The organism is Streptomyces sp. NPDC002588, from assembly GCF_040295925.1.
In the GTDB taxonomy this organism is placed as follows: domain Bacteria; phylum Actinomycetota; class Actinomycetes; order Streptomycetales; family Streptomycetaceae; genus Streptomyces.
Genome location: NZ_JBEOWF010000051.1, coordinates 1 through 83,803, shown reverse-complemented (window position 1 = coordinate 83,803; position 83,803 = coordinate 1). Strand labels below are relative to the sequence as shown.

Annotated in this window: 84 protein-coding genes, 1 rRNA gene, 1 pseudogene and 1 riboswitch; of the genes and pseudogenes, 56 read left to right on the top strand and 30 right to left on the bottom strand. The window is 70.7% G+C overall.

Going from position 1 to position 83,803, the window contains the following annotated elements; translation table 11 throughout:
• The 11 genes from rrf to ABT057_RS40835 all read left to right on the top strand — a co-directional run.
• Positions 1-95, top strand: a 5S ribosomal RNA gene (gene rrf / locus ABT057_RS40885); the annotation flags it as partial.
• Between the two features lie 109 nt (positions 96-204).
• Positions 205-813, top strand: a complete 609-nt coding sequence (gene clsA / locus ABT057_RS40880; protein WP_352349013.1) for a cardiolipin synthase ClsA — start codon at positions 205-207, stop codon at positions 811-813.
• A gap of 111 nt (positions 814-924) precedes the next feature.
• Complete coding sequence (locus ABT057_RS40875) at positions 925-3,420, top strand: sugar phosphate nucleotidyltransferase (RefSeq protein ID WP_352349012.1); 2,496 nt, start codon at positions 925-927, stop codon at positions 3,418-3,420.
• A gap of 108 nt (positions 3,421-3,528) precedes the next feature.
• Positions 3,529-4,425, top strand: coding sequence for a DUF881 domain-containing protein (locus ABT057_RS40870; protein WP_352349011.1), 897 nt, complete (start codon positions 3,529-3,531; stop codon positions 4,423-4,425).
• Entirely contained in the window at positions 4,422-4,754 is a 333-nt protein-coding gene (locus ABT057_RS40865; RefSeq protein ID WP_030798533.1) for a small basic family protein, read from the top strand. Before ABT057_RS40870 ends, ABT057_RS40865 begins: the two co-directional genes overlap by 4 nt.
• A 5-nt stretch (positions 4,755-4,759) precedes the next feature.
• Positions 4,760-5,593: a DUF881 domain-containing protein gene (locus tag ABT057_RS40860; protein ID WP_352349010.1), complete on the top strand. Its 834-nt coding sequence runs from the start codon at positions 4,760-4,762 to the stop codon at positions 5,591-5,593.
• Positions 5,594-5,675: 82 nt separating this feature from the next.
• Positions 5,676-6,560, top strand: a complete 885-nt coding sequence (locus ABT057_RS40855) for a zinc-ribbon and FHA domain-containing protein (protein ID WP_352349020.1) — start codon at positions 5,676-5,678, stop codon at positions 6,558-6,560.
• A 42-nt stretch (positions 6,561-6,602) separates the two neighbouring features.
• Complete coding sequence (ftsR, locus tag ABT057_RS40850; RefSeq protein ID WP_352349009.1) at positions 6,603-7,340, top strand: transcriptional regulator FtsR; 738 nt, start codon at positions 6,603-6,605, stop codon at positions 7,338-7,340.
• Between the two features lie 84 nt (positions 7,341-7,424).
• Positions 7,425-7,898 carry a bifunctional nuclease family protein gene (locus ABT057_RS40845; RefSeq protein WP_004934251.1) on the top strand — a complete coding sequence of 158 codons (474 nt, stop codon included), beginning with the start codon at positions 7,425-7,427 and terminating at the stop codon, positions 7,896-7,898.
• A 249-nt stretch (positions 7,899-8,147) separates the two neighbouring features.
• Positions 8,148-8,792, top strand: a complete 645-nt coding sequence (locus ABT057_RS40840; RefSeq protein WP_352349008.1) for a MerR family transcriptional regulator — start codon at positions 8,148-8,150, stop codon at positions 8,790-8,792.
• Between the two features lie 79 nt (positions 8,793-8,871).
• Positions 8,872-10,290: a DNA polymerase IV gene (locus tag ABT057_RS40835; RefSeq protein ID WP_352349007.1), complete on the top strand. Its 1,419-nt coding sequence runs from the start codon at positions 8,872-8,874 to the stop codon at positions 10,288-10,290.
• A 72-nt stretch (positions 10,291-10,362) separates the two neighbouring features.
• Here ABT057_RS40835 and ABT057_RS40830 read toward each other — a convergent pair whose 3' ends face one another.
• Positions 10,363-10,734, bottom strand: a complete 372-nt coding sequence (locus tag ABT057_RS40830; protein ID WP_352349006.1) for a PRC-barrel domain-containing protein — start codon at positions 10,732-10,734, stop codon at positions 10,363-10,365.
• A 111-nt stretch (positions 10,735-10,845) separates the two neighbouring features.
• A riboswitch (glycine riboswitch) is annotated at positions 10,846-10,942 on the top strand.
• A 185-nt stretch (positions 10,943-11,127) separates the two neighbouring features.
• Here ABT057_RS40830 and gcvP point away from each other — a divergent pair.
• Complete coding sequence (gene gcvP / locus ABT057_RS40825) at positions 11,128-14,013, top strand: aminomethyl-transferring glycine dehydrogenase (RefSeq protein ID WP_352349005.1); 2,886 nt, start codon at positions 11,128-11,130, stop codon at positions 14,011-14,013.
• Between the two features lie 49 nt (positions 14,014-14,062).
• On the opposite strand, the gene ABT057_RS40820 is transcribed toward gcvP, so the two are convergent.
• From ABT057_RS40820 to ABT057_RS40800, 5 genes are all read right to left on the bottom strand, one after another.
• The gene (locus ABT057_RS40820) at positions 14,063-14,482 is read right to left on the bottom strand and encodes a TOBE domain-containing protein (protein WP_352349004.1); all 420 of its coding nucleotides are present in this window, start codon (positions 14,480-14,482) and stop codon (positions 14,063-14,065) included.
• Between the two features lie 28 nt (positions 14,483-14,510).
• Complete coding sequence (locus tag ABT057_RS40815; protein ID WP_502974046.1) at positions 14,511-15,587, bottom strand: ABC transporter ATP-binding protein; 1,077 nt, start codon at positions 15,585-15,587, stop codon at positions 14,511-14,513.
• Positions 15,588-15,610: 23 nt separating this feature from the next.
• The gene (modB, locus tag ABT057_RS40810; protein WP_352349019.1) at positions 15,611-16,456 is read right to left on the bottom strand and encodes a molybdate ABC transporter permease subunit; all 846 of its coding nucleotides are present in this window, start codon (positions 16,454-16,456) and stop codon (positions 15,611-15,613) included.
• A gap of 8 nt (positions 16,457-16,464) precedes the next feature.
• Positions 16,465-17,289: a molybdate ABC transporter substrate-binding protein gene (gene modA, locus ABT057_RS40805; protein WP_352349002.1), complete on the bottom strand. Its 825-nt coding sequence runs from the start codon at positions 17,287-17,289 to the stop codon at positions 16,465-16,467.
• Positions 17,290-17,449: 160 nt separating this feature from the next.
• Positions 17,450-19,405, bottom strand: coding sequence for an APC family permease (locus ABT057_RS40800; protein WP_352349001.1), 1,956 nt, complete (start codon positions 19,403-19,405; stop codon positions 17,450-17,452).
• A gap of 411 nt (positions 19,406-19,816) precedes the next feature.
• On the opposite strand from ABT057_RS40800, the gene ABT057_RS40795 reads away from it, so the two are divergent.
• The 4 genes from ABT057_RS40795 (at position 19,817) to ABT057_RS40780 (ending at position 24,034) form a co-directional block, all read left to right on the top strand.
• Complete coding sequence (locus tag ABT057_RS40795; RefSeq protein WP_352349000.1) at positions 19,817-21,112, top strand: extracellular solute-binding protein; 1,296 nt, start codon at positions 19,817-19,819, stop codon at positions 21,110-21,112.
• Between the two features lie 6 nt (positions 21,113-21,118).
• On the top strand, positions 21,119-22,117 hold the full coding sequence (locus tag ABT057_RS40790) for a carbohydrate ABC transporter permease (RefSeq protein WP_352348999.1): 999 nt from the start codon (positions 21,119-21,121) through the stop codon (positions 22,115-22,117).
• A gap of 62 nt (positions 22,118-22,179) precedes the next feature.
• Entirely contained in the window at positions 22,180-22,944 is a 765-nt protein-coding gene (locus ABT057_RS40785; protein WP_352349018.1) for a carbohydrate ABC transporter permease, read from the top strand.
• Between the two features lie 46 nt (positions 22,945-22,990).
• Complete coding sequence (locus ABT057_RS40780; protein WP_352348998.1) at positions 22,991-24,034, top strand: endo-1,4-beta-xylanase; 1,044 nt, start codon at positions 22,991-22,993, stop codon at positions 24,032-24,034.
• A gap of 45 nt (positions 24,035-24,079) precedes the next feature.
• Here the strand turns inward: ABT057_RS40780 and ABT057_RS40775 are convergent, their stop codons facing one another.
• The 3 genes from ABT057_RS40775 to ABT057_RS40765 all read right to left on the bottom strand — a co-directional run bounded on the left by ABT057_RS40775 (position 24,080) and on the right by ABT057_RS40765 (position 26,467).
• Positions 24,080-25,120, bottom strand: coding sequence for a LacI family DNA-binding transcriptional regulator (locus ABT057_RS40775; RefSeq protein ID WP_352348997.1), 1,041 nt, complete (start codon positions 25,118-25,120; stop codon positions 24,080-24,082).
• Between the two features lie 213 nt (positions 25,121-25,333).
• Complete coding sequence (locus ABT057_RS40770) at positions 25,334-25,522, bottom strand: DUF5999 family protein (protein ID WP_352348996.1); 189 nt, start codon at positions 25,520-25,522, stop codon at positions 25,334-25,336.
• 354 nt (positions 25,523-25,876) lie between these two features.
• Positions 25,877-26,467, bottom strand: a complete 591-nt coding sequence (locus ABT057_RS40765) for a hypothetical protein (protein ID WP_352348995.1) — start codon at positions 26,465-26,467, stop codon at positions 25,877-25,879.
• A gap of 620 nt (positions 26,468-27,087) precedes the next feature.
• Here ABT057_RS40765 and ABT057_RS40760 point away from each other — a divergent pair.
• Entirely contained in the window at positions 27,088-28,605 is a 1,518-nt protein-coding gene (locus tag ABT057_RS40760) for a glutamate-cysteine ligase family protein (protein ID WP_352348994.1), read from the top strand.
• 19 nt (positions 28,606-28,624) lie between these two features.
• Here the strand turns inward: ABT057_RS40760 and ABT057_RS40755 are convergent, their stop codons facing one another.
• The gene (locus ABT057_RS40755; protein WP_352348993.1) at positions 28,625-30,346 is read right to left on the bottom strand and encodes a substrate-binding and VWA domain-containing protein; all 1,722 of its coding nucleotides are present in this window, start codon (positions 30,344-30,346) and stop codon (positions 28,625-28,627) included.
• 185 nt (positions 30,347-30,531) lie between these two features.
• Between ABT057_RS40755 and ABT057_RS40750 the strand changes: the two genes are divergently transcribed.
• Positions 30,532-31,332 carry a CPBP family intramembrane glutamic endopeptidase gene (locus ABT057_RS40750; RefSeq protein WP_352348992.1) on the top strand — a complete coding sequence of 267 codons (801 nt, stop codon included), beginning with the start codon at positions 30,532-30,534 and terminating at the stop codon, positions 31,330-31,332.
• 37 nt (positions 31,333-31,369) lie between these two features.
• On the opposite strand, the gene ABT057_RS40745 is transcribed toward ABT057_RS40750, so the two are convergent.
• Complete coding sequence (locus ABT057_RS40745; protein ID WP_352348991.1) at positions 31,370-32,179, bottom strand: PhzF family phenazine biosynthesis protein; 810 nt, start codon at positions 32,177-32,179, stop codon at positions 31,370-31,372.
• 388 nt (positions 32,180-32,567) lie between these two features.
• On the opposite strand from ABT057_RS40745, the gene ABT057_RS40740 reads away from it, so the two are divergent.
• From ABT057_RS40740 to ABT057_RS40710, 7 genes are all read left to right on the top strand, one after another.
• The gene (locus tag ABT057_RS40740) at positions 32,568-32,825 is read left to right on the top strand and encodes a hypothetical protein (protein WP_352348990.1); all 258 of its coding nucleotides are present in this window, start codon (positions 32,568-32,570) and stop codon (positions 32,823-32,825) included.
• 188 nt (positions 32,826-33,013) lie between these two features.
• Positions 33,014-35,674 carry a winged helix-turn-helix domain-containing protein gene (locus ABT057_RS40735; RefSeq protein WP_352348989.1) on the top strand — a complete coding sequence of 887 codons (2,661 nt, stop codon included), beginning with the start codon at positions 33,014-33,016 and terminating at the stop codon, positions 35,672-35,674.
• Between the two features lie 409 nt (positions 35,675-36,083).
• The gene (locus ABT057_RS40730; RefSeq protein ID WP_352348988.1) at positions 36,084-36,485 is read left to right on the top strand and encodes a hypothetical protein; all 402 of its coding nucleotides are present in this window, start codon (positions 36,084-36,086) and stop codon (positions 36,483-36,485) included.
• The gene (locus ABT057_RS40725; protein WP_352348987.1) at positions 36,470-37,414 is read left to right on the top strand and encodes a DUF1838 family protein; all 945 of its coding nucleotides are present in this window, start codon (positions 36,470-36,472) and stop codon (positions 37,412-37,414) included. The genes ABT057_RS40730 and ABT057_RS40725 overlap by 16 nt, the downstream gene beginning before the upstream one ends.
• Before the next feature lie 164 nt (positions 37,415-37,578).
• Positions 37,579-38,352, top strand: coding sequence for a DUF2470 domain-containing protein (locus tag ABT057_RS40720; protein ID WP_352348986.1), 774 nt, complete (start codon positions 37,579-37,581; stop codon positions 38,350-38,352).
• Between the two features lie 82 nt (positions 38,353-38,434).
• Complete coding sequence (locus ABT057_RS40715; protein ID WP_352348985.1) at positions 38,435-39,280, top strand: class I SAM-dependent methyltransferase; 846 nt, start codon at positions 38,435-38,437, stop codon at positions 39,278-39,280.
• A gap of 150 nt (positions 39,281-39,430) precedes the next feature.
• Positions 39,431-40,246, top strand: a complete 816-nt coding sequence (locus ABT057_RS40710) for an alpha/beta fold hydrolase (RefSeq protein WP_352348984.1) — start codon at positions 39,431-39,433, stop codon at positions 40,244-40,246.
• A 24-nt stretch (positions 40,247-40,270) separates the two neighbouring features.
• Here the strand turns inward: ABT057_RS40710 and ABT057_RS40705 are convergent, their stop codons facing one another.
• Positions 40,271-41,557 (bottom strand): DUF4437 domain-containing protein, encoded by a 1,287-nt coding sequence (locus tag ABT057_RS40705; RefSeq protein ID WP_352348983.1) that lies wholly within the window; start codon positions 41,555-41,557, stop codon positions 40,271-40,273.
• 206 nt (positions 41,558-41,763) lie between these two features.
• On the opposite strand from ABT057_RS40705, the gene ABT057_RS40700 reads away from it, so the two are divergent.
• Entirely contained in the window at positions 41,764-43,317 is a 1,554-nt protein-coding gene (locus ABT057_RS40700; RefSeq protein ID WP_352348982.1) for a class I adenylate-forming enzyme family protein, read from the top strand.
• Positions 43,318-43,500: 183 nt separating this feature from the next.
• Here ABT057_RS40700 and ABT057_RS40695 read toward each other — a convergent pair whose 3' ends face one another.
• Positions 43,501-44,253, bottom strand: a complete 753-nt coding sequence (locus ABT057_RS40695; RefSeq protein ID WP_352348981.1) for a PIG-L deacetylase family protein — start codon at positions 44,251-44,253, stop codon at positions 43,501-43,503.
• Between the two features lie 87 nt (positions 44,254-44,340).
• The gene (locus ABT057_RS40690; protein WP_352348980.1) at positions 44,341-45,042 is read right to left on the bottom strand and encodes a biliverdin-producing heme oxygenase; all 702 of its coding nucleotides are present in this window, start codon (positions 45,040-45,042) and stop codon (positions 44,341-44,343) included.
• A gap of 597 nt (positions 45,043-45,639) precedes the next feature.
• On the opposite strand from ABT057_RS40690, the gene ABT057_RS40685 reads away from it, so the two are divergent.
• The 7 genes from ABT057_RS40685 to ABT057_RS40655 all read left to right on the top strand — a co-directional run bounded on the left by ABT057_RS40685 (position 45,640) and on the right by ABT057_RS40655 (position 50,792).
• Entirely contained in the window at positions 45,640-47,250 is a 1,611-nt protein-coding gene (locus tag ABT057_RS40685; protein WP_352349017.1) for an MFS transporter, read from the top strand.
• Positions 47,251-47,299: 49 nt separating this feature from the next.
• Positions 47,300-47,731 (top strand): hypothetical protein, encoded by a 432-nt coding sequence (locus ABT057_RS40680; protein WP_352349016.1) that lies wholly within the window; start codon positions 47,300-47,302, stop codon positions 47,729-47,731.
• Between the two features lie 91 nt (positions 47,732-47,822).
• Positions 47,823-48,020 (top strand): DUF8691 family protein, encoded by a 198-nt coding sequence (locus tag ABT057_RS40675; RefSeq protein WP_352348979.1) that lies wholly within the window; start codon positions 47,823-47,825, stop codon positions 48,018-48,020.
• A 184-nt stretch (positions 48,021-48,204) separates the two neighbouring features.
• Positions 48,205-48,885, top strand: coding sequence for an HdeD family acid-resistance protein (locus tag ABT057_RS40670; RefSeq protein ID WP_352348978.1), 681 nt, complete (start codon positions 48,205-48,207; stop codon positions 48,883-48,885).
• Positions 48,886-49,023: 138 nt separating this feature from the next.
• Entirely contained in the window at positions 49,024-49,467 is a 444-nt protein-coding gene (locus ABT057_RS40665; protein ID WP_352348977.1) for an SHOCT domain-containing protein, read from the top strand.
• A gap of 31 nt (positions 49,468-49,498) precedes the next feature.
• Complete coding sequence (locus ABT057_RS40660; RefSeq protein ID WP_352348976.1) at positions 49,499-49,912, top strand: DUF7144 family membrane protein; 414 nt, start codon at positions 49,499-49,501, stop codon at positions 49,910-49,912.
• A gap of 31 nt (positions 49,913-49,943) precedes the next feature.
• Positions 49,944-50,792: a class II glutamine amidotransferase gene (locus tag ABT057_RS40655; RefSeq protein WP_352348975.1), complete on the top strand. Its 849-nt coding sequence runs from the start codon at positions 49,944-49,946 to the stop codon at positions 50,790-50,792.
• A 27-nt stretch (positions 50,793-50,819) separates the two neighbouring features.
• Here ABT057_RS40655 and ABT057_RS40650 read toward each other — a convergent pair whose 3' ends face one another.
• From ABT057_RS40650 to ABT057_RS40640, 3 genes are all read right to left on the bottom strand, one after another.
• On the bottom strand, positions 50,820-51,635 hold the full coding sequence (locus ABT057_RS40650; RefSeq protein WP_352348974.1) for an SDR family NAD(P)-dependent oxidoreductase: 816 nt from the start codon (positions 51,633-51,635) through the stop codon (positions 50,820-50,822).
• Positions 51,636-51,675: 40 nt separating this feature from the next.
• Positions 51,676-52,428 carry a class I SAM-dependent methyltransferase gene (locus ABT057_RS40645; protein WP_352348973.1) on the bottom strand — a complete coding sequence of 251 codons (753 nt, stop codon included), beginning with the start codon at positions 52,426-52,428 and terminating at the stop codon, positions 51,676-51,678.
• A gap of 117 nt (positions 52,429-52,545) precedes the next feature.
• Positions 52,546-53,397 (bottom strand): helix-turn-helix domain-containing protein, encoded by an 852-nt coding sequence (locus tag ABT057_RS40640; RefSeq protein ID WP_352348972.1) that lies wholly within the window; start codon positions 53,395-53,397, stop codon positions 52,546-52,548.
• Between ABT057_RS40640 and ABT057_RS40635 the strand changes: the two genes are divergently transcribed.
• Positions 53,396-53,905 (top strand): amidase family protein, encoded by a 510-nt coding sequence (locus ABT057_RS40635; RefSeq protein ID WP_352348971.1) that lies wholly within the window; start codon positions 53,396-53,398, stop codon positions 53,903-53,905. The genes ABT057_RS40640 and ABT057_RS40635 overlap by 2 nt on opposite strands.
• A 31-nt stretch (positions 53,906-53,936) precedes the next feature.
• On the opposite strand, the gene ABT057_RS40630 is transcribed toward ABT057_RS40635, so the two are convergent.
• On the bottom strand, positions 53,937-54,551 hold the full coding sequence (locus ABT057_RS40630) for a DinB family protein (protein ID WP_352349015.1): 615 nt from the start codon (positions 54,549-54,551) through the stop codon (positions 53,937-53,939).
• Positions 54,552-54,799: 248 nt separating this feature from the next.
• Between ABT057_RS40630 and ABT057_RS40625 the strand changes: the two genes are divergently transcribed.
• The 4 genes and pseudogenes from ABT057_RS40625 to ABT057_RS40610 all read left to right on the top strand — a co-directional run.
• A complete protein-coding gene (locus ABT057_RS40625) occupies positions 54,800-55,270 on the top strand; it encodes a TnsA-like heteromeric transposase endonuclease subunit (protein WP_352348970.1) in 471 nt (156 codons plus the stop codon).
• 28 nt (positions 55,271-55,298) lie between these two features.
• Positions 55,299-55,559, top strand: coding sequence for a hypothetical protein (locus ABT057_RS40620; protein WP_352348969.1), 261 nt, complete (start codon positions 55,299-55,301; stop codon positions 55,557-55,559).
• 59 nt (positions 55,560-55,618) lie between these two features.
• Positions 55,619-56,008: a hypothetical protein gene (locus ABT057_RS40615; RefSeq protein WP_352349021.1), complete on the top strand. Its 390-nt coding sequence runs from the start codon at positions 55,619-55,621 to the stop codon at positions 56,006-56,008.
• Positions 55,996-56,796, top strand: a pseudogene (locus ABT057_RS40610) (TniB family NTP-binding protein); the annotation flags it as partial. The gene ABT057_RS40615 and the pseudogene ABT057_RS40610, both read left to right, overlap by 13 nt.
• 950 nt (positions 56,797-57,746) lie before the next feature.
• On the opposite strand, the gene ABT057_RS40605 reads toward ABT057_RS40610, so the two are convergent.
• Entirely contained in the window at positions 57,747-58,157 is a 411-nt protein-coding gene (locus ABT057_RS40605; protein WP_352348968.1) for an Imm10 family immunity protein, read from the bottom strand.
• 575 nt (positions 58,158-58,732) lie between these two features.
• On the opposite strand from ABT057_RS40605, the gene ABT057_RS40600 reads away from it, so the two are divergent.
• Positions 58,733-59,386, top strand: coding sequence for a PadR family transcriptional regulator (locus tag ABT057_RS40600; RefSeq protein WP_352348967.1), 654 nt, complete (start codon positions 58,733-58,735; stop codon positions 59,384-59,386).
• Positions 59,387-59,472: 86 nt separating this feature from the next.
• On the opposite strand, the gene ABT057_RS40595 is transcribed toward ABT057_RS40600, so the two are convergent.
• A complete protein-coding gene (locus ABT057_RS40595) occupies positions 59,473-59,901 on the bottom strand; it encodes a type II toxin-antitoxin system Rv0910 family toxin (RefSeq protein WP_352348966.1) in 429 nt (142 codons plus the stop codon).
• A 262-nt stretch (positions 59,902-60,163) separates the two neighbouring features.
• Here ABT057_RS40595 and ABT057_RS40590 point away from each other — a divergent pair, with 262 nt between their 5' ends.
• Together ABT057_RS40590 and ABT057_RS40585 are read left to right on the top strand one after the other, a co-directional pair.
• Positions 60,164-60,682, top strand: coding sequence for a Clp protease N-terminal domain-containing protein (locus ABT057_RS40590; RefSeq protein WP_352348965.1), 519 nt, complete (start codon positions 60,164-60,166; stop codon positions 60,680-60,682).
• Positions 60,683-60,778: 96 nt separating this feature from the next.
• Complete coding sequence (locus ABT057_RS40585; RefSeq protein ID WP_352348964.1) at positions 60,779-61,819, top strand: EamA family transporter; 1,041 nt, start codon at positions 60,779-60,781, stop codon at positions 61,817-61,819.
• Positions 61,820-61,831: 12 nt separating this feature from the next.
• On the opposite strand, the gene ABT057_RS40580 is transcribed toward ABT057_RS40585, so the two are convergent.
• Positions 61,832-62,515, bottom strand: coding sequence for a pyridoxamine 5'-phosphate oxidase family protein (locus ABT057_RS40580; protein WP_502974047.1), 684 nt, complete (start codon positions 62,513-62,515; stop codon positions 61,832-61,834).
• A 45-nt stretch (positions 62,516-62,560) separates the two neighbouring features.
• Here ABT057_RS40580 and ABT057_RS40575 point away from each other — a divergent pair, with 45 nt between their 5' ends.
• Positions 62,561-63,892: an aminotransferase class I/II-fold pyridoxal phosphate-dependent enzyme gene (locus tag ABT057_RS40575; protein ID WP_352348962.1), complete on the top strand. Its 1,332-nt coding sequence runs from the start codon at positions 62,561-62,563 to the stop codon at positions 63,890-63,892.
• A gap of 57 nt (positions 63,893-63,949) precedes the next feature.
• On the opposite strand, the gene ABT057_RS40570 is transcribed toward ABT057_RS40575, so the two are convergent.
• Positions 63,950-64,417: a pyridoxamine 5'-phosphate oxidase family protein gene (locus ABT057_RS40570; RefSeq protein WP_352348961.1), complete on the bottom strand. Its 468-nt coding sequence runs from the start codon at positions 64,415-64,417 to the stop codon at positions 63,950-63,952.
• A 134-nt stretch (positions 64,418-64,551) separates the two neighbouring features.
• Between ABT057_RS40570 and ABT057_RS40565 the strand changes: the two genes are divergently transcribed.
• Positions 64,552-65,199, top strand: coding sequence for a cysteine hydrolase family protein (locus ABT057_RS40565; RefSeq protein WP_352348960.1), 648 nt, complete (start codon positions 64,552-64,554; stop codon positions 65,197-65,199).
• Here ABT057_RS40565 and ABT057_RS40560 read toward each other — a convergent pair.
• Positions 65,186-65,689: a Rieske (2Fe-2S) protein gene (locus tag ABT057_RS40560; protein WP_352348959.1), complete on the bottom strand. Its 504-nt coding sequence runs from the start codon at positions 65,687-65,689 to the stop codon at positions 65,186-65,188. The genes ABT057_RS40565 and ABT057_RS40560 overlap by 14 nt on opposite strands.
• 192 nt (positions 65,690-65,881) lie before the next feature.
• Between ABT057_RS40560 and ABT057_RS40555 the strand changes: the two genes are divergently transcribed.
• The 7 genes from ABT057_RS40555 (at position 65,882) to ABT057_RS40525 (ending at position 71,901) form a co-directional block, all read left to right on the top strand.
• A complete protein-coding gene (locus ABT057_RS40555) occupies positions 65,882-66,646 on the top strand; it encodes a HipA family kinase (protein ID WP_352348958.1) in 765 nt (254 codons plus the stop codon).
• Positions 66,643-67,092 (top strand): DUF3037 domain-containing protein, encoded by a 450-nt coding sequence (locus ABT057_RS40550; RefSeq protein WP_352348957.1) that lies wholly within the window; start codon positions 66,643-66,645, stop codon positions 67,090-67,092. Before ABT057_RS40555 ends, ABT057_RS40550 begins: the two co-directional genes overlap by 4 nt.
• A gap of 162 nt (positions 67,093-67,254) precedes the next feature.
• Positions 67,255-68,016, top strand: coding sequence for a 3-oxoacyl-ACP reductase FabG (gene fabG, locus ABT057_RS40545; protein ID WP_352348956.1), 762 nt, complete (start codon positions 67,255-67,257; stop codon positions 68,014-68,016).
• A gap of 21 nt (positions 68,017-68,037) precedes the next feature.
• Positions 68,038-68,793, top strand: a complete 756-nt coding sequence (locus tag ABT057_RS40540) for an SDR family oxidoreductase (RefSeq protein ID WP_352348955.1) — start codon at positions 68,038-68,040, stop codon at positions 68,791-68,793.
• A gap of 198 nt (positions 68,794-68,991) precedes the next feature.
• Positions 68,992-70,575: an ABC transporter substrate-binding protein gene (locus tag ABT057_RS40535; RefSeq protein WP_352348954.1), complete on the top strand. Its 1,584-nt coding sequence runs from the start codon at positions 68,992-68,994 to the stop codon at positions 70,573-70,575.
• 91 nt (positions 70,576-70,666) lie between these two features.
• Complete coding sequence (gene ung, locus ABT057_RS40530) at positions 70,667-71,359, top strand: uracil-DNA glycosylase (RefSeq protein ID WP_352348953.1); 693 nt, start codon at positions 70,667-70,669, stop codon at positions 71,357-71,359.
• Between the two features lie 77 nt (positions 71,360-71,436).
• Positions 71,437-71,901 (top strand): hypothetical protein, encoded by a 465-nt coding sequence (locus ABT057_RS40525; protein ID WP_352348952.1) that lies wholly within the window; start codon positions 71,437-71,439, stop codon positions 71,899-71,901.
• A gap of 32 nt (positions 71,902-71,933) precedes the next feature.
• On the opposite strand, the gene ABT057_RS40520 is transcribed toward ABT057_RS40525, so the two are convergent.
• The 3 genes from ABT057_RS40520 to ABT057_RS40510 form a co-directional block, all read right to left on the bottom strand.
• Complete coding sequence (locus tag ABT057_RS40520) at positions 71,934-72,428, bottom strand: hypothetical protein (protein WP_352348951.1); 495 nt, start codon at positions 72,426-72,428, stop codon at positions 71,934-71,936.
• Positions 72,429-72,541: 113 nt separating this feature from the next.
• Complete coding sequence (locus ABT057_RS40515) at positions 72,542-73,054, bottom strand: DinB family protein (protein ID WP_352348950.1); 513 nt, start codon at positions 73,052-73,054, stop codon at positions 72,542-72,544.
• A gap of 68 nt (positions 73,055-73,122) precedes the next feature.
• The gene (locus ABT057_RS40510) at positions 73,123-73,728 is read right to left on the bottom strand and encodes a TetR/AcrR family transcriptional regulator (protein WP_352348949.1); all 606 of its coding nucleotides are present in this window, start codon (positions 73,726-73,728) and stop codon (positions 73,123-73,125) included.
• An 81-nt stretch (positions 73,729-73,809) separates the two neighbouring features.
• On the opposite strand from ABT057_RS40510, the gene ABT057_RS40505 reads away from it, so the two are divergent.
• Together ABT057_RS40505 and ABT057_RS40500 are read left to right on the top strand one after the other, a co-directional pair.
• On the top strand, positions 73,810-74,988 hold the full coding sequence (locus tag ABT057_RS40505) for an FAD-dependent monooxygenase (RefSeq protein WP_352348948.1): 1,179 nt from the start codon (positions 73,810-73,812) through the stop codon (positions 74,986-74,988).
• A gap of 10 nt (positions 74,989-74,998) precedes the next feature.
• A complete protein-coding gene (locus ABT057_RS40500) occupies positions 74,999-75,910 on the top strand; it encodes a Gfo/Idh/MocA family protein (RefSeq protein WP_352348947.1) in 912 nt (303 codons plus the stop codon).
• Here the strand turns inward: ABT057_RS40500 and lnt are convergent.
• The 4 genes from lnt to ABT057_RS40480 all read right to left on the bottom strand — a co-directional run bounded on the left by lnt (position 75,828) and on the right by ABT057_RS40480 (position 79,378).
• Positions 75,828-77,423, bottom strand: a complete 1,596-nt coding sequence (gene lnt, locus ABT057_RS40495) for an apolipoprotein N-acyltransferase (protein ID WP_352348946.1) — start codon at positions 77,421-77,423, stop codon at positions 75,828-75,830. The two genes, ABT057_RS40500 and lnt, sit on opposite strands and share 83 nt — an antisense overlap.
• Before the next feature lie 72 nt (positions 77,424-77,495).
• Positions 77,496-77,951 carry a nuclear transport factor 2 family protein gene (locus tag ABT057_RS40490; RefSeq protein WP_352348945.1) on the bottom strand — a complete coding sequence of 152 codons (456 nt, stop codon included), beginning with the start codon at positions 77,949-77,951 and terminating at the stop codon, positions 77,496-77,498.
• A gap of 175 nt (positions 77,952-78,126) precedes the next feature.
• Complete coding sequence (locus ABT057_RS40485) at positions 78,127-78,306, bottom strand: hypothetical protein (protein WP_352348944.1); 180 nt, start codon at positions 78,304-78,306, stop codon at positions 78,127-78,129.
• A gap of 196 nt (positions 78,307-78,502) precedes the next feature.
• A complete protein-coding gene (locus ABT057_RS40480; protein WP_352348943.1) occupies positions 78,503-79,378 on the bottom strand; it encodes an undecaprenyl-diphosphate phosphatase in 876 nt (291 codons plus the stop codon).
• Positions 79,379-80,141: 763 nt separating this feature from the next.
• On the opposite strand from ABT057_RS40480, the gene ABT057_RS40475 reads away from it, so the two are divergent.
• Genes ABT057_RS40475 through ABT057_RS40460 form a run of 4 tightly spaced genes read left to right on the top strand, consistent with a single transcriptional unit; the run spans position 80,142 to position 83,685 of the window.
• The gene (locus ABT057_RS40475) at positions 80,142-81,326 is read left to right on the top strand and encodes a Gfo/Idh/MocA family protein (RefSeq protein WP_352348942.1); all 1,185 of its coding nucleotides are present in this window, start codon (positions 80,142-80,144) and stop codon (positions 81,324-81,326) included.
• Complete coding sequence (locus ABT057_RS40470; protein ID WP_352348941.1) at positions 81,323-82,252, top strand: DUF6807 domain-containing protein; 930 nt, start codon at positions 81,323-81,325, stop codon at positions 82,250-82,252. The genes ABT057_RS40475 and ABT057_RS40470 overlap by 4 nt, the downstream gene beginning before the upstream one ends.
• A complete protein-coding gene (locus ABT057_RS40465) occupies positions 82,249-82,956 on the top strand; it encodes a cupin domain-containing protein (RefSeq protein ID WP_502974044.1) in 708 nt (235 codons plus the stop codon). The genes ABT057_RS40470 and ABT057_RS40465 overlap by 4 nt, the downstream gene beginning before the upstream one ends.
• Positions 82,957-82,986: 30 nt before the next feature.
• Positions 82,987-83,685, top strand: a complete 699-nt coding sequence (locus ABT057_RS40460; protein ID WP_352348940.1) for a hypothetical protein — start codon at positions 82,987-82,989, stop codon at positions 83,683-83,685.
• The last annotated feature ends 118 nt before the right edge of the window (positions 83,686-83,803 follow it).

The following is an 83,803-nucleotide window of genomic DNA, read 5'->3' as shown; positions in this document are numbered from 1 at the left end:
AAACGCCCGGTTACATTCCGAACCCGGAAGCTAAGCCTTACAGCGCCGATGGTACTGCAGGGGGGACCCTGTGGGAGAGTAGGACACCGCCGAACTCCCTTTAGAGCTCTGGCTCTTGGGCACACAGCCCAGGAGCCAGAGCTTTTTTGCGTTGAGGTAGGGTCAGGGAGCATCGTTGGCTCGTTTTCAACTGGAGGCCCCCGGGTGGAGGTCCAGGAGACCCGTGTTCAGACCGACCGGGTCCTCACCATCCCCAACATCCTCAGCATGGCGCGTCTCGCCGGCGTGCCCCTCTTCCTGTGGCTGATCCTCAGGCCCGAGTTCGGAGGACCGCAAAGCGACGGCTGGGCGCTCCTGGTGCTGGCTCTGAGCGGCATCAGCGACTACCTGGACGGCAAGCTCGCGCGGCGTTGGAACCAGATCAGCAGCCTCGGCAGGCTCCTGGACCCCGCCGCGGACCGCCTCTACATTCTCTCGACTTTGGTCGGCCTCACCTGGCGGGAGATTCTGCCCCTCTGGTTGACTGCTGTACTTCTTGCCCGAGAACTGGTTCTGCTGGTGATGGTGGGCATCCTCCGACGGCACGGTTATCCGCCGCCGCAGGTGAACTACCTGGGTAAGGCGGCGACCTTCAACCTGATGTACGCCTTCCCGCTGCTCCTGCTCAGTGACGGAAGTGGATGGCTTGCGTCACTCGCTGCTATTTTCGGATGGGCGTTCGCAGGATGGGGTACAACGCTCTACTGGTGGGCAGGAGTCCTCTACGTGGTACAGGTCCGCCGCCTCGTTCGTGCGGACGCCATGGCCGACTGAGCCCGCCGATTGGCAGTGGCAGTGGCTCAATGGCCCGCGAAGGAAAAGTGCGGGACAATCTGGTGGGTGAAGTCGGCTAGACCGTCGTCTCTCTAGGAGGACGCTTCCGACATGAAGGCCGTCGTGATGGCCGGAGGCGAAGGCACACGCCTTCGCCCCATGACCTCAAGCATGCCCAAGCCGCTCCTGCCGGTCGTCAACCGGCCGATCATGGAGCACGTACTGAGGCTGCTCAAAAGGCATGGGCTCAATGAGACCGTCGTCACCGTCCAGTTCCTGGCCTCGCTGGTCAAGAACTACTTCGGGGACGGTGAAGAGCTCGGCATGGAGCTCAGCTATGCCAACGAGGAGAAGCCACTCGGTACCGCAGGAAGCGTCAAGAACGCCGAGGAGGCGCTGAAGGACGATGCTTTCCTGGTCATCTCCGGCGATGCCCTCACGGACTTCGACCTCACCGAGCTGATCAGCTTCCACAAGGAAAAGGGTGCGCTCGTCACCGTCTGTCTGACGCGTGTGCCCAATCCGCTGGAATTCGGCATCACCATCGTCGACGAAGAGGGCAAGGTCGAGCGTTTCCTCGAGAAACCGACCTGGGGCCAGGTCTTCTCGGACACCGTGAACACAGGCATTTACGTCATGGAGCCCGAGGTCTTCGACTATGTCGAGGCCGATGTTCCCGTCGACTGGTCCGGTGATGTCTTCCCGCAGCTCATGAAGGAGGGGAAGCCGGTCTACGGCTTCATCGCCGAGGGCTACTGGGAGGACGTCGGCACGCATGAGAGCTATGTGAAGGCCCAGGCCGACGTGCTCGAGGGCAAGGTCGACGTCGAGATCGACGGGTTCGAGATCTCGCCGGGTGTGTGGGTGGCCGAGGGCGCCGAGGTGCACGCCGACGCCGTTCTGCGTGGGCCCCTCTACATCGGGGACTACGCGAAGGTCGAGGCCGGAGCCGAAATCCGGGAACATTCCGTCATCGGTTCCAATGTCGTCGTGAAGAGCGGGGCGTTCCTGCACAAGGCCGTCGTGCACGACAACGTGTACGTGGGGCAGCACAGCAATCTGCGGGGCTGTGTCGTCGGGAAGAACACCGACATCATGCGGGCCGCCCGGATCGAGGACGGCGCCGTCATCGGCGACGAATGCCTGATCGGTGAAGAATCGATCGTGCAGGGCAACGTGCGGGTCTACCCGTTCAAGACCATCGAGGCCGGCGCGTTCGTCAACACGTCGGTGATCTGGGAGTCCCGAGGACAGGCGCATCTCTTCGGCGCCCGCGGGGTCTCCGGGATCCTGAATGTCGAGATCACGCCAGAGCTGGCGGTCCGGCTGGCGGGCGCCTACGCGACGACCCTCAAGAAGGGCTCGACGGTCACGACGGCCCGTGACCACTCCCGTGGCGCCCGGGCGCTGAAGCGGGCGGTCATCTCCGCTCTGCAGGCCAGCGCCATCGACGTACGCGACCTGGAGAACGTACCGCTGCCCGTGGCTCGGCAGCAGACGGCGCGGGGGAGCGCCGGCGGAATCATGATCCGGACCTCGCCCGGGGTACCCGACTCCGTGGACATCATGTTCTTCGACGGGCAGGGTGCCGACCTGTCGCAGGGCAGCCAGCGCAAGCTGGACCGGGTCTTCGCCCGGCAGGAGTACCGCCGGGCGTTCCCGGGAGAGATCGGGGACCTGTATTTTCCGGCCAGCGTCTTCGACTCGTACACGGGGTCGCTGCTGCGGAACGTCGACACGTCCGGGATCGCGGAGTCCGGGCTGAAGGTCGTGGTCGATGCCTCGAACGGCAGTGCGGGGTTGGTGCTGCCGAGTCTGCTCGGAAAGCTCGGGGTGGACTCGCTGACCATCAATCCCGGTCTCAACGAGTCCCGGCCGACGGAGACGGGTGACCAGCGGCGCTCCGGGCTCGTACGGCTGGGGGAGATCGTGGCCTCGTCGCGGGCGGCGTTCGGAGTGCGGTTCGACCCGGTGGGTGAACGGCTGTCCCTGGTGGACGAGAAGGGCCGGATCATCGAGGACGACCGGGCACTGCTCGTGCTGCTCGACCTGGTGGCCGCGGAGCGGCGCAGCGGGCGGGTGGCGCTGCCGGTGACCACGACACGGATCGCCGAGCAGGTGGGGGCCTACCACGGCACGCAGGTCGAGTGGACGACGACCTCGCCCGACGACCTGACGAGAGTCGGGCGGGACGAGTCGACGATCTTCGGCGGGGACGGCAAGGGCGGATTCATCGTCCCCGAGTTCAGCAGTGTCTTCGACGGCACGGCGGCCTTCGTCCGGCTGATCGGGCTGGTGGCCCGGACACAGCTCACGCTCAGCCAGATCGACGCGCGGATCCCGCGGGCGCACGTCCTCAAGCGTGACCTGGCGACCCCGTGGGCCGTCAAGGGGCTGGTGATGCGGCGAGTCGTCGAGGAGGCCGGAGACCGCTTCGTGGACACCACGGACGGGGTACGGGTGGTCGAGACGGACGGGCGCTGGGTGATGGTGCTGCCCGACCCGGCCGAGGCCGTCACCCATCTGTGGGCGGAGGGGCCCGACGACGCCTCCGCGCAGGCCCTGCTGGACGAGTGGTCGGCGGTCGTGGACAGCGCCGGCCGCTGATTCGGCGCCTACGCGCGCGTGCCGGACAGGCGTCCTCTCCGGGGGCCTGTCCGGCACACCGGTGGGGCCATTCGGAGGTAGTGGCCGCGACATGCGACGATGTGCGGCATGCCGCAGCAGCCCCCCGTTCGGAGCACACCCGCGCGCGCGTCGCGCCCGGACGCGTCCATGTCGCTGCTCACCAACGTCATGGACCACAGCCTCGACGAAGGCTATGCCGAGGCCGCCGCCCGGAAGCGGGCGGACGGCAGCGGTGGCCTGCCGAAGACGGTGCGGGCGAAGCTCGGTCTGGCGGCGGGGCTGGTACTCGCGGCCCTCGTCGTGACGGTGGGGGCGGCGCAGGCCCGGGTGGCGGCCCCCGTCGTGGCCAAGGAGCGGGAAGAGCTGATCGACCGCGTCGACCGTGAGACCGAGGCGGCGGACAAGCTGCAGAGCTCCGTGGACGAGCTGCGCGACGACGTGAGCGCGCGGCAGCGGGAGGCCCTCGAGCAGAGCGGGGGCGGTGGGGGGACCGACCTGGTGGGCATCCTGTCGGGCGCCGTCGCGGTGCACGGACCCGGCGTGAAGCTGGTCGTGAACGACGCCAAGGAAGCCACCACGGGTGGTGACGGCAACCCCCGTGAGACCTCGGGGTTCTCCGACACCGGCCGGATCCGCGACCGTGACATGCAGCGCGTCGTCAACGGGCTGTGGGAGTCCGGCGCCGAGGCGATCTCGATCAACGGGCAGCGGCTGACGTCGCTCTCGGCGATCAGGGCCGCGGGTGACGCGATACTGGTGGACAACAAGCCGTTGGTGCCGCCGTACACGGTGCTCGCGGTGGGGGACGGGAAAAACCTCAGCAGCCGGTTCCAGAACAGCGCGGACGGGGTCTACCTGAGTGTCCTGCAGGACAACTACGACATCCGGACGGCGATCTCCGTGCAGAAGGACGTCCGGTTGCCGGCCGCACCGAGTGTGATCGTACGTACAGCACAGCCGAGAACTGAGAAGGACGCATCGTGATCGCCGTATTGGGCCTCGTCGTGGGAGTCGTGGCGGGCCTGCTGGTCCAGCCCGAGATCCCGGCGGCAGTAGTGCCGTACCTGCCGATCGCCGTGGTGGCGGCTCTGGACGCCGTGTTCGGCGGCCTGAGGGCCATGCTCGACGGGATCTTCGACGACAAGGTCTTCGTGGTGTCGTTCCTGTCCAACGTGGTCGTGGCCGCGTTGATCGTCTTCCTCGGCGACGAGTTGGGTGTGGGGTCGCAGCTGTCGACCGGTGTCGTGGTCGTGCTCGGTATCCGGATCTTCTCCAACGCGGCCGCGATCCGCCGGCACGTCTTCCGGGCGTGAGACCGATGGGTGACAAGGACGAGTCGTCGGAGAACAGGCTGCGCAAGGAGCTGCCGGAGGAGGTCCGGGCGGTGCCCTCCGAGGAGGGGGAGTCCCAGGCGCCGGCCGAGCCCGCGCTGACCGGCCGGCAGCGGCTGGTGAACGGGCTGTGGCCGCCGCGGGTGACCCGGGCCCAACTGATCGTCGCGCTGCTGCTGTTCGGGCTGGGCTTCGGCCTGGCCGTCCAGGTCGCGTCCAACAGCGACAGCGGGAACGCGTTGCGGGGGGCGCGCCAGGAGGATCTTGTGCGCATTCTCGATGAACTGGACGACCGCAGTCAGCGTCTTGAGGACGAGAAGCAAGGGCTCGAGAAGCAGCGGGAGGAGCTGGAGAACAGCTCCGACCAGGCCGAGGAGGCCCGGAAGCAGACAGTGGAGAAGGAGCGGCAACTGGGCATTCTCGCGGGCACGGTGGCCGCGCAGGGGCCCGGTATCACCATGACCATCGAGGACACGAAGAAGACGGTCGAGGCGGACATGCTGCTCGACGCGATCCAGGAGCTGCGCGCCGCGGGCGCGGAGGCGATCCAGGTCAACGGTGTGCGTGTGGTCGCCGGCACCTACCTCTCGGATTCCGGCGACAGCGTGAGCGTCGACGGGAACAAGATCAACGCGCCGTTTCGTTTCAAGGTCATCGGCAATCCGCAGGACCTCGAACCGGCCCTGAACATCCCTGGAGGCGTGGTGCAGACTCTCGAGAAGGAGCAGACCACGGTGACCGTCGAGCGGTCGGGCAAGATCGTCGTGGACGCCTTGCGGGCGGCGAAGCAGCCTGACTACGCTCGGTCGTCCTCGCAGTGAACCGGGGGTGCATGGGGGTCGTCCGGCAGGGGCATGAGGTTGCGGGGGGTCGGCGCACCGATCGGGTGGTGCGTGGTGGAAACTGTCTGGTGGATACGGACGTTGTGAAGATGTCCGGGTCGGCCGGTGTATTCAGTCAGGGTTCGTCCTGCCCCACGGGCGGGTCTGTTTCGGTCAAGGGGAATCGCCCGTGAAGTTGTTTGCGAAGTTGTTCGGCAAGAGCGCGCGAGAGGGCAGCGACAACGCGACTGCCCGTCATCGCGCACAGCCCGACGAGGAAGGCCAGCGGCCGCTGTTCCGGGACCAGGTGGGTGGTCCGGGCGGCGACATTCCCGGAGGTCAGGGTGCGGCGTCTGTTGACCCCGCCCAGTCCGGCGGCATAGGTTTCGGCCAACCGTCAACCTCAAGTACGGGTGGAGGGTTTTCTCCCATGTCGGCCCTGGTGTGTACGAGGTGCGGTAACCGCAACGCGGAGAACAGCCGCTTCTGCTCCAACTGTGGCGCGCCGCTGCGTCCCGGTCTGACGCCCGAGCGTGCGTCGGAGACGACCTCCACCATCTCGATCTCCGGTCTCGAGGCCTACGACTCCGAGGTCACCGGTCAGACCCAGCTGCCGGCGCTCTCTCCGGAGGCGCAGGCCGCGGTGGACGCGCTGCCGCTGGGCTCCGCGCTGCTGGTGGTGCGACGCGGTCCGAACTCGGGCAGCCGCTTCCTGCTGGACAGCGATCTGACCACGGCCGGACGGCACCCGCAGAGCGACATCTTCCTGGACGACGTGACGGTCTCGCGTCGGCACGTGGAGTTCCGGCGCAATCCGGACGGCACGTTCAAGGTCGCGGACGTCGGCAGTCTGAACGGCACGTACGTCAACCGTGAGCGGATCGACGAGGTCGCTCTGGCGAACGGTGACGAGGTGCAGATCGGCAAGTACCGGCTGGTCTTCTACGCGAGCCAGCGGGGCTACTGACCCTCCCCCGGATTCCATCCGGGGGGAACCCAGGGAAGGTCCATGCTTCAAACACCGAGGGGCGGTGCCGGGCACGGCACCGCCGCCGCGGACGGTGGTCTGATGAGCATCGGCACCGTGCTGAACGCGCTGCGCGACGAGTTTCCCGAGGTCACCATCTCCAAGATCCGCTTCCTTGAGGCGGAGGGGCTGATCGAGCCACAGCGCACCCCGTCGGGGTACCGCAAGTTCAGCGCGCAGGACGTCGAGCGCCTGGGGCACGTGCTGAGGATGCAGCGGGACCACTATCTGCCGCTCAAGGTGATCCGGGAGCATCTGGACGCCATGGAGCGCGGTGAGGCCGTCCCGTTGCCGACCGTGGGCCGGCAGCGGGACGGGGAGGTCGTCCTGGAGCCTTCCGAGGGGCACACCGTGGCCCGGATCGGGCGGGCCGAGCTGCTCGCGGCCGCCGGGATCGACGAACCCGAGCTGGCGGAGTGGGAGTCCTACGGGCTGCTCACGCCGTTGGCGGACGGGGTCTACGACGCCGAGGCGGCCACCGTGGCCTCGCTCGTGGCCGAGCTGGGGCGGTTCGGGATCGAGCCCCGGCATCTGCGGGTGATGAAGGCCGCGGCCGACCGTGAGGCCGGTCTTGTGGACCAGGTGGTCGCGCCGCTCAGGCGTCACCGCAACCCGCAGACCAGGGCCCACGCCGAGGCCCGTGCGAAGGAGCTCGCGGGGCTCACGGTCCGGCTGCATGCGGCGCTGGTGCAGACCGCGCTGGGCGTTCGGTTGCCCTGAGCCACCGGTTTCGCCCTGGGCGGATCGGTCACCCGTTCCCGGCCCGACTACCCAAACGTCCCGGGCACGGCCTAGGGTTGCTGTGTGAACGAGCTCGATGTCGTAGGTGTCCGGGTCGAGATGCCCTCCAACCAACCGATCGTGCTGCTGCGTGAAGTGGGAGGCGACCGTTACCTCCCCATCTGGATCGGACCGGGGGAGGCGACGGCGATCGCCTTCGCCCAGCAGGGCATGGCCCCCGCACGGCCGCTGACCCACGACCTGTTCAAGGACGTGCTGGAAGCCGTCGGCCAGGAGCTCACCGAAGTGCGCATCACGGATCTCCGCGAGGGTGTCTTCTACGCGGAGCTGGTCTTCGCCAGCGGCGTGGAGGTGAGCGCACGGCCGTCCGACGCCATAGCGCTGGCTCTGCGCACCGGGACGCCGATCTACGGCAGCGACACCGTGCTGGACGACGCGGGCATCGCCATTCCGGACGAGCAGGAGGACGAGGTGGAGAAGTTCCGTGAGTTCCTCGACCAGATCTCGCCCGAGGACTTCGGCACCAGCAACCAGTAGCCGCCGTCTCCCGCCGGACGCCGGGCTCGCCGACGACTCCGGCCGACGCCCTGGTCAGGGCAATTGCCAGCGGCGAGTGAGAGCGTCCTACGGCCTCTTCTCAGGGCATTCGGCTAGCCTTTCCCCGCGGCGGGGTGCGGGAAACCACTCTTAGGGTGATTATCACTCGGCGTGGCGAGTGTGGCGATCGTTGACGCACCCCTGGTGACTGCCTACCGTCGATAAGGCAGGTCAAGGACGGAGGTCGGCGTGAGAAGCAGCGGCGACGGTACGGCTGGGGGTGCCCCCGGACTCGGTGTCGGGGGGAGTGGTCCGTATCCGCTTTACGGCAGCGCGGCCGATCACGCTCCGCAGCGACCGGCGGCCGTGCCGAGCAGCGGAGGGGCGACGTCCATGGCGTCCGAGCAGATCGGCTACCGCGGCCCGACGGCCTGTGCGGCCGCCGGCATCACCTACCGGCAACTCGACTACTGGGCACGCACGGGTCTCGTCGAGCCGAGCGTGCGGGCCGCGTACGGGTCCGGTACGCAGCGTCTGTACAGCTTCCGGGACGTCGTCGTCCTGAAGGTCGTCAAGCGGTTCCTCGACACCGGGGTGTCGCTGCAGAACATCCGCACCGCGGTCCAGCATCTGCGCGAGCGCGGCTTCCGTGACCTGGAGCGCATGACGCTGATGAGCGACGGCGCAACGGTGTACGAGTGCACCTCGCCGGACGAGGTCCACGCGCTGCTCCAGGGCGGTCAGGGCATTTTCGGGATCGCCGTGGGCGTGGTGTGGCGGGACGTGGAGAGCGCCCTGTCGCAGTTGCACGGCGAGCGGGTCGACACCGGTGAGACGCTCGTCGGTCACAACCCGGCGGACGAGTTGGCCCGGCGGCGCAACCGGGCGGTCTGACGCCCTGAGGGCTGCCCTGGGCGGCCGCGCGGTGCTCGTCACGGGGTCATTGTCAGTGGCGTGGTGCAGCATCGGAGATGTGAGAAACGCGTCCACGATCCTGCATCTCGACATGGATGCCTTCTACGCCCAGGCGGAGCAGGCGTCCAAGCCGAGTCTGCGCGGGAAAGCCGTGATCGTGGGGGGTCTCGGGCCGCGCGGGGTGGTGGCGACCGCCTCCTACGAGGCGCGGGTTTTCGGGGTGCACTCGGCGATGCCCATGGCCCAGGCGCGCCGGCTGGCGCCGAACGCGGCCTACCTCGTGCCGCGCTTCACGTTCTACCGGACCATCAGCGACCAGGTGATGGGGCTGCTGCGGGCGTTGTCCCCGTTGGTGGAGCCGCTGAGCCTCGACGAGGCGTTCGTGGACCTGGAGGCGGGTGGAGCGGCCTGGGACGGCGAGTCGGCGCGGCTGGCGGGGGTGCGGCTGCGGGCGGACATCCGGGCCGTGACGGGGCTCACCGGGTCGGTCGGGCTCGCCGCCTCGAAGATGCTCGCGAAGATCGCCTCGGAGCAGGCCAAGCCGGACGGCCTGGTCCTCATCGCACCGGGGACCGAGCGGGCCCTCCTCGGCCCGATGTCGGTGCGGACGCTGCCCGGGGTCGGTCCGGCCACCGGCGACCATCTGCGGCGCGCCGGGATCACCACGGTCGACGAGCTCGCCGAGGCGGGTGAGGACGAGCTGGTGCGCCTGGTCGGCAAGGCGCACGGTCACGGGCTGTACGCCATGGCGCTGGCCCGCGACGACCGGCCCGTGGTGGCGGAGCGGGAGGCCAAGTCGGTGTCGGTCGAGGACACCTACGACGTGGACATCCATGACCGGGTCCGGGTGGAGCTGGAGGTGCAGCGGCTGGCGGAGCGGTGTGTGCGCAGGCTGCGCGGGTCCGGGCTGTCGGGGCGGACCATCGTGCTGAAGGTGCGGCGGTACGACTTCTCCACGCTCACCCGGTCCGAGACCCTGCGCGGGCCCACGGACGATCCGGCGGTGGTGCGCGAGGCGGCCCGGCGGCTGCTGGACTCCGTGGACACGACCGGCGGGGTACGGCTGCTGGGGGTCGGCGTCAGCGGTCTGGCCGACTTCACTCAGGAGGATCTGTTCGCGCAGGCGGCCGAGCGGGGGGCGCCGGGGGAGCAAGAGGACATCGGTGAGGAGGAGCCTCCGCAGGAGCGCACCGGGGAGGAGGCGGCCCCGGCGGAGCACCACTGGCGTCCCGGGCACGACGTCCGGCACTCCGAGCTGGGGCACGGATGGGTGCAGGGCAGCGGACTGGGCCGGGTCACCGTCCGCTTCGAGACGCCGGACTCGCCGCCGGGGCGGGTGCGGACGTTCCGGATCGGCGATCCACAGCTGACGCCGGCGGACCCGTTGCCGCTGGTCCGACGAAGACCGGGGGAGGACGGCGGCGCGGGGGACCCGTCCGGCGCAGTTCCGGTGGTGGAACACGGGAACACGCGGTGAGCTTGGTTCGTCACAGAGAGTGAGAGGAGAGCGGAGGGAGGGGGGAGGGGAGGTGGCTCCGAAGGGGGAGGGTCAGCTCTCGTCGGTGCCGGCCAGCCTGCCGAAGTCGTGGTCCGGGAAAGGAGGAGCAGCGGAGACGTCGAGGCCGTAGTGGTGGTAGAGCTGGAGTTCCTGCTCCGGGGAGAGATGGCGGCCCACGCCGAAGTCGGGGGCGTCCTTGATCAGGGACCGGTCGAAGGGGACGTGGAGGGTGCCGTCGACCAGCTTGCTCGGCTCCAGCGGGACGAAGGCGTCCCGGGAGAACAGACCGGTGCGTATGGCCGCCCACTCGGGCACGCCGGTCGCGTCGTCGAGGTAGACCTCGTCGACGGTGCCGATCTTGGTGCCGTTGCGGTCGAACGCCTTGCGGCCGATCAGGTTGCGCGGATCGATGTCGGTCTGCACGTGCCCTCCACTTGGTCGCAACTCATCCGTAAGCACTACAAAAGAGCACATTGGCACGAGCGGCCACTCGAGAGGCGTCGTTGACCTCGCTGATAGTCTGACTACGGCTGCTGACCCCGTGCGGGAGAGTCCTCCGAAAGATCGTCGGAGGCGCCGAAGGAGCAAATCCTCCCCGGAATCTCTCAGGCCCACGTACCGCGCGGACGAGGTCACTCTGGAAAGCAGGGCGGATGTCGACGGCGTCGACGGCCTTCGTCCTCACCGACGGTGAAAACCGGCTGCCCGGGTGGCGGCCGGTGAAGCTCTCAGGTTGAGATGACAGAGGGGGAGGCCGTCGGGGTACCCGCGTCGTGGTGCCCTTCGAAGGTCGTGTCGGACCAGGAGGCCTCAGAAATGACCGCCGATCGCATTCCGCTCTCCGAACTCGAACAGGGAATCCCCTTCGAGCAGCGTCATATCGGGCCCGATCAGGAGGCGCGGGCCAAGATGCTCGCGCAGGTCGGGTACGGCTCGCTCGACGAGCTCACCGCCGCCGCGGTACCGGACGTGATCAAGAACGCCGACGCGCTGGACCTGCCCGGCGCGCGGACCGAGGCAGAGGTGCTGGCCGAGCTGCGGTCGCTGGCCGACCGCAACCAGGTCCTCGACTCCATGATCGGACTCGGCTACTACGGCACCTTCACGCCGCCGGTGATCCTGCGCAACGTCATGGAGAACCCCGCCTGGTACACGGCCTACACGCCCTACCAGCCGGAGATCTCGCAGGGCCGCCTCGAGGCGCTGCTGAACTTCCAGACCATGGTCGCCGACCTGACAGGGCTGCCGACCTCCGGTGCCTCACTGCTCGACGAGGGCACGGCCGCCGCCGAGGCGATGGCGCTGTCCCGGCGGATGGGGAAGAACAAGAAGGGCCTGTTCCTGATCGACGCGGACGTCATGCCGCAGACGATCGCCGTGATCGAGACCCGCGCCGAGCCGACGGGCGTGGAGGTCGTGGTCGCCGACCTCGCCGACGGCATCCCCGCCGAGCTCGCCGAGCGTGACATCAACGGCGTGCTGCTGCAGTACCCGGGCGCCTCCGGGGCCGTACGCGACATCAAGGGTGTCATCGAGCAGGCGCACGGGCTCGGTGCGCTCGTCACCGTCGCCGCCGACCTGCTCGCGCTGACACTGCTGAAGTCGCCCGGTGAGCTGGGCGCGGACATCGCGGTCGGGACCACGCAGCGGTTCGGTGTGCCCATGGGCTTCGGCGGTCCGCACGCCGGCTACATGGCCGTCCACGAGAAGTTCGCGCGGAGCCTGCCCGGGCGGCTGGTGGGCGTGTCCGTGGACGCGGACGGGCACAAGGCCTACCGGCTCGCGCTGCAGACGCGGGAGCAGCACATCCGGCGGGAGAAGGCCACCAGCAACATCTGCACCGCGCAGGTGCTGCTCGCGGTCATGGCCGGAATGTACGCCGTCTACCACGGACCCGACGGACTGCGGGCGATCGCCCGGCGGACGCACCGGTACGCCTCGATCCTGGCCGCCGGGCTCACCGCCGGTGGGGTGGAGATCGTGCACGGCGCCTACTTCGACACGCTGACCGCGCGGGTGCCGGGGAAGGCCGGCGAGGTCGTCGCCGCCGCGCGGCAGCGCGGGGTCAACCTGCGCCTCGTCGACGCCGACCAGGTGTCCGTCGCGTGCGACGAGACCACCGCGCGGGCCCAGGTGACCGCCGTATGGGCCGCCTTCGGGGTGGACGGCGACATCGAGGCGCTCGACGCCGCCACCGAGGAGGCCCTGCCCGCCGGACTGCAGCGGTCCGACGCGATCCTCACCCACCCCGTGTTCCACCTTCACCGCTCCGAGACGGCGATGCTGCGCTACCTGCGCCGGCTCGCCGACCGGGACTACGCGCTCGACCGCGGCATGATCCCGCTGGGCTCCTGCACCATGAAGCTCAACGCGACCACCGAGATGGAGCCGGTCACCTGGCCCGAGTTCGGGCAGCTGCACCCCTTCGCGCCCGCCGAGCAGGCCGAGGGATACCTCACGCTCATCCGTGAGCTGGAGGAGCGACTCGCCGAGGTCACCGGGTACGACAAGGTGTCGCTCCAGCCGAACGCCGGTTCGCAGGGCGAGCTGGCCGGGCTGCTCGCCGTACGCGGATACCACCGGGCGCAGGGGGACGAGCAGCGGACCGTATGTCTGATCCCGTCCTCCGCGCACGGGACGAACGCCGCGAGTGCCGTGATGGCCGGCATGAAGGTCGTCGTCGTGAAGACCGCCGACGACGGCGAGATCGACGTCGAGGACCTGCGGGCGAAGATCGAGCAGTACCGGGACGAGCTCGCGGTCCTGATGATCACGTACCCGTCGACGCACGGCGTGTTCGAGGAGCACGTCGCGGACATCTGCGCGCAGGTCCACGAGGCGGGCGGACAGGTGTACGTCGACGGCGCCAACCTCAACGCACTGGTCGGGCTGGCCGGCCCCGGGCACTTCGGCGGTGACGTCTCGCACCTGAACCTGCACAAGACGTTCTGCATCCCGCACGGCGGCGGCGGTCCGGGTGTGGGGCCGGTGGCCGTGCGCTCGCACCTGGCGCCGTATCTGCCGAACCATCCGCTGCAGCCCGCCGCCGGGCCCGAGACGGGTGTCGGGCCGGTCTCGGCCGCGCCCTGGGGTTCCGCGGGGATACTGCCGATCTCCTGGGCGTATGTGCGGCTCATGGGCGGGGAGGGGCTCAAGCGGGCCACGCAGGTGGCGGTGCTCAGCGCCAACTATGTCGCCAAGCGGCTCGAACCCCACTACCCGGTGCTCTACACCGGCCCCGGCGGGCTGGTGGCGCACGAGTGCATCATCGACCTGCGGCCGCTGACCAAGGCCACCGGGGTGAGCGTCGACGACGTGGCCAAGCGGCTGATCGACTACGGTTTCCACGCGCCGACGATGTCGTTCCCGGTGGCCGGGACGCTGATGATCGAGCCGACCGAATCCGAGGACATCCTCGAGCTGGACCGGTTCTGCGAGGCGATGATCGCGATCCGTGCGGAGATCGAGAAGGTCGGCTCGGGCGGGTGGCCGGCCGAGGACAACCCGCTGCGGCACGCCCCGCACACCGCTGCCGCGCTCGGCGGGGAGTGGGAGCACGCGTACACGCGGGAAGAGGCCGTCTTCCCGGCCGGCGTGTCCGCCGCGGACAAGTACTGGCCGCCGGTGCGCCGTATCGACCAGGCCTTCGGCGACCGGAACCTGGTCTGCTCGTGCCCGCCGCTGGACGCGTACGAGGACTGAGCGAGCACGCGCGAGGGCCCTGTCCGCCGCGGACGGGGCCCTCGCGCGTTCACGCGGTGGCCAGGGACACCTCGGTCGCCTTGATCAGCGCGACGACGTCGGAGCCGACGAAGAGGCCGAGGTCGGTGGCCGCCTCCTTGGTGATCACGGCGGTGAGTTCGCCGCCGTCGAGGGAGACCTTCGCCGAGGCCATGACCCCGCCGATCGTGAGGCCGGTGAGCGCGCCCGGGAGCTGGTTGCGGATCGAGAGACCGTCGACGCGGCCGGTGGCGAGGGAGACTTCCGTCGACTTCACCAGGGCGCGGACGGCGGATCCCTCGGCGAGGGAGAGGTCGTCCGCGGCCTCCAGGGTGATGGCCGCCGTGAGGTGCTGGCCGCCGTCCAGACGGATCTCGACGGTGGCCATGACCTCGCCGGGGTGAACGGCGGTGACGGTGCCGGGGAGCTGGTTGCGGATGCTCAGGGTCATGGGCACCTACGGTAGGGCTCCGATCCACTTATGCCGGGTATGCATGGGTCTGTGCCGCCTTGACGGTCGCCCAGACCGCGGCACCCGGGTGCAGATCGAGTTCGGCCGCGGCGACCGTGGTGAGGTCGGCGGCGAGGGGGAGTTCCCCGGCGAGGTCGGCGCGGATCTGGTCGCCGTGGGTCTCCAGTCCGGCGACCTCGCAGCGCCAGAGGTTGCGGGCGCTGGCGCCGGTGGGGCGGCCGCGGTGAAGGGTGACGGCGCTGGGCGGGAACGCGACGAACGCGGGGCCGGACAGGATCTCCGTGGTGGTGATCTTCGGGCCGGTGTCCAGGCGGACCGTGTGGCCGTCGGCGTGGCCGCGGTAGAGGTTGAGGCCGACCAGTTGAGCGATGTAGTCGGTACGCGGGTGGCGGGCGATGTCCGCGGGGGTGCCTTCCTGGACGACCCGGCCGTCCTCGACGACGACCAGACGGCCGGCGAGGACCATCGCGTCCAGCGGGTCGTGCGTGACGAGGACGGCGACGGCCTCGAACTCGGCCAGGTGACGGCGGAGCTGGGCGCGGATCTCCAGGCGGGTGCGGGCGTCCAGGGCGGCGAGGGGCTCGTCGAGGAGGAGCAGCCGGGGGCGGGTGGCGAGGGCGCGGGCGAGGGCGACGCGCTGGGCCTGGCCTCCGGAGAGCCGGCGCGGCTTGGCGCCGGCTTGCGCGGTGAGGCCCATGCGGTCCAGCCACTCGGCGGCCCGGGCGCGGGCCTCCGCCTTGGTGGCGCCGTGGCAGCGGGGGCCGAAAGCCACGTTGTCCAGGGCCGTGAGGTGCGGGAACAGCAGATAGTCCTGGAAGACCACGCCGACCGGGCGGGCCTCCGGCGGCGTGCGCTCCAGGGCCGCACCGTCGAGGCGGAGCCGGCCGCCGGTGAGCGGGACGAGTCCGGCGAGGGCGCGCAGGGCGGTGGTCTTGCCGGCGCCGTTCGGGCCGAGCAGGGCGACGACGTCGCCGGGGGCGGCGGTCAGCCGGACGTCGAGGCGGAAGGCGCCGCGGTCGACGACGAGGTGGGCGTCCAGGCCCTGGCCGGGCGCGGGCGGAGTCGCGGTCTCGCTCTCGGTCACGGAGGCATCCTCGCGCAGGGCGCTCATGACGGCGTCAGCCAGCGGTCGCGCAGCCCCGCGAGGACGGCGATCGAGACGGCCAGCAGGACCAGACTGAGGGCGATGGCGGCCTCCGGGTCGCTCTGCAGGGCGAGATAGACGGCCAGCGGCATGGTCTGGGTACGGCCCGGGAAGTTGCCGGCGAAGGTGATCGTGGCGCCGAACTCGCCGAGGGCGCGGGCCCAGGCCAGGACGGCGCCCGCCGCGATGCCCGGCGCGATCAGGGGCAGGGTGACCCGGCGGAAGGCGGTGAAGCGGGAGGCGCCGAGGGTGGCGGCCGCCTCCTCGTAGCGCGGGTCGGCCGCCCGGAGGGTGCCCTCCACGCTGATGACCAGGAACGGCATCGCCACGAACGCCTCCGCGACCACCACACCGGCCGTGGTGAACGGCAGCGTGACGCCGAACCACGAGTCCAGCCAGCGGCCGACGACGCCGTTGCGGCCGAGGGCGAGCAGCAGGGCCACACCGCCGACCACCGGCGGCAGCACCAGCGGCAGGGTCACCAGGGCGCGGACCAGACCACGGCCGGGGAACTCGGTACGGGCGAGGAGCCAGGCCAGCGGGACCCCGATCACCAGGCTCACCGCGGTGGCCGCCGTCGCGCAGATCAGGGAGAGCCGCAGTGCCTGCCACACCTCGGCGCTGGTCAGCTCCTCGGGGAGGCTGTGCCAGGGTGCCCGGACGAGGAGCGCGACCAGGGGCATGAGCAGGAAGACCAGGCCGAGCAGGGCGGGCAGGAGCAGGGCGAGCGGGACGCCCGTGCGGAGGCGGGCGCGCCGCGGCCCGCCCTGAAGGGCGTCCGAGGCGGCCTGCTTCACCGGTGGGCTCACGGCCGGGGTCACGGCTTGAGGAACCCGGCGTCGGACAGGACCTTCCGGCCCTCGGCGGACCGCACGAGGGCGATGAACGCCTTGGCGGCCTCGGCGTTCGGCGCGTCCTTCAGCAGGGCGATCGGGTAGTCGTTGACGGCGTCGGCGGACTCGGGGAACTCCACGCCCTCCACCTTGTCACCGGCGGCGTGCACATCCGTCTTGTACACGACCGCGGCGTCGGCCTCCTTCAGCTCGACCTTGGTCAGGGCCGCCTTGACGTCCTGTTCGTAGGAGACCGGGGTGAGCTTGAGGCTGCCGGCCTCCAGCGCCTTCTGGGCGGCGGCGCCGCACGGCACCGTCTTGTCGCACAGGACGACCTTCAGGCCGGACCTGGTGAGGTCCTTGAGGGAGGAGACCTTGTCCGGATTGCCCGGCAGGGTGGCGATCTCCAGCCGGTTGCGGACGAAGGTGACCGGCTCCGTGGCGTTGTCCTTCGCGTCCGTCACGATCGCCATGGTCTTGGGGCTGGCGGAGGCGAACACATCGGCCGGGGCGCCGCCGGTGATGCTCGCGGCGAGGGTGTCGCTGCCGCCGAAGTTGAAGGTGACCTTCGTGCCGGCGTGCGCCTTCTCGAACTCCTTGCCCAGCGTGGTGAAGCTCTCCTTGAGGGAGGCGGCCGCGAAGACCGTGACGGTGCCGGAGAGCTTCGGGGAGGCGGGCGCCGAGGAGTCCGGCTTCGCGGACGCGTCCCCGGAGTCGTCGGAGGAACATGCGCTCAGGGCCAGCAGCGCGGCGACTCCCGTGCCGGCCACCTGAAGGGCGCGGCGGGTGCGGCGCTTGGTGCGGGTCATCACGGTGTACTCCTCGGTCGATGCGGTCCCTCGAACGGCCCAGCCTGATGATGATGCCGCATATGCAAGGCAGAAGTCTTCTGTGCCTTCGCATAATCCGAGGTGATCGCTCCCGAGGGGGCGCATGTGCGTTCGTATGGAGGGGCTCTGGCGGGCGCGTTCAGCCGGTGTGGACGCGGGGGCGCCGGGCGCGGTCCGGTTCCGCCTCGCGCAGGACCTCTCGGGTCACCGGGGCGACCTCGCCCTGGCCGAAGAGGAAGAAGCGCAGGAAGTTGGCGAAGGGGGTGCCCTCGGTCCACTCGAAGTAGATGTGCGGGATGCAGCCGGTGGAGTCGCGGACGTGGAGGAGCAGAGCGGCGAGGGCGTTGGAGATGGAGGCGGACTCCAGGGTGAGGACGCGGTAGCGGTTGTGGAGGACCTCGCCGCGTACCGTCAGGCCCGCCTCGAACTCGGAGGGGTCCGTCACGGTCACCTCGACGAAGACGAAGTCCTCCTGCTCCGGCATGTCGTTGTCGGCCCGGATCTGCTCGATCTTGTCGCGGTACTCGGCCTTGTCCCGCTGGTCCGGCTCGTTGGCGATGAACCGAATTCTCCGGCTGGCCATGTCCCGGATGAATCGTTCCGCCATGTCGTCCAGCGTCACGCTGGTCACGCGGAGCTCGAAGGCACGGGCCAGCCGGGAGAGCAGCGAGACGAGGATGATGCCGGCGATGAAGCAGGCGCCGATCTTCACACCGTCGGGGCGCTCGACGACGTTCGCGACGGTGACGTAGAGCAGGACCGCCGAGACGACGGCGAAGCCGACGGTCCAGCCGCGCTGGCGGGCGCGCCGGGCGGCGATGGTCACCGCGATCGCGGCCGAGGACATCAGCACCAGGACGCCGGTCGCGTAGGCGCCGCCCTGGGCGTCGACGTCGGCGTCGAAGATCCAGGTGACCAGGAACGCGATCAGGATGAAGACGATGACCATGGGGCGCACCGCGCGGGCCCAGTGCGGGGCCATGCCGTAGCGCGGGAGATAGCGGGGCATGAGGTTGAGCAGGCCGGCCATGGCGGAGGCACCGGCGAACCAGAGGATCGCGATGGTCGAGACGTCGTAGACCGTGCCGAAGGCATTGCCCAGGTACTCGTGCGCCAGATACGCCAGAGCACGTCCGTTGGCCTTTCCGCCGGACTCGAACTCCTTCTCGGGGATCAGCCAGGTGGTGATGAAGCTGGTGGCGATCAGGAAGACGCTCATGATGAGGGCGGCGGTCGTGAGCAGCTTCTTGGTGTCCCGGATGCGGCCCTTCGGGCTGTCCTCGGTGTCGCCGGTGTCGCCCTGGACATGGGGCATGACCGCGACGCCGGTCTCGAAGCCGGACAGGCCCAGTGCCAGCTTGGGGAAGACCAGCAGGGAGACGCCGATCATGGCGAAGACGTTGCCGTGTTCGGCGGTCAGGGCGCTCGACCAGTCGGTGACCACATGGCCCTCGGTGAACACGTGCCACAGTCCGACCGCCACCACGACCGCGTTGAGTCCGAGGTAGGCGACCACCAGGGCGACCGCGACGCCGATGGCCTCCAGGAAGCCCTTGAGGAACACCGCGCCGAGCAGGGCGACCAGGATCAGGGTGATCACCATCTGCTGCCCGTGCAGGGTTTCGGTCAGATGCGGGTTCTCGACCAGATGGGTGGAGGCGTCCGCCGCGGACAGGGTGATGGTGATCAGGAAGTCGGTGGCGGCGAAGCCCAGCAGGGTCAGGACGAACAGCTTGCCCTGCCAGAAGGACAGCAGCCGCTCCAGCATCGCGATCGAGCCCTCGCCGTGCGGGCTCTCCTCGGCCACCCGCCGGTAGACCGGGAGGGCGCCGGCCAGGGTGACTATGACGAGCACGATCGTCGCGATCGGCGAGAGCAGGCCGGCCGCGAGCGCGGCGATGCCCGGCTGGTAACCGAGAGTGGAGAAATAGTCGACGCCGGTCAGGCACATCACCCGGTACCAGCGCTGGCCCTTGTGCGGCTGCTCGGGCTCGGCGTGCGGTCCCGTGTGGCCGCCGTTCCTGCCCATGTCGGACAGGCCCTCCAGCATCCAGGCGCGCAGGCGACTGGGGGGAGCGTGCTCGGTCGTGGCCATCGGGGTGCTCCTGATGTGCGGCATGTGCGCCGGGGCGCGGCGTGCGGATTCGGCCATCCCGCGGACGGCGGATTCAGCGTAAGCGGAGAGTGACGTGCGGGCCCACGGATGAAGGGCCGGTAGGGCGTCAAGCTTCCGTTAAGACTGGTCGCCGGGCGGACACTCAGCGTCATGGGTGAGGGCTTGTTTCCGGCCAGGAGGGTGTCGGCGGTCCGGCCTCCGTAACGTTCGCCCGCTACTCCGAATGTTTCGCTGCCTCCTGTGGTCCCGCTGCCTCCGCGCTCGCGAACAGGCCGGTGGATTACCTGTGTTCAAGGGGTTGCCACCCGTCGGAGGGTGTCTCTAGGGTGCGGCAGCAGCGAAGCTTTCTGGATATGGTCCGAAACTTTCGATCTACCCGAGGAGCGCATGATGGGCGACCCGGCACTGTCCCGCCGCGGCTTCCTGGCGGCCTCCGCCGCGGCCGGTGTGAGCATGACGGCACTGAGCGGCTGCGGCGGCGACTCGGACGGAGGGTCTTCTTCGGGGACGACCACCATCGAATGGTGGAACATCTCCACCACCCAGCCCACGAAGGACGTCTGGGCAGGTCTCGCCAGACAGTTCGAGGCCCAGAACCCCAACGTCAAGATCAAGATCGTCCAGCTGGAGAACGACCCCTACAAGTCGAAGATGACGGCGCTGACCGCCTCGGGGAAGCTCCCCGACATCTTTCACACCTGGGGCGGCGGTGTCCTGAAGCAGCAGGTCGACGCCGGGCTCGTCGAGGACCTCACCGACCGGAGCAAGGGATGGGGGGACGGCCTGCTGGAGGTCGCCCGGGAACCGTATCTGCTCGACGAGAAGGTCTACGGCATCCCCTTCGACATCGGCATGATCGGCTTCTGGTACAACAAGGCGCTCTTCAAGCGGGCCGGCGTCGGCGAACCCCCCACCACCTGGAGCGGCTTCCTGGACGCCGTACGGAAGCTGAAGTCCGCCGGGATCACGCCGCTCGCCCTGGCCGGCAAGGAGAAGTGGCCGGGGATGTACTACTGGGCCTACCTCGCGATGCGCACCGCCGGGATCGACGCCCTGCGGAAGGCGAACGACGACAAGGACTTCACCGGGGACGGTTTCGTGCAGGCCGGGCAGCACCTCCAGGAACTGGTCGATCTCCAGCCGTTCCAGAAGGGCTTCCTCGGCGCGGCCTACAACAGCCCCACCGGCCAGGCCGCCAGCATGGGCAACGGCAAGGCGGCCATGGAACTGATGGGCCAGTGGGCGCCGGTGGTCGAGGCCGACGCGGGCAAGGGAATCGGGGCCGACCTCGGCTTCTTCCCCTTCCCCGCGGTCGAGGGCGGCCAGGGCGCCCTCACCGAGGTGTTCGGCGGAGGCGGCGGGCACGCCCTGCGCAAGGGCGCCCCACAGGCGGCCGTCGACTTCCTGAAGTTCTTCGCCTCGGCGACCACCGACACCACCCTGGTCGAGAAGACCGGTGTGCTGCCCGTCGTACCGGCCGCCGAGAGCGCGCTCAAGGACCCCAACCTGTCCGCCGTACAGGCCCAGTTGAAGGCCGCCACCGGCTTCCAGCTCTATCTCGACCAGGCGTACGCGCCCGCCGTCGGGCAGGAGGTCAACGACAGCGTCGCCGGGCTCATAGCCGGGTCCAAGTCGGCCCAGCAGGTCACCGAGTCGATCACCAAGGTCGCGAAGGAAGAGCAGTAACCGGCGATGACCTCCACCTTTCTCCCGGAGAAGCGGACCGGCCCCGAGCCGGCCGAGCGGCCGCCGGCCGCCGGCCCCGGCCGTGGGCGGACGCGGCGGCGGGCGCTGAACTGGCTGACCGCCGTCGGCTTCCAGGTGCCCGCGCTCGCGCTGTTCGGCACGCTGGTGCTGCTGCCGATGCTGTTCGCGCTCTACGCCGCGTTCTTCCGCTGGGGCGGCTTCGGCATGCCCGAGGACTTCGTCGGCGGCGACAACTTCACCCGGCTCTTCCAGGACCCCGTCTTCCTCGGCGACCTGTGGCGGTGTCTGCTCCTGGTCGGGCTCTCACTGGTGCTCCAACTGCCGTTCGCGCTCGCCCTGGCCGTCGCGCTCAACCAGCGGATCCGGGGCCGGGCCGTCTACCGGATGCTGTTCTTCGCGCCGTACATCCTCTCCGAGGCGATCACCGGCGTGCTGTTCGGCATGATCTTCGCGCCCGACGACGGTCTCGCCGACCACCTGCTCGGCGCGATCGGCCTGGACGGCCTCGGCGGGCAGTGGTTCGCGGAGCCGTCCACCGTCATGGCCACCCTCTTCCTCGTCATGACGTGGAAGTACTTCGGCTTCCACATGATGCTCTACCTGGCCGGACTGCAGTCCATCCCGGCCGAGCTGACCGAGGCCGCGCTGATCGACGGGGCCGGCCCCTGGCAGAGGTTCCGCAACGTCACCCTGCCGCTGCTCGCGCCGACCCTGCGGATCAGCGTCTTCCTGTCGGTGATCGGCTCCATCCAGCTCTTCGACCTGGTGTGGATCGTCACCGCGGGCGGCCCCGACCACCACTCCGAGACGATGGCCGTGACCATGTTCCAGTACGGCTTCAAGCGCTACCAGGTCGGCTACGCCAGCGCGATCAGCGTGGCCATGTTCGGCATCAGCCTCGTCTTCGCCCTCGGCTACCAGCGGTTCGTGCTCCGCCGTGACCTGGAGGGCGCCACCACGACCATGCGAGGAGGCGGCTCGTGAACGCCCGCCAGAGGGGCCGGACCCTATCGCTGCACCTGGTCCTCGCCGTCGTCGGCGCGGTGATGGCCGTACCGCTGGTGTACGCCGTCCTGTCCGGCTTCAAGTCCACCGACCAGCTCTCCCGCAACCCGATCGGACTGCCCGACTCCTGGGTCACCTCCAACTACACCGACATCCTGGGCTCCCGTTCCTTCTGGCAGCTGCTCGGCAGCAGCACGCTCATCGCGGCCGGTACGACGGTCGTGGTCGTCGCCGTGTCGGCGCTCGCCGCGTTCTCCTTCGCCCGGTTCGCCTTCCGCGGCCGGGAGGCGCTGTTCACGCTGTTCACCATGGGGCTGATGTTCCCGTTCGCGGTGGCCGCCCTGCCGCTGTTCCTGTTGCTGCGGTCGATGGACCTGCTGGACAACCCGCTCGGGGTGATCCTGCCGCAGGCGGCCTTCGGGCTGCCGATGACCATCGTCATCCTGCGCGGTTTCTTCCGGGAGATCCCGGCCGAGCTGGAGGAGGCGGCGACCCTCGACGGGTGCGGGCCGCTCGGCTTCTTCTGGCGGATCCTGCTGCCCATGGCCCGGCCCGCACTCGGCACGGTGTCGGTGCTCGCCGTCGTCGCCAGCTGGAACAACTTCTTCCTGCCGCTGCTGGTCTTCAACGAGCCGACCTGGTGGACCCTGCCGATCGGGGTGCAGCAGTTCCAGGGCCAGTACTCCGCCGAGTACGCCCGGATCTTCGCCTATCTCGTCCTCGCCATGGTTCCCGCCCTGGCCTTCTACTCCGTCGCCGAGCGCCAGCTCGTCGGCGGCCTCGCCGCCGGCGCGACGAAGGGATGACGCGCGCCTGCCCACGACCGGCCGATCGACCGTGAGGAGTCGCACCATGACCAGCACCGCCGCCCGCGCCCCAGGACTCGCCGTGGCGCTCGCCGCTGCCCTCGTCGCCATCGGTCCCGCCGCCCAGGCGCACGAGAGACCCCAGCCCACCCTCGCCGACCTCGCCCAGCGCCACGGCCGCTACTTCGGCAGCGCCACCGACAACCCCGAACTCACCGACACCGCCTACACGAAGATCCTGGGCGGCGAGTTCGACATGATCACCCCCGGCAACGGCATGAAGTGGTACGCCACCGAACCGCAACAGGGCGTCTTCGACTGGACCGCCGGGGACGAGATCGTGAACCTGGCGCGGGCCGGCCATCAGAAGGTGCGCGCCCACACCCTGGTCTGGCACAGCCAGTTGCCGGGCTGGGTGACGAGCAAAGAGTGGACGGCCGGCGAGCTGCGGGCGGCCCTGAAGAACCACATCCAGACCGAGGTTCGGCACTACCGGGGCAAGGTCTACTCCTGGGACGTCGTCAACGAGGCGTTCAACGAGGACGGCACCTACCGGGAGACCGTCTTCTACAAGACCCTCGGCCCCGGTTACATCGCCGACGCGCTGCGCTGGGCCCACCAGGCCGACCCGAAGGCCAAGCTCTACCTCAACGACTACAACATCGAGGCGCTCGGCCCGAAGAGCGACGCCTACTACGCACTGGCCGAGGAGTTGAAGGCGCAGGGCGTCCCGCTCGACGGCATCGGCCTGCAGGCCCATCTCGCCCTGCAGTACGGCTATCCCACGACCCTGGAGGACAACCTCCGCCGGTTCGCCCGCCTCGGCCTGGACACCGCGCTCACCGAGGTCGACGTGCGGATGCTGCTGCCGGCGACCGAGGAGAAGCTGGCCCAGCAGGCGGAGTGGTACGGGGATCTGACCGAGGCGTGCCTCGCGGTGCGGCGGTGTGTCGGCATCACCGTCTGGGACTACACGGACAAGTACTCGTGGATCCCGGCCTTCTTCCCCGGGCAGGGGGCCGCGCTGCCGTGGGACGAGGAGTTCGCGAGGAAGCCGGCGTACTACGCGATCCGGGAAGCCTTGAGCTAAAGGCTGTCCCGTGATCCCCGCCCGCCGGGGATCACGGGACAGCCCTCAGCTGTCTCTCGGGGCCGCGGTGCTGGAGCGGACGACCAGTTCCGTGCCCAGTTCCACCCGCGGTGAGTCGGGGCGCTCGCCGCGGGCCAGGCGCAGGGCCGTGCGGGCGGCCAACTTGCCCATGTCGGCGAGAGGCTGGCGGACGGTGGTCAGGGGCGGGGCCGACCAGCGGACTTCCGGAAGGTCGTCGAAACCCACCACGCTCATGTCCTCCGGGACGCGCAGGCCCCGCCGGCGCAGCGCCTCGATCGCGCCCAGGGCCATCTGGTCGCTGGCGGCGAACAGCGCGGTGGGCGGCTCGGGCAGGTCGAGGAGGGCGTTGCAGCCGGTGAAACCGGACTCGGGGTGGAAGTCACCGGGGACGACGAGGGTTTCGTCGACGGCGAGACCGGCCGCTTCCAGGGCGGCGCGGTAGCCGTCGTGGCGGGCACGGGAGCACAGCAGCCGGCTCGGACCCGCGATCAGGCCGATGCGGCGGTGGCCCAGGGACAGCAGGTGCTCGGTGGCGGCGAGGCCGCCCGACCAGTTGGCGGCGCCGACGGTCGGGGTGTCGAGCGCCGGGGAACCGGTCGGGTCGACGACGACCAGCGGGACGCCGAGGATGCGCAACTGCTCGTGCAGGGTGGGTTCCAGGGCCGAGGTGACCAGGATGACGCCGTCGGAGGCGCGGGCCCGCAGGTTGCGCATCCACTCGCGGGCGTCGCCGGAGCGGCCGTGGATCGCGGACACCACGGTTCCCGCGCCCGCCGCGTGGGCGACCTCCTCGACCCCCCGGATGATCTCCACCGCCCAGGGGCTGTCCAGGTCGTTGAAGACGAGGTCGAGGAGAGCGGCGCGGGCGGGGGAAGGGGCTGCCGGGCGCTTGCGGTAGCCGTGTTCGCGCAGAAGTTCCTCGACGCGGGCGCGGGTGCGCGGTGAGACGTCGGAGCGGCCGTTGACCACCCGGGACACCGTCGGTACCGAGACGCCCGCCCGGCGGGCGATCTCCGTGATGGTGACCTTGCCGTCTGCCGCGGGCGCGGTGCCGTCCGCCGTCATTCCCCCACCTCCGTGGCCTCGCTTCGCGTGCGGTGCCGAAACCGCCGAAACTTCCAGGAGTCTTCCGGAAAAGACGTGTCCACGGAAGGGAAGGCGGGGGTTACCCGGAGTGAGCGGGACCGGACATGCGTCGGGGCCGGGGCGCAGTGTGCTGTGCTGCGGTCCGGCCCCTCGGGATCCCCGGACGGCGGTCCCGCGCCGTCCGGGTGGTGCTCAGGCTGCGGACACGACCCGGTGGGGAGCGATGACCTGGCCGTCCGGCAGGAGCTCACCGGTGTCCTCGAAGAGGAGGACGCCGTTGCACAGCAGGCTCCAGCCCTGTTCCGGGTGGTGCGCCACGAGCCGGGCGGACTCGCGGTCGGCGGAGGTTGCTGTCGGGCACGGTGGCTGGTGCTGGCACATGGGTGGGTTCTTCCGCTCTGGCGTGATGTGTGTGATGGATGTGGTCGTGTCTGTCCCGCGGCGTGAAGCGTCGTGTACGTCGTCGTTCATGGCCGCCCCCCGTTGTACAACTCGGTCGGAACCCAGTGTTGCCCTACGGGCGTCGATCCGCAGGGATTTCACGGCACCGCTTCTCACAGGTTCATGACGCATCACCCGCGCGGGCGGTTCATCTCAACTGCACTGTCAATTCGGATGGTTTCCAGTGGCCGGATGGGGCTAGTCCGGACGGGGGCGAGGGGGCGAACACCACGGACGCACCGAGCCCCGCCACCGGGGCCGCGGTGGCGGGGCACGGAGTACACGGTCGCGCGGTCAGGCGGGAGAGCCGAGCAGAGGTGGCGCCGACGGCTTCGACCGGAGGGTCAGCACGGGGAGCAACTCGGCCACCCGGTGCGCGCGGTGGGCGGCGATGCCCGGCGGCGCCGGGGCCAGCGGCACCAGCAGGTCGGTGGCGGCGGGGTGGCCGGTGGTGCCGTCGGTGTCGATGTCGCCGTGCAGCCAGAGTGTGAGCATGTACAGCCCGGGTACCGAGAGCAGGCGGGCCTGATACGGCTGGGTCGCCGACTCGGCCTGCCGCAGGGCGCGTTCGGTGGAGGCGATGTAGGGGCCTTCGAAGAAGTGCGAGAACGCCCAGCCGTCCGGTGTCAGCCGGGTCTCGGCCGCCGCCACGGCCCGGTCGCCGCAGCGGATCAGGAACCGCCAGCCGGCCAGCCGGGTCGCAGACACGCCTTCGGGGGTGATCCGGTCCAGGACGTGCAGCGGCAGCGGGAGGTCGGGGGTGGCCTCGTCCTGGGCGGTACGCAGGGACGGAGTACGGGCCTCGCGGACCGCGGTCGGGGAACCGAGGGCCATGAGGACGGAGCGCAGGGCGGGCGCGGGAGCCGGAGGGACATGCAGCGGCATGGTGGGTCGCCTCTCATTCACAGGCGGTGGCGCGAGGGCGGGGGCGGACGACGCTGTCAGCTAGCTCTCGTCAGGTCGGAGAGGCGGGGGCCGGGATCTCGGGGAACTCAGGGAACTCAGGGAACTCGGGGTACGCAAGCGGCCTGCCGTCACCTGGACGACAGGCTCCTTCGACCGCGGGGCCCACCTTCTCCGCCTTGTTCCGGGAGTTTATACGACACGTGTTCAGGCTGTGTTTCGTCTACCTGACAGCGGGACACTCGGCAAGAGTCCATTCGGTCGGCGATACGTGTGAATCATCCCGATTCAGAGCGGCCTCCGCCGTGATGACCTCGGGATATGCATGCGCTACGGTCGGCCCATTCTCGTCGGATTTTTTCACGAGTTCCGGGGCTGCTTACCGAGTTCATACCCGGCGTTCGCGGCCCCGACTTCATGAATGAGCACCCGCGGCATGCCCCGTGAATGTGCCTCCGGACAGCTCCGGGGTACACGTCAGCGTAGCGGGTGGTGCGGCCGGAGGGAGACGTTATCGATCGGTCCTGCTGGGCATCATCCCACCTGACCCGGGAGACCGGCGGCCGGACGCCCGGCCCGCCCATGCGAGGAGGGACGCTTCGATGGGGGAGAAGGTCGTGGCAGGCGCGTTCGACCTGTCCGATCGGCAGCAGTACCGCGACAAGCTCCAGCGGTGTCTGGCGGGGCTGGAGCGGCTTCTGGCCCAGGAGCGCTTCGACCGGCCCAAGAACCTCATGGGGCTCGAGATCGAGCTGAATCTCGCGGGCGCGGACGGTCTGCCGAAAATGCTGAATGGGCAAGTGCTCGAGCGCATCGCCAGCCGAGATTTCCAAACAGAACTCGCCATGTTCAACCTGGAAGTCAACATAGCTCCACACCGATTGGGCGGCCGGGTATTCGATCGGCTCGCCGAGGAACTCCGTACGTCACTGGCATATGCCCATCGAAAGGCCGGTGAGGTCGACGCGGGAATCGTGATGATCGGTATTCTGCCGACCCTGGACCGGGACGACCTGGTCTCGTCCAATCTCTCCGACGTCGACCGTTACACCCTTCTCAACGACCAGATCGTGGCCGCCCGCGGTGAGGACTTCGCCCTCGACATCGAGGGGGTGGAGCGGCTGTCGTGCACCTCGAAGTCGATCGTTCCCGAGGCCGCCTGCACTTCCGTGCAGCTCCATCTCCAGGTCACGCCGGATCGTTTCGCCGATGTGTGGAACGCGGCGCAGGCCGTCACCGCCGCGCAGATCGCGGTGGGTGCCAACTCGCCCTTCCTGTTCGGCCGTGAGCTGTGGCGCGAGTCGCGGCCGCCGCTGTTCCAGCAGGCCACGGACACCCGACCGCCGGAACTCCAGGCGCAGGGCGTCCGCCCCCGGACGTGGTTCGGGGAGCGCTGGATCAGCTCGGCGTACGAGCTGTTCGAGGAGAACCTGCGCTTCTTCCCGGCACTGCTGCCCATCTGTGACGAGGAGGACCCGCTGGAGGTGCTGGAGGCGGGCCGCACCCCGTCCCTCTCCGAGCTGGTCCTGCTCAACGGCACCGTCTACCGCTGGAACCGGCCCGTCTACGGCGTCGCCGACGGCGTCCCGCACCTGCGGGTGGAGAACCGCGTGCTGCCGGCCGGGCCCACCGTGACCGACGTGATCGCCAACGCGGCCTTCTACTACGGCGTCGTCCGCGCGCTCGCCGAGGAGTCCCGGCCGGTGTGGTCCCGGCTGCCGTTCGAGGCCGCCGAGGCCAACTTCGACGCGGCCTGCCGGCACGGCATCGAGGCGCGGCTGCAGTGGCCGCGGCGCGGGCGGCTGGGGGGTGTGGGCGAGGTGGACGCGGTGAGTCTCGTACGGGACGAGCTGCTGCCGCTCGCGGAGGCCGGGCTGGACGCGTGGGGGGTGGAGCCGGCCGACCGGGACTACTACCTGGGAGTCATCGAGGAGCGGTGCCGGCGTCGGGCCAACGGAGCGACCTGGCAGGTGGCGACGTTCCGGCGGGCGGTGAAGGCGGGGCTCTCGCGGGACGCCGCGCTGGCCGCGACGACCCGGCGGTATGCGGAGTTGTCGCATCTGGGGGAGCCTGTGCACACCTGGCCGGTGGGGGTGCCGGAGGTGGCGGCTCTGGGGTGAGGGCAGAGCGCCCTCGCCCTCAGCCGCCGCCGGTTCCTGCCGCCACTATCGCCTTCAGGATCACTGTCTGGATCTGTGCGGGGTCGTTGACCGACTGGCCCGAGCCTCCCGTCGCCCCGGCTATCTGTGCGGCCTCCGCCCGGTCCGCGTCCGGGCCCACGGCGATCATGATCAGAGGGACCGGGCGCTGGGGACTGGCGAGTTTCCGGAGTTCCCTGAGGAGGGTGGTGCGGGAGATGCTGCCGGGGTCCTCGTTGACGCCGTCGGTGAGGACGACCAAAGCGTTGAACTTGCCCTTGACGTACGACGCGGTCGCCTCCTTGTACGCGGCGAGGGTGGTGTCGTACAGGCCGGTCGCGCCGTTGGGGATGGGGGCGAGGGCGGTGAAGGCCGCCTTCAGACGGCTCTGCCGGTCGTCGTCGCCCAGGCGCCCGGTCGGGACCAGAACGCGGTAGTCCCGGTCGCCGTCGAGCTTCGTGGAGAACTCCCACAGGCCGATCTCGTCCTGCGCGGTGAAGGTGGCCAGGGCCTGGAGCAGCGAGCCCTTGGTGACGTCCATACGGGAGCGCCCCGTGCCCGGTACCGGTTCCGCCATGGAGGAGGAGGCGTCCACGACCGTGGTGAGACGCGCACTCTGCACAGTGATCGTCCAGGTGCCGAGGGCCTGCTCCAGGGCCGTGTTCGAGGCGGGCCGGGGGGCCGGTTCGGCGTACGGCTGCGGGCTGCTGCCGCCGGCCGTGGTCACAACCGCCCGCGGGGCGTCGTAGTCGGAGGTGCGGAAGCCGTGCCGCTGGAGGAGTTTTTGCTGCTCGGGGCGGTGCAGATAGGTCATGAAGAGCAGCGCCGCCCGGTTCTCGTCGCTGCTGCGCCGGGTCTTGTCGACGAGCGAGAAGGGATAGTCGAGCCGGGGCGTGCCGTCCTTCGGGTAGAAGAGGCCCAGACGGTCCCCGGAATCCGCCGAGGTGTTGTACGTGAACGCGGCCTGCTCGGTGACGACCGCCGCCCGGTTGCGCCGCGGCACGGCCTCGAGCACTTCGGCGTCGGTGGCGGAGGTGCGCTGGGAGAGGGTCTTCATCAGCGCGGCGGCCTGGGTGTCGCCGCCCTTGATCCCGGTCGCGGCGGTGGTGAGCCGGGCGAGCGCCAGCAGTCCCGTCGCGCTGCGCGCGGGATCCGCCGCGCCGAGGCCCAGGGAATCGTCCTGGAGGGCGGTGCCGGCCAGCTCCAGCCAGGTGTACGTCTTCTCCGGCCAGCCCAGCGACTTCGCGGCGGCCGGGGCCGTCGCCACGCCCACGGGGGTGGAGGCCACGTTGCCCACCTGGGTCACCCGGCCCGTCTTGCCGCCCGCGGTGATCCGCTGCAGCCACAGGTCCGAGTCCGCCACCCACACCTGGGCGTCCGGGTCCTTCCCCGCGGTCAGCGTGTCGGCGACCTCGGCCGACTCACGGGCCTTCACCGTGATCGCCAGACACCGCCCGTCGGAGGCGAGACCGGAGTCCCGGGCCTGCTTCGCGGCGGCCGTCAGCGCCGGAGCCAGGTCGGGGGAGGCGGCCACGGTCAGCCGTACGGGGTGGTCCCGGCAGGAGGAACCGAAGGAGAACAGGCCGCCGCGCACGGTGGCCGTGGCGGCGCCCGCGACGGCGAGGACGAGGACCGTCGTGATCGCCACCGTGCGGCGGCGGGCGCGAGGGCGGGGGTCGCTGCCGCCCGCCCTGCGGTGATCGGGCAAGCTGTGACGTCCCATGACGGTGGTGCCCTCCCTGTCGAGCCCCGTGGCGAGATTTCGCCGTACGGGATGCGAAAGGGACGGGCGCCCCTTACGGCGCCCGTCCCCCCGACGGCCTGTCACGCACGATCCTCGTAAGTACTTTCGAGACCCTAGCGAGGCGGAGCCGCAAATGCGGCGGGTTTACGCAACTGGAGGCATAAGTGCAGGTGGATGCGGGGTCGGTGGCTGATTCCCCCTCCGACGGGCGGCCCTCGCGGCGGATTCTCAGGGACGAGACGCTGCTCGTTCTGGGGCTTTCGCTCGGTGCGAGCGGTCTGTCGGCTCTGATCAGTTTCGTCGGATCCGTCACCAAGCCCGGCGGGCTGAAGGACCAGGCCGCGACGCTCAACGCCTCCGCCGCGCCGGGCCGTCCCTGGCTCGATCTCGCCTGGCAGCTGTTCGGCATCGCCAGCGCGCTCGTCCCCGTCGCGCTCGTCGCGCACCTTCTGCTGCGCGAGGGCCGCAGCCTGCGCACCCTGGGCTTCGACCGCACCCGGCCGTGGCCGGACCTCGGGCGCGGGGCCGCGATCGCCGCGGTCATCGGCAGTACCGGGATCGCCTTCTACCTGGCGGCCCGCGGACTCGGCTTCAACCTCACCGTGGTCCCCGAGGCGCTGCCCGACGTCTGGTGGAAGTACCCGGTGCTGATCCTGTCGGCGATCCAGAACGCGGTCCTCGAAGAGGTCATCGTGGTCGGCTATCTGCTGCGCCGGCTGGGGCAGCTGGGCTGGACGCCGGGCACCGCGCTGGTGGCCAGCTCGGTGCTGCGCGGCTCGTACCACCTGTACCAGGGCGTCGGCGGGTTCATCGGCAACATGGTGATGGGCGTGGTCTTCGTCTACCTGTACCGCCGCTGGGGGCGCGTGGGGCCGCTGGTGGTGGCGCACTCCCTGCTCGACATCGGGGCCTTCGTGGGCTACGCGCTGCTGGCGGGGAAGGTGGGGTGGCTGCCCACGGCCTGAGCCGTCCCGCCCTCGCAGGCCACCCCGCCCTCTCCGCTCACGCCAGCAGGTCGCCCTCGATGACCGTCACCGCGCGGCCAGTGAGCAGGGTGCGGTCGCCGCGCAGCTCGGTGCGGACGCGACCGGAGCGCGGGGAGGCCTGGAGGCCGGTGAGGGTCGTACGGCCCAGGCGGGCCGCCCAGTGGGGGGCCAGGGCGGTGTGGGCGCTGCCGGTGACCGGGTCCTCGTCGATGCCGACGTTCGGGAAGAAGCAGCGGGAGACGAAGTCGTAGCCCAGGGCCGGGTTCTCGGCGCGGGCGGTGGCGATGACGCCCCGCCGGGAGTAGGCGGCGAGGGCCTTGTGGTCCGGGCGCAGGGCGTGGACGGTCTTCTCGTCGGCGAGCTCCAGCACCAGGTCACCCACGCGCGGGCCGGTGTCGAAGGCGGCGAGCGGTACGGCGCCGAGGGCCTCGGCGACCCCGTCCGGCACTTCGGCCGGGGTGAGCGGGGCGGTGGGGAAGTCCAGGGTGATCGAGCCGTCCTCGGCGGGCGTCGCGATCAGGACACCGCTGCGGGTGGCGAAGCGCACGGCGCCCACGTGGGCGCCCGTCGTGTGCAGGACGTGGGCGGTGGCGAGGGTCGCGTGGCCGCACATGTCGACCTCGGTGACGGGCGTGAACCAGCGCAGCGCCCAGTCCGCCTCGCCGCCCGACGGCAGAGGGTGGGCGAACGCCGTCTCGGCGTGGTTGACCTCCAGCGCCACGTTCTGGAGCCGGTTGTCGTCGGGGAAGGCGTCGAGGAGGAGGACCCCGGCCGGGTTTCCGGCGAAGGGGCGGTCGGTGAAGGCGTCGACGATTCGAATCCGCATGCCGGTGACGTTAGGGCGTGGGCCCGGCGCTCGGCCAAGGCCAATCCGTGAGTCCTGGCCCGGTTTTTCCCGGCCACCGGTGCGGACCGGTTTCAAGTGCTTTGTTTTTGCGGGGTGTTGCCGAGGGCACGGAGCCGCGAAGTGGCCGGTCGTGAGGGGAGGAACGGTGCGGGAGGACGACGGCACGGTGGTCCTGACGGGGCCACCGGCTTCATCGGGTCGTACCGGCGCTGCGCGAGCTGGTGGAGCGGGTGCCGGCCGAGTGGCGGCGGCCGGGCGCTGCTGACCCTGGTGGACGCGGGTGATCTCGGCCGGCTGATTCCGCCCTCGCGGTTGGGGGGCCGGTGTCCCGGGGGTCCGTCACGCGGGGCATCCGGAGCCGGTGCGGGTGGGGGATCTGCTCGCCGAGCCGGCGGCGCTGGGTGTGCTGCCGCCACGGCCGGACGCCGACTGGCCCCTGCCGGTCCGTCCGGAGCGGCTGCGGGCCGTGCCCGGGCGGGTCTCGGAGCGCCGGTTCAGGCCGGCCGCCGAGGACCACTGGTACTTGACCGAGGACGTGTGGACGTCGGCCGGCCTGCCCCCGGGCCCCGGCCCCCTGAGCCGCCTCACGGAATCGGCCGGGTGGGATCGCGGTCTGGTGGGGTGACTGCGGGGTGGTCGGGGCGACCGCAACCGCACGGGGGTGTTGCGGGGGCCGGGAGCAGCTCCGGTGGCTGCGGGTGTGGCGGGAGGGGGCGGGAGGCCTTCGCCGGGCGCGCCCGGGGGAAGGCTGGGATGCTGGAGGCGCGAGCGTTCGCCATGTCCTGCTGGACAGGTTCTAGGGGCGGTGAGCGTATGACCGGGCTCGAAGAGGAACGTCCGGAGCCGACGGTGCCGGAGGCCGATCCCCGCGGAGACCCGTATCTGCGCACCCGGTTCGCGGTGCCGGCGCGGCCCGTGACGTTCCTGCGGCGGGAGCGGCTGGTCCGGCACCTCGACCAGGCCCTGCGCACCCCGCTGACCATGGTGAACGGCGCCGCCGGTGCCGGAAAGACCCTGCTGGTCGCGGACTGGGCGGCCGAGCGGGAGCCGGGCGTCGCCTGGTTCACCACCGAGGCCGCCGACCAGGGGCCCGGGATGTTCTGGGCCTATCTCCTCCAGGCGCTCCGGGCGGCGGGCGTGCCGCCGCCCCCCGGCGTCGGCAGCCCGGCGGACGCCGGCCGGGTGACCCGCACTCTGCTCGCGCGCCTCGCCGCCGACCTCAGCGCGCGGGAGCGGCCCGTCACCGTGGTCCTCGACGAGTACGACCAAATCCGTGACCCCGACATCGCGGAGCAGCTGGAATTCGTCCTGCACCACGCCGGCGGGGGCCTGCGCCTGATCCTCGTCACCCGGACCGAACCGCTGTTGCCGCTGCACCGCTACCGGGCCGCCGGTGAGCTGACGGAGATCCGGGGCGCGGAACTGGCCCTCACCCCCGAGGAGACGGCCGAACTGCTCGCCCTGCACGGGCTGCGCCTGCCCCTGCCCGCGGCACACGCGCTCGTGGAGCGCACCCGGGGCTGGGCCGCCGGCCTCCGGCTGTGCGCCCTCGCCGCACAGGAGAGCCCGGACCCGGAGACCTACCTGAAGGAGTTCGAGGCCGACCGCAGCACGGTCGCCGACTTCCTGCTCGCGGAGGTCCTCAAGCAGCAGACCTCCGAGGTGCAGGACGTCCTGCTGCGGGTCAGCGTCCTCGAACGGTTCTGTCCCGACCTGGCGAACGCGCTGACCGAGCGCACGGACTCCGCACCCATCCTGGCCGGTCTGCACCGCGAGAACGCGTTCGTGGAGGACCTCGGACACTCCTGGTACCGGCTCCACCCCCTGTTCGGCGAGATCCTGCGGGCCCATCTGCGGGTACGGGCCCCCGGCCTGGAGCCCGAACTGCACCGGCGGGCCGCACGGTGGCTCGGGAGCGCCGGCTTCCTCAGCGAGATGCTCGCGCACGGCGCCGCCGCGGGCGACTGGGAGTACGCCGCCGGCGCCCTGGTCGACGACCTCGCCATCGGCCGGCTCTTCACCGGGCTGTGCTCCGGCGACCTGGCCGACCTGTTCTCCCGCATGGGCCCGGAGGCCGGGAGCCCGGCGACGGACCTCGTCCGGGCGGCCAGGGACCTGTCCCGGTGCGACCTCGAACACGGCCTCGCCCATCTGCGGCGCGCGGAGGAGGGCCTCACGGCGGAGCCGGATCGAGAGGGAGCGCCGGCGGCCCGGCTGAGCTGTGCCCTGCTCCAGGCCGTGGCGGCCCGGCTGACAGGCTCGCCCGAACGGGCCGAAGCAGCCGCGGAGCAGGCCGCGAAGGAACGGGAGGCAGTTCCCGCGCACCTGCTCGACAAGCACCCCGAACTCGCCGCCCTGCTGCTGACCCAGCTGGGCTCGACCCGGCTGTGGGCGGGCCGGTTCGAGGAGGCACGGCCCGCGCTCACCCAGGTCGCCGACTGCCCCGGCGGGGCCTCGACGGCGTTGCTGCGGGCCGACTCCCTGGGCCGGCTGGCCCTGATCGACCAGCTCGAGGGCAGACTCGGCCCGGCCGAGCGGGCGGCCAGGGCGGCGCTGACCGAGACCGAACGGTTCGGACTGCCCCAGCCGGCCGACTCCGGCATCGCGCGGCTCGTCCTGGCCGCCGTGGCCCTCGAGCGTGACGAGCCGGACGCGGCGGGCGCACTCCTCGACGCCGCCGCCGAGTCGGACCCAGCGCTGCGGGACCCCGTGACCGAGGCCGTCCGTGCCCTCGTCACCGCGCGCCTGCACCTCGCCCGAGGCGACACGCGGGCCGCGCTCGCGGCGGTGGCGGAGGCCGTGCCCTCCGAGGCGGTCTCGCCCTGGGCGGCCGGGGAGGCGGCGCTCGTCGCCTCCGCCGCGCACCTGGCCGAGGGCCGGTCCGAGGCCGCGGCCGAGCTGCTTGCGGAGGTCCCCGACGGGCAGGTGGCCTGTGCCGTGGGGGCGGCGCGGGCGCGGCTGGCGGCGGGTGACCCCGGGGCGGCGGTGGAACTTCTCGACCGGGTGCGCCCCGAGGGCCGTTTCGGTCCCGGGGTGACCGTCCGGGCCGCGCTGGTCAGGGCCGAGGCCGCGGACAAGACGGGCGACGCCGACGGCGCCCGCCGGCTCGTCGCCCGGGCCCTGCGCGAGGCGCGGCGCGATCGGCTGCGGCGGCCGTTCACCGAGGCCGGGCCGTGGCTGCGGCCCCTGCTGGACCGGGCGCCCGTGCCCGGCTCGCCTCGGCCGGCGGTCGCCCCGGCGCCGGTCGCCCCGGCGACCGACGGGCAGGCGGCGCCGGTCGTGGAGGAGCTGAGCGGCCGCGAGCGCGATGTGCTGAGCCGGCTGGCCCTGATGATGTCCACGGAGGAGATCGCCGCCGACCTGTACGTGTCCGTGAACACGGTCAAGACCCACCTCAAGAGCGCCTACCGCAAGCTGGGGGTCAACCGGCGGCAGGACGCGGTGCGCAGGGCACGCGAGTTGGGCTCCATCTGAGGCGGATGAGGTTGGACGAGGCGGGCATGGGACGGGACGTGCCGTTCGCCCGTGGCGGGGTGAGGATCCGGTCGGAGGCCGCTCCTGCGAGCCGGCGGGTGATCGGCGACTGACGAGGCAGCCGGGTTGACGCCAGGGGTAGGACGCGCGTCCCTGTTCGAGGACCGGGTGGCGAGCGCCCTGTGTCCGTTGAGGCATTCGTCGAGTGCGTCGGCGGAGTGTCGGGGGCCGGCCGCGCGTTCCAGGGGCCGGCCGCCTGCTCGTGCTTGTCGTGCCCGAGATGGTCGGTGATCTCGCCCTCGAGGCTGCGCGAAGATCCACTGTTGACCGCACGGACCCGCCTAGCATGCCTCCCGCGACGGCTTTCTGGAGGACGGGAGTTCGACTTGTGATCTACCTCGTGTACCGCATGAAGTTGACTGAGCGGTCGCGTCGCAACCAGAAGGAGTTCTGGGCATGGCTTGAAGAGCGCGAGCAGTGGTTCTACCGCGACCTGCCGATGGTGCGCGAAGTCCGCTGGTACTACAGCGTCGTGGGCGATGTGTACGTGCTGGAGAACTGGGCCGCGTTCGAGGACGAAGCGGCCTGGGGCTCGTACCGCCGAGCGCTGGCCGGGCACAAAGCCGACAACTCCTGGGAGACCGAGCGGGTGAGCCAGGACGAGTGGTGGGAGTTCCTCGACACCCGCATCGTGACCGACCCGCCGGTCCCGGTCGGCATCGTCCGTGGACACGATGGTGGCAGTGACGCCGACACTCTGGCCGGCAGCGCGTCGGCACCGGGAGGAACACCGACGTGGCCGACGACCTGACTTCCCCCGAAGAATTATTTGCCTCGCTCGCCGATCCCGATTCCCGGCTGTTCGTGCAACTGCTGGGACGTCCGGACGGACACGACATGCTGTACCGGATCAGCGGCAAGGTGCTGAACCACGTGCGCGGCGACGCGTACGGCCCGGTATTTCCGCATGGGGCAACGCTGTTCGGCATCGAGGGCTTCAACATCCGACGCCTCGCCGCCGACCCCCGGACCGGCGACCTGCACCTGCTCTCCCGTGAGATCGTGTTCTACGTGGACCCGGCAACCGGAGAGCCGCTGACCACCTGGACGAACCCGCTGGACGGGCAGACGCGTCCGCTCCCGCCGATCACGAACGACCACGTGGACTCGCGGTACCGCATCCGGGACGGCGTTCTGTACGGTCTGTTCGGTCCCGCGCAGGTGCCTCTCGGCGGATCCGTCACGCCGGCCCGCCTGCACGGCACGCTCGTCTGGACGGTCGACGTCCCGCCGGTCTACTCCCTGGCCGAGCGGTATGGGATAGACGACGACTTCGGCCTGGCCAACAAGACCTACACCGCGTGGGAACTCTTCGACTTCCTCGTCGACAGCCGCGAGGCGGAGGCAAGGGCGGCAGGCCCGGCGACCCCGGACGGCGCCATGCGGGTGGTCAACTCGTGGACGCGCGCGTGCCCGTACATCCCCGCCATGGCCATTGCGGACGACTCCGCGCACGGCGGCCTCGTCTACCACGCCCGTGGCTGGACCCTGGACGGTTTCGCCGATCTGGAGCCGTGGCTGCAGGCCGCCGTACGGGAGAGTCACCCGCACTACGAAACGGCTCCGTCTGCGCCCTCCCCGGCGCCGAACGACACCAGTTGGACCGCATTCCACGCGCGCGAACTGGCGCCGCGCGGCATCACGTGGCGCGAATGGTGCGCCGGCAGCCGTACCGCGTGACTCCCATGCCGTTCGGACAGGCGGTAGTCGGTTGCCGCTTCCGGACCCGTGCAGGGCGCGGCCCGGGAACTCGCACACCGCCCGGGCGCCGGCGCGGTCGGCGTCAACGGCGCCGCGCGGACCGCAATCGTCCACGCGACGCACAACTTCCTTTGAGGAGAGCCATGGGAATCCGCGAGGGTATGCCGCTGCTCGCCAGGCACGACGGCGTCTGGGTGGGGACGTACACGCACGTCGACCCGGAAGGCAAGGTCACCGATCAGCACCGCTCGCACATGACGTGCTCGTTCCCGGAAGACGGCGAGTACCAGTACCACCAGACCAACACCTACACGTGGCCCGACGGCCGCACCGAAGTCCATGAATTCCCCGGCGTGTACGACGGCCATGGGCGCTTGCACTTCGACACCGAACGCATCAGGGGCGTCGTCTGGGCTCTCGACGAGAACAGCCTCTACCTGACCTGGACCTACAAGGCCCGGGGAGAGGACCTGCGGCTGTTCGAGCTCATCGTCCTGTCCGACGACGGCATCCACCGCAGCCGCACCTGGCAGTGGATCCGCGACGGGAAGCTCGAAATGCGCACACTCATCGACGAGACCCGCGTCGAACAGGCGGCGGCTACCGCGTCGAACCCGTTCAACGAGCTGACCATCACCGCGGTCGTCGATCACATGAACCTCGACCACCCCGAGGACTCGCTGCTCATCGTCAAGGCACTCGGCAACCGGCCCGACGCCACCGCGGCCGAGGTCGTCACCGTGGACGGCGTGGGTATCGAGTTCAAGGCCGTGGTGAACGATGCCCAGGAGACCGTCCGGGTTCCGTGGAGCACGCCGATCACCGAGCGTTCCCGGATCCGGGCCGAAGTTGTTCGGATGTATCACGACGCGTGTGCCGCGCTGGGGGTGGAGCCCAGGCCCTCCGGAGAGCACTGAGGCGTGTTCGAGAGATGTCGCCGGGTCCGCACCGCCCGCCATGCGGTGCGGCCACGGTTCGTGCTGAACGGAGCAGATCTGAATGACGGACACACCGACGACCGCATCCGGCCGAGCCGTCCCCGCGGCACAGCGGTTGTGGGCACTCGGCGACTACGCGCATATCGCGGCGCTGCTCAGCGACCTCGGCCGGGACTTGGTGGCCGCGGCGGGCATTCGGCCGGGTCAACGCGTCCTCGATGTCGGCGCGGGTACCGGCAACGCGACTCTTTTCGCTGCGCGTGCGGGAGCCGAGGTGACCGCCATCGACGTGACGCCGCAGCTCATGGAGGTCGGGAAGCGCGTCGCGCGGGCCGAGCACCTGCGGGTCCGCTGGATCGAGGGCGATGTGCAGGCCCTGCCGTTCGACGACGGCGAGTTCGACGTGGTGATGTCGTGCATCGGGGCGATGTTCGCGCCCGATCACCTGACCACGGCTCGCGAGTTGCTGCGGGTGTGCCGTCCCGGCGGCAGACTGGCCATGGCCAACTGGATCTCCGGCGGTGCCGGCGGGCATTTCTTCCGGGTACTGGCCAGGCACACGCCGCCGCCACCCCCTGGAGGGCGGACGCCGGTCGAGTGGGGCGATCCGGCGCACGTGGCACGGCTGCTCGGCGCCGGGTGCGCCGAGCTGAGTACCGCGACGCGGCCGGTGGTCGCACGGTTCGACCGGTCACCGCAGGAGCTGATCGCTCTGTACAAGGCGCACTTCGCGCCGGTGATCGCCGCCTACGCGGGCACGGCGGGCGACGCCGAGCGCACCGCCGCACTGGACGCCGACCTGCTGGCTTTCGCGCGTGCGGCAGACTCCGGCCCCGCAGACGGCCCCCACCGATACGTCTTCGAGTACCTGCAGGTCACCGGAGTACGCGCAGCGCGGTGCCCCTGACAGGGGCGCCCCTCGAATCGCCTTGCGGCGCGCGAGCGATCTTGCCCACCGAACTACGAATTTCATCCCTGACGGGCGCGGCGCTCGCGCCTTCGTGAGAGTGGAGGACATTCCACCATGGTGTCGTCTGAAACGGAGCCGGTCGGCGGAGTGACCTGCACCGAGGGGCGGGTCACGTCGCAGGACGGGACGACCATCGCCTACGAGCAAAGCGGCAGCGGACCTGGCCTCGTGCTCGTGTCCGGCGCGCTGGGCGACGGCAGCGGGAACGTCCGTCTCGCCGCCGAGTTGAGCCGCCGGTTCACGGTGCTCAACTACGCGCGTCGCGGACGGGGCGGCAGCGGCGACAGCTTCCCGTACGCCGTCGAGCGGGAGTTCGAGGATCTGGCGGCGGTGATCCAGACCCTCGACGAACCGCGGTATCTCTACGGCGGGTGCTCCGGTGGTGCGCTCGCTCTCGAGGCGGTGGCCGCCGGGCTGACAGGTATCGCGAAGATCGCGGTGTACGAGGTGCCGTACAACATGTCTGCGGAGTGGCCGCGGCGATGGCGCGATTACCTCGACGGGGTGCAGACTGCGCTCGCGGTCGGCGAGCGCAGCGCTGCGCTCGAGCTGTTCCTCCGAGTCACCGGCGCGTCCGACGAAGACGTCGTCGCAGCGCGATCGGCATCGTTCTGGGACGGCGCGGTATCGCTCGCGCACACCCTCGCCTACGACGCGGCGTGCCTGGGTTCCGGCCGGCCGAGTTCCGCGCGGTTGGCAGCTGTCCGGCAGCCGACGCTGGTCCTGACCGGTACCGCGGGACATGCTCCGGACGCTGCCCCATGGATGGCGGCCATGGACGGAGCGGCGGAGGCAATGGCCGCCTCGCTGTCGCGGGGCCGGCGCGGCGTCCTCGAGGGCCAGGGGCATTCGCCGGATCCGGCGGTGCTGGCCGCAGCCCTCACCGACTTCTTCGCCGGCTGATGTCCCCCGGCGACGGGCCGGCGCCTACATCCCGTCGCCGTCCCACCGGCCGCGCGAGCGGCTGCGAACGGGCAGCGACGAGATGATGGGTCCCGGAATGGCGTCCCCCTCCTTCCACGGCCGCCCCCGGCCCCAGTTGTGCGCGTGGGCGTCCGTCCGCTGGTCCGGATGCTCCAGCGTCGCGAAGTCGGCACCCCAGTCCACCGCGCGCGGCTCGTGGCCGTGCCGATGCTCTTCGTCGTGGTCATGCCCATCGTCGTGCCCGTGCCCGTGCCCGTGCCCGTGCCCATGGTCGTGCCCGTGCCCATCGTCGTGGCCACCCTGGAGCCGCGCGATGTCCAGCGCCTTCGCGATCGCTGTCAGGCTCGGGTCGGTGCCCTGGCCGTGCGGTATGTAGTCACCGTCGTTCGCGCCCGTTTCCCGCTGGTACTCCAGGGCCCGACGCAGGGTCCGCAGGTCTTCCGCGCTGCGGCGGGTGGGCCGGTCGGCCAGGTCGTGCGAGGACTGAGACCATCGCATACCGCCGCCCTCGCCGTAGTTGATCGCCTCGCCGCCCCAACGGAGCCACTCGTTCTGGGTGTACCAGTTGCGCAGTTCTCCGTCGGAGCGCAGCAGCCAGGTGGCACCGCCCTCCATCGAGGTGAAGTGCCCGTGCTTGACCCGGGCGGGCCGGAAGAAGTAAGTGCCCAGGTCCAGGGTCCCGAAGTTGTACTCCATCAGTCCCTGTGTCGTGTACGCCTCCTCGTAGCACGGGTGATGGGCCAGCCGGTGATCGGCCCAGCCCTCCTGGGCGTGCACCAGCCGGGTGTAGAAACCGGTGATCGGGTCGATGTGCAGGTACTTGATGAACAGTCCCGGCATGGGTCCCGCGTTGGGCACCGCATCCCAGTTCATCGCCTCGCTGTCGAGGACGATGACGTCCTCCCGCGCACCGTCCCACCGCGGTGCGGCCGGCGAGTCGACGCGGTCGAACCCGGCGTCGCCGTATTCCCGGTAGTGCAGGATCCGAGAGCCTTCGCGGAAGGTGATCGCGCCGGCGGGTACGCCCTTGGGCACGTAGACGTAGGCACCCTTGCCCATCTCGCGGCCGTCGTAGGTCATGGAGCCGGAGAGCACGTAGTACTCGGTGTCGGCGTGGTGGATGCCGGGACCGCGTCCCCAGTCGGTGTGGAAGTCGATCCGTAACGAGGAGGAGCCGTCCTCCTCGTCGACCGACAGGCGGCGTTCGTCGGCTCGTCCCTCGCCGCCGACGAGTTCCGCACTGTGCCAGACGTAGTCGTCTTCCTGGATCAGTTCCACATGGGGGCGCATGGGGACCTCTTTCGCAAGGCAGGTATTCCATTGACCAGACAAATGTTTCTGCTTTACGAAAGATCATCGTTTCTCATCGGACTCATAAGGTCAACCCCGGCGGTCATCTCGCAGCAGATCAACAACCACAATGCAACAGTCGAATTGACAGTGGAGTTTTCTGTGTGCTGATTATTCCGCTCCGATAACACAGGAGGAAATGCATCATGGTCCTGCTGCCCGGGGGCGCGGCGATCACCATTGCCGATGGCATCCGCGAATACGCCAAGGCGACGCCGAGTGCGGTCGCCGTCATCGACGGCGACCGCACGCTGTGCTTCGCGGCTCTCGACGAACGGGCCAGCCGGCTCGCGAACACCCTTCTCGGCGCCGGTCTGCGTCGCGGCGAACGTGTGGGCGTCCTGCTGGGCAACCGGCTGGAATACCCGGAGATCGCCTGCGGTATCGCCAAGGCCGGACTCGTGATGGTGCCGTTGAACCCGCGACTCACCGCCGTCGAGAGCGCGTTCATCCTGGGCCACTCCGACTGCCGCGCCCTCGTCCTCGACAACGGCCTGGCCGACACGGCCGCGGCCGCCGTCGCGGACCTCGGCATCAGGACGGTGCTCTGCATCGACGGCGACAGCCTCGGTCCGGAGTACGAGGCCGTGCTCGACCGGGCTCCGGGGCGGGATCCGGCCGTCGCCGTGCGGGAGTCCGATCCCTTCTGCATCGCGTACACCTCCGGCACGACGGGCGCCCCGAAGGGGGTCGTCATCAGCCACCGTTCGCGGGCCCTGACGTTCTACTGCTCCGCGCTGGAATGGGGTTTGGCCAACGGACGGACCTCCATCGCGGTCGCACCGATGTACCACGGCGCGGGCTTCGCATTCGGGTACGCGCCGGTCCACACCGGCGGCACCGTGGTGATGCTCCGCAAGTGGGACCCGGCGGAACTGCCGGCACTGGTGCAGCGGCACCGGGCGCAGTCGCTGTTTCTCGTCCCGACCCACGCTCACACGCTGCGGGCGCTCGGGGACAGGGCGTTGGGGCGCCACGATCTCAGCAGTCTCGACACGCTGTTCTTCAACGCGGCAGCCCTGCCCCGGCAGCTCAAGGAGTGGGTGATGGCCACATTCCCGCACACGGGAGTGCACGAGGTGTACGGCTCGACCGAGGCCGGCGTCGTGACCGATCTGCGTCCGGCGGACATGCGGCGCAAGCCGGGCTCGGTGGGCCACCCCTGGTACATGACGGAACTGCGTGTGGTGGATCCCGGCGGGGCTCCGGTCGCCCCGGGCGAGCCCGGGGAACTGTTCAGCCGCTCGCCGTTCCTCATGAACGGTTACCACCGCAACCCCGAGGCGACGGCGGCCTGTACGACCGACGACGGGTATCTGAGCAGTGGTGACATCGCCACCGTCGACGAAGAAGGCTACGTCTATATCGTCGACCGCAAGACGGACATGGTCGTCACCGGCGGCGTGAATGTCTATCCGCGGGAGGTCGAAGACGTGCTGCTGGCGCACCCGGCCGTCGCGGACGTCGCCGTCACCGGAGTCTCCTCGGAGCGGTGGGGCGAGGAGATCGCGGCCTGGGTGGTTCCGCTGCCGCACCGGCGGATCGAACCGGAGGACCTGGCGGCACACTGTCGGCAGCGGCTCGCCGGCTTCAAGACACCGAAGCAGTGGCGCGTGGTGAAGGAGTTGCCCCGTAACGCGGCCGGCAAGGTTCTCAAGCGCGAACTGCGCCGGCAGGGCTCCGGGGCCGGTGCCCAGTGAGACGGAGCCCCCGGAACATGGCTGACGCCGGCGTCCGCCGGTATCCGTCCGAAGCCCCGTTCCTGGCCATGGGCCGCATCAGCGGTCACCCGGGCGACCGGCCGCGGAGTCGAGCGCCCTCACCGCCACACCGGCTCTGACCAGCAGTCATGGCAAACTGCGGCGGGGTTGTCGGGCGTCGGATCACACACCGTCCTGGTCTGGCCACCCCATCCGGAACACCTCGAAGCCGACAGCGAACCTGCTTCCCAGCCGCGTGCCCGCCATCCGGGCGATCGACTCCAGGAACTCGTCAGGGTCCGGGAAGCCGGGACCCAGACCCGCGAGGTAAGCCGCATGCGCCTGCAACGACGCCACACCCGCGGCAAGGTGCTCGTCGACGTTCACGGCGTGCGTCGGCGTCGGTGAGCCGGCGATCAGGACGTACTTCACGCCGTTCCACGGTTCCAGGCCGGCATCGAGCAGATCCGTGAACACCCATCGGTTGCCGGCGTCGCGGACGGCGTCGATCACCGCGCGTCCCGTGGCGATGTGATCGGCCTGGTTCAGCATCCCGCCGGCGTACGTCTCCCGATGGTTGCCCGTGATCACGACGTCGGGACGGTACCGGCGGATCGCCCCGGCGAACGCGCGGCGCAACGGCAGCCCGTACTCGACGACACCGTCCGGGAAACCGAGGAAGTCGACGTCCGACACCCCGACGAGCTTGCATGAATCTCGCTGCTCGGCCTCACGCAGCGGCCCTGCCTCAGTCGTTCGCATGCCGTCGATCCCCGCCTCGCCACTCGTGGCGAGCACGTATGCCACCCGCTTCCCCTGAGACGTCCATCGAGCCACCGCGGACGATGCCCCGTACTCCATGTCGTCGGGATGGGCGACGATCGCGAGCGCGGACGACCAGTCCTCGTCCAGGTGGGGAAGTCGCGGTTCACTCATGGCCGGAGGCAGACGCCGTCGAACGGACCACTGCCGTACCGCAACCGCGCCGCCTGAGCGGGACGACGCCGATGTCCTCGGGTAATTTCATGATGCGGTTCTGCCCTTCTGGTTCTTGTCGAGCAGGTGACGCGGCAGGCCGCGCCCCAACTCGGCAAGGACCTTCATGTTCACGCGGTAGGCGAGAAGCACCTCGCCGATCACCTTCTGCCGCGTCTCATCCGACCACTCCACCGCGTCGAGGAGAAGACGGTAGTCGGCCTTGAACGCCCTGACGTCCTCGATCTCCGGGATCTCCGGGAACAGGTAGAACGCCACGCCCGTGCCGTTGGCGAGCCGGTCGGGGAACGCGCGCTCCAGCGACGCTCTGATGACCTGGCCGCCCGACAGGTCGCCGAGGTAGCGGGTGTAACTGTGCGCGATGTACCCGCCCGGCCAGTCGAAGCAGACCTCGCGTAAACGCGCGACGTACTCCTTGGTGGCCTCGAGCGGCTCGATCTGGTCGCGCCAGGCCGCACCGAGCAAGTACTCCAAGTCTTCTTCGAGCGCTTCGGTGCGCATGAGGGAGTCGAAGACGAACTTGCCGCCGACCGGGTCGTCGCGCATGGCTTCGGCGGCTTCCTCCAGTGCGACGTACACGAAGTAGTACTGCGCAAGCAAGGAGGCGTGAGCGGAGATGTCGAGCTTTCCGGCGAGCATGGCCCGCATGTACTCGGTGTGCTCGGCCTTCTCGTGGTCGTCCCATGTGACGCTCTTGAGTGCCTCGGAGAACCTGGCGCTGGTTGACATGGTTGTGACGGACATCGGATCGCTTTCCCCCGGGATCGGATCAGGGCGTACACGCGGACAGAGAAACGCGAATTCCATTTCGAAAGAGAAACGGGACGACCTCACGCGTCGTCCCAGAAGAGTCAACCAGTGCCTCGTTGCTCGCTTGTTGTCTGGTGCTGCCCCGTGCTCCGGACTCACGATGCTGTCGCCGCACGGGGCGCGACGAATACCGGAATCGGTGCCCAGATGATCTGCCGGATCTGCCCTCAAGACTCGCCGGTGGTGCCCCTCCCGGTTCGGGAAAAGGATCTCACCCTGTCGTTTGACATCCGGCACTGAACGGGCGCTGTTTCAGGGGTGGGCGAATATTTGGACCTCGCGCTCCAAAACGTTCGAACAGGGAGATGACGGCGTGGCCGCATGCCCGCCGGGACGGTCCGTGTCTTCAAGGGCGCGGACGGGCTGCACTAGGGCCGCGCGGCAGCAGACTCGCCCATGGCGGGTGAGGCACCGGACGGGCTTCTGAGCTGCGATGGAGGGGGCGGCCGGTCGGTGGCGGTCGCCGCGCGGGTGACGCCCGACGGCGTCCCGGGCCGACTCGGCGAGGTGGACGACGTGAAGCACTGGCGGGCATTGATCGTCCTGGGCACCGCCCAGTTCCTGATGGTTCTGGACACGTCCGTCATGAACGTCTCCATCAGCCGGCTGGTCGAGGACTTCGACACGGAGGTGACCGCCATCCAGGCCGTCATCACGCTGTACGCGCTGGTCATGGCGGCCTTCATGATCGTGGGAGGCCGGTTGGGCGACATCCTCGGACGGCGCCGGATGTTCCTCCTGGGACTCGTCGTCTACGGCACCGGATCGGCCCTGACCGCCGCGGCGCCCACCCTCTGGGTCCTCGCCGTGGGCTGGTCGGTGATCGAGGGGCTGGGCGCCGCGATGGTGCTGCCGGCGATGGCGGCCCTCGTCGCCGCCGCCTACCGGGGGCGGGACAGGGCCGTCGCGTACGGCGTCATCGGCGGGCTCGCGGGTGCGGGCATCGCCGTCGGCCCGCTGCTGGGCGGCTGGGTGACGACGTATCTCACCTGGCGGCTGGTGTTCGCCGGTGAGGTCGTGGTCGTCCTGGCGATCCTCGCCTGCCGCCGGGTGATCACAGAGGCTCCGCGGACCGGGCCGCGCCCCCGCCTGGACGGTGTCGGCGCCGCACTCTCGGCGGCCGGGCTGGGGCTCGGCGTGCTCGGCGTGCTGCAGAGCGGCACCTGGGGCTGGGTGCAGCCGCGCAACCCGCCGTTCACCGTCCTGGGCTTCGCGCCGACGCTGTTCGTGATCGGTGCCGGTGCGGCCGTGCTGGCCGGGTTCGTGCGCTGGGAGCGGCACCGGGAGGAGCGGCACGTCGACCCGCTGGTGCATCTGGAGCTGTTGCGCAGGCCCGCCCTGCGCTCCGGACTCATGTGCCTGCTGAGCCAGAACCTCATCCTCCTCGGTCTGTTCTTCACGATCCCGCTCTACTTGCAGGTGGTGCAGGGCTTCGACGCCTTCGAGACGGGGCTGCGGCTGCTGCCCGTGTCCGTCACCATGCTCGCCACGTCCATGCTCGCCGCCCGGCTGGGACGGGCGGCAGGACCGCGCCGGGTGGTCCGGCTGGCCCTGCTGATCCTGGCCGCCGCCGTGGTGTGGCTGCTGGCCACCATCGATCCGGTCATCGACGACGCCCAGTTCGCCTGTGCCATGGCCGTGCTCGGCGTGGGCGTGGGCCTGCTCGCCTCGCAGCTCGGCAACGTCGTCCAGTCCAGCGTGGGCGAGGAGGAGCGCAGCGAGGTCGGCGGGCTGCAGTTCACCGCCCAGAACCTGGGCTCCGCGCTGGGCACCGCCCTCATCGGGTCGCTGCTCGTCGGAGCCCTCGCCCAGGCCTTCACCACCCAGGTGGAGGACCATCCGAAGCTGTCGGAGGAGACCAAGCAGCAGACGAGCGTCGCCCTCGAGGCCGGCATCGGCTTCGTCGCGACCGACCAGGTGCGCTCGGCGGCCGAACAGGCCGGTCTGCCGCCGGCCGAGGTCGACGCGCTCACGGACTCCTACGCCTCGGCGCAGCTGGACGGGCTGAAGGCGGCGATCCTCGCCACCGGGGCGATCACGCTCGCCAGTCTGCTGGTCACCTCGCATCTGCCGACCCGGCCGGCCGCCAGGGAGGCCGGGTCGGCGAGGGACCACAGCCGTGTCTGAGGCGCGGCGAGTGCCGCGGACCGACTACACCGGTGGGGTCTACGGCTCGATGCTCGCCGCGTCCGTCGTTCTCGGCGCCGGTTCGGTCGGGGATCTCCCGCGGGTGGAGCTGGTGGTGCTGCTGTTGCTCACCGGTCTGGTGTTCTGGATCGCGCATGTGCACGCCCAGCTGTTCGGGGCGCGGCTGGCCCAGCTGAGGTTCGACCGCAGGGTCGTCCTGCACGTGGCGCGGGAGGAGTGGCCGATCGTCAATGCCGCCGTGCCGCCGGCGCTCGCCGTCGCCGTCAGTCCCCTGCTCGGCCTCGACGTGTCGGGGGCGCTCTGGCTCGCGCTCGCCGTCGCGGTCGCCGGCCAGGTGGGCTGGTCGGCGGCCGCGGCGCGCGGGGCCGGTGCCTCGTGGGGGCTGGTGACCGTCAGCGCCTCCGTGAACCTGGTGCTCGGTCTGCCGATCATCGTGTGCAAGCTGCTGCTGACACATTGACCCCTTATCACCTGCAACGGGTGAGGCCGGTGCGGGCGGCGCGGCGGAGGATCACAACGAAGTGAGCGCCCGCCGGGAAAGTGAGCGACTCATGCGCTACGAGATCCGTGTCGACGGACAGCTGTCGGAGACGTTGGCCAAGGTGTTCCCGGAACTGGAGCACGTGGTGATGTCCGGGCAGACCGTCCTGTTCGGGCACGTCATCGACGAGGCGCACCTGTACGGCCTGCTGGCCCGCTGCCAGTCGCTCGGGCTGCGCGTCCTGGAGATGCGCCAACTCCCGGAATGACCTGCCCCGCCGGCCTGCCCCCGCCCGCCTCAGAGGCTCTCGGCGCGGCCGCGGGGTGCCCGGATCACCCGCGGCGGGTGACCCGGCGGCCGGGGCGCGGGCGGCAGGCTGGCCTGGTGAGGTCACCACACAGCGCCCCGCCGGCGGTCCGCTCACGGCCCGCCGGATCACGCGAGGAGGAGCCATGACCGTGCCGCGTGATCCGGACCCGCCCACGGGACCGGAACACACCCCTCACGGGGCGGCCGCCGGGACGGCGTACGTCCCCGGCGCCGCCGACCCCGCCGACGTCCTGGCGGCCCTCGGGCGGTCCTGGACCTGGCTGCTCGGGTCGGCCGTCGCCACCCTCGTGCCGGGTGTCCTGGTGCTGGTCTGGCCGGACGAGACCCTGCACGTCCTGGCGGTCCTCATCGGCCTGTACCTGCTCGTGACCGGCATGTTCCGGTTCGTCGCGGTGTTCGCCCGGGAAGGCCACGGAGAACGGCTGCCCGGGCTGCTGCTGGCGGTGCTGTACGTCCTGGCCGGCGTGCTCTGTCTGCGCAACCCCCTCCAGACCATCGCCGCGCTCTCGCTGATCGTCGGGGTGGTCTGGCTGGTGTCCGGGATCCTCACCCTCTACACCGCCCTCGCCGCCCGGGACCTGCCGCACCGCGGATTCGTCCTGGGCGGGGCGCTGCTCGCGATCGTCGCGGGCGTCGTGGTGCTGGCCCTGCCCACCGAGTCGGCGCGGGCCCTGACCCGGCTGCTCGGGCTGTGGCTGGTCCTGCTCGGCCTGGTCGAGGTGGTGCTCGCCCTCGCCTGGCGGGCCGCACTGCGCAGAGCGGGCGTCCCCACGGGCGGGCACGGCCCTGCCCAGAGCGGCTGAGACATGCAGGCCACGCGCTCAGGACGCCGTGCGCCGGTCTCACCCCCCTCGGGTGAGGCGCGTTCCACTTGCCGTGCGCACGCTGAAGACGGCACGGAACGGCCGGCGGGCGCCGGTCGCGCGGAACGGAGGAAAGACATGACTGGACCGACGTACCTCGCGTACGACTATCCGCTGCTGAGCGCCTTCTGGACGATGCTCTGGTTCTTCCTGTGGATCGTGTGGTTCGTCCTGCTGTTCCGGGTCGTCCTGGACATCTTCCGCGACGACGACCTCAGCGGCTGGGCCAAGACCGGCTGGCTGGTGTTCTGCGTCGTGCTGCCGTTCCTGGGCGTGTTCGTCTACGTCATCGCCCGGGGCAAGAACATGGGCCGCCGCGAGATCGACCAGGCGCGGGCACAGCAGAAGGAGTTCGACGACTACATCCGGGAGACCGCGAAGGGGCAGGCCGGGCCGACCAGCAGCGTCGACGAACTGGCCAGGCTGTCCGAGATCAAGGCCCGGGGGGACCTCACGGACGAGGAGTACGACCGTGCCAAGCAACTGGTCCTGAGCGGCCACGGCACGACCGGACACCACTGAGCGCGACAACGACACCGAAACGAGGCCTGCCATGACGACGAACCCCACGCGCGCGCACGCCACCAGGCGGCACTGGGCCGAGGGCCTGACGGCCTTCGCCGCAGTCATCCTCATGATCGCCGGAGTGCTCGACATCTTCCGCGGGATCATGGGGATCGCCGAGGACGACATCTTCGTCTCCACCCGCAACTACGTCTTCCAGTACGACCTCACCGGCTGGGGCTGGGTCCACCTGATCCTGGGCGCGGTCGCGGTGATCGTCAGCCTGGGTCTGTTCCAGACGGCGACCTGGGCCCGCGTCGGGGGAGTGGTGATCGCCGCCCTCATCATCATCGCCAACTTCCTCTCCCTGCCGTACTACCCGGTGTGGTCCGTGGTGATGATCGCGTTCTCCGCGTTCATCATCTGGGCCCTCTGCGTCGTACGGTCCGACAGGTCTGCGTGACGCCCGACCACGACCAGGAAGGGGACGGACGATGTGCCGATGGCTGGCCTACTCGGGAACCCCCGTACTCCTCGACACGATCCTCTACCGACCGCAGCACTCGCTGATCGACCAGAGCCTGCACGCCAGGATGGGCGTCGAGACGACCAACGGCGACGGCTTCGGCGTCGGCTGGTACGAGACCGACCCGGACGACCCGGACGCCGTCACCCCGGCGATCTTCCGGGACACCGGTCCGGCGTGGAGCAACCGCAACCTGCGCGAGCTCGCCCGCCATGTCCGCTCCCCGCTGTTCTTCGCCCACATCCGGGCCACGACCGGCACCCCGGTGCAGCAGACCAACTGCCACCCCTTCCGGCACGGCCGCTGGATGTGGATGCACAACGGGGCGATCAACGGGTTCGACCGGATGCGGCGCGACCTCGTCCTGGCCATCGACCCGGATCTCTTCTCCGCCATGGAGGGGTCGACGGACTCCGAGACGATGTTCTACCTGGCGCTCACCTTCGGACTGGAGGAGGATCCGCCGGCCGCCGTCGAACGGATGGCGGGCTTCGTGGAACGTACCGGGCACGAGCACGGTGTGGAGTTCCCCCTGCAGATGACGGTCGCCGTCACCGACGGACGGGGACTGTGGGGCTTCCGCTACTCGAGCCAGAAGGCGTCACGGTCGCTCTACTACAGCACCCGGGTGGACACCCTGCGCCAGCTCCACCCCGAAATCGAGTTCCTGCGCGGGGTCTCCGACGAGACGCGCCTGGTCGTCTCCGAACCCCTGGGTGACCTGCCCGGCGCCTGGAACGAGGTGCCCGAGGGCAGCTACGGCGTCGTCGAGCCGGGCGGGGACCACCTGCGGTCCTTCACTCCGCAGGCGGCATAGCCCGTTCGCCGGCCCGTCCGCCGGGCCTCAGTGGACGGAGAACCCGCCGTCCACGAAGAGGGCCTGTCCGGTGACGTACGAGGAGGCGCTGCTCGCCAGGAACACCGCCGCGCCGGCGAAGTCCTCCGCCAATCCGTTTCGTCCGACCATGGTGCGGGCGGCCAGCGCCGCCACCCGCTCCGGGTCGGACGACAGGCGTGCGTTGAGCGGGGTCATGACGAAGCCGGGCACCAGCGTGTTGCAGGTGACGCCGTGCGGCGACCACGCCTCGGCCTGGGAGCGGGCCAGCGACTCCAGCGCCCCCTTCGACACGCCGTAGGCGCCGCTCTGGACGAACGCCCGGTGCGCCTGCTGGGAGCTGATGTGGATGATCCGGCCGAAGCCCCGCTCGGCCATGCCGGGACCGAAGCGCAGGCCCAGCAGATAGGGCGCCTCCAGGTTCACCGCCATCGTGGCGTCCCACACGTCGTCGCCCAGCTCGCCCATCGGCGGCCGCACGTTGATCCCGGCGCTGTTGACGAGGACGTCGGGCTCGCCGAACACCCCGGCCGACTCCTCGGCCGCCGCGCGCACCCCGTCACGGGTGCTCAGATCGGCGCTCACCCAGGCCGCCCGGCAGCCGTCCGCGACCAGTTCGTCGACCGCCGCGGACAGCTCCGCCTCCTTGCGCGCCACGATCACCACGCTCGCCCCCGCCCGGGCGAGGGCCCCGGCGATCGCCCGGCCGATGCCGGAACTGCCGCCCGTCACCACGGCGACCCGGTCCGCCAGTGAGAACAGTTCGGAGAGGTAGGGCTGCGGGGTGGCGTGCGGGGTGGTTTGCCGGCTGCTCTGCGATGTCATGTCCGCACCCTAGACGGGGGGACATGCGCACCGCGTCGGCTCACAGCTGCTGCTTGACGGCGTGCAGCAGTGTGACGCCGAGCCACGGGCCGCCGTACCAGTATCCGGGGCCGAGTCCGCGCAGCGTGCCCTGCCCGATGTGCGCGGCGTACTGCCTGGCCATCGGCCAGAAGTCGGCGACGAGCAACCGGCCGCCCGGCCGCAGCACCCGCATGGCCTCGTCCACCGCGCGGTGTCTCCCCTCGGGCGACGGGATGTTGTGGATGGCCAGCGCGCTCGTCACGACGTCGAAGGAGTCGTCCGCGAACGGCAACGCGGTCATGTCGGCCGTGTGCACGTCCACCCGGTCGGCGACCCCGGCCGCGGCGGCGTTGGCGAGCGTGACTTCGGGCCGGTTGCCGTTCTGGTCCGTTGCGGACCACAGGTCCACACCCACGGCGTGCCCCGTCGGCAGCCGCCTGGCCGCCTCGATCAGCACCGCCCCGCGACCGCAGCCCAGGTCCAGCAGCTCCTCGTCGCCCTTCAGGCCGGCCCGGTCCAGCTCCCGTCTCCAGATGCGCAGCTTGCCGTGCAGTGTGGTGTGCAGGTAGATGCCGGTGTGGGCGAGCAGTGCCGCCCCCGCGGTCGCCAGCGGGTTCCGTACCAGCCGCCACCGGCCGGCGGCCAGGCAGCAGGCCGTGCCGACGGCGCCGAGTGCCGCCGCGAACGCCGGAGCGTCAACGCCGTACCGCGGCCACCGAACGCGCGGCAATGGGGAGTCATCACGGTTCTTGGACATACGCGTCGTGGACATACGCGCAGTGTCACGAGCTCGGCCGACGGGCGTCTTGGAGAAATGTTCCCCCGTGGCCGACCGCCGCCACCGGCCGCGCGTCCGCCGGGCGCAGACCGTCGGGTGCAGACCGTCGGGTCATGTCTCGGCCAGGTACGCGGGGGCGGCCCACGCCACGTCGTCGACCGCGAGCCACGGCGCGACCGCGACGGCCGTGGGGGTCACACCGGCGAACGCCATGACCTCCCGATGGAGATGGGACTGGTCGACGTAGCCGATCTCCGCCGCGACCCGTGCGGCGCTGTGACCCGCGGCCAGCCGGTGGGCCGCGTGGTCGAAACGGACAAGCTGCGCGGCACGCTTGGGGGTGAGACCGATCTGGGCCCGGAATCGGGACCACAGACGCTTACGGCTCCAGCCGACCTCGGCCGCCAGCCGCTCGATCCGCACCCCTCCCAGGTTCGTCACCATCCGCCCCCACACGAGGGCGACCTCGGGATCGATCGCCCGGCCCGCCTCGTGTCGTCGGACGAGTGCCGCCTCCACGATCGCGAACCGGTCGTCCCATGACCCTGCGGCGCGCAGTCGTTCCTGGGTTCGCGTGGCGTCGCGGCCCCAGAGGTCGTCGAGAGAGACCACCGTTCCGCCCAGCTCCGAAGAGACGCCGAGCACCGCGTGCGCGACCGGCGGCGCCAGCCGCACCTCCAGGCACTCGATGTCATGGCCGCGCCCCCGAACACCGCTGGGCACGAGTCCGACGACGACACTGCCGTTGTGCCGGCGGCCGCTGGTGTCGTCGACGGCGAGCGGGCCGTCGCCGAGGTCCACGACCACCGTGACAGCCGCATACGGGACCACGTCCAGGTCGACGAAGTCCGTGGTACGGGCGCGGAATCCGGCCATGTCGACCCCTGGCAGCAGGCCGGGCCGCGAGGGGGTGGCGATGTCCCACATCGCCCCGGCGTCATGAGCCGACTCGGCGGATCGCATGGCGCCAAGCTACGCGAATCGTTTCACGACCGTCTGGAACATCGGCGGCAGCGGGATCCCGCTCGTGGACCCGGACCGGGTCGAGCCCCACGACCGTGCCCTGCGTGCTGCGGCACGATCGATCGACTCGTGGTCCTACGCGGAAGGGGTGCGGAAGACCCAGCAGTTGTCGCGGAGCATCGTCGAGGGCTTCCTCGCCGGCTTCGACCTGCTGGTCACGCCCACGATGGCGTGCCTCCCGCCGTTCGTCGGCGCCTGCCGGGCGGGCACCGACGACGATCCTCTGGCCGCGCTGCGGAACAGCTACCCGATGGGGGTGTTCACGTCGGTGTTCAACGTGACGGGCCAGCCGGCGGTCTCCCTCCCCGTCCACCACGACGACGCCACCGGCCTGCCGGTCGGCGTCCAGATCGTCGCCGCACCCTGGCGGGATGACCTCCTGCTCCAGGTGTCCCGCACCCTCGAACTCGCACACCCCTGGACCGATCGCCGCCCACCCGTCAGCTGAGCACGGAGGTGTCCTGTCCCGACGAAGTCCTTCAAAGCGTGGTGTCGTGGGAACCAGTGTGATCGGGCTCGGCGGCGGCCGCTTCGGCGGCTCGCTCGATCTTCGCGCACTGGGCTTCCCAGAAGGCCGCGTCGCGATGCGGTGTCGCGTACTGGGCTGTTGTGCCTGTCGACCCGTCGAGTTGTTCGCGCAGGATGTCGGCGTGTCCGACGTGCCGGCTTGTCTCGGTGAGCATATGGACCAGGACGTTGAACAGCTTCACGTCGGGGCGTGGCCACCAGGGCACGTGGCCTGGAGAGTCGACGGCGAGGGCGGTGATGGTCGCGTCCGAGTGTTCCCAGGCGCGACGGTAACGGTCGACGACCTCGCCGCGCGTCTCGTGCTCGGTCGCCCACATGTCGGCGCCGTCTTCCCCGGCATCGTCCCACCGGGGCAGAGGCTCGGGGAACGGCCGGCCGAAGACCTCGCCGAAGTACCTGGACTCCAGAATCGACAGGTGCTTGACCAGGCCGAGAAGGTTGGTGCCCGTCGAGGTCAGAGGGCGGCGGATGTCGTACTCGCCGAGCCCGTCGAGCTTCCAGAGCATCGCCTCGCGTATCTCTCGGAGATCACTGTGCAGGTACTCCTTCGCGAAGTCATCGATCACGGGCATGAGCCTGTCATGCGCCCTCGGCGGGCTCAACCTGCGGCCACCACTGCTGCGTGCCCGAGGGCATCCGCCGACGTGCCGCCCGGTCGTCGCGCAGTCGTGCGAGAGAACAACTCGATCGAGTGAGACAGGGCAGAAGTGACCTGTCTCAGCGAAGATTCCGCGAATCTCAGCGAAGTTGCTGAAGCGCTCGTTAGTCTCACCGAAGGTTGAGGATCTGCTCGGCCTGCCGGGTTGGGGGTGCGGTGGAGGCGCTGTCGCGTGCGTATGGCGATGAAGCGTTAACAGCGTTTGAGCTGGACTTTCTCAGTAACGGTGAGCGTCGCAGGCACCCTCTGGGGGCGAGTTGGCAGGTTCCGTTCGAGGCAGTCGAACCTGTCCGGCCGTTCCGCTGGGACAAGGGAACGCCGGGTTTCGCAGGCTGGTACTACTCGGCGACCGTGCGGGATCACGTGGGCTATGAGTCCTGGCTCGAGCGAGACCGGTTGATCCTGCTCGATAGAGATCCGCAGGTCAGGGCGATATTGGCGCAGCCGTTCTGGCTGCACTGGCACGACGGCGAACGGCGTCGCCGCCACGCCCCTGACTACTTTGTCCGGTTGGCTACAGGGCAGGCGCGGATCGTGGATGTCCGTGCTGAGGACGATATGGATGAGGGCACGTGGGAGGCCTTCGTGGCGACTCAGCGAGCCTGCTCTGCGGTGGGCTGGGATTGAGTGGGCGGGCCGTCCCGAGCCGATTTTCATGGCGAACGTTCGGTGGCTGGCGCGGTATCGCCGGGCACGCTGCGGTCGACCGGGGGCGGTAGTCGAGCGACTTCTGGAGGTCTTCAGCCAACCGAAGAGTCTGTGGGACGGGGCTGAGCTGGTCGGCGACCGGATCCAGGTGTTGCCGGTGCTGTTCCACCTGTTGTGGTTGGGGAAGCTGAAGGTGGATCTCTCGGAAGGGTTGCTGGAGACCGGAAGCCTGGTCTGGACGGAGGGGCGGCGGCAATGGGCCGACTGAGGCGGCCGCCAATCCTGGCAGTTGGAGAGCGGGTTCGGTTCGACGGGCAGGTCCGCGGAGTGCTCGAAGTGACTGCGCAGGCCGTAGTTCTGGAGGACGCGGAGGCTCCGCATCGCGTGGTGGCTTTGCTCGATCTGTTCGCGGCAGAGACCTTCGAGGTCTTGTTCCGCCCGGAGCGGATACCGCTGCCTGCCTCGTCCGGCTTGGACCTGCTGCTTGCCGCAGCGGTCCAGCAGGCTCTGTGGTGGGAGGGCCACATTCTGGAAGTCGTACATGGACTTCCGCCGGACGCGGAGCCCGGCGCTACGCCGCGAGAGGAATACGGGGCCGGCACATCGTTGGCCGCACGGGACGAGGCCAAGGCGGCCGAGCTGTCCCGGTCCGGTCGCCCCGTGACGGCCTACACGGTCGCCCGCCTGCGTCGCCGCTACTTCAAGGACGTCGCCTGATCATCCTGAACCGCGGCGCGGTGAGCGCCCGCCGCGGCCTGCTCGTCTCCGGGCCAGCGAACACCGGCAAGACGATTGCTCTCACCCAGCTCGGCCTGGCCCACGAACTCGTGGACCGGCGCCGGCACCCAGGGCAGGACGAACGCATTCCGGTCATCTACATCACCGTCCCGCCATCCGCGACATCCCGCATGATCGCCGCCGAGTTCGCTCGCTTCCTCGGCCTCCCCGTCACCCGTAGCCTGAACTTCACCGACCTGACCGAAGCCGTGGTCGGCGTCTGCACCACCGCCCGCACCGGCCTGGTCCTGGTCGACGAGATCCATAACATCTCCCTGTACACCCGCACGGGAGCCGAGGCATCCGACACCCTCAAGTACTTCTCTGAGCGCATCCCAGCTACGTTCGCCTACGCCGGAATCGACATCGAATCCGGGGGTCTTCTCTCCGGCACCCGCGGTGACCAGATTGCAGGACGCTTCACCTCTGTGATCACCCACCAGTTCCCCTACAACAAGGAATGGAAAGGGCTCGTGGCGCAGATGGAGGAAACTCTCCTCCTGCACCAGCACAAACGCGGCACCCTGGCCGGACTCGACCGCTTCCTCCACACTCGCACCGGCGGCATGATCGGCACCCTCGCCCACCAGATCCGCGGGGCTGCCGTCGACGCCATCCTGAGCGGCACCGAGAAGATCACTAAGAGCGGACTGCTGGCCGTCGACTTGGACATTGCCTCCGGGCGCGATCGCCCGAACAACCCGCCAACAGCGGGCGGCGCAGGGTGACAGCACTCGCCGACGCCGACCCGCAGCTCGTTCCACTTCCCTTTCAGGTCCGGCCGAAGGCGGGAGAGGGCGGTCCCATGTTCATCCGGCGTCTCGCACAAGCCAACTACCTCCCACCCCCCTACCTGCGGAAATTCCTCAACGACCCGCCTGGCCCCCGGGGCAAACCGTCGTGGGCCCGCCTCGCAGCAATCACCGGTCGTGATTCTGACCTCCTGCGAACAACGCTCGAGACGAAGAAATGCGTGGAATGCGGCACGGATATCCCGCCCAGCGATACCTTCGGCCGGCGGGCGATCCTCTGTTCCATGCGCTGCAGGACCCGGGCCCACCGCCGACGGCAAACCACGGCGCCCTGCCGGATCTGCCAGAAGCCGATGAAGATCCAGATCGGGCAGCGCCACCGGCTCTGTTCATCGCCGCACCGCCTACCTCCAACGCCAGCAGGGACGCGCTTCCTCGATGGCTTCCAGCGTCGACGATGATCCTTCCCACCAAGAACACCGTCGCTGCATAGCCTGCGAAAAACCTCTACCCCCGGGCTCTCGATCGCACCGCCAGACGTGCTCAGCAGCCTGCCGCCAGCACGTCCGCCGCTGGAGTCGACTCACTTCGCTCGAACAGTTCCTCCGCTCGCCAGCCGAGACCTGTGAGTTCTGCCAGGATCCACTCCCGAAAGCGACGCCGAGTGCTGGCCAGCGACGCTGGTGCTCATATCTCTGCGGTCAACGAGCCCGCCGCGGACTCGACCCAGCTCCTTACAGGATCCGGATCTGCGAGCACTGTCAGGACCTCATCGAGAGGGACAGGTTCGGACGAGCCCGTCGATGGTGCTCGAGGAACTGCCGGGAGAAAGCCCAGCGCCGCCGTCGCAAACTCGCTGTTGGCGGCAACTGAGCACAGGGCCTCATCTTCGTCTTGATGTCTGGGCAGTCGGCGGGGACATCGGCTCAGACGGCGAGGCGGCTGGGCACGGCGTCCGCACGCCCGTAGTTGAGTACCTGGGCAAGGACTTCGCGGAACTGGACGACGTCTTCGGCCGGTGCTTCGATGACGGCCTCGATCTCGCTGTCATCCAATCGCAGCTCTTCCAGGGCGTCAGGGTTCAGTGAGACATGGAGGACATTGCCCGTCAGAACGGCTTCACGCACACAGCCGTATGCGGTCCCCTGGCCAGCTGTGACCAGGCAGTGCGTGTCCATCCCGAGAGCTATCTCCTGGTCATCGGGCTCGTCCTCTCCCGCCATGAACATCAGGATGAAGCCGCTGCCGTCCTCTCGCTCGGCAAGGGCTGCTTCAGTGAAGTAGCCGTCGGGGTCGATCTCGGTTCTGGCGGCGCGGGCGGTGAATCGGTACGTCATGACGGCGTTCTATCAGCGCGTCCCTCAGAGCTTCCAGACAGGGGCAAGGCTGGAGCAGAGGAATGGGCGGAAAGTGCGTCACCACTGTCACCCCAACAAGGATCCGCAGGTCAAGGTGCTGGAACGGGCCTGAGACTGCGTCACCCGGGACCGCTCGACAGAGCAGATTCACTGAGACGAACAGCTGAGATAGCGCACTCGCTGAGATGGCGTCCCGCCGAGCGGTGTAGCCGATCAAGCTGACGGAATCTCCAGGTTGCGGCCCGAATCGTCCTCGCCGGAGGTCCTGTTGAAGCTCGCCGGTCCGGGACCGGCGGTGATCGCGCGACGGCCGGCAGCGGCACGTACCGGACGGCTCCACAGCGGAAGCGGCGGACCGTGATCGGCTACACCACGACCGGGGACACGACCCTCGCTGAGACGAAGCTGGATCTGAGCAGCTTCGGTGAGACCTGAGCAACCTTCGCTGAGACAGGTCAAGAAGGCTCTTCCCGAGGGGCTTGCCAAGCGAAACTGTTCCGATATATCGTTGACGCATCGCGACAGATCAACGATAGAGAGAAGGAGTGGTTGCGATGCGTACCCACGGATTCGAGCGTGGACATGGTCAGGACGGCCCCCGGCGCGGCCGCGGCGGCTTCGGTGGTCCGGACGGACGGCGTGCGGCCTTCGGGCCCTTCGGTCCGGGTGGTCCGGGGTTCGGCCCCGGCGGTCCCGGCTTCGGGCCGGGCGGCCCGGGTTTCGGTCCCGGCCCCTGGGGCGGGCGAGGGCGCGGCGGGCCGAGGGGAAGGGCGCGGCGCGGTGACGTACGGGCATCGATCCTGGCCCTGCTCAAGGACCGTCCGATGCACGGCTACGAGATGATCCAGGAGATCGCCGAGCGCAGCGGCGGGGCGTGGAAGCCCAGCCCGGGTTCGGTCTACCCGACCCTCCAGCTCCTGGAGGACGAGGGGCTGATCAGCAGTGAGAGCGAGGGCGGCAAGAAGCTGTTCGCGCTCACCGACGAGGGCCGCACGGCGGCCGATGAGGGTCCCGACGCCCCCTGGGAGGAGGCCTCGCGCGGGGTCGACTGGGAGGCTCTCGGTGAGATCCGCCAGGCCGGCTTCGGTCTGATGGAGGCCTTCGGGCAGGTCTGGAAGACCGGCAGCAAGGAACAGCGCGAGAAGGCCCTGGCCGTCATCAACGAGGCCCGCAAGAAGCTGTATCTGATCCTCGCCGACGAGGACTGACGGCCGGCGGCGGTCGGACGACGACAGGGAGGCGCCCCGCGGACCCGTCCGCGGGGCGCCTTCGCGTGCCGTACCGGAGGCGGTGTTCAGGCCACCAGCCCGCCCAGCTTCCGCAGCGACTCGTTGAGTGCCGCCGTCCCCGAGTCCTTGAGCTTGCCCGCCATCAGCGACACGGCCGCGCCGGTGAACTCGCCGTCGATGCGGACCGTCGTGGCGTCGCCGTCGGGGGTGAGGGTGTAGCGGGTGGCGACGGACACCGCCATCGGGCCCTTGCCGCGGATGAGCAGCACCCGCGCCGGCTCCAGTTCGGTGACCGTCCACTCGACCTCGGCCGGGAAGCCCATCAGCTTCATGTTCTCCTGGAAGGTCGCGCCGACTTCGAGGTTCTCGGGGCCGCCCGCCGGGAAGTTGGTGTGGGTCGCGTTCCACTCCCCGTAGGCCGGCCAGTCGGTGAGCTTGGCCCACACCTTCTCGGCCGGTGCCTGGATGCGTGCCTCCGCGCTGACTTCGGCCATGCGACCACCTCTTCGTGTCGGGCAACTCCGGCTGCGTCGTCCTGTGTCGTCGCGGAAAGTAGCTCCAAGGCCGCCAACATTCAATACTGATGAACCGTCAGACATTCCGCCGCGTGCTCATGCCCCGCGCCCCACGGCAGGGTGTGGCCTGATCTCATCCGTAAGGAGGAGATTCCGTCCTCCGGTGTCCGCTCCGCGTGGGACGCGAAGATGCTTCCCTCCGCCGATGACCCGTCCGGCCGGGACTGATGAGGTGGGGGATGTGCAACCCCGTATCCCCCGGCAGTCGACGCGTGACCAGGCGGCGCACCGGACGGACGACCACCGCGGGCTCGATGTCGAGGCCGCGGCGGCGCTCGCCGCCGCCCGCCGGCGAGCGGTCCGGGACGGCGACCGGCAGATCGACACCGCCCACCTCCTGCACTCGCTCCTTGAGCACGACCCCCGGGTCCGGTCCGTCTTCGACGGCACACCCCAGTCCGCCCGGCTGCTCGGCTATCTCGTCCAGCGCAGCATCGGCTACGGCCTGCGCTGGCAGAGCGCGGTCGAGGACTCCGGGGCACTGCCCGTGGTGACGGCGGTTGAGGGGTTCTCGCCACTCGCCGCCGCGGCGCTGGAGGACGCGCGAGCCCGGGCCGGGCGGCGCGGCCGCGGGCCGGCCGGCGGGACCGACCTGCTCGCCGCGATCGTCGCGGACCCCGAGGCGCGCGCCGTCGAGGTGCTCACCCATGTCGGCGTCGACGTGTACGAGCTGCGGGGGCGGATCGAAGCCGCCTACTGACCGCGACCGCACCCCGGACGCACCCCGGGCGGCCATCGTCCACTCGTTGAGACAGGTGTCAACGGGGGTGACGGTCATGTCGTCGCCTGTCATCATGTGCCGGTGCGTACGTCTGTGAGCAGTCAGGGCAACCGCGGCAAGGGCATCGGGCTCGCTCTGGCGGCCGGGTCGGCGATCGCCTTCGGCGGATCGGGGGTCGCGGCCAAGCCGCTGATCGAGGCCGGGCTCGACCCGCTGCACGTGGTGTGGCTGCGGGTGACCGGCGCCGCCCTGGTGATGCTGCCGCTCGCCGTCCGCCACCGCGCGCTGCTGCGCCGCCGCCCCGCGCTGCTCGCCGGGTTCGGGCTGCTCGGCGTGGCCGGGGTGCAGGCCTTCTATTTCGCCTCGATCTCCCGGATCCCGGTCGGGGTGGCGCTGCTCGTGGAGTACCTCGCGCCCGCCCTGGTGCTCGGCTGGGTGCGGTTCGTGCAGAGGCGGCCGGTGACCCGGGCCGCGACGGTCGGTGTGGTGTCGGCGGTGGGCGGGCTCGCCTGTGTCGTCGAGATCTGGTCGGGGCTGGGCTTCGACGCCCTCGGCCTCGCCCTCGCGCTGGCCGCCGCCTGCTGCCAGGTCGGCTACTTCGTCCTGTCCGACCAGGGTGGCGACTCCGGCGCCGACGCCCCCGACCCGCTGGGTGTCATCGCCTTCGGCCTGCTGGTGGGCGCCTTGGTGCTGACGGCCGTGGCCCGCCCGTGGGACCTGGACTGGTCCGTGCTGACGCGCACCGCGGGGATGAACGGCACCGAGGTCCCGGTCTGGCTGCTGCTCGCCTGGATCGTGCTGATCGCCACGGTGGTCGCCTATGTCACCGGGGTGGTCTCCGTGCGCCGGCTCTCCCCGCCGGTCGCGGGGGTCGTGGCGTGTCTGGAGGCGGTCATCGCGACCGTGCTGGCGTGGGTGCTGCTCGGCGAGCACCTCTCGGTCCCGCAGATCGCCGGCGGTGCCGTGGTGCTCCTCGGCGCCTTCATCGCCCAGTCGTCCACACCGGCGAGGGCCGCCCCGGCGCCGGTGGCCGGGGGCGGCCCGGAGCGGGAACCGCGGGACCACGAGACCCACGAGACCCACGGGACCCGGGACACGCGGGAGGCCACCGCCTGAGCGGCGGGCGGATCACAGCGCCGCGAGGTAGTCCGGGATCTCCGTGCCGGGGGCGAGGTCGGCCTCCGGGAGCGGGGCGCCGTAGCTCCTGCGCAGCGGGAGCACGCCTGCCCAGTGGGGGAGGCCGAGGTCCTCGGGTTCGTCGTTCACGCCGCCGGTGCGGGTCTTGGCGGAGACCTCCTTCAGATCGAGGCGGACCACCGCGGTCGCCGCGAGTTCCTTCTTGTTCGCGGGGCGGGAGTCGGCGGCACGGCCGGGGACGACGTGGTCGACCACGGCGTCGAGCGCGGCGCGCTTCTCCTCGGGGTCCGTGACGTCGTACGCGAGGCCGTGCACCACGACCGAGCGGTAGTTGATCGAGTGGTGGAAGGCCGAGCGGGCCAGGACCAGGCCGTCGACGTGCGTCACCGTCAGGCAGACCGGCAGTCCGGGGTCGGTCAGGCCCGTCATCCGCAGCGGGCGCGAGCCCGTCGAACCGTGCACGTAGAGGGTCTCGCCGACCCGGGCGTAGAGCGTCGGCAGGACGACCGGGGCGCCGTCACGGACGAAGCCGAGGTGGCAGACGTAGCCCTCGTCGAGTATCGCGTGCACCAGATCCTTGTCGTAGGAGGCCTTGTGCGCGGCGCGGGTGGGGATCGTGCGGTCGGTCGCGGTGTATGCGGTGGTCGGCGTGGTCGGCTGGGTGGTCCCGGGCAGGGCGGCCATTGGCGGTCTCCATTGCACTAGTGCATAATTGGCTTTGTGCTAGGAGAATATCGGATCAGTGGCAGGCGTGCAGCGGACATTTCCGCGAGCATCGAGCGCGCGGTGGGCGAGGGCGCCCTGGAGCCGGGTCAACTGCTGCCCCCCATGCGAGAGTTGGCGATCACGCTCGGGGTGAACCCGAACACCGTCGCGGCCGCGTACCGCACCCTGCGCGAGCGCGGGGTGATCGAGACACACGGGCGCCGGGGCAGCCGGGTGCGCCCCAAACCGGCGACCACCGGCCGTGAGAAGGTGCGCGTCGACGTGCCCGAGGGGGTGCGCGACCTCTCCGACGGCAACCCCGACCCTGCCCTGCTGCCCCCGCTCGCGGGCGCGTTCGCGGCGGCCGCCGGACGGGCCGACCGGGAGCCGGTCCTGTACGGCGCCGACCCCGTGGACCCCGAACTGGCCCGGCTCGCCCGCGCCGGGCTGGACGCCGACGGCGTGCCCGCCGGGCCGCTCACCGTGGCCTCCGGCTCCCTGGACGCCGTCGAACGCGTCCTCGCGGCGCACCTCAGGCCGGGCGACGGCGTCGCGGTGGAGGACCCCGGCTGGGGGCGCACCCTCGACCTGGTGCCGGCGCTCGGGCTGCGCACGGTCCCGGTCGGCGTCGACGACGAAGGGCCGCTGCCCGGGGACCTGCGCGCCGCGCTGGAGGGCGGGGCGAGCGCCGTGGTCGTCACCGACCGCGCGCAGAACCCCACGGGCGCGTCCGTGAGCGCCGCACGCGCGCGTGCGTTGCGCGCCGTACTCGCCGACCACCCCGGCACCCTGCTGATCGAGGACGACCACGGGCACGGCATCGTCGATCTGCCGCTGCACCCGCTGGCGGGAGTCACCCGGCACTGGGCGTTCGTCCGCTCGGTCGCCAAGGCGTACGGCCCCGATCTGCGGCTGGCCGTGCTGACCGGGGACGAGGTGACGGTCGACCGGGTGCGGGGGAGGCAGCGGCTGGGACCGGGATGGGTGAGTCTGCTGACCCAGCGCGCCGTGGTGCGGCTGTGGGCCGACGGCGCGGTGGACGGGCCGGCGGTGGCCGGGGCGTACCGGGCGCGGCGTGAGGCACTGATCGCCGCGCTGGCCGGGCGGGGGATCGTCGGGCGGGGGCGCAGTGGGATGAACGTGTGGGTGCCGGTGCCGGACGAGACCGGGGCCGTGGCGCGCCTGCTGCACGCCGGCTGGGCGGTCGCACCCGGGGCCCGCTTCCGGATCGGGGCCCCGCCCGCGATCCGGATCACCGTGTCGACGCTGGCCGAGGCCGAGGTCGGGGCCCTGGCGGAGGCGGTGGCTTCCGCGGTGGGGCCCTCACCGGTCAGGAGCTACGGGTAGCGGGGCCCGGTCCGACCCGCGCACGCCGGCGCACCGTGGGCCCCGCCGCGGTTCACGTCACTGATCTCCCAGCTTGCGGAAGTCCCAGGAGACGATCTTCTCGGGCGTCAGGCGCACCCAGGCGTGCCGCCCGTCGTGCGGCATCGAGTCCAGGCCGAAGTTCTTGCGCGCGAACAGCGTCTCCACGGCGTCGAGTTCGGCGCAGAGCTCCCCGGTGCGCGGTGCCTCGCCCACGAACTCCACGGCGCCGGACAGCTCGACGCCCCGCAGCGACTCGTACTCCTCGCCCGTGTCGACCACGATCGCGACCCGCGGATCACGGCGCAACTGTGTCCAGCGCTTGCTGCGCACGACCGAGTACAGCCACAGTGCGCTGCCATCCCACAGGAACCACAGGGCGCTGACGTGCGGCGTGCCCTCGGCGGACACGGTCGCCACCCGGCAGGTGCGCTGGGTGGTGAGGAACGCGTCCAGTTCACCCGGCGTCATCATGATCTTCCGGCCCCGACGCTGCGTGACGGTCATCCGGCCCCCTCTTCTTCTCTTGTCTTCTTATCTTGCCCGCTGCTTCCCGTGTACTGATTCTCCAGTACCCAGTTTCTGACGCTCCGTCAGAAAAGCGTGTCAGAATAGCAAGGTTCTCGACACCAGGGGGAGCCGTGCCGTCGTCCGAAGAGCTCAACGCCCTCCTCGACCCCGCCACCACCGCCCTGATCACGGTGGAGTGCCAGCAGGGTGTCGTCGGACCGGGTGCCGCCCTGCCCCAACTCGCCCGGGAAGCAAGGGAGTCGGGTGCCCTTGCCAATGTGGCCCGACTGGTGACCGCCGCCCGTGACAGCGGGATCCAGGTGCTGCACGCCGTCGCCGAGCGCCGCCCCGACGGCCGGGGCGCCAACCGCAACGCCCGCCTCTTCCACGCCGCCGAGCGGCTGCCCGTCCAGCAGCTCATCGGCACCGAAGCGACCCGCGTCGCACCCCCCATCGACATCGCCGCACAGGATCTCGTCGTCCGGCGGCTGCACGGACTGTCACCCGTCCAGGGCACCGAGGTCGACGCCCTGCTGCGCAACCTCGGCTGCCGCACCCTGGTCGTGACCGGGGTCTCGGCCAACGTCGCGATCCCGAACACCGTCTTCGACGCCGTCAACCGGGGCTACGCGGTGGTCGTGCCGTCGGACGCCATCGCGGGGGTGCCTGCCGACTACACCCCCGCGATGATCCGCCACACCCTCGCGTTGGTCGCCACGGTCGCGACCACGGACGAGGTGCTGGCGGGTTTCCGGCGGCCGGGAGTCAGGCCAGCGTGATCGAGTCGCCGCTGACGGTGATCTTCACTTCGGGCAGGGGCGACGTCGCCGGACCGCTCTTCACGCTGCCGTCCTCCACCGAGAAGTTGCTGTTGTGGCAGGGGCAGTTGATGACCCCGTCGGCGATGGTCTTCACCGCGCAGCCCTGGTGGGTGCACACGGCCGAGAACGCCTTGTACGTGCCCGCCTTCGGCTGGGTGACGACCACCTTCTGGGTGTCGAAGATCTTGCCGCCGCCCTCGGGGATGTCGGCGGTCGTGGTGAGCGCCGAGCCGGCCGCGCTGTCCCCGCCGCCCGTGCCGCCGGTGCTCGCGGCCTCGGTGGAACCCGTGGAGCCCGACGAACCGCCGGACGAGGCCGACGAGCTCGAGGAGTCGTCGTCGGACCCTCCGCACGCGGTCAGCGCGACAGCGAGGCCCGCGGCTCCGGCGGCCGCCACGACGGTACGGCGGGCGGGTCCCGACGCGGGATTGATCGATGCGCTGCTCATGATGCTGAGGTTCCCTTCCAGGGGGGTGCGTGGATCTGCCGAGAGGTACGGTCGCCGGGCGCCCCTTGTTCAGCGCCCGCGCCAAGTCCGGACAGTGTCGAGATATTGACGGGTTCGAGGTCGGGGCCGCGTAAGCCAGAGCTGTCGCGAAGCTGTCGGCCGTGCCGCCGGCCGCCCCGGTAACCTGGGGCGATGCTCAAGGAAGTCACCGCCACCCGCTACATCACGCCGTTGCGCGAGGGCGGCTCGCTGCCGGGGCTCGTCGAGGCCGACGACTTCGGGATCTACGTCATGAAGTTCACCGGCGCGGGACAGGGACGCAAGACACTCGTCGCCGAGGTCGTCTGCGGCGAACTCGCCTGTCGGCTCGGCTTCCGGGTGCCCCGCCTGGTGGCCGTGGACCTCGACCCGGTGCTCGGACTCGGCGAACCCGACCCGCAGGTGCAGGAACTGCTCAGGTCCAGCGGCGGCACCAACCTGGGCATGGACTTCCTCTCCGGAGCCCTCGGGTTCGACCCGCTGGCCTTCCCGGTGAGCCCGGAGGAGGCCGGCCGGATCGTCTGGTTCGACGCGCTCGTGAACAACGTCGACCGCTCCTGGCGCAACCCCAACCTGCTGCGCCGGCAGGGCGGGACATGGCTCATCGACCACGGCGCCACCATGATCTGGCAGCACAACTGGCCCACCGCCGAGACCTCGGCGGCCCGCCCCTACAACGCCTCCGACCACGCCCTCGCGACCTTCGCGCCGGACCTCGCGGCCGCGGCGGCGCGACTCGCCCCGCTGGTCACCGCCGACCTGCTCGCCGAGGTCACCGCGGAGATCCCCGACGTGTGGCTCGCGGACGAACCCGGCTTCGACACCCCGGACGACCTGAGGCGGGCCTATGCGCGGCCCCTGCTCGCCAGGGCGGCCGTCATCGCCGACCGCATCACCGGTATCGGGGAGGGCAGGTGAGCCGGCACCACATCCACATGGCCGGCCATGTGGTCGAGCGTCACATCACCCGGGCCGGCCAGGGCGGCGAGCGGGACGTCTTCGAGTACGCGCTGCTGAGGGTCGTCCCGCGGGTCGAGCGCGGCGAGTGCATCAACGCCGGCGTGCTCGTCTACTGCCGGGCCCAGGCCTATGTCGGGGCCCGGACCCATCTCGACGAGGCGCGGCTGCTCGCCCTCGACCCGGACGCCGACGTGGCCGGGATCAGGGCGGCACTGTCGGCCGTCGAACGCGTGTGCGGCGGCGGGGCGGCGGCGGGACAGGCGGCGGGCGACGACCCCGGGCGGCGCTTCCGCTGGCTGGTCGCCCCGCGTTCGGCGGCGGTGCAGCCGGGACCCGTGCACACCGGCCTCACCGCCGACCCGGCAGCCGAGACCGAGCGGTTGCTGGGCCTTCTGGTGAGGTAATGGATCACACCGGCGCCGTGTGGCGTTGACACCGGGTGCCAGGGCTTCTAGCGTCACGTCTGCCGAAGGTACTAAGCGGTCGCTCACCAGGCGGGCCATTCACCAGACGGGCCGCACTTCCTCAAGGGCGCCGTACTTTCTCGAGGGCGAGGAGAAGCAGCAATGTCCACCACTGAGCAGCGGGTAGCCGTGGTCACCGGTGCCGCGCGCGGTATCGGAGCCGCGACCGCCGTACGACTGGCGGCCGAGGGCCGCGCGGTCGCCGTGATCGACCTCGACGAGACCGCCTGCAAGGACACCGTCGAGAAGATCACCGCGGCCGGCGGCAAGGCCGTCGCGATCGGCGCGGACGTCTCCGACGAGGCCCAGGTCGCGGCCGCCGTCGCGCGCGTCGTCGAAGAGCTCGGCGCGCCGACCATCCTCGTCAACAACGCGGGCGTGCTCCGCGACAACCTGCTGTTCAAGATGAGCGTCTCCGACTGGGACACCGTCCTGAACGTGCACCTGCGCGGCTCGTTCCTGATGGCCAAGGCCGTCCAGAAGCACATGGTGGACGCGGGCTTCGGCCGGATCGTCAACCTCTCCTCGTCCTCCGCGCTCGGCAACCGCGGCCAGGCCAACTACTCCGCCGCCAAGGCCGGTCTGCAGGGCTTCACCAAGACCCTCGCCATCGAGCTCGGCAAGTTCGGCATCACCGCCAACGCCGTCGCCCCCGGCTTCATCGCCACCGACATGACCGCCGCGACCGCCCAGCGCGTCGGCATGGGCTTCGAGGAGTTCAAGGCCGCCGCCGCGACCCAGATCCCCGTGGCGCGCGTGGGCGAGCCCGACGACATCGCCAACGCGATCGCCTTCTTCACGGGTGAGGCCGCCGGATTCGTCTCCGGCCAGGTGCTGTACGTGGCCGGCGGACCGCTCGACTAACGACCCCTGGGGATCACGAACATGACTGTGGAACTCTCCGGCAAGGTCGCCCTCGTCACGGGCGCCAGCCGAGGCATCGGCTACGGCGTCGCCGAGGCGCTGCTCGCCCGCGGCGACCGCGTCTGCATCACCGGCCGCAGCGAGGACGCGCTGAAGGAGGCCGTCGACAAGCTCGGCGCCGACCGGGTCATCGGGGTCGCGGGCAAGGCGCACGACCTCGCGCACCAGACGGCGGCCGTCGAGCGCACGATGGAGGCCTTCGGCCGCATCGACTACCTCGTCAACAACGCCGGCACCAACCCGGTCTTCGGTCCGATCGCCGACCTCGACCTGGAGGTGGCCCGCAAGGTCTTCGAGACCAACGTGGTCTCCGCCCTCGGCTTCGCCCAGAAGACCTGGCACGCCTGGCAGAAGGACAACGGCGGCGCGATCGTCAACATCGCGTCCGTCGCGGGCCTGTCGGCCTCGCCCTTCATCGGCGCGTACGGCATCAGCAAGGCCGCGATGATCAACCTGACCCAGCAGCTGGCGCACGAGTACGCGCCCCGCGTCCGGGTCAACGCGATCGCTCCGGCCGTGGTGAAGACCCAGTTCGCCAAGGCGCTCTACGAGGGCCGGGAGGCGGAGGCGGCCGCCGCCTACCCCCTGGGCCGGCTCGGTGTGCCCTCCGACATCGGCGGCACCGCGGCGTTCCTGACCTCCGAGCAGTCGGACTGGATCACCGGTCAGACGCTCGTCGTCGACGGCGGGATCTTCCTCAACGCCGGTGTGGGCTGAGTCTCACCTTCCATCGCCACGGGCGCCTGTTCCTTGACGGAATCGGCGCCCGTGTCGACTCGGGACCTCACACCGGGGCATGACAACGTCGTCACGATTCTCCCTGATCAATAACGCTTTCCCCTCACCGGTTGAGCCTTCCCGGCCCTGCGGTATGGTCTGGCCACTCTTGGCAGGGCTTTACCGAGGAGCGTGCGCGTGTTCAACCGGAACCGATCTGTGCAGCAGGTGGCTGCGATCGTGTCCCTGTCCCTGGTGAGCGGATGCGGTCTGCTGAGCGGCGAGAGCTCCGACGACGCCGGTCCGATCGTCGTGGGCACCACCAGCGCACCCAGCACCCTGGACCCCGCGGCGGCCTGGGACGGCTCCTGGGAGCTGTTCCGCAACGTCTACCAGACGCTGCTCTCCTACCCCACCGGCGCGACCTCGCCCGAGCCGGACGCCGCCGAGAATTGCCAGTTCACGGACAACACCAGCCGCACCTACCACTGCAAGCTGCGCGCCGGCCTGAAGTTCTCCAACGGCGACACGCTCGACGCGAAGGCCGTGAAGTACTCCATAGACCGGATCAAGGCGATCGACGCGATCACCGGACCCGCCGGGCTGCTCGGCAGCCTGGACAGCGTCACGGTGCGGGGTGACCGCGACGTCACCTTCAACCTCAACGAGTCCGACGCGACCTTCCCGTTCGTGCTCGCCACCCCGGGCATGTCCATCGTCGACCCCGACGACTACCCGGCGACCGCCCTGCGCAAGGACTCCGGAATCGTCGGCTCCGGCCCCTACCGGCTGGCGTCCTACACCGAGGGCAAGCAGGCCGAACTCGTACGCAGCGACAACTACAAGGGCTTCGCCGACCGCAAGAACGACGCGGTGACCATCCGCTACTTCCAGGACTCCACCGAGATGGTCAAGGCGCTGCGCGGCGGCGACATCGACCTCACCTACCAGGGCCTCGCCGCCGACGACATCGTCAACCTGGACACCAAGAGCAGCGAGAACGAGGGGCTGCAGCTCATCGAGGGCGCCGGCAGCAACATCAACTACCTGGTGTTCAACCCCAAGGACGAGTGGTCCAACAAGCTCGCAGTGCGCCGGGCCGTCGCCCAGGTCGTCGACCGGGACGCGATCGCCCACCAGGTCTACCAGGACACCGTCGACCCGCTGTACTCCATGGTCCCCTCGGGCCTGACCGGGCACACCACCGGCTTCTTCGACGACTTCGGCAAGCCCGACGCCAAGAAGGCCCGCGCGATCCTCCGCGCGGCCGGCATCACCGAGACCGTCCCCCTCACCCTCTGGTACACCACCGACCGCTACGGCTCCGACACCGCGCTGGAGTTCAAGGAGCTCAAGCGCCAGCTCGACGCCTCCGGCCTGTTCAAGGTCACCCTCAAGAGCCGTCCGTGGAACACCTACGTGAAGGGCTACGAGAAGGGCGAGTACCCGGTGTTCGGCCGTGGCTGGGCGCCCGACTTCCCGGACCCCGACAACTTCATCGCCCCCTTCGTCGGCGAACAGAACGCCCTCGGCACGCCCTACCCGGAAAAGCAGATCACCCAGGTGCTGCTGCCCCGCTCCCGCCAGGAGAGCGACCGGGCCAACGTGGTGAAGGAGTTCGAGGAGGCCCAGCAGATCCTGGTCAACGACGCCCGGCTGCTGCCGCTGTGGCAGGGCAAGCAGTACCTCGCCGGCAACGAGGACATCTCCGGTGCGGAGCGCTCCCTCGACCCCTCCACGATCATGATGATGTGGGAGCTGTCCCGGAAGACCAGCTGGTAGCGGGCCGGTCCGGCGGTCCGGCGGGTCCGATGTCAGTGGTCGCCTGTAGGTTCTGTGGTCTGGAAGCGACCGTACGACAAAGGACGTTGACGTGACCGACATCGCCATGCTGCCCCAGTCCTGGCGCGGGGTCCTGGGCGACGAGCTGCAGCAGCCCTACTTCAAGGAGCTGACCGAGTTCGTCGAGGAGGAGCGGGCGAAGGGCCCGGTCTACCCGCCGCGCGAGGAGGTGTTCGCGGCGCTCGACGCGACGCCGTACGAGCGGGTGAAGGTCCTGGTCCTCGGCCAGGACCCGTACCACGGCGAGGGCCAGGGCCACGGCCTGTGCTTCTCGGTGCGGCCCGGCGTGAAGATCCCGCCGTCGCTGCGCAACATCTACAAGGAGATGCACGAGGAGCTGGGCACGCCGATCCCCGACAACGGCTATCTGATGCCGTGGGCCCAGCAGGGTGTCCTGCTGCTCAACGCGGTCCTCACGGTCCGCTCCGGGGAGGCGAACTCGCACAAGGCCAAGGGCTGGGAGAGGTTCACGGACGCGGTGATCCGCGCCGTGGCCGACCGGCCCGACCCGGCCGTCTTCGTCCTGTGGGGCAACTACGCGCAGAAGAAGCTCCCGCTGATCGACGAGACCCGGCACATCGTGGTCAAGGGCGCGCACCCCTCCCCGCTGTCGGCGAAGAAGTTCTTCGGCTCCCGCCCGTTCACCCAGATCAACGAGGCCGTGGCCCGGCAGGGCCACGACCCGGTCGACTGGACGATCCCGAACCTGGCCCAGAGCCTGTGACACCGGAGCCCGGTGGTGCCTGAGCGGGATTGCCGGTGGGTGCGGCTAGCGTCGTCCCGAGGACACGAGGAGGCGCTGTGGCGGAGCGACAGGGACGGACGGCGCCGGACGCCGTGCTGACACGCATCGGGCAGGTCGTGATGCTGCACCACGGGGGAGACCGCGAGGAGGCCCGGCGCAGATTCCTCGACCTGTGGACGGAGCTCGGGGAGGACGGCGACCCGCTGCACCGCTGCACCCTGGCGCACTACCTGGCCGACACCCAGGACGACCCGTTCGACGAGCTGGCCTGGGATCTGCGGGCGCTGACGGCCGCGGAGGAGCAGGAGGGGTCGCTCGAGGTCAAGGCCATGTACCCCTCGCTGCACCTGAACCTGGCGGCCGACTACGCCCGGCTCGGCCGCCCGGAGGCCGCCCGCACCCATGTCCGCAGGGCTCGCGGCGCGGCCGCGGCGCTGGGGGACGACAGCTACGGGGACGGTGTCCGGGCGGCGATCAGCAGGATGGAGCTGCGGTTGGGCGTGCCGGGCCCGGGGGACTGACGGGGAATCCCCCCTCGTCCGAGGGGGGATCTCTACCTACGGCCGTACGTCTGTTCGCAGATCACCGACTGCGGGCTGTCGGACCGCCAGGCGCCGTACTGCCTGCCGAGCGCGCAGACATCGGTGTCCCGGCGGACCTCCGCCGCGACCTCCGGAATCTCGACGGGCGGCCGGTGATGCCGGCGCGGCTGCGAGTGGGCCGGCCAGGGGTGGGTGTGCTGCCGCCTTGGGTGGGTGCGGGACGAGGGCGGCCGCTCGGCCGGGGCGGCGGCCGCGGGAGGCTGCCGCCGCTTCCTCAGGGTCGTCGCCTCCCCGGTGCGCGGCGTACCGACCATCTCCAGTGCCTCACGGGCCGGCGCCTGCACCACCTGGAGCTCGGCCTGTCCCTCCGGCCGGGGACCGGACGCCGGCGACGGCACGGCGGCCGGCGGCCCGGGCACGGGCGGGCGCTGGACGGTCACGCATCCGGAGAGGGCCGAGAGGGCCATGGTGAGCAGGAGCGTCGCGGTAGTCGTCGTTCGATGCACCCGCGCAACTCTGGCGGCTCCGGCACCCCGTGCGGGCCGCGGACAGGCGAAGAATGGTCCCCACGGGTGATCGCATGCCCCTTAAGGGGGGAGCCTGGCCGCCGGAGCTGACGTCAGTCGCCCGTCGCGCCGTCGATCCGCTCGCGCAGCAGGTCGGCGTGACCGTTGTGACGGGCGTACTCCTCGATCATGTGCGTGTATATCCACCGCAGGCTGAACGGCTCCTCGGTGAACCGGCTACTGCCCTTGGACAGGTCGTCCAGCGCGACGTCGGCGGCGTGCTGCCGGGCGGCCTCGATCTCGGCCTGCCAGGTGGCGTACGCCTCCTCCCAGGTGTCCTCCTCGGTGAGGTGGAACTCGCCGTCGGGGTCGGCCTCGCTGAAATACAGGGGCGCGGGGTCTTCACCCGCGAGCACCTTGCGGAACCAGCCGCGCTCCACCTCCGCCATGTGCCGCACCAGCCCCAGCAGGGACAGCTCGGACGGCGGCACCGCGGCCGTCCGCAGCTGGTCGTCGGTGAGGCCCTCGCACTTCCACTCGAGCGTCTTGCGGTGGTAGTCCAGCCAGCCTTCCAGCATCGTGCGTTCGTCGGCGTTCTGGGCGGGTTCGGCGCGCTGCGTCGTCATCCCCGCATGATGGCCGAACCCGCCTGCCGCGGCCACGGGTTTTTCCGCGGGGCCCTTCCGCGGGGGTTTCAGCGGCCCAGCATCCCGGCGAGCAACTCCCGCAGTCCCGTGCGCACCTCGTCCAGGTCCGGTGTCCGGGCGCTGAAGGACCCGGCCACGCAGGCGAACATCAGCCCGTCCGCCCAGGCCACCAGCGACAGTGCGTGCCGGGCCGGGTCCGGCGAGCCCGCCGCGGCGGCCAGCGCCGTCAGCCGGTCGCGGAAGACGGCGCCGGTCGCGTCGTAGAAGGCGCGCAGCCCGGGGCGCCGGGTCGCCTCCAGGGCGAGTTCGTAGCGGGCGACGAGCAGCTCGCGGTGGCCGGTCAGGGAGCGGTGGACCGCCAGGGCCAGGGCCCCGGCAAGTGTGTCGAGGCCGCCCGCCGGGTCCGGCATCTCGTCCAGCGCCAGCACCCGCGCCTCCCGTTCGGCGAGCCGCCGTACGGCCAGGCCGAGGAGCGCCTCGCGGGTACGGGCGAGATTGGAGGTCGAGCCCTGTGCCAGCCCCGCGGCCTCGTCCACCGCCCGGTGGGTCAGCCCGCGCATCCCGCGCTCGGCGAGCAGGGCGAGGGCGGCGTCGGCGACGAGCTCGCCGCGCGAGGGGCCGGGGGAGCCGGGTGCGGTGGTGCGTACGGACATGAGCTCAACCTACCGCCTGGACTACAGCCGTAGTATCGTCGGCCGGAGACGGTCTACTACATCTGTAGTGAGGGGCGTGTCATGGCGAAGTCACGCGTGGCGGTCGTGGTCGGCGGCGGGATCGGCGGACTCACCGCCGCCGTGGCACTGCACCAGCGCGGCTGGCAGGTCACGGTCCTGGAGCGGGCCGCCACCCTCGCCCCGGTCGGCGCCGCCATCTCGCTCGCTCCGAACTCCCTGCGCGCCCTGGACGTCATCGGCGCCGGCGAGGAGATCCGCGACCTCGCGGCCTGGCAGGGAGACGGAGGCCTGCGAACCCCGCGGGGCCGCTGGCTGTCCCGGACCGACGCGGACGCGGTCGCCGCCCGCTTCGGCGGGCCGCTGGTCCTGCTGCACCGGGCCACCCTCGTCGCCACCCTGGCCGCGCTGCTCCCGCCGGACACCGTGCGCACCGGTACGCCCGCCGCCCTCGCCGACCCGGGCGACACCGACCGCCCGGCCCGGGTGAGCGTCCCCGGCGGCGAGCTGGAGGCCCACCTCGTGGTCGCGGCCGACGGCATCCACTCCGCCGTACGCCGCACCCTCTTCCCGGATCACCCGGGCCCGGTGTACTCCGGCTTCACCACCTGGCGGGTCGTGATCCCGCTGCCCGGTGTGGCGTTCGCCTCCCACGAGACCTGGGGGAGGGGCCGTATCTGGGGCTCGCACCCGCTCAAGGACGGCCGGGTGTACGCGTACGCCGCCGCCCTCGCGCCCGAGGGGAAACACGTCCCCGACGAGCGCACCGAACTCCTGCGCCGCTACGGCGACTGGCACCGGCCCGTCCCGGAGATCCTCGCCGCCGTCCGCCCCGAGGACGTCCTGCGGCACGACGTGCACCACCTCGCCGAGCCCCTGCCCGCCCTCCACCGCGGCCGCGTCGCCCTCCTCGGAGACGCCGCGCACGCCATGCCCCCCACCCTCGGCCAGGGCGGCAACCAGGCCATCGAGGACGCCGTCGTCCTGGCGTACCACTGCGCCGGCCTCCCGGCCTACACGGCGGCCCGCCTGCCCCGTACGACCGCCGTGGCGCGCAAGGCGGTGCGGACGGCGCACCTCGTCCTGGCCACGAACCCGGTCGCCGTCGCCGTACGGAACACCCTGATCGCCGCGCTGGCGGCGGCCGGGCCCGCCCTGTTCCTGCGGAGCTTCGACGGGATCGCCGACTGGCGGCCGCCACACCCCCCGTATGCTGCGGTGGAGGCCCGCGGTACCAGGTGAGGGAGCGCCCGTGAAGGTCGGCTGCATCGGACTCGGTGACATCGCGCAGAAGGCGTACCTGCCGGTACTGGGCGCGCTGCCCGGGCTCGAGCTGCACCTCCAGACCCGGACGCCCGCCACCCTCGACCGGGTCGCCGACGGCCTGCGCCTGCCCGCCGGGCAGCGCCACCGCGACCTGGACGCACTCCTTGCCGCAGACCTCGACGCGGCCTTCGTGCACGCGCCCACCGGCGCCCACCCCGAGATCGTCGCCCGGCTGCTGGCCGCGGGCGTCCCGACGTACGTCGACAAACCGCTGGCCTACCGGCTCGCCGACTCCGAGCGGCTGGTGACGCTCGCGGAGGAGCGGGGCGTGTCCCTGGCCGTCGGCTTCAACCGGCGCTTCGCCCCCGGCTACGCACAGTGCGCCGACCATCCGCGCGAGCTGATCCTCATGCAGAAGAACCGGATCGGGCTGCCCGAGGAGCCGCGCGCCATGATCCTCGACGACTTCATCCACGTCGTCGACACCCTGCGCTTCCTGGCGCCCGCCCCGGTCGACGACGTGACGGTGCGGGCCCGCGTCGAGGACGGGCTGCTGCACCACGTCGTCCTCCAGCTCTCCGGGGACGGCTTCACCGCGCTCGGTGTGATGAACCGCCTCAGCGGTTCCAACGAGGAGATCCTCGAGGTCTCCGGGCAGGACACCAAGCGTCAGGTCGTGAACCTCGCCGAGGTGATCGACCACAAGGGCCAGCCGACCGTGCGCAGGCGCGGCGACTGGGTGCCGGTGGCCCGGCAGCGCGGCATAGAGCAGGCGGTCCTCGCCTTCCTGGACGCCGTGCGGGCGGGAAAGGTGCTCAGCGCCCGGGACGCGCTGGCGACCCATGAACTGTGCGAGCAGGTGGTCCGAGCGGTACGGGAGCGCTCCGGCGCAGCCTGACCGCCCGCGCCCCCTCCGTCAGGCCCAGCGCGATCAGCACCAGCAGGGCCACGTCGACCGGCCAGTCGCCGTAGCGGACGTAGGGGGTGATGCCGTCGGCGAGCGGGACGTCGTAGACGGCGGTGGTGCTCGCGTCCGTGCCCAGCCGGGGGCCGATCCGCCGGCCGCTCGCGTCGTAGACGGCGGAGACGCCGGTGAGCGTGGAGTGCACGAACGACCGCCCGGTCTCCGCGGCGCGCAGCGCGCCCAGCGAGGCGTGCTGCGCGGGCGCCCAGCTGTGCTGGAAGGAGGAGGTCGAGGACTGGGCGACCAGCAGGTCCGCGCCGTCCTCGGCGAGATGCCGGCTCATGTCGGGGAAGGCCGTCTCGAAGCAGATCATCGGGCCGATCCGCAGCCCCGGCGCGGCCTTCATCACGACCTGCTCGGTGCCGCGCCGCCGGTCCTCGCCGGCCGCCTTGCCGACGGAGGTGGCCCAGCCGAGGAGGGAACGGGCCGGTATGTACTCGCCGAACGGCACCAGCCGCATCTTGTCGTACCGGTCGCCGGTGGGGCCGTCCGCGCCGACCAGGATCGAACTCTTGTAGATCCCGGGCCGGTCGGAGCGGCGGGCGTCGACGTTGACCAGGATGTCGGCCCCCGTGACGCGGGACAGCTCGGCGATTCGGCCGGCCAGATCGGGCCGCTCCACGAGGTCGTACCCGACACTGCTCTCGCCCCAGACGATCAGGTCGACGTCCTGCCCGGCCAGCCGCCGGGTCAGCTGCGCCTCACGGTCGAACCGGGCGTCGACGCCGTCCACGACACCCGCCTGCACGACGGCGATCCGGGCCCGACCGTCGGGGTCGGGGCGCGGCGCCCACGCCCAGGCCGCCGAGGCGGTGGCCGCGGTCGCGACGAGCCCTGCGACGGCCGGCACCCGGGACGCCGGGACGGAGACGAGGACGGCGACGGCCACGTTCACCGCCACCACCAGGAAGCTCAGCAGCCACACCCCGCCCACCGAGGCGAGCCGCAGCGCGGGCTCCACCTGCCACTGACTGGCCCCGAGCATGCCCCACGGACCGCCCAACCCCTGCCAGGAACGGACCAGTTCGACGGCGAGCCAGGCGGAGGGCAGCACGAGGAGCGCGCCGAGGACCTGCCCGCGGGTGGGCGGCGAGCCGCCGTCTCCCGCGGACAGGAGGCGCCGCGCGAGCCACCCCCAGGGCGCCCACAGCGCACCGAGGAGCGCGGCGATGACCAGGGTGAACACATTCAGGCTCGGCAGCAGCCAGTGGTGCATCGCCAGCATGAAGCCGAAGCCGCCGCACCAGCCGTCGTAGGCCGCCCGCTTTCCCGTAGGGGCGGAGCGGGCCAGCAGTATCCAGGGGACGAGGGCGCCGTACGCCCACCACCACAACGCCGGTGCCGGGAAGGCGAGGACGGGCAGCGCGCCCGCCGAGGCGGCGAGGGCCGAGCGTCGCCAGGGGGAGCTGAGCCAGGGGGAGCCGAGCCAGTGGCCGAACGTCTTCACGCAGCACCTCCCAACCCGGTGATGCCTCAAGTGTGCGCCCCGTGGACGATCTCCGACAGGGCGACTTTCGGATCATCCCGGCAGCCGGCGCCACTTCTCCTCCACGACCACCTCGCGCAGCCGCCATCCGTCGTGTGTCCGCAGCAGCGCGAAGGCATACCGGCCGCCGCACACGAAGTCGGGGTGGTCACCGTCGCTCGTGGCGAACCGCATCGGGTTGACGTAGTCGGCCCGGACCTGCGCGGTGTCCCCGTCGTCCTGCTCCAACACCCCGAACCGCACCTGGCGGTTGACGATGAGGTGCTGCCGCATGGAGAACAGGCCCAGGCTCTGCGCGAGCCACGCGCAGACGTTCCCCACATCCCCCTCGATCCCTCCGGCCGAGCGGTAGTCCGCCCGCCCGTCCGGCGTGAACAGGTCTCGGTACGCCGCCCAGTCGCCGTCGTCGACGGCGGCCGCGTAGTCGGTGACCAGACCGTCGACGGCCAGCCGGTCCATCACGGTGGCGAGCTCCACACGCTGCGTCATGGGCCCGAGTGTTGGGCATGACGGCCCCACAGCCAAGGGGCGTGCCACGAGATCGGGACATCCGGTGCCGTCCACGGTGCAGGGCGGTGGGGCTGTTCCCCATGAACGGGAAGCCGGTCCGACAACCGGCCCATCAGGAGCCGGAGTTCCGCATCCGCATCCGAACCGCGCGGGCTCAGGCCGCCGTGACCACGTCGCCGCGGATCGCCGCGGCCCACTCGACCACCAACAGCTCGTACTCCGCCCGCTCCTGGGCCGACAGGGAGCCGCCGGCGCGCAGCCACAACGACCGTATCCGGTCGTTTAACTCGGCGGCGGACAGCACGGAACCAGGAGTATGGGAATCGGGGGACATGGCCCAAGCCTAGGCGCAGAGACTGACACTGCGCTACCGACCCGCTACGCGCTCCGCTATGGGCTTGGTCACGGTTGATCGATCAATTGGGCGGAGAGCCAGGAGAGTTCGGCGTCGGTCCACCGTCGTGGAGTTGGACGTGGTCGAGGAAGCCCACGTCCCCGCCGGGATCGCCGTCGCTGGACGGCTCGCGGGATCAGCCCGCCGACTCCGCGGCGTGCGGGCTCAGGGCGCCCGTCGCGACGAGGGCGATGATCACGACGCCGAGGGCGACGCGGTAGTAGACGAACGGCATGAAGGACTTGGTGCTGATGAACTTCATGAACCATGCGATGACGGCGTACCCGGACACGAACGCGATCACCGTCGCGAAGAGCGTCGGCGGCCAGTCCACATGGCCGCCCTCCAGCGCGTCCTTCGTCTCGAAGATCCCGGAGGCCAGGACCGCGGGAATGGCGAGGAGGAACGAGTAACGGGCCGCGGCCTCGCGCTTGTAGCCCATGAACAGGCCGCCGCTGATCGTCGCGCCCGAGCGGGAGACGCCGGGGATGAGGGCGCAGGCCTGGCAGAGACCGAAGATCAGGCCGTCCCTGACGCCCAGGTTCTCCAGCTTCTTGCGCTGCTTGGGTGCGCGGTGCTTCCCGCCCGTCTCGTCGCGTGCCGCCAGCCGGTCGGCGATGCCTATGACGACACCGATCACGACGAGCATGGTCGCGGTGATCCGCAGGTCGCGGAACGGGCCCTCGATCTGGTCCTTGAGTGTGAGCCCCAGCACTCCGATCGGAATCGAGCCCACGATCACCAGCCAGCCCATCTGGGCGTCGTGGTCCTTGCGCATCTCCTTGTTGTAGAGCGACTTCGACCAGGCCGCGATGATCCGCCCGATGTCCTTGCGGAAGTAGATCAGCACCGCTGTCTCCGTGCCGATCTGGGTGATCGCGGTGAACGCGGCCCCCGGGTCCTTCCAGCCCGAGAAGGCCGCGGTCAGCCGCAGATGCGCGCTGGAGGAGACGGGAAGGAACTCGGTCAGCCCCTGGACGAGTCCGAGGATGAGGGATTCAAACCAAGACATGAGGTTATGGAGTCCAAGTGCCGATCGGTGCGGGGCACGCGGTCGGCGGCCCGCCTAACGCGCGTGATCAAGAGGGTGTGTGAAGGAAGGGTAGCGGTCCCCGCGGACAGGCCCGCCACAGGGTCCGGTCCTGGGCGGCGGGCCTTTCGCGGGGTCGGATCCGCAGGCACGGCCCTCTCTCCGAGCGGGGTCTCCCCCGGGGCGGGCCGCTCAACGGCCGCGTGGGGTCCGCGTCTCGGCGTCGGTCCCGACGCGCTCTCCGCGGCGTCGGGCCGCTCTGGTTGCTCCTTGCTGGTTGCTCTTGGCGGTGGGCTGCTCGCGGGCCGGGTCCCCGGTGGCGGACCTGTCGCAGGGGGTGGCCCCCGGGGCGGACCGGCCGTCGCGGGGCCGGTCATGGGCGGTGGGCCTCAAGCGGAGGGGCGGTCAGCGGCGGTGGGCTGCTCGCGGGCCGGGTCCCGGGCGGCGGCTCTCTCAGGGCGCGGATTCCTCCCGGCGGCGCGTTCGCGCGGTTCCCCACCGGCGGGCGCCCGTTCGCGGGGTTCTCGTCCCGGCGGCGGCCCGTTCGCAGGGTCCGCTCCCGGGCGGCAGCCCGCTCGCGGGGGCGTGGCCCCGGCCCGGGTCCGTCGTGGCGGTTCCGTGGGTGGCCTGTGACCTCGTTCGTCGGTCGCAACCGGATGGTTGACCGGCGCCCGGCCGCCGCATACTTTTGCTGCCGAGCGGAAAGCGCTTGCTGCCGGTTTCAAGAGGAGTGCTGATCACGCCCATGTCCCCATCCGCTCCGTCCGAGCCGTCCGCACCCTCCCTCGCGCCCCTCGACGGCCGTCGCATCCGGGCGGCCGTCATCGGTACCGGTGCGATTGGGCGCGGTTCCCATCTGCCCGCCCTCCAGCAGCTCGCCGCCGAGGGGGAGACCGAGGTGGTCGCGGCCGTTGACATCGATGCCGCGGCGGTCGAGGCGTTCTGCGCGGAAGGCGGGGTTCCGCACCCCTACACCGACCTGGAGCGGATGCTCGCGGAGCAGCGCCCCGACCTGGTGACCATCTGCACCCCGCCGACCCTGCACCGCGAGCAGAGCGTGGCCGCGCTGCGGGCCGGCGCCTGGGTGTGGTGCGAGAAGCCGCCGGTGCCGACCCTCGCCGACTACGACGCCGTGGAGGCGGAGGAGGGGACCGGGGGCGGGCCCTACGCGTCGATCGTCTTCCAGCACCGCTTCGGCTCCGGCACCCGGCACGTCCGGCGGCTGCTCGACGCGGGGGCTCTCGGCCGGCCGCTGGTCGCGCACTGCCAGACCACCTGGTACCGGGACGGCGCCTACTACGCCGTGCCCTGGCGGGGCCGCTGGGAGACCGAGGGCGGCGGTCCCGCGATGGGCCACGGGATCCACCAGATGGACCTCCTCCTCGACCTGCTCGGGCCGTGGAGCGAGGTGCGGGCCATGGCCGGCCGGCTCGTCCACGACGTCGAGACGGAGGACGTGTCCACCGCCCTGCTCCGCTTCGACAGCGGCGCGATGGCGACGATCGTCAACAGCGTCCTCAGTCCCGACGAGGTCAGCCGTATCCGTATCGACTGCGAGCGCGCCACGGTCGAGCTCACCCACCTCTACGGCCATTCGAACGCCAACTGGCGCATCACCCCGGCCCCCGACACGGGCGGTGACGAGGTGGCCGCCTGGCAGGACTTCGGTCCGGACGTGCCCAGTTCGCACCTCGCGCAGCTGCGCGAGCTGGTCGCCAGCATGCGCGCCGGTGAGCGGCCGCGCAGCAGCGGTGCCGACGGGCGCACCAGCCTGGAGCTGGTCACCGCGCTGTACAAGTCGGCGTTCACCGACACGACGGTCAGGCGCGGGGAGATCGGCCCCGGTGACCCGTACTACACCGCCCTGCACGGCGGCGCCCCCGGCTGGGCGCCGGGCACCGTCCCGGCGGACGTGGAGGTGCCCGCATGACGACGGCCCTGCGTCTCGTGCACGCTCACGGCGACCGCATCACGGTGACCGATCCGGCCACCGGTGTCGAACTGCTCGCCTACGTCTACCGGCCGGAGGCGGCCTGGGAGGCGCCGAAGCCGTACATCCACCCGATGCGGACGCTCAAGGGCGATGTCGTCACCGACTACCGCCCCAACGACCACCGCTGGCACAAGGGCCTGTCCCTCACCGCGTCCCACCTCTCGGGCGCGAACCTGTGGGGCGGCAACTCCTACGTCCACGGGGAGGGGTACCTCGCGATCCCCGAACGGGTCGGCTCGATGGCCCACGTCGGCTTCGACGAGGTCTCCGCGGACGGCGGGGGTGCGGTCGTCGCCGAGCGGCTGACCTGGCATCCGTACGGCGGCGAGCTGTGGGCCGAGGAGACCCGTCGGATCGAGGTGCGCGACCTCGACCGGGAGTCCGGTTCCTGGGCGCTGACCTGGACGACCGCCGTCACCAACCGGCGCGACGAGCCGCTGCGCTTCGGCAGCCCGACCACCGCCGGACGTGAACTGGCGGGCTACACCGGCCTGTTCTGGCGCGGCCCGCGCGCCTTCCGCGACGGCCGGATCATCGGCCCCGAAGGCGAGGGCCCGGAACTGATGGCCTCGCAGAGCAGCTGGCTCGCGGTCTCCGGCGAGCACGACGGCACCGACGGGTTCGCCACCGTGGTCGTCGAGCACGCGCCCGAGAACGACCACTCCGGCGCCGGGGGAGCCCACCCCGCCCACTGGTTCGTCCGCAACGAGCCCTGGGCGGGCATCGCCCCCTCCTGGGCCTTCTTCGACGAGCTGGAACTCGCGCCGGGCGACACCCTCACCCGCCGCTACCGCGTGGTCGTGGCCGACGGCGCCTGGGGGCGGGAGGAGATCGCCTCGTACCTGAAGGCGCACCCCTGGTGACCGCGTACCAGGGCCTCCCCGGCGGGGTCGCCGTCTCGCGTCTGTGCGTGTACGACTGGCCCGCGGCCGACGGTCTGCACGGCGGAACCCCCCATCTCCACCTGGCCTGTTCGGAGGGGTACGTCGTCACGGGCGGCCGGGGTGCGGTGCAGACCCTGACGGTCTCCGGGTACGAGGTCACGCCCCTCGCGCCCGGTACGGTCGCCTGGTTCACGCCGGGCACCGTCCACCGGCTGGTCAACGAGGGCGACCTGCGCATCACCGTCCTGATGCAGAACAGCGGCCTCCCGGAGGCGGGCGACGCGGTCCTCACGCTGCCCCCGGAGTACCTGGCCGACCCGGAGACGTACGCGGCCGCGACCGTCGTCCCGGCCGGCGCGCCCGAGGAGGAACAGGTCCGGATCGCCCGCGCGCGGCGCGATCTCGCCCTGGAGGGCTACCGTGCCCTGCGGGAGGCTCCCGAGGGGCTCGCCGCGTTCCACCGCGCGGCCGCGGCTCTCGTACGGCCCCGGCTCGCCGAGTGGCGTGACCGCTGGGAGCGTGGCGCGCGGGCGGCGGCCGAGGCCACGGGGGAGCATCTGGACCGGCTGGCGGACGGCGACGTCTTCCACCTCGCGGACGCCGTCGTACGGGCCGAACAGCCGTCTGTGTACGGGAAGTTCGGGATGTGCGGGCGGCTGGACGTGTACCGGTCGGCCCAGTGATGTCACACCCTCGGTGCACAATGCCGGGCCATGACGCACTCCACGACCGACTGGTCAAAGCTCTCGCACGCCTACGGGCCCGCTGACGACATCCCGGGCCTCTTCGCCCGGCTCGACGGCGGCCCCGGGGACAAGGAGGTCTGGCACGAGCTCTGGTCGTCGCTGTGCCATCAGGGCAGTGTCTACAGCGCGAGCTTCGCGGCCCTGCCGGTTCTCACCGACATCGCCGTGGGCCGTGCTCCCGGCGGCAGGGACGACGCGGTGTCGCTGGCCGGGTTCATCGTCGCCGAGGCGGACCCGGAGGACCGGACCCGTTATGCGGGTGAGATCGCGGAGCTGCTGGTGGTGGGCCGGGAGTGCCTGGCGAAGGCGCCGGCCGACGATCCGAAGAACTATGTCTATCTGGTGCAGTTCCTGCTCGCCTTCGAGGGCGTCCCCTTCTGGTCCCGGGAGCTGGAGCCGCTCCTCGAGGAGTTCGAGGCCGGCTGTCCGGAGTGCGGGGACACCACCGTCGTCATGGTGGGGGAGTACCGCGAGGACTGCGAGGCCGAGCTGCACCCGGCCGACCCCGCCGGGCTGACCGGGATCGGCGCCCGGCTGCACTCGATGGCCCTCGCGGCCGGGCAGACCGAGGTGGCCGGGTGGCTGCTGTACCTCTTCGGCGGGGTGACCTGTATCGCGTGCGAGACCGTGTTCGGCCTCGCGGAGAGCGCCGAGGCGGAAGGCTGACGGGACTTTCGACACACGACCTAAGCTTGTCCTACCTTCCAAGTGTGGGTCCGAGCTGGTCATTCGTAAGATCGGCGGACCCGGGGTTCTGGGTATGGCTGTGAGCTTGTCGCCGTTG

Excerpts from the sequence above, each read along its gene's own strand:
- ABT057_RS40875 (WP_352349012.1), top strand. The coding sequence starts at position 925 with ATGAAGGCCGTCGTGATGGCCGGAGGCGAAGGCACACGCCTTCGCCCC.
- ABT057_RS40870 (WP_352349011.1), top strand. The coding sequence starts at position 3,529 with ATGCCGCAGCAGCCCCCCGTTCGGAGCACACCCGCGCGCGCGTCGCGC.
- ABT057_RS40860 (WP_352349010.1), top strand. The coding sequence starts at position 4,760 with ATGGGTGACAAGGACGAGTCGTCGGAGAACAGGCTGCGCAAGGAGCTG.
- ftsR (WP_352349009.1), top strand. The coding sequence starts at position 6,603 with ATGCTTCAAACACCGAGGGGCGGTGCCGGGCACGGCACCGCCGCCGCG.
- gcvP (WP_352349005.1), top strand. The coding sequence starts at position 11,128 with ATGACCGCCGATCGCATTCCGCTCTCCGAACTCGAACAGGGAATCCCC.
- ABT057_RS40820 (WP_352349004.1), bottom strand. The coding sequence starts at position 14,482 with ATGACCCTGAGCATCCGCAACCAGCTCCCCGGCACCGTCACCGCCGTT.
- modA (WP_352349002.1), bottom strand. The coding sequence starts at position 17,289 with ATGACCCGCACCAAGCGCCGCACCCGCCGCGCCCTTCAGGTGGCCGGC.
- ABT057_RS40800 (WP_352349001.1), bottom strand. The coding sequence starts at position 19,405 with ATGGCCACGACCGAGCACGCTCCCCCCAGTCGCCTGCGCGCCTGGATG.
- ABT057_RS40795 (WP_352349000.1), top strand. The coding sequence starts at position 19,817 with ATGGGCGACCCGGCACTGTCCCGCCGCGGCTTCCTGGCGGCCTCCGCC.
- ABT057_RS40790 (WP_352348999.1), top strand. The coding sequence starts at position 21,119 with ATGACCTCCACCTTTCTCCCGGAGAAGCGGACCGGCCCCGAGCCGGCC.
- ABT057_RS40785 (WP_352349018.1), top strand. The coding sequence starts at position 22,180 with ATGGCCGTACCGCTGGTGTACGCCGTCCTGTCCGGCTTCAAGTCCACC.
- ABT057_RS40780 (WP_352348998.1), top strand. The coding sequence starts at position 22,991 with ATGACCAGCACCGCCGCCCGCGCCCCAGGACTCGCCGTGGCGCTCGCC.
- ABT057_RS40775 (WP_352348997.1), bottom strand. The coding sequence starts at position 25,120 with ATGACGGCGGACGGCACCGCGCCCGCGGCAGACGGCAAGGTCACCATC.
- ABT057_RS40770 (WP_352348996.1), bottom strand. The coding sequence starts at position 25,522 with ATGTGCCAGCACCAGCCACCGTGCCCGACAGCAACCTCCGCCGACCGC.
- ABT057_RS40765 (WP_352348995.1), bottom strand. The coding sequence starts at position 26,467 with ATGCCGCTGCATGTCCCTCCGGCTCCCGCGCCCGCCCTGCGCTCCGTC.
- ABT057_RS40760 (WP_352348994.1), top strand. The coding sequence starts at position 27,088 with ATGGGGGAGAAGGTCGTGGCAGGCGCGTTCGACCTGTCCGATCGGCAG.
- ABT057_RS40755 (WP_352348993.1), bottom strand. The coding sequence starts at position 30,346 with ATGGGACGTCACAGCTTGCCCGATCACCGCAGGGCGGGCGGCAGCGAC.
- ABT057_RS40745 (WP_352348991.1), bottom strand. The coding sequence starts at position 32,179 with ATGCGGATTCGAATCGTCGACGCCTTCACCGACCGCCCCTTCGCCGGA.
- ABT057_RS40735 (WP_352348989.1), top strand. The coding sequence starts at position 33,014 with ATGACCGGGCTCGAAGAGGAACGTCCGGAGCCGACGGTGCCGGAGGCC.
- ABT057_RS40730 (WP_352348988.1), top strand. The coding sequence starts at position 36,084 with ATGAAGTTGACTGAGCGGTCGCGTCGCAACCAGAAGGAGTTCTGGGCA.
- ABT057_RS40720 (WP_352348986.1), top strand. The coding sequence starts at position 37,579 with ATGGGAATCCGCGAGGGTATGCCGCTGCTCGCCAGGCACGACGGCGTC.
- ABT057_RS40715 (WP_352348985.1), top strand. The coding sequence starts at position 38,435 with ATGACGGACACACCGACGACCGCATCCGGCCGAGCCGTCCCCGCGGCA.
- ABT057_RS40705 (WP_352348983.1), bottom strand. The coding sequence starts at position 41,557 with ATGCGCCCCCATGTGGAACTGATCCAGGAAGACGACTACGTCTGGCAC.
- ABT057_RS40700 (WP_352348982.1), top strand. The coding sequence starts at position 41,764 with ATGGTCCTGCTGCCCGGGGGCGCGGCGATCACCATTGCCGATGGCATC.
- ABT057_RS40695 (WP_352348981.1), bottom strand. The coding sequence starts at position 44,253 with ATGAGTGAACCGCGACTTCCCCACCTGGACGAGGACTGGTCGTCCGCG.
- ABT057_RS40690 (WP_352348980.1), bottom strand. The coding sequence starts at position 45,042 with ATGTCAACCAGCGCCAGGTTCTCCGAGGCACTCAAGAGCGTCACATGG.
- ABT057_RS40680 (WP_352349016.1), top strand. The coding sequence starts at position 47,300 with ATGCTCGCCGCGTCCGTCGTTCTCGGCGCCGGTTCGGTCGGGGATCTC.
- ABT057_RS40675 (WP_352348979.1), top strand. The coding sequence starts at position 47,823 with ATGCGCTACGAGATCCGTGTCGACGGACAGCTGTCGGAGACGTTGGCC.
- ABT057_RS40670 (WP_352348978.1), top strand. The coding sequence starts at position 48,205 with ATGACCGTGCCGCGTGATCCGGACCCGCCCACGGGACCGGAACACACC.
- ABT057_RS40665 (WP_352348977.1), top strand. The coding sequence starts at position 49,024 with ATGACTGGACCGACGTACCTCGCGTACGACTATCCGCTGCTGAGCGCC.
- ABT057_RS40660 (WP_352348976.1), top strand. The coding sequence starts at position 49,499 with ATGACGACGAACCCCACGCGCGCGCACGCCACCAGGCGGCACTGGGCC.
- ABT057_RS40655 (WP_352348975.1), top strand. The coding sequence starts at position 49,944 with ATGTGCCGATGGCTGGCCTACTCGGGAACCCCCGTACTCCTCGACACG.
- ABT057_RS40650 (WP_352348974.1), bottom strand. The coding sequence starts at position 51,635 with ATGACATCGCAGAGCAGCCGGCAAACCACCCCGCACGCCACCCCGCAG.
- ABT057_RS40645 (WP_352348973.1), bottom strand. The coding sequence starts at position 52,428 with ATGTCCACGACGCGTATGTCCAAGAACCGTGATGACTCCCCATTGCCG.
- ABT057_RS40635 (WP_352348971.1), top strand. The coding sequence starts at position 53,396 with ATGGCGCCAAGCTACGCGAATCGTTTCACGACCGTCTGGAACATCGGC.
- ABT057_RS40640 (WP_352348972.1), bottom strand. The coding sequence starts at position 53,397 with ATGCGATCCGCCGAGTCGGCTCATGACGCCGGGGCGATGTGGGACATC.
- ABT057_RS40620 (WP_352348969.1), top strand. The coding sequence starts at position 55,299 with ATGGCGAACGTTCGGTGGCTGGCGCGGTATCGCCGGGCACGCTGCGGT.
- ABT057_RS40605 (WP_352348968.1), bottom strand. The coding sequence starts at position 58,157 with ATGACGTACCGATTCACCGCCCGCGCCGCCAGAACCGAGATCGACCCC.
- ABT057_RS40600 (WP_352348967.1), top strand. The coding sequence starts at position 58,733 with ATGCGTACCCACGGATTCGAGCGTGGACATGGTCAGGACGGCCCCCGG.
- ABT057_RS40595 (WP_352348966.1), bottom strand. The coding sequence starts at position 59,901 with ATGGCCGAAGTCAGCGCGGAGGCACGCATCCAGGCACCGGCCGAGAAG.
- ABT057_RS40570 (WP_352348961.1), bottom strand. The coding sequence starts at position 64,417 with ATGACCGTCACGCAGCGTCGGGGCCGGAAGATCATGATGACGCCGGGT.
- ABT057_RS40560 (WP_352348959.1), bottom strand. The coding sequence starts at position 65,689 with ATGAGCAGCGCATCGATCAATCCCGCGTCGGGACCCGCCCGCCGTACC.
- ABT057_RS40555 (WP_352348958.1), top strand. The coding sequence starts at position 65,882 with ATGCTCAAGGAAGTCACCGCCACCCGCTACATCACGCCGTTGCGCGAG.
- fabG (WP_352348956.1), top strand. The coding sequence starts at position 67,255 with ATGTCCACCACTGAGCAGCGGGTAGCCGTGGTCACCGGTGCCGCGCGC.
- ABT057_RS40540 (WP_352348955.1), top strand. The coding sequence starts at position 68,038 with ATGACTGTGGAACTCTCCGGCAAGGTCGCCCTCGTCACGGGCGCCAGC.
- ABT057_RS40515 (WP_352348950.1), bottom strand. The coding sequence starts at position 73,054 with ATGACGACGCAGCGCGCCGAACCCGCCCAGAACGCCGACGAACGCACG.
- ABT057_RS40510 (WP_352348949.1), bottom strand. The coding sequence starts at position 73,728 with ATGTCCGTACGCACCACCGCACCCGGCTCCCCCGGCCCCTCGCGCGGC.
- ABT057_RS40505 (WP_352348948.1), top strand. The coding sequence starts at position 73,810 with ATGGCGAAGTCACGCGTGGCGGTCGTGGTCGGCGGCGGGATCGGCGGA.
- ABT057_RS40490 (WP_352348945.1), bottom strand. The coding sequence starts at position 77,951 with ATGACGCAGCGTGTGGAGCTCGCCACCGTGATGGACCGGCTGGCCGTC.
- ABT057_RS40485 (WP_352348944.1), bottom strand. The coding sequence starts at position 78,306 with ATGTCCCCCGATTCCCATACTCCTGGTTCCGTGCTGTCCGCCGCCGAG.
- ABT057_RS40480 (WP_352348943.1), bottom strand. The coding sequence starts at position 79,378 with ATGTCTTGGTTTGAATCCCTCATCCTCGGACTCGTCCAGGGGCTGACC.
- ABT057_RS40475 (WP_352348942.1), top strand. The coding sequence starts at position 80,142 with ATGTCCCCATCCGCTCCGTCCGAGCCGTCCGCACCCTCCCTCGCGCCC.
- ABT057_RS40470 (WP_352348941.1), top strand. The coding sequence starts at position 81,323 with ATGACGACGGCCCTGCGTCTCGTGCACGCTCACGGCGACCGCATCACG.
- ABT057_RS40460 (WP_352348940.1), top strand. The coding sequence starts at position 82,987 with ATGACGCACTCCACGACCGACTGGTCAAAGCTCTCGCACGCCTACGGG.